Origin of the sequence: Pantoea sp. B9002 (assembly GCF_013385945.1) — a bacterium.
Lineage (GTDB): Bacteria > Pseudomonadota > Gammaproteobacteria > Enterobacterales > Enterobacteriaceae > Pantoea.
On record NZ_JACAPA010000053.1, the window covers coordinates 1 to 81,986 of the forward strand.

Here is an 81,986-nt window from a genome sequence, read left to right on the forward strand (position 1 = left end):
GCAGGGGGCTTATGGTGTGCTGAAATCAGGCCGTCCGTTCGATGCCGAAATATGTCTTGCCAGGTAACTGGCAAGACGGTATCTACGATATAAATCCTGTAGGGTCGCCATTTATGGCGACCTGGCCTGCATTTACTCCCGCCAAAACCTGCATAATTCCGAATCACTTCATAAATAACCAAACTTGCTTATTTTTCGCCTTTATCCCGGCGAAAAAAACGCGTGACCTGGGATATACTCGCTGCGAATTTCATCTCATTACACGCCTTTTGGTGGCCTGGAGAAGTTTTGTTGCGCGTCAGTCGTTCTCTAACGATAAAGCAGATGGCGACGGTTTCCGCCGTGGCGATGGTGACCATCTGCATCTTTATTGTCATCCAGCTCTTTCACTTTGTGCAGCAGCGCAGGATTGACTACGCCCAGCAAATGGAAAATGTGGCGCACACCGTGCGTCAGCCACTCTCCGAAGCGGTACTCAAAGCCGATATTCCGCAAGCCGAACGCATCCTTAATACCCTGAAACCGGCCGGTATTTTATCGCGCGCCGATGTGGTGTTGCCGAATGCCTTCCAGGCGCTGCACGCCGATTTCGCGCCGGAAAAACCGGTGCCGCGCTGGGTCGCGCGCCTGTTTGAGCTGCCGGTGCAAATCACGCTGCCGCTCTATTCGGTGGAGCGTTCCGGTTTGCCGAAGCCGATTGCCTATCTGGTGCTGCAGGCTGATTCCTCGCGCGTTTATCAGTTCCTGCTCAGTACCTTATCCACCATGATCACCACCTATCTGCTGCTGGCGCTGATTCTCTCGATCGCCATTAGCTGGTGTATCAACCGCTTGATTGTGCATCCGCTGCGCGACCTTTCGCGTGATTTGCAGGAGCTGCCGCCGCAGGCGATTCTGACCCACAAAATGAAGCTGCCGAACAATCATCGCGATGATGAAATCGGCATGCTGATCCGCAGCTACAACCGCAATCAGCAGGTGCTGGAGTCGATTCACGACGAAATGAGCCGCATGACCACGCATTTTGCCGTCACGGATCTGCCCAATCGCGCGCTGTTCCTTGCGCTGCTCGAACAGCACATGAGCCATCGCCACAATCGCCAGGCGTGGGGTTTGATGGTGATTCGCATTGAAACGCTGCAGGAAGCCAACGGCGTACTGAGCGATGAGCAGCGCGATACGCTGATGCTGACGCTGGTAGAGAAGATCCGCAGCACCGTTGACGATCACTCACTGCTGGCGCAAACCGGTCCCAGCGACTTCGCCTTGCTGATGAAGCGTGCGCACAATCCGTTCCGCGCCATGCGTCTGGCGCGCAACCTGATGATTCGCATCAATCAGCCGGTGAACCTGCAACAGCTGCAGCTGCGCCCGAATGCCAGCATTGGCCTGGCGCTGCACGAAGAGAGCAGCATCTCGGCCAGCGAACAGCTCGATCGCGCCACTTCGGCGATGATGTCGGCGCGTCATCAGGGGAAAAACCAGATTCTGTTCTTCGATCCGGCGCTCACCGAGCGGGCGCAAAAGCGATTAACGCAGGAACATGACATCTTGCAAGGTCTGCAGGACGAGCAGTTTGCCCTCTATCTGCAGCCGCAAATCAATATGGAAACCGGCGAGCTGGCCGGTGCCGAAGCGCTGCTGCGCATGCGCATGCCGGATGGCAGCTACGGATTATCGGAAGAGTTTATTGCCAGCGCCGAAGAGATTGGTGTGATCTCGGCCATTGGCCGCTGGGTGTTTGAAGAAGCCTGCCGCATTCTGGCGGCCTGGCAGAAGCAGGGCATTAATATTCCGCTCAGCGTCAATATCTCGGCGGTGCAGCTGCGTGATGCCAGCATGGTCAGCCATTTACAGGGCTTGCTGGAGCGCCATCGCATTGCGCCGGGCAACTTCGTATTGGAAATCACCGAAACCGCGCAGATCGGCGATGCCGAGCAGGCGATTGCGCTGCTGCGTTTACTGCAGCAAACTGGCGTGGCGGTCGCGCTCGACGATTTCGGTATGGGCTACTCCAACCTCAACTATCTGCATCAATTCAAAGCGCTGCCGGTGAATAAGCTGAAAATGGATCGCAGCTTCGTCGCCGCGCTGCCGGATGACGACACCATGGTGCGTATCGTGGCGGCGATTGCCGACATCATTCACCTCGACGTCATCGCCGAAGGTGTGGAAACCGCCGAGCAGCGCGACTGGCTGCTGGCGCGCGGAATTACTATAGGGCAAGGCTACTTATACGCTGAAGCGCTGCCGCTCCACGTCTTTAATCAACGCTGGCTCAATAGCCCGCAACTCCCTGAATAATCACCTTGGTTATTGATTTTCCTTACAAAATTGCAGCGAAGCGCTGTGCTGAAGCGTTTCAGTTCATAGTTAGAGTTTTGTAACTTTTGTAAGGAATAGTAGGGGATATTAATCTTGTTAACAGGGTGTTATTTTCCTCGCCATCGGTAAGGTTTTACGCTTCTGGCGGCTTGCCGCATGCGTTCTCCACAACAATGGCGGTGCGAACCGTCTTACTGGACACCTGTTATGAAAATCTTAAAAAGCCTCTATTTTCAGGTACTGGTTGCCATCGGCATCGGCGTCCTGTTGGGCCACTTCTATCCTGAGTTAGGCGCGCAAATGAAGCCGCTTGGCGATGGTTTCGTTAAGTTGATCAAGATGATCATCGCCCCCGTGATTTTCTGTACGGTGGTGACCGGTATTGCCGGCATGGAGAGCATGAAAGCCGTTGGACGTACGGGCGCAGTGGCGCTGCTGTACTTTGAAGTGGTCAGCACCATCGCGCTGATCATCGGTTTAGTGGTGGTTAACGTGGTGCAGCCTGGCGCGGGCATGAACGTTGATCCGGCCACGCTGGATGCCAAAGCGGTCGCGGTTTACGCGCAGCAAGCGGAGCAGCAAGGTGTGGTCGCCTTCCTGCTGGATGTGATCCCGAATAGCGTCATTGGTGCCTTCGCCAGCGGCAACATTCTGCAAGTGCTGCTGTTCGCCATTCTGTTCGGCTTCGCCCTGCATCGCCTGGGAAGCGCCGGTGCCGTGATGTTCAACGTCATTGAGAGCTTCTCGAAAGTGATCTTCGGCGTGATCAACATGATTATGCGTCTCGCGCCAATCGGTGCCTTCGGGGCGATGGCCTTTACCATCGGTAAATATGGCGTCGGCTCGCTGGTGCAGCTGGGCCAGCTGATCATCTGCTTCTATATCACCTGTGTGCTGTTCGTGGTGGTGGTGTTGGGGCTGATTGCACGCTTCGCCGGCTTCAACATCTTTAAATTTGTCGCCTACATCAAAGAAGAGCTGCTGATTGTGCTGGGCACGTCATCTTCCGAATCTGCGCTGCCGCGCATGCTGGATAAGATGGAGAAGCTGGGCTGTAAGAAATCGGTGGTGGGGCTGGTGATTCCAACCGGTTACTCCTTTAACCTGGATGGCACCTCGATTTACCTCACCATGGCGGCGGTGTTTATCGCCCAGGCGACCAACGCGCATATGGATGTGTTCCACCAAATCACGCTGTTAGTGGTGCTGCTGCTCTCTTCAAAAGGCGCAGCGGGTGTGACTGGCAGTGGCTTTATCGTGCTGGCGGCGACCTTGTCAGCGGTGGGACATTTACCGGTTGCTGGTCTGGCGCTGATTCTCGGTATTGACCGCTTTATGTCCGAAGCGCGTGCGCTGACCAATCTGGTGGGTAACGGCGTGGCGACCATCGTGGTGGCGAAGTGGGTCGGTCAGCTGGATGAGAAACAACTGAATGCGACGCTTTCTGCAGGGAAAAAGGTGAATAACGCACCAGAAACCGCCGCATAACCTGCTATTTGCGTTAATTTGCCGAGAAATGCCCGCTGTCGCTTGCCCTGACAGCGGGCATTTGCATAATAAACCCCATTGATTTTTTTCCCGATTTTTTGCCTCGTTGCGCGACATCCTGACCTTCTCGTGGTCAAAGAGTCTGTTATTAAATAAACGTGGCGGCACAATGCCGCACCGGTCACCCCAGATGTGGCCGAACATGCCGCGCTAACGAGCGTTGATCTGTTTGAGTAGGGGTTCACATGCAGGGCACCAGAATTCGGCTTTTGGTTGGCGGATTGCTACTGGCAGCGTCCGGTTTTGGCGTGCACGCCGAGACGCTCCAACCCGATCCCGCCTGGCAGGAAGGCAAACTGGACAATGGTTTTAGCTGGCAGCTGCTAACCACACCACAACGTCCAAGCGATCGTATTGAGCTGCGCCTGATTGTTAACACCGGTTCGCTGGTGGAGAGTGCGCAACAAACCGGCTATAGCCATCTTTTACCGCGTTTAGCGATGGTGCATAACGCCACGCTGGACACCAATCAGCAACGTGCGCTGTGGCAGCAAGCCATGGATCCGCAACGTCCGCTGCCGCCCGCCATCTCGTCGTACGATTACACCCAATACAACCTGAGCTTGCCGAATAACCGCCCTGATCTGCTGAAAGAGGCGCTCAGCTGGCTGGCGGCGACCGCCGGGAAAATGACGATTAATGAGCAGGTGGTTTCTACCGCGTTAATGGCGACCGATCCGATTGCCACCTGGCCTGCCAATACGCAGGATGTGTGGTGGCGCTATCGCCTGAAAGGCTCGGCGATGCTGGCGCACGATCCCGGCGAGCAACCGCGCGCGCCGGTGGATATCGCGCAGCTCAACAGCTTCTATCAGCAGTGGTACACGCCCGATGGCATGACGCTGTATGTGGTGGGGAATGTCGATAGCCGCAGCATGGCGGAGCAGATCAACAAAGCCTTCGCGCCGCTGAAAGGCAAGCGTGTAGCACCTGCCGCGCTACCGACGCTGTCACCGCTGCCACATCAGCCGGTGAATCTGGTGAATGGCGGTATGAATCAGGATCGCCTGTCGCTGGTGTGGGACACCGCATGGCAGCCGATTCGCGATTCGCAGAATTTGCAGCGCTACTGGCAGAGCGATTTGGCGCGTGAAGCGCTGTTCTGGCATGTGCAGCGCGCGCTGGCTGACAGCAAAGCGCAAAGCGTGCAGGTTGGCTTCGATTGCCGTGTGCTCTATCAGCGCGCGCAGTGCTCGATCAACATGGACAGCCCGAATGCCTCTTTGCCGCAGAATATGAATCAGGTGGCGAAAGAGTTGGCGGCAGTGCGCGACAAAGGGTTACCGCAGGAGGAGTTTGATGCGCTGATGGCGCAGAAGCTGCTGGAGCTCAACAAGCTGTTTGCCACTTACGCCCGCACCGACACCGATATTCTGATGGGCCAGCGTCTGCGCTCGCAGCAGAATGCGGTGGTGGACATTGCGCCTGAGCAGTATCAGAAGCTGCGCCAAACCTTTCTCAGTGAGATGACGCGTGACCAGCTCAATCAGGAACTGCGCCAGCAACTGTCGCAGGAGCTTACCATGGTGCTGATTCAGCCGCAGGGTGAAGCCGAGACCAACGTGAAGATGCTGCAGGAAGGCTGGGATAAAGTGATGAAGCTACCAGAACCGCCAGCGGTGCCCGTTAGCCCGGAAGAAGTCAAACCGGATAACAGCGCAGGCGCGGCGGAACAGACCGCGCCATCAACCTAAATACTACGTCTTAGCGCGTAGCCACTCTGTTACTAGCATCGGCCAGCTGGCGAGTGGAAGGTCCGCTATGCCACGGATACCAAATCCGTGGCCGCCTTTCTGGTAGAAGTGAATCTCCACCGGCACTTTGTGCTCACGCAGCGCGCTGAAGAACACCATGCTGTTGTTCACTGACACCGATTCATCATCGGAGGCGTGAATCAGCAGCGTCGGTGGCGTTTGTGCGTGCACGCGCGTCTCCAGCGAATACGCCTCAATCATCTTTTGATCCGGCCATGCGCCGAGCAAGCGGGTGCGGGCACCTTCATGCGCCAGACCTTCACGCATGCTGATCACCGGATAAAGCAGCACCATCGCATCCGGGCGCGGTGTGAAGCTGTCGGCCTGATCCTGCACTGGATAAAGTTTCTCGCCAAAGCGGGTGCCGAGGCTGGCGGCAACGTGTCCGCCCGCTGAGAAGCCCATCATCACGATATATTTGCCGTTCAACCCGCGCTGCGCACGTTCACGCAGCACGCGCACCGCACGCTGCGCATCGGCCAGCGGCGCGTCTGGACCTTCATGGTGACCGTCATACGGCAGGCGATACGTCATCACCGCCAGCGTGTAGCCCATTGACGTGAAGAAGGTGGCAAGCGCGCTGCCTTCGCGGTCGATCAATACCCGCTGATAACCGCCGCCCGGCGCCACCAGCAGCGTGATGCCGTTCGAGGTTTCCGGATGCCAGATGGCAATCTCCGGGCAGCGCACGCCGGTGGCGGCGCGGTCATAAGGTTCGTACTCTTTGGCGAGATCGACGATCTGCGGCTGAGCGCGCGAATCGCTCGCGCCTGGCGCATCACCGTGTGGCCAGATATTGATGATTTCTGTGTGCATAAGTCAGTCCTGAGCGAGTCATGTTGTCGTTATTTTTTTCGCGGCCGGAGTAACAGCGTCCTGCTGTTATTGATTAAAACATGGTCTCTTTTGCTGCTGGCGTCCAGCCGAAAACCGCCGATTTCGCCAGTTTCGGACTATGCCTGGCGGCCAGATTTCGTGCCATAACACATTGAATTTAAATCGATCTGATTAGCGTGATTGAAGCCGTGCTACGGGTTTTGTTACAGAAGTGGATGAGTCAGGTCGTTAGCGGAAATTGGCAGGGGAAAATGCTGCGTTAAGGCAAACTGTGCGGGCGGGTTTGTTAGCACGGGTAATGAATGGAGCAGAGATTTGTAGCGGCGCGATTCATCGCGCAATAAATTGCGCCGCTACGGTTGGTGCAGGTTGTTATGTCATTTCGGCATCGCGCTGAGTGGGATAATCGCCCCGCGATGCTGGATCACCGTGCTGGCGGTGAGATGACCGCGTGCGGCGGCATCTTCGGCGCTGCCGCCGGCTAAACGCACCGCCAGATAACCGGCGCTGAAGGAGTCGCCAGCCGCGGTGGTATCGATCACTTTCTCTTTCGCCAGTTTGATGGCGGCGACTTCGCGCAGCGGCTCATCGCCAACCGCCACCAGACAGGAATCCGCACCGCGTTTGATGGCAATCTCCTGCACGCCCGCAGCGCGTGTGCGGGCAATCACCGCATCCAGCGGCTGCTCGCCCCACAGCAAATCTTCATCGTCGAGCGTCAGGAATGCCATGTCGGTATGGCGCAACATCTCGGCATATGCCTGCTGGGCGCTGGCTTTATCGGCCCACAAGCGCGGACGATAGTTGTTATCGAAAATCACCTTGCCGCCGTTCTGGCGACAGGCGCTGAGCAGCGTCATCAGTTTCTCGCGACTGGCCGCGGGCAGAATCGCCAGGCTGATGCCGCTCAAATAGAGATAATCGTAGTGCGCCAGCTGCTGGCAAATCGCGTCCGCTTGCGCGCTATCCAGCCAGAAACGGGCGGCCGCGTCGTTGCGCCAGTACCAGAAGGTACGCTCGCCGTGTTCGTCGGTTTCGATGAAGTACAAACCTGGCATTTTATTGTCGAGGCGCTGAATCAGCGCGGTTTCGACCTTTTCCTGCTGCCAGGCGGCGATCATCTGGTCACTGAAACTGTCGGTGCCGAGTGCGGTGACATAATCGACACGCAGCTTCTGGTTATCTGACTGACGCGCCAGATACACCGCCGTGTTCAGCGTATCGCCGCCAAAACCGCGTTTGATGTTCTCACCTTTCTCGGACAGCTCAATCATGCATTCGCCAATAATGGCGATTTTCTTCTGCGTCATGGTCTTCGGCCTATAGTGAATTCTGCCTTAGTCTCGCGTCTGGTATGGCAGTCGTCAATGGTTTTTAAAACGATGTTTTGATTTAACTTAAGGCAGCAAACCGCCTGCGCTACGGCGATTTAACGGCCAAAGCGCGTTTTGTTTTGCCGATTAAGTGCGAAGCACGCTGTTACACTCAACTATTCATGGGACTAACGAGATTGATAAAGTTATCCCGGCGATCGCCGATACTTGCCGCTGAGATGCTATTTGCAGGCACTCAACACCAACCAGGAAAAAACCATGGTGATGAAGAATTTGAGTCATCGGCTGCCTGTTTCAAATGAACTGGAGCAACAACAGGAAACGCGTCTCTTCTGGCAGCAGTGCCAACGATTCTATACTTTCCAGCCGATTTACCAGGTCTCAGGCCGCATGCTGGCTATTGAATTACTGACGGCGGTGACCCATCCCTCGGCGCCAGAAAAAAGGCTGTCGCCCGAAGACTATTTTGAAGCACTGACTATCGCGCAGCGGCTCGGTGTCGTCCAGGAACAGCTCGAGCTGCTGATAAAATGGTCACAGTTTTTCAATCAGCGTCAGCTGGTGGCGTCGGTCAATATCGACGGCCCAACGCTGATGGAGATTGAGAAGCATGAGTCGATTCGCACGCTGATCGCGCAGCTGCCGTGGGTGCGCTTCGAACTGACGGAACATCATGCGCTGCCGCAGGAAGAGATGGTGGCGAAGATGCCGGAACTCGGGCCGCTGTGGCTGGATGATTTTGGCTCTGGCATGGCGAACTTCTCCGCGCTGACCGAGTTGCGTTACGACTACATCAAACTCTCGCGCGAGCTGTTTATGCTGCTGCGCGCCAGCGATGAAGGCCGCTCGATGTTCTCCATGCTGCTGGCGTTGATTAACCGTTATTGTAACGGCGTCATCGTCGAAGGCGTGGAAACCGAAGAGGAGTGGCAACAGGTGCGCAGCTCGCCCGCGATGGCGGCGCAGGGCTACTTCTTCTCGCGTCCGGTGCCGTTCAGCGAGCTGGAACGTATGGCACTTGAGCTTCCCTGATCCCGTTCCGCGGCGTCTCGACTATCCTTAGTCAGACGTGGAAGGGCAAGGAGGAAGCAATATGTCACGTACTCGAAAGATCCTGAGCTGGGTGTTCGGGATTTTTTTGTTATTGGTTGTAGTGATTGTGGTGCTCATCGCCACCTTTGACTGGAACCGTCTGAAACCAACGATTAATCAAAAAGTTTCAGCCGAGCTGAACCGACCTTTCGCGATTCGCGGCGATCTCGGCGTGGCCTGGGTTCGCAACCGTGAAGAACCTGGCTGGCGCAGTTGGGTGCCGTGGCCGCAGGTGCATGCCGACGATGTGATGCTCGGTAATCCACCATCCATTCCTGATGTCACCATGGTGCATCTGCAGCGGGTTGAAGCGACGATAGCGCCGCTGGCGCTGCTGCATCAGCAGATTTACCTGCCGTGGATCAAGATGCAAAAGCCGGATGCGCGGCTGGTGCAAACCGCAGACAAAAAGAACAACTGGACCTTTGATCTTGCCAGCAGCCAGAACAGCGATGCTAACGCCGCGCCTTCTGCCTGGTCCTTCCGCCTCGACAACATCCTGTTCGATCAGGGACAAGTGCGCTATCGCGACGCCGTCAATAAAGCCGATGTCACGGTAACCATCAATCCGCTGGGCAAACCGGTGCCGTACGCGCAGGTGGCGGGCGGCGACGATCAGCAGAAAGGTGCAGGTGATTTTGTCTTTGGCTGGCAGGCAAACGGCACTTACAACAATCAGAAGCTGGATGGCGACGGTAAAATTGGCGGCATGCTATCGCTGCGCAGTAAAACCACGCCGTTCCCGCTGCAGGCTGATGTGCGTAATGGCACCACGCGCGTGCGTATCGACGGCACCTTGCAGGATCCGCTCAATCTTGGCGGACTCGATGTGCGTCTGCGCTTCGCGGGCGATACGCTGGCCAATCTGTATGGCCTGACCGGCGTGCTGCTGCCAGATACGCCGCCGTACGAAACCGACGGTCATTTGATTGCGCGTTTCAACGAGGAGAAAGGGCCGCTATTCCGCTACGAGAAGTTTAACGGCCACATCGGCGACAGCGATATTCACGGCTCGCTCACCTATCGTCAGGGCAAACCGCGTCCAACCTTGACCGGTGAACTGACTTCGAACCAATTGCGGATGGAAGATTTGGGGCCGCTGATTGGCGTCAATTCCGGCAAAGGCAGCGAGAAAACGCAGCAGGCCAAAGCGCAGCGCGGCGATGCCTCATCGCAGCCTGCCGATCGCGTATTGCCGCACGACAAGTTTGATACCAAGAGCTGGGACGTGATGGATGCAGATGTGAAGTTCAGCGGCAAACGCATCGAACACAGTAGCAAGCTGCCGCTCAGCGATCTCTATACCCATCTGCAACTGAAAAACGGCGATCTGTTACTCGATCCGCTGCGCTTTGGTATGGCGGGCGGTAGCATCAACTCCACCATTCATCTGGAGGGCGATCGCAGCCCGATGCGCGGACGCGCCGATTTGCACGCGCGTAAGCTGCGTCTACGTCAGCTGTTCCCGGATGTCACAGCGATGCAGAACAGTTTGGGCCAGCTCAACGGCGATGCCTCGCTGAGCGGCACCGGCAATTCGGTGGCGGATCTGCTCGGCACCAGCAATGGCGAACTGAAGCTATTGATGAATGATGGCCTGATCAGCCGCAGCCTGATGGAGATTGCCGGACTGAACGTCGGTAACTATGTGGTCGGCAAACTGTTCGGCGATGACGAAGTGAAGATTAACTGCGCGGCAACCGATCTGAATATTCGTCAGGGCTTAGCGACGCCAAAACTGTTCCTGCTGGATACCGAGAATGCGGTAATCAACGTGACGGGCAACGTCAACTTCGCGAACGAGCGCCTGGACTTGTCGATCAATCCGGAGAGTAAAGGGATTCGCATTATTACGCTGCGTTCGCCGCTGTATGTGCGCGGCACCTTTAAAAATCCGGATGCCGGAGTGAAAGCCGGGCCGCTGATTGCGCGCGGTGCCGCAGCGGTGGCGCTCGGTGCGGTGGTTGCTCCGGCTGCCGCGTTGATTGCACTGATTTCGCCTAGCGATACCGACGACAATCAGTGCAATAACGTGCTGCAGCAGATGAAAAATCAGAAGTGATCAGTTACGCCACAGCACTTTAATGATGTGGTAACCAAAGGCGGTTTTCACCGGTCCGTAAGGCTGTAGCAGCGGACAGGTGAAGACCGCCTTATCAAATGCCGGTACCATTTGTCCTTTACGGAACTCACCCAAATCACCGCCGTTGCGCCCGGATGGGCAGGTTGAGTGTTTCTTTGCCAGCTGCTGGAAGTTCGCACCTTTTTCAAGTTGCGCCAGCAGGGATTTGGCCTGCGCTTCCTCTTTCACGAGGATATGTAAAGCCGCCGCGGTTTTCGCCATGATGAAGTCCTAATGTGTATAATCCGGCCATTATAACCTCCTTTCTTTTGATTCAACTGAGCGAATTCCGTTATGCGTTTAAACCCCGGCCAACAACGAGCTGTCGAATTTGTCACCGGTCCTTGTCTGGTGCTGGCCGGTGCTGGCTCGGGTAAAACCCGCGTGATCACCAACAAAATCGCCCACCTGATCCGCGAATGTGGCTATCAGGCGCGCCATATCGCCGCCGTGACCTTTACCAATAAAGCCTCGCGCGAGATGAAAGAGCGTGTGGCGCAGACTCTGGGGCGTAAAGAGGCGCGCGGCCTGATGATTTCCACCTTCCATACGCTGGGACTGGAGATCATCAAACGCGAATACAAAGCGCTGGGAATGAAAGCCAGCTTCTCGCTGTTCGACGATCAGGATCAGCTGGCCTTGCTCAAAGACCTGACCAAACAGTGGCTGGAAGAGGACAAGACGCTGTTACAGCAGCTGATTTCCACCATCTCCAACTGGAAGAACGATCTGGTCGATCCGCAGGGCGCAGCGGGTTTGGCGCAATCGCAGCGCGATCAGATTTTTGCTCACTGTTATCAACTGTATGACCAACACCTGAAATCCTGCAACGTGCTGGATTTCGACGACTTAATCGCGCTGCCCACGCTGCTGCTGCAGCGCAATCAGGAAGTGCGCGAACGCTGGCAGCAGCGCATTCGCTATCTGCTGGTGGATGAGTATCAGGACACCAACACCAGCCAATATGAGCTGGTGAAGCTACTTGTTGGTGCGCGAGCGCGCTTTACCGTGGTGGGCGATGACGATCAGTCGATTTACTCGTGGCGCGGCGCGCGTCCGCAAAACCTGGTGCTGCTGCAACAGGATTTCCCGGCGCTGGAAGTGGTGAAGCTGGAGCAGAATTACCGCTCGACGCAGCGCATCCTGAAATCGGCCAACATCCTTATCGCCAATAATCCGCACGTGTTTGAGAAGCGTCTGTTCTCAGAATTGGGGCAGGGCAGCGAGCTGAAGGTGCTGAGCGCTAATAACGAAGATCACGAAGCGGAACGCGTGGCGGGCGAACTGATCGCGCATCACTTCATCAATAAAACCGCCTACAAAGATTACGCCATTCTCTATCGCGGCAATCATCAGTCGCGCGTGTTCGAGAAGCAGTTGATGCAGAACCGGATTCCGTATCGTATCTCGGGCGGCACGTCGTTCTTCTCGCGTCCGGAAATCAAAGATTTGCTGGCTTATCTGCGCGTGCTGACCAATCAGGAAGATGACAGCGCGTTTCTGCGTATCGTGAATACGCCGCGCCGGGAGATTGGTCCGGCAACGCTGCAGAAGCTGGGCGAATGGGCCAACCTGCGCAATAAAAGCCTGTATAACGCCAGCTTCGATATGGGACTGGAGCAAACGCTGAGCGGACGCGGGCTGGAGCATCTGCAGCGCTTTACGCACTGGCTGAGTGAAATCGTCCAACTGACCGAACGCGAGCCGGTGAATGCGGTGCGCGATCTGATTCGCGGCATCGACTACGAGAGCTGGCTGTTTGAAACCTCGCCCAGCCCGAAAGCGGCGGAGATGCGCATGAAGAACGTTAACCTGCTGTTCCAGTGGATGACCGAGATGCTGGAAGGGGATGAGCTGAACGAACCGATGACGCTGGCACAGGTGGTGACGCGCTTTACGCTGCGCGACATGATGGAGCGCGGGGAGAGTGACGAAGAGCTCGATCAGGTGCAGCTGATGACGTTGCACGCCTCGAAAGGGCTGGAGTTCCCGTATGTCTATCTGGTCGGCATGGAAGAGGGTTTATTGCCGCACCAGAGCAGCATCGATGAGAATAACATCGAGGAAGAGCGGCGTTTGGCCTACGTGGGGATTACCCGGGCGCAGAAAGAGCTGACCTTTACGCTGTGCCGTGAACGTCGCCAGTACGGCGAGCTGATGCGCCCGGAACCGAGTCGCTTCCTGCTGGAGTTGCCGCAAGACGATGTGGTGTGGGAACGCGAGAAAAAAGTGGTGAGCGCTGAAGAGCGCGTGAAGACCGGACAGACGCGCGTCGCTGGGTTGAGAGCGATGCTGGAGAATGCGAAGAAGGGTTGAGTTATCGGTTAGTGCTCGCTGTCCCCCTCCTCGGTCCTCCCCCATAAATGGGGGAGGAAGATGCTGCCATATGGGAGTTTGGCGTTGCATGTGGCAGCATCTCCTTCCCCCCGCTTGCGGGGGAAGGTCGGGATGGGGGACAGCCGGCAAATTCCCAATCAGGAAATCGTCAGTAACCAGTGCACGTACGACTGATAATGACTCTCTTGCTCCAGCAACTCAGAACGCAGCGGATGTGCTTCGCGCCAACCGGACGGCAGCGTCAAATGCAGCGCATCATCATCCGCCTGTAAACGCACGGCAGGCAAGGTGTCATCGCGACGACGACTCGAGAAAATAATCGCTAAGCGTAGTAAACGGCTCAAACGCTCCGCCATGCGCGGCGGCACGGCGTTTTGCTGGGTCAGCAGGGCTAAATCAATGCTGCCGCTTTGGTTCTGCAGCAGACAAGCCAGCATTTTTTTCTGCGCGGGAGTGAAGCCAGGAAGATCGAGATGGCGAATCAGATAAGCGGCGTGCTGCGGTGCCTGGCGGAAATCGACGCTCAGGCCAATTTCGTGGATGGAACAGGCGCTAAGCAGCAGATCGCGACATCGGTTATCCAGCTTCCAGCTGCTGCTCACCTGACGGAAGAAACTCTCCGCCAACTGACGCACGCGACCGGCCTGGTCAATATCAATGGCAAAGCGACGCTGCACGTTCTGCAATGTGCGGCTGCGGATATCGCGATCAACCGGCAGATGCAGCATGCCATACACTAAACCTTCGCGCAGTGCGCCGCCGGCCAGCGTCATGCCTTCAATGCTCAGCTCCTGGAAGATAGCGATCAGAATCGACAAACCGCTCGGGAACACTAAGGCGCGCTCCAGCGTCAATCCTTCAATTTCCAGCTCTTCCAGCTTGCCGCACTGAATCGCGCGCTGTTTCAGCTGTTGCAGTTTGCTCAGGGTGATGCGCTCATCCATGCCCTGCGCCATCATAATTTCCTGCAACGCCTGTACGGTGCCCGACGCCCCGACACAGATTTGCCAGCCTTTTTCGCGCAGCGCAGCGGCCACCGGACGGATCATCTCGCGCGCGGCCAGTTCAGCCTGCTCAAAATTCTCTTTGGCCAGATGACGATCGCTGAAGTAGCGTTCAAGCCAGGTTACGCAACCCATCGACAAGCTGAACAGCGTGGTGGCATGTGAACCTTCGCCGGTCACCAGTTCGGTGCTGCCGCCGCCGATATCGACCACTAAACGCTGATCGGAGCCGCCGGTGGTATGCGCTACGCCCTGATAAATCAGGCGTGCTTCCTCTTCGCCGCTGATGACATTCACCGCGCAGCCAAGAATCTGTTCAGCCGTTGTGAGGAAATCCTGCGCATTTTCGGCAAGGCGCAGCGTGGCGGTTGCCACCACGCGGATTTGTTCCGGAGGAATATCCTGCAGCTGTTCAGAGAACAACTTCAGGCACTGCCAGCCGCGTTGCATCGCCTCGGCGGAGAGATGATTCGCTTTGTCGAGGCCAGCCGCGAGACGCACTTTGCGCTTTATCCGCGCGACGGTCTGAATACTGCCAGACACCTCGCGCACCACCAACATATGAAAGCTGTTAGAACCTAAATCAATCGCTGCATAAAGTGACGATGCGCTTAGCATGGTGTGCTTAACCCGAACGTTTACGGTTGCTATTGCGCGGCGCGCCGCTCCGACGGTTACTGTTGTTCCCGCCACGGCGTGGGCCGTTACCCGAACGGCTGCGTTGCAGACGTTTCGGCGGTGGCAGTTCGCTCATCAGCGCATCGCTGTTGTACTTGCTGACCGGAATACCGTGACCGATATACTCTTCGATTGCCGGCAGGTTCAGCGCGTACTCTTCGCACGCCAGGCTGATGGAGTGACCGCTGGCGCCCGCGCGGCCAGTACGACCGATACGGTGCACGTAGTCTTCGCGATCGTCAGGCAGATCGTAGTTGAACACATGCGTTACCGCAGGAATGTGCAGACCACGTGCCGCGACGTCGGTGGCAACCAGGATATCCACATCGCCTTTAGTAAAGTCGTCGAGGATGCGCAGACGTTTTTTCTGCGCAACATCGCCCGTCAGCAGACCCACGCGATGACCATCAGCAGCCAGATGGCCCCAGATATCTTCACAGCGGTGCTTGGTGTTGGCGAAGATGATGGCGCGATCTGGCCACTCTTCTTCTACCAGCGTCTGCAGCAAGCGCATTTTCTCTTCGTTTGAAGGGTAGAAAAGCTCTTCTTTAATACGGTGGCCGGTTTTCTGCTCGGGTTCCACTTCCACGTATTCGGCGTTGTTCATGTGCTCAAACGCCAGTTCACGCACGCGGTAAGACAAAGTTGCAGAGAACAGCATACTCAGGCGTTGGGTGGCCGGCGGCATGCGGCGGAACAGCCAACGAATGTCTTTAATAAAGCCGAGATCGAACATGCGATCGGCTTCATCCAGCACAACAACCTGAATCGCGCCCAGGTTGACGTGGTTCTGCTTGGCGTAGTCGATCAGACGTCCGGTGGTGCCCACCAGAATATCGACACCATCAGCCAGCACTTTCAGCTGTTTATCGTAGCCGTCGCCACCATAAGCCAGGCCCAGCTTTAAGCCAGTGACCTTCGCTAACGGTTCTGCATCGGCATGAATTTGTACGGCGAGCTCACGCGTCGGGGCCATAATCAGCGCACGTGGCTGATTGATCTGGCGACCTTCTGCGGCAGGATGAGAAAGAAGATAATGAAACGTTGACGTAAGGAACGCCATCGTTTTGCCGGTACCGGTTTGCGCCTGACCCGCAACATCACGCCCTGAAAGCGTAAAAGGCAATGCGAGCGCCTGGATAGGCGTGCAGTTAGAAAAGCCTTTGGTATCAAGGGCTTCTACCACCTGAGGGTGCAGGGCGAAGTCGGAAAACTTCTGTTCAGTTAAGTGTGTTTTGCTCATAGTGTGGTAGAATATCAGCTTACTAGCGCTTTACGAAAGCGTATCCGATGAAATAAAGTCAACCTACGTTGGTATCATTTCCGCCAATTCGCCAGGCGCAATCTTTTGGAGTTAAACATGAGCAGCGATAAGATCGTTCACTTGACCGATGACAGTTTCGACACAGACGTACTGAAAGCAGACGGTGTCACTCTGGTAGATTTCTGGGCTGAATGGTGTGGTCCTTGCAAAATGATCGCCCCAATTCTCGACGAAGTCGCAGAAGAGTACGAAGGTAAACTTACCATCGCTAAGTTGAACATTGATGACAACCCGGGTACGGCGCCAAAATATGGCATCCGCGGTATCCCAACTCTGCTGCTGTTTAAGAACGGCGAAGTGGCGGCAACCAAGGTTGGCGCACTGTCTAAAGGGCAGTTGAAAGAGTTCCTGAACGCCAACCTGGCCTAAGCCCGGCGCGGTGTTTGTTCGGCAGTGGTGAATTTTTTCGCCACTGCTGGACGTCTCACTTTAAGCGTGTTAAGTTAATTTCACTGCATTACGCTCTTACCTTGTAGTTTGCATCTAAGTTTTCCCTTGTCAGACCCTACTCGCAATGAACGTTATCGTGGTTTGGCAATCTGATGACTAGCACATTCGGCATCATCTTTCGACCGTCTCCTCGTTTCCTATCGCCACATCTGACGATAATCGTCGAGCTGAGTTGAAAAAGAGCCATTAACAGGCATGGAATTTTTGCCATACCACTCACGACAATCATTTCGAGAATTACCCCGAGTTTAAGAACCCATCACTATGAATCTTACCGAATTAAAGAATACGCCGGTTTCTGAGCTGATTACCCTCGGCGAAAATATGGGGCTGGAAAACCAGGCGCGTATGCGCAAGCAGGATATTATTTTCTCTATCCTGAAACAGCACGCAAAAAGCGGCGAAGACATCTTTGGTGATGGTGTGCTGGAGATATTGCAGGACGGATTTGGTTTCCTCCGTTCTGGAGATAGCTCCTACCTCGCCGGTCCCGATGATATCTACGTCTCTCCTAGCCAAATCCGCCGTTTCAACCTCCGCACTGGTGACACCATTTCTGGCAAGATTCGCCCGCCAAAAGAGGGTGAACGCTACTTTGCACTGTTGAAAGTTAATGAAGTTAACTACGACAAGCCGGAAAACGCGCGTAACAAGATTCTGTTCGAAAACCTTACGCCGCTGCACGCCAGCAAGCGTATGCGTATGGAACGCGGTAATGGCTCGACTGAAGATCTGACCGCACGCGTGCTGGATCTGGCTTCTCCGATTGGTCGTGGTCAACGTGGTCTGATTGTGGCGCCGCCGAAAGCGGGTAAAACCATGCTGCTGCAGAACATCGCGCAGAGCATCGCTTACAATTATCCAGATTGCCTGTTGATGGTGCTGCTGATTGACGAACGTCCGGAAGAAGTGACCGAGATGCAACGTCTGGTTAAAGGTGAAGTGATCGCTTCGACCTTTGATGAGCCAGCGTCACGTCACGTGCAGGTTGCTGAGATGGTGATCGAGAAGGCCAAGCGCCTGGTTGAGCACAAGAAAGACGTGATCATCCTGCTTGACTCGATTACGCGTCTGGCGCGTGCCTACAACACCGTGGTTCCAGCATCAGGTAAAGTGCTGACCGGTGGTGTGGATGCCAACGCCCTGCATCGTCCGAAGCGTTTCTTCGGTGCGGCACGTAACGTGGAAGAGGGCGGCAGCCTGACTATCATCGCGACCGCGCTGGTTGATACCGGTTCGAAGATGGACGAAGTGATTTACGAAGAGTTTAAAGGTACAGGTAACATGGAGTTGCACCTCTCGCGCAAAATCGCCGAGAAGCGTGTATTCCCAGCGATTGATTACAATCGTTCCGGTACCCGTAAAGAAGAGCTGCTCACCACTCAGGAAGAGCTGCAGAAGATGTGGATCCTGCGCAAAATCATCCATCCAATGGGTGAAATCGACGCGATGGAGTTCCTCATCAACAAACTGGCCATGACCAAAACCAACGACGAATTCTTCGATATGATGAAGCGTTCGTAAGTTGCGAACGGCGAGTCGCTAAGCCAAGCGGTGATTCGCACAATTTGCCAGGAAATATTGCTAACGCCACGTCTTAACGTGGCGTTTTTTATTTATGGGCATTAGGATTAGCGCAGTCAGGAAGCTTTTATAATGACTGTGGCAGAGATGCGGGTGTTTTTTCAACAATCAGGCTTTTCTGCAGCAGAATTCGGAATAGGGATATATGGCAATGGCAGGTGTTTTGCATATTGTTGTCCACGATTTTAGCTGAGAGCATTAACGTGAATTTACTCACTATGAGTACTGAGCTTGGTTTAGTTTTTCTTTTTACTTTAGTGTTCCTGTTTTTTGCTCGCAAAGCAGCTAAAAAAATTGGGCTCGTGGACACACCAAACTCCAGAAAAAGGCACCATGGCGCCATTCCGTTAGTTGGCGGCATTTCCGTGTACGCGGGAATCTGCTTCGCTTTTGCCATCTCAAATTATTATTTGCCGCACGCGATGCTGTATCTGAGCTGCGCGGGCGTATTGGTGCTGGTTGGCGCACTGGACGATCGCTTCGATATCAGCGTTAAAATCCGCGCGCTGGTGCAGGCGGCGGTCGCCATTGTGATGATGGTCGGCGCCAAACTCTATTTGCTCAGTCTGGGCTTTATTATCGGGCCGGTTGAGTTGATCGTCGGTCCCTTTGGCTACGTATTGACGCTATTCGCCGTCTGGGCCGCCATCAACGCGTTCAATATGGTGGATGGGATTGATGGCCTGCTTGGCGGCCTCTCCAGCGTCACCTTCGCCGCCATCGGTATCATTCTCTATTTCGACGGTCAGACCAGCCTCGCCATGTGGTGTTTCGCGATGATCGCCGCCACCATTCCTTATATCCTGCTCAATCTCGGCTTGATTGGCCGTCGCTACAAAGTGTTTATGGGCGATGCCGGCAGCACCATGATTGGTTTCACCATCATCTGGATTCTGCTGGAAACTACCCAAGGCCTGAGCCATCCGATCACGCCAGTCACCGCGCTGTGGCTGATCGCCATTCCGCTGATGGATATGGTGGCGATTATGTATCGCCGTTTGCGCAAAGGCATGAGCCCGTTTTCCGCTGACCGCCAGCACATCCACCATTTGATCATGCGCGCCGGATTCACATCACGTCAGGCGTTCCTGCTGATTACCGTCGCCGCCGCGCTTCTGGCGGGTATTGGAGTGCTTGGCGAGTATCTGGCTTTCATCCCGGAATGGGTGATGCTGGTGCTGTTCATGATGGCGTTTCTCCTTTACGGCTATTGCCTGAAACACGCATGGCGCGTGGCGCGCAAAATCCGTCGCATTAAACGTCGCTGGCAAAGCAGCGAAGATAAAAAATAAATTACCCAGAAAAGTACCCTGATAAGGATTTTGTTATGACCTCTGTCGTTGTGGAGAACGAACTGGATATGCGTGGCCTTGGCTGCACGCTCTGGCGTGGTAAACGCTGGATAATCGGTCTGGCGCTGCTGTTTGCGCTCGTTGCCTGGCTGGCATCGATGTTAATGAAGCAAGCGTGGAGCACCACGGCGGTGACCGATCGTCCCACGGTCAATATGCTGGGTGATTTCTTCGTGCAGCAGCAATTCCTCAATAATCTGGATGTGCGCACCAACACGCTCAATCTCAGCTCGCCAGCGCCGACCGTGATGGATGAGGTTTATCAGGAATTCACCATGCAGCTGGCATCCTGGGATACACGCCGTGATTTCTGGCAGCAGACCGAATACTTCAAAAGCCGCAAAAGCGGTAACGCGCACAACGATGCGGCGCTGCTCGACGACTTGATCACCAACATCCAGTTCACCGCTGCCGATCCGGCGCGCAACATCCTGGATAACATCAAGCTGGTCGCCGAAACCGCCAGCGATGCCAACAATCTGCTGCGTCAATACATTGCCTACGCCAGCGAACGTGCGGCGCGTCATCTTAATGCGGAGCTGAAAGGCGCCTGGCAGGCGCGCAGCGTGCAGCTCGAGTCGCAGGTCAACCGTCAGCAGGAAGTGGCGCAGGCGGTATTTGAACGTCAACGCCAGCGCATCGAGCAGGCACTGAAAGTGGCGAGCGAGCAGGGTATTAAAGAGAACCGCGCACCGGCAACCGGCGAGGCGCTGCCAGACAGCGATCGTTTCCTGCTGGGTCAGCAAATGCTGCAGGCGCAACTCGACACCTTACAAGCCAGCGGACCTGCTTACGATTTAAGCTATGATCAAAACAAAGCGATGCTGAGTACGCTGCAGGCCGGGCCGCGTCTGGATAAACAATTCCAGACTTACCGCTACTTGCGCACCCCGGAAGAGCCGGTGTCGCGCGATAGTCCGCGCCGCCTGTTTATGATGATCATGTGGGGCGTGATTGGCGCGCTGGTCGGCGCGGGAGTGGCGCTGGTGCGTCGTCCGCGTTCAACGTTAGCAACGAGCCATTAAGAGAAGCCACGTGAAAGTTCTGACGGTATTTGGCACGCGTCCTGAAGCGATCAAAATGGCTCCGCTGGTGCAGGCGCTGGCGCAGGATCCTGCGTTCGAGTCGCGCTTATGCGTCACCGCACAACATCGTGAAATGCTCGACCAGGTGCTGCGTTTGTTCCAGCTGCAGCCTGATTATGATTTGAATATCATGCGCCCGGAACAAGGGCTGACGGAGATCACCAGCCGCATTCTGCAGGGCATGAAAACCGTACTGGCCGATTTCCAGCCGGATGTGGTGTTGGTGCACGGCGATACTACCACCACGTTTGCGGCCAGCCTGGCGGCGTTTTATCACCAGATTCCGGTGGGTCACGTGGAAGCAGGTTTGCGTACCGGCAACCTGATGTCGCCGTGGCCCGAAGAGGCGAATCGCACGCTCACCGGCCATCTCGCCAGCTATCACTTCACGCCCACGCAAAATTCGCGACAAAATCTGCTGCGGGAGAATCTGCCGGATGCGCGCATTTTCGTGACCGGCAACACGGTGATTGATGCGCTGCTGTGGGTGCGTGATCGCGTGCTGGACGATGCCGATCTCAATGCCCGCCTCGCCGCGCGCTATCCGTTCCTCGACGCTGACAAAAAACTCATTCTGGTTACGGGTCATCGCCGCGAAAGTTTTGGCGACGGCTTTGAACGCATTTGCAGTGCGCTGGCGCAAATCGCGCGCCAGCATCCGCAGGTGCAAATTGTCTATCCTGTGCACCTCAATCCCAACGTCAGCGAACCGGTTAATCGCATTCTCAGCGGCATCGAAAACATCATTCTGATTGAGCCGCAAGAGTATCTGCCGTTTGTCTGGCTGATGAATCGCTCATGGCTGATTCTCACCGATTCCGGCGGCATTCAGGAAGAAGCGCCGTCATTGGGCAAACCGGTACTGGTGATGCGCGATACCACCGAGCGTCCGGAAGCGGTGGACGCAGGCACGGTGAAACTGGTCGGCACCGATATCAGTAAAATTGTCGCTGAAGTCAGCCTGCTGTTGCAGGACGATGAAGCCTGGCAGGCAATGAGCCGCGCGCACAATCCGTATGGCGATGGCCATGCCTGCGCGCGCATCTTGCAGGCCCTAAAACAACACAGAGTCTAACCATGCGTTTTGAAACCATTTCCGTTATCGGACTGGGCTACATTGGGCTGCCGACGGCGGCCGTTTTTGCCTCACGGGGAAAGAAAGTCGTTGGTGTGGATATTAATGTCCGCGCCGTCGAAACCATTAATCGCGGCGATATCCACATCGTGGAACCCGAGTTGGGTGAGGTGGTGCGCGAAGCCGTGCGTGCCGGTCATCTGCGTGCGACTACGCAGGCCGAAGCCGCCGATGCATTCCTGATCGCCGTGCCCACGCCGTTTATCGGCGACCATCAGCCGGATCTCAGCTATGTGCAGGCCGCGGCGCTGTCGATTGCGCCCGTATTAAAAGCAGGCGATCTGGTGATCCTTGAATCCACGTCGCCGGTGGGTGCCACCGAGCAAATGGCGGAGTGGCTGGCGGCGGCGCGTCCCGATCTGCGTTTCCCGCAGCACGGTGATGCGTGCGATGTGTTTATCGCTTACTGCCCGGAGCGCGTATTGCCCGGCAAAGTAATGGTTGAACTGCTGGAAAACGATCGCGTAATTGGCGGCATGACGCCAACCTGTTCCGCACGCGCCAGCGAGCTGTACCGCATTTTCCTGCGCGGCGCGTGTGTGGAAACCAATGCGCGTACCGCCGAGATGTGCAAACTCACCGAAAACAGCTTCCGCGATGTGAATATCGCCTTTGCCAATGAGCTGTCGCTGATTTGCGCCGAGCAGGGCATCAACGTGTGGGAGCTGATTGCGCTGGCGAATCGCCATCCGCGCGTCAACATCCTGCAACCCGGACCGGGCGTCGGCGGCCACTGTATCGCCGTCGATCCGTGGTTTATCGTGGCGCAAAACCCCGAGCAGGCGCGACTGATTCGCACCGCGCGTGAAGTCAATGACGCCAAACCGGGCTGGGTGCTGGATCAGGTAAAACAAGCGTTAGCAGAGTGCCTCACCGCCAGCGGCAAACGCGCCAGCGATGTCACCATTGCCTGCTTTGGTCTGGCCTTCAAACCGAATATTGATGATCTGCGCGAAAGCCCGGCGATGAGCGTCGCGCATCGTATTGCCGAATGGCACAGCGGCAAAACCTGGGTGGTTGAGCCGCATGTGAAAGATATTCCGCAACGTCTGGCGCACGAAGCCACGCTGGTTGCCACGGACGTAGCGCTGCAGCAGGCAGATATTCTGGTGATGCTGGTTGATCACGCGCAGTTCCGCGCGATAGATGCGTCCCAGATTGCTCAGCCGTGGATTGTTGATACCAAAGGCGTTTGGCGATGAAACCTTATCTGCTGGATGTTCATCATGCCCGTCCGCGTCAATATTGATCCCCTTACGTGGGAAAATAACTTCTTCGGTCAGAACAGCGCGCGGTTGTCGCTGGATGGCGATTTGGCGCTGGCCGAGGCGCTTCAGCAGCCGTATGCGCTGTGGCAAGTGAAGGTGCCCGCTGAACGCGTTGATGCCATCGATGCGCTGAGCCAGCACGGTTTTCAGTTGGTTGAAGGCGAAGCCGATCTTTCCCTCAGCATCAAACATACCGAGCGGCAAATCGGCGTGCGCATCGCGCGGGAAGCACAAGTCCCGGCACTGCGTGAAGCGGCTGCGCAGGCGTTTAGCCAAAGTCGTTTCCGTGCGCCGTGGTTTGCTGCAGCAGACAGCGGACGCTTTTACGCGCAGTGGATTGAAAATGCGGTGCGCGGCACTTTCGATAATCAATGTTTAGTGGCCTGTGATGAGCAGGGCGCGCTGCAAGGTTTCGTCTCGATGCGCGAAGTGGACGGCGGTATGCGCATCGGTCTGCTGGCGGTATTGCCTGGCGCACAAGGCTGCGGCGTCGGCCAGCGCTTGCTGCTCGCTGCCGCTGACTGGGGCCGCGTGCGTCAGCTAACGCATCTGCGCGTGGCGACCCAGCTCAGCAATCTCACGGCGATGCGCCTCTATTTACGCAGCGGTGCGCGGCTGGAAAGCACCGCTTACTGGTTCTACAGGAAAGCCTCATGATCCCATTTAATGCGCCGCCGATTGTCGGCAGCGAAGTTGAATATATGCAGTCGGCGATGGCCAGCGGCAAGCTTTGCGGCGATGGCGGCTTTACTCGCCGCTGCCAGCAGTGGATGGAACAGCATTTCGGCAGCAAAAAAGTGCTGCTGACGCCATCCTGCACCGCGTCGCTGGAGATGGCGGCGCTGCTGATTGATCTGCAGCCTGGCGATGAAGTGATCATGCCGAGTTACACCTTCGTCTCCACCGCCAACGCCTTTGTGCTGCGCGGCGCGACCATTGTGTTTGTCGATGTGCGCCCCGATACGCTGAATATCGACGAAACGCTGATTGAAGCGGCGATCACGCCGAAAACCCGCGCCATCGTGCCGGTGCATTACGCGGGCGTGGCCTGCGAGATGGACAGCATCATGGCGCTGGCGGCGAAGCATAAACTCTATGTAATCGAAGATGCCGCGCAGGGCGTGATGTCGCAGTACAAAGGGCGCGCGCTCGGCACCATCGGTCACATTGGCTGCTTTAGCTTCCACGAAACCAAAAACTACACCGCCGGCGGTGAAGGCGGCGCAACGCTGATCAATGACGCTAAGCTGGTGGATCGGGCCGAGATCATTCGTGAAAAAGGCACCAACCGCAGCCAGTTTTTCCGTGGTCAGGTGGATAAATATACCTGGCGCGATATTGGCTCCAGCTATTTGATGGCGGATCTGCAGGCGGCCTATTTGTGGGCGCAGCTGGAAGCGGCAGAGCAGATTAATCAGCAGCGTTTGCGTTTGTGGCAGCGCTACTACGATGCGCTACAGCCGCTGGCTGCTGCTGGCCGTATTGAGCTGCCGGTGGTGCCAAAAAATTGCCGCCACAATGCGCACATGTTCTACATCAAGCTGCGCGACAGCGACGATCGTCAGGCGCTGATCAACTGGATGAAAGAGGCGGAAATCCTCACGGTGTTCCACTACATCCCGCTACACTCGTCGCCAGCGGGTGAACGTTTTGGCCGTTTCCACGGTGATGATGCCTTTACCACGCGTGAAAGCGAACGCCTGCTGCGCCTGCCGCTGTTCTACAACTTATCGGATAACAACCAGCGTACGGTGATCAGTTCGCTGCTGAGTTTCTTTGCCTGATGTCATTAGCAAAAGCTTCAGTCTGGACCGCTTCTTCCACGCTGGTAAAAATCGTTGCTGGCCTGCTGGTGGTGAAACTGCTGGCGGTAAGCTTCGGGCCGGAAGGGATCGGGCAAGCCGGTAACTTCCGCCAGTTGATTACCGTACTCGGCGTGTTGGCGGGCGCGGGCATCTTTAACGGCGTCACCACCTTAGTCGCGCAACATCAACAACAGCCACAACAACTGCGCGCGGTGACCGGCACGGCTTCGGCGATTGTGCTCGGCTTTTCAACGCTGCTGGCGCTGGTGTTTTTGCTGGCGGCAACGCCCATCAGCACGGCGCTGTTTGGTCACGCGGAATATGCCAACGTGGTGCGCATTGTCGCCTTTCTGCAGCTCGGTATTGCCTGGGCCAATCTGACGCTGGCGTTGCTGAAGGGCTTTCGCGATGCGCGCGGCAATGCGCTGGCGCTGATTGCCGGAAGTGTCGTCGGCGTGATGGGTTATGTGCTGTGCTGGTGGCTGGGCGGCTATGCTGGTGCGTTAGTGGGGTTGGCGCTGGTGCCGGCGCTGCTGGTGTTTCCGGCGTTGCTGATGCTGCGTCGCCATCGCGATCGGCTGCCGCTGAGCTGGCTGATGCCAGGCTGGCATCCTGAACTGGCGCGCAATCTGGCAAAGTTTACGCTGATGGCGCTGATTACCTCGTTTACCTTGCCGGTGGCGTGGGTGATGATGCGAAATCTGCTGGCTGAGCAGCAAGGCTGGGCGCAGGTCGGTTTATGGCAGGGCGTGACCAGTATTTCCGATGCCTATCTGCAATTTATCACCGCCACCTTTAGCGTCTGGCTGCTGCCCACGCTGGCGCGGCTGGAGCAGAAACCGCAAATCGCCCGTGAGATTGGGCGTGCGCTGCGCTTTGTGTTACCTGCCGTTGCGGCGGCCAGTTTCTGCGTATGGCTGCTGCGCGATGTCGCTATCTGGCTGCTTTTTTCGCCGCAGTTCAGCGCGATGCGTGACCTTTTCGTCTGGCAGTTGTGCGGTGACGTGTTTAAAGTCGGCGCCTATGTTTTCGGATATCTGGTGATCGCCAAAGCGTCGCTGCGCTTCTATATTCTCACGGAAATCAGCCAGTTTGCGCTGCTGACCGGCTTTTCCCATTGGCTGATTCCGCTGCACGGGACCGCCGGGGCTGCGCAGGCTTACATGGCAACCTACGTTCTCTATTTCGCCCTTTGTTGTGGCGCCTTCATGATTTATTGCCGGAAAAAATGACGACTTTTCACGTATTGGGATCGGATATCCCGCATCACAATCATACGGTGCTGCGCTTCTTTAATGACGTGATGAGCGCCGAGCTGCCCGGCGCTGCGCCGCGTCAGTTTATGGTGGTTTCCAGCGCACCCGAAACGCTGCAAGCCTATGCTTCACTGCAGATTGAAACTTTTGCCAGCAAGCGTGCGCTGGCGCAGGCGGTGATGGCGCGTGCTGCCGATCGCTCGCAGCGCTTCTTCTTTCACGGCCAGTTTAATCCCAGTATTTGGTTAGCCTTACTGAGCGGCAAACTGCGCCGTCAGCAGGCGTTCTGGCATGTTTGGGGCGCGGATCTCTACGAAGAAGGTCGCGGCCTCAAGTACCAGCTGTTTTATCTGCTGCGCAGAATGGCGCAAGGGCGCGTGGCGCGCGTGTTTGCGACGCGCGGTGATTTGCATCATTTCCAGCAGCGTCATCCGCGCGTCCCCGCTTCGCTGCTCTATTTCCCGACGCGCATGCCGGATGTGGCGCTGCCTGCGCCGGTGGAAAGCCCCGATTTCACTATCCTGCTCGGTAATTCCGGCGATCGCAGTAATCGCCACATTGCCGGTTTAGAGGCGATTCGTGCCCAGTTTGGTGAACAAGTGAAAATCGTCGTGCCGCTCGGTTATCCGCAGAATAATCACGCTTACATCGATGAGATTGCTGCCGCCGCACAGCGCCTGTTCCCGGCGGGCCAGGTGACATTGCTGCGCGACAAGATCGACTTTGATGCCTATCTGACATTGCTTAGCCGCTGCCAGCTCGGCTATTTTATGTTCGAGCGCCAGCAAGGCATTGGTACGCTTTGCCTGCTGATTCAGGCCAATATTCCGTTTGTGCTGAACCGTAAAAATCCGTTCTGGCGCGATCTCAGCGAGCAAGGCTTGCCGGTGCTGTTTAGCGAAGATGCGCTGGATGCGGCGAGCGTTGCCGAAGCGCAGCGGCAATTAGCGCAATGTGATCAATCTTCAATTGCCTTTTTTGCCCCCGGCTATCTGGCAGGCTGGCGCGACGCGCTAACCCTGAGTGAAAGGGAGAGAACATGAGCCTGATGCAGTTTAGTGGTCTGCTGGTGGTTTATCTGTTTTCGCTGGGTTTCATTCTGACCCTAACCTGGCGGGAATTTAAACGGGTGCGCTTCAACTTCCACCTGTTCTTCACCATTCTGTTTTTACTGACCTTCTATTTCGGCTTCCCGCTGACCAGCGTGCTGGTGTTCCGCTTTAACGTGGCGGTGGTGCCGCCGGAATATCTGCTGCAGGCGCTGCTGGCCGCGACCAGCTTTTATGCCATCTATTACGTCAGCTACAAGGTGCGGCTGCGGCCGGCTAATGCGCCTGCGCGCAAACCCTGGCTGCAGATGAACCGGGTTGAAACTAATCTGACCTGTCTGTTGCTGGCGCTGGTGGCGATTGGCACCGTGACGGTGTTCTTTATGCACAACGGCCTGCTGCTGTTCCGGCTTTCGGCTTACAACCAGATCTTCTCCAGCGAAGTGTCCGGCGTGGCGCTTAAACGCTTCTTCTACTTCTTTATTCCGGCGATGCTGATTCGCTACTTCCTCAAGCCAACCCAGCGTCAGTGGCTGTGGTTTTTGCTGGTGTCGGTGGCGTTTGGCTTACTGACCTACGCGCTGGTGGGCGGCACGCGCGCCAATATCATTATCGCGTTCGCGCTGTTCCTGTTTATTGGTATTACGCGCGGCTGGATCACGCTATGGATGCTGGTTGGCGCCGGTGTGATGGCGATTGGCGGTATGTTCTGGCTGGCGTTGCGTCGCTATAACCTCGACGTGGTGGGCGATGAAGCGTTTTATACCTTCCTTTATCTGACGCGCGATACCTTCTCGCCGTGGGAAAACCTGGCGCTGTTACTGCAAAACTACGACAAGATCGATTTTCAGGGGCTGGCACCGATCTGGCGTGATTTCTACGTGTTCATTCCCAGCTGGATGTGGCCGGGACGCCCAACAGCCATTCTTAACAGCGCTAACTACTTTACCTGGGAAGTGCTGAACAACCATTCCGGCTTGGCGATTTCGCCCACGCTGCTGGGTTCGCTGGTGGTGATGGGCGGCGTGTGGTTTATCCCGATGGGTGCGGTGGCTGTCGGCCTGCTGATGAAAGGCTTCGATAACCTTTATCTGTATGGCCGCGATACCAGCAACCGTTACAGCGGAGCGATTTTGCAGAGTTTTTGCTTCGGTGCGGTGTTTAATATGATCGTACTGGCGCGTGAAGGGCTGGATGCTTTCGGCTCGCGCGTGGTGTTCTTTTGTCTGATTTTTGCGGCCTGCATGTGGGCGGCTAAATTGCTTTACTGGCTGTTGGCGCGCGCGGGGCTGATTCGCCCGCGCAGCGAGCCGGTTTTACACAGCCCTTCTTAACTTTTGGGCACAACGGGAAATTCATACCATGGAAACCGATAAGCCGCGCTATAGCCTGCGCGGAGTCGATCTTCACGCCTTCAACGATATGGCGAGCTTTCTGCGCTTTCTGCTGCCCGAGGGCAAACCGCGCTGCGGCACGCTGGTGGCGATGAATGCCGAGAAAATGCTGACGCTGGAAGAGGATGCGCAGCTACGCGCACTGATCGCTGAGGCAGAGTTCAAGTATCCGGATGGCATCAGCATCGTCCGTTCGCTGCGTAAGAAGTATCCTCAGCTGCAGGTGAACCGCATCGCAGGCGCGGATTTGTGGGAAGCGCTGATGGAGAGCGCGGGGCGCAGCGGCATTCCGGTGTTTCTGATTGGTGGACGCCAGGCGGTGCTGCAGGAAACCTGCGACAAGCTGCAGCGACAGTGGAATGTGAATATCGTTGGCAGTCAGGATGGTTACTTTGCGCCTGAAGCGCGCGACGCGCTGTTTGCCCGCATCGCCGCGAGTGGTGCGCAGATTGTCACGGTGGCACAAGGTTCGCCGCGCCAGGAGCTATTGATGCGTGATTGCCGCGCCCATTGGCCGCAGGCGCTCTATATGGGCGTCGGTGGCACTTACGATGTGTTTACCGGGCACGTTAAGCGCGCGCCCGTATGGTGGCAAAAATCCGGACTGGAATGGCTTTATCGTCTCATTCGTCAGCCTTCGCGTCTGCGTCGCCAATTAAAGCTGCTGAAATATTTACGCTACCATTGGCGCGGCGATCTCTGAAGTTGCTGGTTTTTACAGCAAAAATGAGAGGGTAAGCGCCTCAAACTGCTGTAATTATCGATGGAATGCACAAAGCGTAATCAAACGCGTTTTTTTTCTAAAAAAGGGCTGGACAGTATGAGGTCAAGCCCGTAGTATGCCCATCCGCAACGGCGCTACGCGCCCGTAGCTCAGCTGGATAGAGCGCTGCCCTCCGGAGGCAGAGGTCTCAGGTTCGAATCCTGTCGGGCGCGCCATTTAGTTTGTGCGCAAGAGCTTCGGTGGTTGGTTTAACCGCGTTATGCAGTGAATTTAAGTAAGCGTGACACGCTTACGCACCAGAATTATGGTGGCTATAGCTCAGTTGGTAGAGCCCTGGATTGTGATTCCAGTTGTCGTGGGTTCGAGTCCCATTAGCCACCCCAGATTTTGCTCGGTCACGCGATGGTGGCGGAATTGGTAGACGCGCTAGCTTCAGGTGTTAGTGTTCTTACGGACGTGAGGGTTCAAGTCCCTCCCTTCGCACCAGGCAAAATTACGCAGTAGCGTTAAAGAAGTAAAAAATCGGCGAGTAGCGCAGCTTGGTAGCGCAACTGGTTTGGGACCAGTGGGTCGGAGGTTCGAATCCTCTCTCGCCGACCATATTCGAAAAGCCTGCTTGAAAAAGCAGGCTTTTTTCGTTTGTGTCCGCCATTCGTGTTCTCAACTCTTCCCATCATTTCCTTTGCGCGTAGTTCCGCACATTGTCGCTATTCAGATACATATAAATCACTGATTTATATGGGCATGACAATTCCTTGCATAGCTTGTCGCTCTGCGGAGACAGCTTTTTGAGTATTCGTCGCGTTTTACCGACAGTGGCTAACAGCGAGATCTTGGTAGAAATCATATCTTGTTGATATTAATTAGCTTATTGCGATAACTGCAACTTTGGCACGTCTTGTGCAATAATCTACCTGTAGATGCTCATTCCACCTCTTATGTTTGCTGTTGCTACATAAACCTGGGAATGATGCAGAGCCCCTTACGGCATCCGTTGTCCAGCCTGGCAGTATTTGCGCACGCTTTACTGCAGTAAGAAGGACATTACGTTGAGTCGGATGCCATCAGTTGTCTTAACGACCTGATCTTACACCTGCTTATGGCAGGTGTTTTTTTGTCTGCAGTTTATAACAGGCAAAAAAAAGCCGGGACAAGCCCGGCGTGCACAAAAGTAACAATCGTAAAATCAGGCGCTGGGATTGGTCTTCAGCGTAAGTAGCAGGCCTTCGCGACGCATTTTGGCGGCGTCTTCCGGGCGATGCAGGCGGTCGTAAATATCGGCCAGCCAGGCATAATCAAACGCATCTGGACGCTGCGCCAGCGCTTGCTGGAACGCTTCTGCCGCCTGCTGCCATTCGCCATGACGCATCAGCATCTGACCCAGCGTGCTGTGCAGCAGCGGTGTGGCGCCATGCTGTTTAATCTGCTGACGCAGCGCTTTCTCCAGAGATTGCGGATCGCCACTTTTAATACGCGGCATCAGCAACACCAGACGATCGTCATATTGACGTTTCAGGCCTTCCAGCACGATGCTCTGTGCGGTGTCCGGATCGTCACACTCAATCAGATGTTCTGCCATTGCCACCTGCAAGGCGGTTTCCTGACGCGTTTTGCGGCTCTGGTTCTGCCACCATTTCTTCAAACCGTCGCTGCCTTGATCGGCCATCGCCTGGTTCATCAGACCCAGCCAGGCTTGCTGCTGCAAGGCATCGCGCTGAGCTTCATCATTGATCTGCACTTTCTGCATCGCAGGCAGAATGTCGAGCAATGCGCCCCACGCGCCGGTGCGAATATAGGCTTGTTCTGCCAGACGCAGCACTTCCGGATGGCGCGGCGCGACTTCCAGCAGGCGGTCAATGCCGTGGCGTGCAGCATGATCTTCGTTACGCGCCAGTTGCAGACGTACGCGAGTAATTTCAACCGGAATCGTGTCGTTTACCGACAACTCAGAAGCGCGCTCCAGATGCTGATTAGCACGGAGTTCATCACCGCGTTGCTGCGCCGCTTCAGCAGCCAGCAAGTAGTTGGCCACCGGCTGATCGGCGTGATCGGCATTTTTCGACAGCAGTTTTTCGGCCTGTTTGAAGTCACCTTCTGCCAGCTTCATTAACGCGCTCTGCGTGTGGCGCTGCGCGCTACGACGCTTGCGGCCGGTGAACCAGCCGCGTGTGCGTGCGCCGGTGCGGAACAGGCGACGCAGAATCCATTCCACCAACAAAATCACCAGCAGGCTGAGGATCAAAATGATCGCCAGGCCGGTTACGCTGGTTTCAATGTTCCAGTTGTCGGTCTGGATCAGGACGTAGCCCTGATGGCCGGCGACCATCGGTCCAACCACAATGCCCGCAATCAGCAGCAGGAAAAGCACCAATACTTTCAGCATGGTTAGCCTCCCTGTTGATCAGCAGCAACCGATGGCTGAGCCAGCAAATTACGCACGCGAGTTTGCATCAGTTTTTCCAGCAGCGGCTGACTTTCCAGCGTATCCGGCACATCCATCGAAATGCTCTGCTGGCTCAGTTCATCCAGCTGTGCAAGGAAGGCTTTGGTGGCGGCATCGTTGGTGTCGTACCAGGCGCGAACCCAGGTTGATACCGCATCGATAGACTGTTTGTAGATCTCATCCTGATGACGCGGTACGGCCTGAGCCGCAATCAGCAGACGCGAACGAATGTTTTCGCGCAGGTAAACGTCCTGATTCGGTGCCAGCAGCGGCTGTGCGGTGTTGTCGCGGCGGCGGATGGTGATGAAATCATCCATAAAGTTATGCCAGCTTTTCACCAGATTTTGACGCCACTCGTGCAGCGAACTGGAGAGTTCACCGCCATCGGCGTCCATAGGTGAATCATCGCTGTCATTGTCGGCCAGACGCAGATTATCAACGCCGTTCGACAGCTGATTGAGCTTGAGAATGGTGCCGTCATAATCAATCTGGCTGACGGCGGAGAGTGAACTGATGTCCTGCGTTAGCGCGCGACGCACGTTCATCACGCTCGGATCATTCATGTCGGCCAGGCTGGAGTCAGCACTTTTCAGTAACGCTGCCGCGGTGGTGACATCCTGATCGCTCCACAGTTTGCGGCCCGCCAGTTTGACAAGGTAATCCGCCTGCGCCAGCAGCCAGGTACGCGTGTCGTTTCCGGAGATGGTAGCGACTTTATCGCGCAGGGTTTCCAGCTCTTTTGCGCTGTTATCCTGCTGCGTGCGCGTCTGCTGCAAGGCGCTGTTGGCGCTATCCAGCTGTTGCGTCAGCTGCTGTTTGTCGCTGCCCAGTTGCTGCTGCAAGGCGCTCAGCTGCTCGCTGAGGTTCTGGTTAGTTTGAGCCTGTAAATCGGCCTGGTGTTTCCCATTAAGGTAAAGTCCCGCCCCAATCGCCAGCGCAATCACAATCGCCACTGCACTCAGCACCTTGCCATCGCCTTTTTTATCGCGAGGTGGCTTGGTTGCTGGCGAGGGAGAATTGTCCGCTGGGGTGGTTTCTTCAACCATGGCGGAGGAGGCTTTTTGTTCCGTCATTATGGCTCATCCCATTGTTAAGTTCAGCGTAACGCGCGCAGCAGCGCATCGTTATCGGCACCATCGGCTACATCAATGTCCTGCCAGCCTAATTCAGCGGCTTGCGTAGCCAAACGTTCACTGACGACCACAAGCCGACAGTGCAGTAACCATTCCCGACGATCAATTGGCGGAAACAGAGAAAAGAGTTGTTGTAACATTTCGCCGCTGGTGACCACCAGCGTTGTAATGCCGCGATCGCGCCAGCGGCGGCCTTCAGTCGCGCCGTTGTAGTGCTTTTCACAGCGCTGATAACACTCGCAATATTGCACCTCAACGCCGCGTTCAATCAGCGTTTCCGCCAGCAACTCGCGCCCCGGACTGCCGCGCAGAATCAGGGCGCGTTTGCCGCTAATCTGTTGCAGACGATTCAGGCGCACCAGCTCTTCACTGGTCTCCCGCGCATGAGGATAGTCTACTTTGAGATTACTGACGGTATGCAAGGCTAAAGCGGTGCTGCGGCCAATAGCATAATAGTTGAGTGCTTCAGGCCACGCAGTCAGACTGAGCTGTAAAGCGGGCTGGGCGAAAGTGACGACCTGCTGCGACAGCAAAAACACCAGATCGCCTGGCTGTAGCGCGGCAAGTTGGTTTGGCAAATGAATAAGATCGCGACCCGGCGTGAATTCAATCAGCGGAAAGCTCCATGCCAGCTTGCCCAGGCTGCGCAAACGCGAGACCAGTTCAGTGGCGACCGGTTCCGGGCGGGTCACGAGGATAGTCATGCTGGCGGTTGACCTTGATAGACTTCACGCAGGATATCGCGCGCGCCGCCATCCAGCAGCTCTTCGGCCAGCGAAATGCCCATTTTTTCGGCGTGATCGCGTGGACCTCGACGCTCGCCCACCACCATTTGGTTGCCATCCGGTGAGCCGACCAAACCTCGCAGCCACAGCTGATCGTCTTCCAGCACGGCGAAGCTGCCGATTGGCACCTGACAACCGCCCTCCAGCCGCGTATTCATCGCGCGTTCGGCGCGCACGCATACTGCGGTATCGTCATGATTCAACGCCTGTAGCAGCGTAATCAATTGTTCATCATCTACGCGGCATTCAATGCCGACAGCGCCCTGGCCCACGGCTGGCAGGGAAATCTCCGCTGGCATTGCCTGACGAATGCGATCTTCCAGTCCTAAACGTTTCAAACCCGCCGCCGCCAGAATAATGGCGTCGTATTCACCGGCATCGAGTTTGCCGAGACGCGTACCAACATTGCCGCGCAGTGAGCGAATCACTAAATCCGGACGACGGGCGCTAAGCTGACACTGGCGACGCAGGCTGGAAGTGCCGACAACCGCGCCTTGCGGCAGCTCATCAACACTGCTGAAACGATTGGAGACGAAAGCATCGCGCGGATCTTCACGCTCGCAAATGGTCACCAGACCGAGGCCTTCTGGAAAATCGATTGGCACATCTTTCATCGAGTGCACAGCGAGATCGGCGCGTCCTTCCAGCATTGCCAGCTCAAGCTCTTTGACGAACAGCCCTTTGCCGCCCACCTTTGCCAGTGGCGTATCAAGGATGACGTCACCTTTGGTGACCATCGGCAGCAGCTCAACTTGCAGACCCGGATGAGCCGCCATCAGGCGCTGTTGGACATATTGTGCCTGCCACAGAGCAAGGGGACTTTGTCTGGTAGCAATTCTGAAAATTTTGTTTAACATGCTGTTAACCATTTTGATCGTTCATCGAATATCCTATCATTGATAGGGGAATGCTGTCAGTTTCAACGGATTGAAAAGGCCGCGATGTCAGACTGCGCCTGGATCTTGCGGGTCGCAGTTTCGTGTCGAAGTCTGAAAAAAGCAGGGCTACGGTCGGAACATGCTAAACTGTTAAGTAGCGCAACTTTCTTTACGGTCAATCCTCCAGGTGTTAGATTGATCACGTTTCCAGCAATTATTTGCCCAATATCTTTATTATTAAGCGGCAGAATGCGGAAACAGGGTGCTTAACACTGGGACAATCAGGCGAAACGTCTTGTACCTCTACATTGAGACACTGAAACAGAGACTGGATGCGATTAACCAGCTGCGTGTAGATCGCGCACTGGCTGCCATGGGGCCTGCTTTCCAGCAAGTCTACAGTCTGCTGCCAACATTATTGCACTACCATCATCCGCTGATGCCGGGCTACCTCGAAGGTAGCGTTCCGCATGGCGTCTGCCTCTACACGCCCGATGAAAACCAACTTCAGCTGCTGCAGAACTTAGCGGGCGGTCAAGCGCTCGATCTCAGCACTGCCGTCGCGGGCGAACGCCCGATTACCGGCATTTACTCGATGGGCAGCACCTCGTCCGTTGGGCAAAACAGCATCTCCGATCTTGATATCTGGGTGTGCCACCAATCGTGGCTGGATAATGAAGAGCGCCTCAATCTGCAGCGTAAGTGTACGCTGTTGCAGAAATGGTGTGTGTCGATGGGTGTGGAAGTCAGCTTCTTCCTGATTGACGAGAACCGTTTCCGCCATAACGAAAGCGGTAGCCTCGGCGGTGAAGACTGCGGTTCTACCCAACATATTTTGCTGCTGGATGAGTTCTACCGTACCGCCGTGCGTATGGCGGGTAAACGCATCCTGTGGAATATGGTGCCCGGCGAAGAGGAGCACCATTACGACGATTACGTCATGTCGCTCTATTCACAAGGCGTACTGACGCCGAATGAGTGGCTGGATCTCGGCGGCCTTGGCACGCTGTCAGCGGAAGAGTACTTCGGTGCCAGCTTGTGGCAGCTGTATAAAAGTATCGACTCGCCGTACAAAGCGGTGCTGAAAACCCTGCTGCTGGAAGCCTACAGCTGGGAATATCCCAACACGCAGCTGTTGTCGATGGACATCAAGCAGCGCCTGCACGACGGCGAAATTGTCTGCTTCGGTCTCGATCCTTACTGCATGATGCTGGAGCGCGTGACGCGCTATCTCACCAGCGTTGATGACATGGCGCGCCTCGATTTAGTGCGTCGATGTTTCTATTTAAAAGTGTGTGAAAAGCTCTCGAGCGAAGATCACCATCATCAGCGCACCGGCTGGCGTCGCGAGATTCTTTTGCAGCTGGTTAAAGAGTGGGGCTGGGATGAAGAGAAGTTAGCGGTACTGGATAACCGCGCGCAGTGGAAAATCGAACGTGTACGCGAAGCGCACAACGAGCTGCTGGATGCGATGATGCAGAGCTATCGCAACCTGATTCGCTTTGCGCGTCGCAACAATTTAAGCGTCAGCGCCAGCCCGCAGGATATCGGCGTGCTGACGCGTAAACTGTATGCCGCGTTCGAGGCGCTGCCGGGTAAAGTCACCTTAGTGAACCCGCAGATTTCGCCCGATCTCTCGGAAGAGAATCTCACGTTTATTCATGTCCCGGCGGGCCGCGCTAATCGCGCCGGTTGGTATCTGTATAACCAATCGCCGGACATGAGTTCCATCATCAGCCATCAGCCGCTGGAATATAACCGCTATCTGAACAAGCTGGTGGCGTGGGCGTGGTTCAACGGTTTGCTGACCAGCAAAACGCGGCTGCATATGAAAGGCAACGATCTGTGCGATCTGCCGCGTCTGCAGGAGCTGGTAAACGATGTGTCGAGCCACTTCCCGCTGCGCGTGCCGGCACCGACGCCGAAAGCGCTCTACAGCCCGTGTGAAATTCGTCACTTAGCGATTATCGTCAATCTTGAGCACGATCCTACCTCCGCGTTCCGCAATCAGGTGGTGCATTTTGATTTCCGTAAGCTGGATGTGTTCAGCTTCGGTCAGCAGCAGCAGTGCCTGATTGGCAGCATCGATCTGCTCTATCGCAACTCGTGGAATGAAGTGCGTACGCTGCACTTCAACGGCGAGCAGGCGATGATTGAAGCGCTGAAAACCATTCTCGGCAAAATGCATCAGGATGCTGCGCCGCCGGATACGGTGGAAGTGTTCTGCTACAGCCAGCATCTGCGCGGTTTGATTCGTACCCGCGTGCAGCAGCTGGTTTCGGAATGCATTGAGCTGCGTCTGTCGAGCACGCGCCAGGAACCGGGGCGCTTTAAAGCGTTACGCATGGCGGGCCAAACCTGGGGCTTATTCTTCGAACGCATGAGCGTGTCGGTGCAGAAGCTGGAAAACGCTGTCGAATTCTATGGCGCGATTTCTAACAACAAGCTGCACGGCTTGTCGATCAAAGTGGAATCGAACCAGACGCCGCTGCCGCCGGTGGTAAACGGCTACGCCAGCGAAGGCATCATTCAGTTCTTCTTTGAAGATACCAATGACGATCGCGGCTTCAACATCTATATCCTCGACGAAACCAATCGCGTTGAGGTTTATCACCATTGCGAAGGCAGTAAAGAAGAGCTGGTGCGCGACGTGAGTCGATTCTATTCGTCATCGCATGACCGTTTTACCTACGGCTCCAGCTTTATCAATTTCAACCTGCCGCAGTTCTACCAGATTGTGAACACTGGCGAACGTTTCCAGGTGATTCCTTTCCGCAGCCAAACGCTGACGCAGCTCTGCGCCACGCAGCCTGACAACGACAACGGCGACTTCCAGCCGCGCTACCAAATGCATTGATCCCGGCCGCGTTCGCGCGGCGGGATGCGCTGTTACTCTGACCTGCCGCCGGAAATGCGGCTATTTTCTGTTGCTTTTACAACGTCAACTGCGATGATAAGCAACCATGGCTTAAGGACAGAAGAGCAGACAGAATGATACGAGTGATGAGTCAGCTGGGTATGGCGCTGGCATTGGTCAGCCTGGTAGGCTGTGGCCTGAAAGGACCGCTGTATTTCCCGCCGAAAGATCAGCCAAACAAGCCGAAACAGCAGGTCACCGAGCAGCAGCAAAAAGCCGCTCAGGATGCTGATGTCGGTGGTTTGGTCACCAGCAAGCCTGGTTCGCAGGCAAACTAAACTCTATGAGTAATCCGGCGGAGCAGAAAATGCAGTTCTCAAAAATGCACGGTCTCGGCAACGACTTTATGGTTGTGGATGCTGTGACGCAAAACGTCTTTTTTTCGCCGGAACTGATTCGCCGCCTGGCGGACAGAAATCTGGGGATCGGTTTTGATCAGCTACTGATCGTCGAACCGCCTTACGATCCGGATCTCGATTTCCATTACCGCATTTTCAACGCCGATGGCAGCGAAGTCGCGCAGTGCGGCAACGGTGCACGCTGCTTTGCCCGCTTTGTGCGTCTGAAAGGTTTAACCAACAAGAGCGACATTCGCGTCAGTACGCAAACCGGCCGCATGGTGCTCAGCGTCACCAATGATGAGCTGGTGCGCGTCAATATGGGCCAACCCAACTTCGAACCGCAAAGCGTGCCGCTCCGTGCCAATAAAGCAGAGAACCTTTATTTGCAGCGTGTGGCCGAGCAAACCGTGATGTTTGGTGCGGTATCGATGGGCAATCCGCACTGCGTGATTCAGGTAGAAAGCGTGAAAACCGCGCCGGTAGAAACGCTGGGCCCGGAGCTGGAAAGCCACGAGCGATTCCCGGAGCGCGTCAACGTCGGCTTTATGGAAGTGGTTAATCGTGAACACATCCGTCTGCGCGTGTACGAACGTGGCGCGGGCGAAACCCAGGCTTGCGGCAGCGGCGCTTGCGCGGCGGTGGCCTGCGGCGTTCAGCAAGGCATTCTGGCGGAAAATGTCCGCGTCGATTTGCCGGGCGGAACGCTGCACATTGCCTGGAAAGGGGAAGGGCAACCGCTGTTTATGACCGGTCCAGCCACACACGTCTACGATGGGTTTATTCATCTATGAAAAATGTCGAAGAGCAGACCGAAAGCGAGGTTTTGCTGGACGATCAATCGGTAAGCGCATTCCTGCGTCAAAACCCCGATTTCTTTATTCGCAATGCACGCCAGGTTGAACAGATGATGGTGCCGCATCCGGTACGCGGCAGCGTTTCGCTGGTGGAGTGGCATATGGCGCGGCAGCGCAACCACATCCAGCAGCTGGAAGAGGAGATCACGCTGTTGATGGAGCAGGCCACCGCCAACCATCAGCTGTTTGATCGCCTGCTGGCGCTGCAAGGTCATCTCGCCGCCGCCGACAGCTTGCAAGAAATGCTGACGCGTCTGCACCGCTGGGCGCGCGAACTGGGACTGGCCGGTGCGCACGTGCGCGTGTTCAATGACAAATGGCACATCGGCGCGCCATCTGATTTCACCCAACTCGGCTTGTCACGTCAGGCATTCGAACCGCTGCGCATTCAGCGCTTCGGTAATGAACATCACTATCTCGGCAGCCTGAACGGCCCGGAATTGCTGCTGCTGTTGCCGCAGGCCAAAGCGATTGGCTCGGTAGCGATGTCGCTGATGGGCGAACGCGGCGAGCTGGGCATATTAATGTTCACCAGCCGCGATAATCAGCATTATCAGGCGGGCATGGGCACGCTGCTGCTGCAGCATCTGGCGCAAATGCTGCCGGATCTGCTGTCACGCTGGATTGAACGCGCATGAGTAACGTCAGTCCGCTGCTGCCGGCCGTGGATGACTTTCTGCGTTATCTGAAGGTCGAACGCCAGCTCAGTCCGCTGACGCAAAAGAATTACCAACGGCAATTGCAGGCGATTATGGCAATGGCCGATGAGATGAAGCTGACCAGCTGGTCGCAGCTGGAACCGGCGCAGGTGCGCAGCCTGGCGGCACGCAGCCGCCGTGGCGGTTTAGGCGCCAGCAGCTTGGCGCTGCGCATGTCGGCGCTGCGCAGTTTTCTCGACTGGCAAGTGCATCAAGGCCTGTTGAGCGCCAATCCCGCCAAAGGCATCTCCACGCCGCGTAATGCGCGTCATCTGCCGAAAAACATGGACGTCGACGAAGTTAACCAACTGCTGGAGATCGATCTCAACGATCCGCTGGCGGTACGCGACCGCGCGATGCTGGAAACCATGTACGGCGGCGGTTTGCGTCTGTCCGAGCTGGTGAATATGGATTGTCGCCACATGGATTTGGAAGCCGGCGAAGTGCGGGTGCTGGGCAAAGGCAGCAAAGAGCGCCGCGTACCGATTGGCGGCACGGCGGTCACCTGGATTCAGCACTGGTTATCGCTGCGTGCTAGCTTTGCGCCGCAGGATGATGCGGTGTTTGTCTCCAGCCGCGGCAGCCGAATTTCGACGCGCAACGTGCAGAAGCGTTTTGCCGAATGGGGCATCAAGCAAGGCGTTGCCAGCCATATTCATCCGCATAAACTGCGCCACTCTTTTGCCACGCATTTGCTGGAATCGAGCGGCGATCTGCGCGCGGTACAGGAACTGCTCGGTCACGCCAATCTGGCGACCACGCAAATCTACACCCATCTGGATTTCCAGCATCTGGCGACGGTTTATGATGCGGCCCATCCGCGTGCCAAACGAGGAAAGTCTTAATGAAGTTTTATCGTCCGCTCGGCCCGATCAAAGCGATCACCTTTGATCTCGACGACACGCTGTATGACAACCATCCCGTCATCCGCAAAACCACCGCCGAATCGCATGCTGCGCTGCAGGCGTATCATCCGGCGCTGCGTGAATTCACCCCGGCGGATTATCAGGCGCTGCGTAATGAGTTGCTGACGCGCGAGCCTGAAATTTATCACGACGTTTCTGAATGGCGCCGCCGCTCGGTGGAGCTGGCGCTGCTCAATGTCGGCTTATCCAAAGCGGAAGCAACCGCCGGTGCCAGCGACGTGATGAGCGTGTTTCATCAGTGGCGCAGCGAAGTGACTATGCCGGAAGAGACGCATCAAACGCTGACGTGGCTGGGCGAGCGCGTGCCGCTGGTGGCGATCACCAATGGCAATGCCTGCCCGGAAAAGCTCGGCATCCATCACCACTTCCAGTTCGCGCTGCGTGCCGGTCCACACGGTCGCGCCAAGCCGTGGCAGGATATGTATCATCTGGCCGCTGAGCGTTTGAACATCGCACCGCAGCACATTCTGCACGTCGGCGACGATCTCACCACCGATATTGCCGGTTCGCTGCGTGCCGGCATGCAAGCCTGCTGGATCAACCTGCGTGAAGGCAATCTGATGAAGATCGACGATGCGCGTTTGCTGCCGCATGTTGAAATTGATCGGTTGGCATCTCTGACCTCGCTGCTATAATCCACACATGTAAATATATACAGCTCTATCCGCAGCAGTGTGGATTTGAGTTCATTTTCTTTCGCGAACGGTGCTTATGGACGTTTCTGATCTGCTTGACGGCTTGAATGACAAACAGCGCGAGGCGGTCGCCGCACCGCGCAGCAACCTGCTGGTGCTGGCCGGAGCAGGCAGTGGCAAAACCCGTGTGCTGGTGCATCGCATCGCCTGGCTGCTGTCGGTAGAGAACTGCTCGCCGTATTCGATTATGGCGGTGACCTTTACCAACAAAGCGGCGGCGGAAATGCGCCATCGTATCGATCAGCTGATCGGCACCAGCCAGGGCGGCATGTGGATTGGTACTTTCCACGGCCTGGCGCACCGTTTACTGCGCGCGCATCACCTTGATGCCGGCTTGCCGCAGGATTTCCAAATCCTCGACAGCGACGATCAGCTGCGTCTGCTAAAGCGCCTGATCAAAGCGATGAACCTTGATGAGAAACAGTGGCCTGCGCGTCAGGGCATGTGGTACATCAACGGCAAAAAAGATGAAGGCCTGCGGCCAAAACACATCGAAAGCTACGGCAATCCGGTTGAGCAAACCTGGCTGCGCATCTATCAGGCGTATCAGGAAGCCTGCGATCGCGCGGGATTAGTGGATTTCGCCGAGCTGCTGCTGCGCGCCCACGAACTCTGGCTGAACAAGCCGCATATCCTCAACCATTATCGCGAGCGTTTCAGCAACGTGCTGGTGGATGAGTTCCAGGATACCAACAACATTCAATACGCGTGGATTCGCATGCTGGCGGGTGATACCGGCCGCGTGATTATTGTCGGCGATGACGATCAGTCGATTTACGGCTGGCGCGGTGCGCAGGTAGAAAACATCCAGCGCTTCCTGCAGGATTTCCCCGGCGCGGAAACCATTCGTCTGGAGCAGAACTATCGCTCGACCAACAACATTCTGAAAGCCGCTAACACGCTGATCGCCAACAACAATGGCCGCCTCGGTAAAGAGCTGTGGACCGACGGCAGCGATGGCGAAAAGATCTCGCTCTACTGCGCGTTCAACGAGCTGGATGAAGCGCGCTTTGTGGTCAATCGCATCAAAAGCTGGCATGAAAACGGCAATGCGCTGCAGGATTGCGCCATTCTCTACCGCAGCAACGCCCAATCGCGTGTGCTGGAAGAGGCGCTGCTGCAAGGCAGCATGCCGTATCGCATTTATGGCGGCATGCGCTTCTTCGAGCGTCAGGAGATTAAAGATGCGCTGGCCTATCTGCGTTTGATGGCCAATCGCAACGACGATGCAGCCTTTGAGCGTGTGGTGAACACGCCGGTGCGCGGTGTCGGCGATCGCACTCTCGACGTGGTGCGCCAGACCGCGCGCGATCAGCAACTGACTTTGTGGCAGGCCACGCGCGAGCTGCTGCAGAACAAAGCGTTAGCCGGACGCGCCGCGTCGGCGCTGCAACGCTTCTGCGAGCTGGTCGATTCACTGGCCAGCGAAACCGCCGAGATGCCGCTGCATGTGCAAACCGATCGCGTGATTAAAGACTCCGGTTTGTGGGTGATGTACGAGCAGGAGAAGGGTGAGAAAGGCCAGGCGCGTATTGAAAACCTTGAGGAACTGGTCACGGCAACGCGCCAGTTCAGCTATCAGGACGAAGACGAAGATCTGATGCCGCTGCAGGCGTTCTTGTCACATGCGGCGCTGGAAGCGGGTGAAGGTCAGGCCGACAAATGGCAGGATGCGGTGCAGCTGATGACCATGCACTCGGCGAAAGGGCTGGAGTTCAGCCAGGTATTTATCGTCGGCATGGAAGAGGGCATGTTCCCGAGCCAGATGTCGCTGGATGAAGGCGGTCGTCTGGAAGAGGAGCGCCGTCTGGCTTACGTTGGCGTGACGCGTGCAATGGTCAAGCTGACGCTCACCTATGCCGAAAGCCGTCGTCTTTATGGTAAGGAAGTGTATCACCGTCCATCACGCTTCATCGGCGAGCTGCCGGAAGAGTGCGTGGAAGAGGTGCGTTTGCGCGCCAGCGTCAGCCGGCCGGTGAGCCATCAGCGCATGGGTACGCCAATCGCGCACAACGACAGCGGCTTCACGCTCGGCCAGCGCGTGCGACATGCCAAGTTCGGTGAAGGCACCATCATCAACCTCGAAGGCAGCGGCGAACACAGCCGTTTGCAGGTGGCGTTTCAGGGCCAGGGCATCAAGTGGCTAGTGGCGGCTTACGCCCGTCTGGAAACGGTGTAGCGCGGTTGCGTTACCTTGACGACTTTTTCGTCTCAGCGTAACATGCGCGCACTATTATCATGAGAGGACAATGCCTTGGACGCGCCCAGTCGATGCTGGCTCAAACACCTGTTTAACAGGAACTCCTAAGGTTACCTCTTTAAGCTGGTAGCCTTAGCGGTTATCAGCGACCTCCCTTTTTACTCTCGTCGCGTGAGTTAGCACTGATTTACCCTTGAAGCGAAAGTTTCCGTGTTCAGGCTTCGCCGTGCCCGTAATCTACAGTGGTCACCGCCTTGTCCCATTCCGAAAAAATGGGGAGTTATTGCTATGCTGAGCGCATTTAAACTCGATCGTAATCGCCTGACGCGCATCGAGCTGGAAGAAGATAACGACAAACTCAACACGTCTGTTTGGGTCGATCTGATCGAACCTGACGACAGCGAACGCGATCGCGTACAGTGTGAGCTCGGCCAGAGCCTGGCAACGCGTCCGGAGCTGGAAGACATCGAAGCCTCGGCGCGTTTCTTCGAAGACGAAGACGGCCTGCACATTCACTCCTTCTTCTTCTTTGAAGATGCCGAAGACCACGCTGGCAACTCCACGGTGGCATTCACCATCCGCGAAGATCGCCTGTATACGCTGCGCGAACGCGAACTGCCGGCTTTCCGTCTCTATCGCATGCGTGCGCGCAACCAAATGCTGACCGATGGCAACGCCTATGAGCTGCTGCTGGATCTGTTTGAAACCAAAATCGAACAGCTGGCGGATGAGATTGAGAACATCTATAGCGCGCTGGAGAAACTCAGCCGCGTGATCATGGAAGGCCAGCAGGGCGAAGAGTACGATCAGGCGCTGTCACGTCTGGCGGAGCTAGAAGATATCGGCTGGAAAGTACGTTTGTGTCTGATGGATACCCAGCGCGCCCTCAACTTCCTGGTGCGCAAAGCGCGTCTGCCGGGCAACCAGTTGGAGCAGGCGCGTGAAATCCTGCGCGATATCGAATCGCTGCTGCCGCACAACGAATCGCTGTTCCAGAAGGTTAACTTCCTGATGCAGGCGGCGATGGGCTTCATCAATATCGAGCAGAACCGCATCATCAAGATCTTCTCGGTGGTTTCGGTGGTATTCCTGCCGCCAACGCTGGTGGCATCCAGCTACGGCATGAACTTCGAGTTTATGCCGGAGCTGAAATGGAGCTTTGGTTATCCGGGCGCGATTAGCCTGATGATCCTAGCCGGGTTGGCGCCGTACCTCTATTTCAAACGCAAGAACTGGCTGTAACCTGCCTCAAGTCCAGGTCGTCATAAATGACGACCCTACAGAATCGCTGCTGCAAACGTAGGGTCGCCATTTATGGCGACCTGGTAGATTAACTTCACTTTTCTGCGTAACCTGTTGGCTCTGCTCACTATCTGATTCTCTCCTATGGCGCGCTTCTCATTGCGACTTCAGTGGACACTGCTGCTGATTGCTTCGTTAATGCTGGGGATTATCCTCCAGCTGTTCCACCTTCCTGCGGCGCTGCTGCTTGGCCCGATGATTGTCGGCACCGTTATGGGCTTGTCCGGCGCAACTGTTCGCATCGACAAACGTTTCTTCGTACTGGCTCAAGCGGTGCTCGGTTGCATGATTGGCCAGAGCTTATCGCCGGGCATTCTCACGCCGCTGATCCAGGATTGGCCGGTGGTGCTGGCAGTATTGGTGCTGACGTTAGCCGCCAGCGGCCTGTCCGGTTTTCTTCTGGTACGCTTCAGTAACTTGCCCGGCCCAACCGGCGCGTGGGGATCGTCGCCCGGCGGCGCTTCGGCGATGGTGGCGATGGCCGGTGATTTTGGGGCGGATGTGCGGCTGGTGGCGTTTATGCAATATCTGCGTGTGCTGTTTGTTGCCACCGCTGCGGCCGTGGTGGCACGCATTGGCCTCGGCACCCACGGCGGTGCGGCTGAACTGGTGTGGTTTCCCGCGCTGCACAGCAGCTTTCTGCTGACGCTGCTGGTGATGGTCGCCGGCGCGTGGCTCGGCCAGAAGCTGCGAATTCCTTCTGGTGCCTTGCTGCTGCCCGCGCTGATCGGTGCGGTGCTGCACGGCACCGATGTGGCGACTTTGCAGGTACCGGAATGGCTGCTGGCGCTGGCCTATGCGCTGATTGGCTGGAGCGTGGGATTGCGTTTCACCCGGCCGATTTTCAAGCTTGCGCTGCGAACGTTGCCGCAAATGTTGCTGTCGATTTTTGGTTTGATGCTGTTATGCGGCGGATTAGCCTGGATGCTGACGCGCGTGCTGCACGTCGATCTAATGACCGCCTATCTGGCAACCAGCCCGGGCGGGCTGGATACCGTGGCGATAATTGCGGCCGGCACGCGGGTCGATATGGCCTTTGTCATGGCGCTGCAGACGCTGCGTCTGTTCACCATTCTGCTTACCGGCCCGGCGCTGGCGCGTTTTATTTCACGCTACGCGCATGCGCGCCCGAGCTGAGAACGCAACCGCATCAATAATGAACACGGCGAGCGCCAGCCAGATAAAGCCGAAGGTCACCATTTTATCCGGCGTCAGGCGCTCGCCGTAGAACAGCACCGCCAGCAGGAACATCAGCGTTGGGCCCAGATACTGGAAGAAGCCGACGGTCGATAAGCGCAGACGCGCGCAGGCGGCCGCAAACAGCATCAACGGAATGGTGGTAATAATGCCCGCCGCGACCAGCTTGAGATTAAGGCTCATGGCGTTGGCGCTAAGATGGCTGGTGGCGCTATCGGCAAAGCCAAACAGGTAAATTGCCGCCAGCGGAAACAGCCACAGCGTCTCGATCAGCATGCCGCTCTGCGCATCGACCTGAATCTTTTTGCGCACCAAACCGTACAAAGCAAAACTCAACGCCAGGCCAAGGCCGATAATCGGCAGCGATCCAAACTGCCACAGCTGCACCAGCACGCCGGTGGTCGCCAGCAGCACCGCCAGCCACTGCAAGCGGCGGAAGCGCTCGCGCAGAAACAGCATGCCAAACACCACATTAATCAGCGGATTGATAAAGTAGCCGAGGCTGGCTTCCAGCATGTGCTGATTGTTCACTGCCCAGATAAACAGCAGCCAGTTGCCGCCAATGGTGACGGCGGTCAGCGCCAGCAGCAGCACTTTTTTCGGCTGAGCCAGCACGCTGCGCACCTGCGTCCAGTTACGCGTCAAGGTGATCAGCAGCAGCATAAACAGCGCGGACCAAATCACGCGATGCGTCATGATCTCGGTGGCAGGCACCTCTTTGACCAGCTTGAAGTAGGCGGGCGCGATGCCCCAAATGAAGTAAGCGCCGAGCGCGTAGCCAATACCCTGGCGAGTTTGTTGCGTATCCATCATCACATCCAGAGCTGGCGATTAGCCAATCATGTAAGTCGCGGTAGCGGTAGCGATGTAATCGCCTTGCTGGTTATGTAACTCCACGCGCGCCACGGCGACTTTGTTGCCGCCGCGGAGCAGGCTGCTGGTGGCGACAAAGCGCTCGCCGCGGCCAGGGCGCAGATAATCCACGCGCATATCGATGGTGCCCATGCGGGAAAGGCGCTGACGCAGCTCTTCCTCGGTAATGCTCTCCTGACGCGTCAGCGCATAGCTGACACACACCAGCCCGGCGGCGACATCCAGCACCGAGGCGATCACGCCGCCGTGCAGAATCTGCTGCGCCGCGTTGCCGACCAGCATGGTTTTATTGGCGAAGCCGAGTTCGGCGTAATCCGCTTCCAGTCGATCCAGCTCTAATCCGAGCGCCTGATTGAAGGGCATGTGATAAACAAAGATTTCGCCAATCAGACGGCGCGCTTCCTGCTGTGTCAGCAACGGGGATGACATAGTTCCTGCCTTAAAATGTTAACGAGTTGTGTATATTATGCCGCGTTCGAGCCGCTTTCCAGTTTCGGAAATCGGCGCTGATCAACCGCAGGTTTTGCGTGTAGAATGGCCTGCTTTTTGAACCGTCACTTGACGATTACGACACGCAGTTCTCTGGAGAATTCTATGCGTAAGCATTACGCCTTGCTGGCCGCGGCGCTGATCCTTCCTGGCCTGGCGCAGGCTGAAGAAGCCACGATAAAAGAGGTTCATGATGCACCGGCAGTGAAGGGCAGCATTATCGCTAACCTGCTGGAGAAACACGATAACCCGTTCGTGCTTTATCCTTACGAAAACAACTATCTGCTCTACACCTACACCACAGACATGAACAAAGAGGCGATCTCTTCGTACAACTGGGCAGACAAAGCCAAAAATGATGAAGTAAAATTCCAGCTCAGCCTGGCGTTTCCGCTGTGGCGCGGCATTTTAGGCGATAACTCGGTGCTGGCGGCGTCCTATACTCAGCGCTCGTGGTGGCAGCTCTCGAACCGTGGTGCGTCATCACCGTTCCGTGAAACCGATTATGAGCCACAGATTTTCCTTGGCTGGGCCACCGATTACACCTTCGCCGGCTGGACCTTACGCGATGTGGAAACCGGCTTAGTGCATCAGTCGAACGGCCGCAGCGAGCCGACTTCACGCAGCTGGAACCGCGTTTACGCGCGCTTCATGGCGCAGAACGGCAATCTGCTCGCGGAGATCAAACCCTGGTATCGTCTGCCAGAAAGTGAAAGCAATGACGATAACCCGGACATCACCAAATACATGGGTTACTACCGCGCCAAGCTCGGCTACATGATGGGCGAGAACATTTTCAGCGTGGAAGGTAACTACAACTGGAACAGCGGCTTTGGCGGCGCAACCTTCGCCTGGAGCTACCCAATCTCTGAACACGTGCGCTTTTACACGCAGGTCTTCAGCGGTTATGGTGAATCATTGATCGACTATAACCATCGCCAGACGCGCTTCGGCGTGGGCGTGACGCTCAACGATCTGTTCTAACCCGCAACAAAGACAGGATTACCGTGGCAACATCGGCAGTGCTTAATCAGGAAATGCTGGCGCAGCAGGTATTACAAGATACCTTCGGCTATCAGCAGTTCCGCCCAGGTCAGCAAAACATCATCGAAACCGCCCTGTCAGGACGCGATTGTCTGGTGGTGATGCCGACCGGCGGCGGCAAATCGCTGTGCTATCAAATCCCGGCGCTGGTGCGCGAAGGGCTGACGCTGGTGGTTTCACCGCTGATTTCACTGATGAAAGATCAGGTCGATCAGCTGCTGGCCAACGGCGTGGCTGCAGCGTGCCTCAACTCGACGCAGACGCGCGAGCAGCAGCAGCAGGTGTTTGCGGATTGTCGTACCGGCAAGCTCAAGCTGCTGTATATCGCGCCTGAACGTCTGATGATGGACAACTTCCTCGACAGCCTGCACCAGTGGAATCCGGTGATGCTGGCGGTGGATGAAGCGCACTGTATTTCGCAGTGGGGCCACGATTTCCGTCCGGAATATGGCTCGATCGGCCAGCTGCGTCAGCACTTCCCCGATCTGCCGGTTATGGCGTTGACCGCCACCGCCGATGAAACCACGCGTAACGATATCGCCCATCTGCTGCAGATGGACGATCCGCTGATTCAAATCAGCAGCTTTGACCGCCCCAATATTCGCTACACGCTGGTGGAGAAATTCAAACCCACCGAGCAGTTACTGCGTTACGTGCAGGATCAGCGCGGCAAAAGCGGCATCATTTACTGTAACAGCCGCGCCAAAGTGGAAGACACCGCCGCACGTCTGCAGAGCCGTGGCTTGAGCGTTGGCGCTTATCACGCCGGTATCGATAGCGCGCAGCGTGCCAGCGTGCAGGAAGCCTTCCAGCGTGACGATCTGCAAATTGTGGTCGCCACCGTCGCATTCGGTATGGGCATCAACAAACCGAACGTGCGCTTTGTGGTGCACTTCGATATTCCGCGCAACATCGAATCCTATTATCAGGAAACCGGCCGCGCCGGGCGTGATGGCCTGCCTGCCGAAGCGATGATGCTTTATGATCCGGCCGACATGGCGTGGCTGCGTAAATGTCTGGAAGAGAAAGTGCCCGGCCCGTTGCAGGATATTGAACGCCACAAGCTCAACGCGATGGGCGCGTTTGCTGAAGCGCAAACTTGTCGTCGTCTGGTATTGCTGAACTATTTCGGCGAAGGTCGCCAGCAGCAGTGTGATAACTGCGATATCTGCCTCGATCCGCCGCGTCGCTACGACGGTTTGCTGGAAGCGCAAAAGGCGCTGTCGAGCATCTATCGTACCGGCCAACGCTTTGGTATGGGCTATATTGTTGAAGTTTTGCGCGGTGCCAGCAATCAGCGCATTCGCGACAACGGCCACGACAAACTGCCGGTGTACGGCTTAGGCCGCGAACACAGCCACGAACACTGGATCAGCGTGCTGCGTCAGCTGATTCACCTCGGGATGGTGACGCAAAACATCGCCATGCATTCGGCGCTGCAACTCACCGAAGCGGCGCGTCCGGTGTTACGTGCCGAAGTGCCGCTGATGCTGGCGGTGCCGCGTATCGTGACGGTGAAAACGCGCGGCAGCAGTTCGCCGAAAGTACACAGCGGCAATTACGATCGCCAGCTGTTTGCCAAGCTGCGTAAGCTGCGCAAAGCGATTGCCGATGAAGAGAATATTCCGCCGTACGTGGTGTTTAACGATGCCACGCTGATTGAAATGGCAGAACAAATGCCGATTAGCGCGTCAGAAATGCTCAGCGTGAACGGCGTCGGTCATCGCAAACTGGAGCGTTTTGGTAAGCCGTTCCTGGTGATGATCAAAGAACATGTTGATGAAGGTTAAAGGAAAAAATTCATGCTGATGTTATTCGCCACCGTCGCGCTGGTGCATCTGGTTGCGCTGATGAGTCCCGGCCCGGACTTCTTCTTTGTGTCGCAAACGGCGGCAAGCCGCTCGCGCAAAGAGGCGATGATGGGCGTTCTGGGCATTACGTTGGGCATTGTGATCTGGGCCGGTGTGGCGCTGATGGGCCTGCATCTGATCCTGGAAAAAATGGCCTGGCTGCATGAAATCATTATGGTCGGCGGCGGATTGTATCTGCTGTGGATGGGCTGGCAGCTGATGCGCTCAGCGCGTCAACGTCATAAGCAGCCGCAATCGGAAGCGCCTGTGGTGGAGCTGCCGAAAAGAGGCATGAGCTTCCTGAAAGGTTTCCTGACTAACCTGTCTAATCCGAAAGCGATCATTTACTTCGGTAGCGTGTTCTCACTGTTTGTGGGTAACGATGTCGGCGCGATGGAGCGCTGGGGATTGTTCCTGCTGATTATCGGTGAGACGTTTGCATGGTTTACGCTGGTGGCGGCGATTTTCGCTATGCCGTGGATGCGTGATAAGTATCAGCGTATGGCGAAGTGGGTGGATGGTATGGCGGGCGTGTTGTTCGCCGGTTTTGGCATTCATCTCATTATCTCTCGATAAGATCTCGATCCGTAGCGGCGCAATTTATTGCGCATCGGAAACTGCGCGCGATAAATCGCGCCGCTACGAGTCAGTGCAGATATTTACGCCATTCTGCGTGCGCTGGCTAACAGCGCACCAACCGCCATAAACAATCCACCAAAGGTGCGGTTCAGCAGTTTCATCTGCTTCGGTCCTTTAATCCAGCCGGCGATACGCGTTGCCAGCGTGGCGTAACCAATCATCACGATGATATCGACCACAATGGTGGTCACGCCCAGCACCAGATATTGCATGAGCTGCGGCTGGTGCGGCTGAATAAACTGCGGGAACAGCGCGGCGAGAAACACGATGCTTTTCGGGTTGGTGAGGTTCACCAATACGGCACGCTTAAACAGGCGGCGACGCGGCATCGCTTTGGCAACGGCGTCGAGATCGATGCCACCCGCGGAGCGCCACTGCTGAATGCCCAGCCACACCAGATAGGCTGCGCCGGCCCACTTCAGGACTTCAAACGCCAGAATCGATTGGGAAAACAGCGCACCTAAACCGGCGCCGACCAGCACAATATGAATTGCCAGACCCAGCTGCAAGCCGGTAATCGATGCCGCTGCGCCGCGATAGCCGTGACTGATGCCGGTGCTCATGGTGTTAATCGCGCCGGACCCGGGTGAAAGGCTGAGGATGGTTGTGGTCAGCAGATAGGTTAACCACCATTCAATGGTCATGTGTGACATTCCCTGAAGTTAGCGAAGTGTGACACAATACGACAGAAAATCGCCGCACGCTACGCAGCACAGGCGCGCGAATCACGTTTTTTTCAGGGGGACGGATGCAGCATCATAAACAGAGTTGGCTCGGACGTGAGCGAGGCTTTTCGGCCTTTGCCACCGGTCCGCTGCTCGACTTCTGGCGTCGCCGTGAAGAGTGTGAATTCACTGGCGTCGGCAACCTGAAGATTCGCTACGTCCGTTTCACCTCACCGCAACATCGTCGTGTCATTCTGGTCGTGCCTGGCCGCATTGAAAGCTATATCAAGTATCCCGAACTGGCTTACGACCTGTTCATGTGCGGCTACGATGTGGTGATTCTCGACCATCGCGGTCAGGGACGCTCCGAACGTCTGCTGGAAGATTCGCATCGCGGCCATGTGGTGGAATTTGGCGACTACGTTGACGATCTGGAAACGCTGTATCTGAAAGAGATCGTAAGCAACCATTATCAGCAGCGCTACGTTCTGGCCCACTCGATGGGCGGCGCGATTTTAGCGCTGTTTCTGGCGCGTCAGCCGCAGGCGTTTCATGCTGCGGTGTTCTCCGCGCCAATGTTTGGCATTGTGCTCCCGCTGCCCGACTGGATGGCGCACCGCATTCTCGACTGGACAGAAAAACTGCCGGCGCTGCGTGAAGGCTACGCGCTGGGCACCGGGCGCTGGCGCGCCAATCCGTTTGGCATCAACCGCCTGACGCACAGCCGCGAACGGTATCGCCGCAACCTGCGTTTTTACGCCGACGATCCGGCGATTCGCGTCGGTGGCCCCACTTATCACTGGGTGCGCGAAGGCGTGCAGGCCGGGCGGGATATCTTCAATCAGGTGGCGAAAATCACCACGCCGACCTTGCTGCTGCAGGCCAGTGAAGATGATGTGGTGGATAACCGCTCACAAAATCTATTTTGTACGGCGATGGCCGAAGCAGGACATCCCTGCGCGGGCAACGCACCGTATGTGATAAAAGGAGCGCGTCATGAGATCTTGTTCGAAACAGACGCGATGCGTGCCGAAGCGCTAAACGTGGTGGTCGATTTCTTTGAACGCCACGCTTAATCAATTTTACTTTCCGATATCAACACCCGAGGTTTACATGTATCACATCGTCGCATCCGACCTGGATGGCACGCTGCTCTCTCCGGACCACCGTCTGACGCCGTTCGCTCGCACCACGCTGCAGGAACTGGTGGCGCGTGACATCCACTTTGTTTTTGCCACCGGCCGTCACTACATCGACGTCGGACAGATGCGCGATAAGCTCGGCATTCCGGCTTACATGATCACGTCCAATGGCGCGCGCGTGCACAATGCCGAGGGTGAACTGGTGTTCAGCCACAACCTCGACGCCGACATCGCCAGCGATCTGTACGGCTTGCAATATCATGACGAGCACATCCTGACGCACGTCTACCGCGACGATGAGTGGTTCATGAGCCGTCATCGCCCGGATGAGCAGGACTATTTCCGCGAATCGGTGTTTAACTATCAGGTTTACCAGCCGGGCATGCTGCCGACCGACGGCATCAGCAAAGTGTTCTTCACCTGCGAAGATCCGGAGCGTTTGGTTCCCATGGAGCAGGCGATTGAAGCGCGCTGGGGCGATCGCGTGAATGTCAGCTTCTCGCTGCCGACGTGCCTGGAAGTGATGGCGGGTGGCGTTTCTAAAGGCCACGCGCTGGAAGCGGTAGCGAAACAGCTCGGCCACTCGCTGAAAGCGTGCATCGCCTTCGGCGACGGCATGAATGACGTTGAAATGCTCAGCATGTCAGGCAAAGGCTGCATTATGCGTAATGGCCAGCAGCGTCTTAAAGACACCTTGCCGACGCTGGAAGTGATTGGCAGTAACGCTGATGATGCGGTGCCGCACACGCTGCGTAAACTGTTTCTCGCCTAAATATACGGGCCGGTTATCACCGGCCCGTTCTGATTATGCCAGCTGTTTCTTGTGCTTGTGTTCACTGACCATGGTGAGCAGCAGCAGAATCACCGCCAGCACCGATCCGCCAATCATCACAATGAATCCGCCGTCCCAACCGAAGTAATCCACGGTGTAACCGACAATGGCACTGGCCGCTACCGATCCGCCGAGATAGCCAAACAGCCCGGTAAAGCCCGCTGCCGTTCCGGCCGCTTTTTTCGGTGCCAGCTCCAGCGCGTGCAAGCCAATCAACATCACCGGACCGTAAATCAGGAAGCCGATCACAATCATGCACAGCATGTCGATGCCTGGATTGCCCGGAGGATTCAGCCAGTACACCACGGTGGCGATGGTCACCAGCGTCATAAAGAACACGCCGGTTGCGCCACGGTTGCCGCGGAACACTTTGTCCGACATCCAGCCGCACAGCAGCGTGCCGGGAATGCCGGCATATTCATAGAAGAAGTAGGCCCACGAGGATTTATCCAGCGTAAAGTGCTTCACTTCTTTCAAATAGGTGGGCGACCAATCGAGAATGCCGTAGCGCAGCAGGTAAACAAACACGTTTGCCAGCGCGATGTACCACAACAGCTTATTGGGCAGAATGTACTGCATGAAAATCTGCTTCGCCGTCAGCTCCTGCTCGTGGTTCTCGCTGTAGTCCGGCGGATAATCATTCTTCCAGGCTTCAATCGGTGGCAAACCGCAGGATTGCGGTGTATCGCGCATAAGGGCGAAAGCGATAATCGCGATGAAGATGGCGCCAAAGGCTGGCATATACAGTGCGGCTTTCCAGTCGTTAAACCACGCCATACCGAGCAGGAACAGCAGCGGTGGAATACCGCCACCGACGTTATGCGCACAGTTCCACACCGACACAATGCCGCCGCGCTCTTTCTGCGACCACCAATGCACCATGGTGCGCCCACACGGTGGCCAACCCATGCCCTGGAACCAGCCGCACAGGAACAGCAGTACAAACATCACCATAATGCTGGAGGTGGCCCACGGCACGAAGCCCATCACCAGCATCACGGCTGCGGCGAGGATCAATCCGGCGGGCAAAAACACGCGCGGATTTGAGCGGTCCGATACCGAACCCATGATGAATTTCGAGAAGCCGTAAGCGATGGAAATTCCCGATAGCGCAAAGCCGAGATCGCCGCGCGAGAAACCTTGTTCCACCAGATAAGGCATCGCCAGCGCAAAGTTCTTACGCACCAAATAGTAGGCGGCATAGCCAAAAAATATGCCCAGGAAGATTTGCCAGCGCAGGCGACGATAAAGCGGATCGACCCGATCATCGGCCACTTGCGAGCGATGCGGTGCAGGTTTGAAGATACTCAACATGAGTGTGGCCCTCCAGGGCGCGATATAGTTATGAGTTCCCAGCAGGTTGGGGCAAAAACAGGCAGTAAAAATGGCAAAGCGAAGTTTCCATTTCGCGCAAAGGATAGTGATGGTCACGCGCGGTTACTGTGACATGTGACACATATGTTACAGTTTTATGACAATGAAGAGCGATAAAAACCAGCAAATGTTGTATTTCGAGCATTTTTATCCAGAAGAAAAGTCGGGAAGTGAATGTTGTGTGACGCTATTTCGTTCACTTGTAAACCAGATAGTTCACCCCGATTTCGACAGTTTGTTTACACTAGCGGCACTGTTCATTTTGGGATCGTTACCGTGCCGTTACTGATCGTTACCACCATTCTGTGGTCTTTTTCCTTCAGTTTAATCGGGGAATACCTCGCAGGTCAGGTGGATTCCTGGTTCTCTGTGTTAATGCGTCTGGCGCTCGCCGCCATCGTCTTCCTGCCGTTTCTGCGCTGGCGCGGTTATCGTGCTTCCACCATCCTGCTGTATATGCTGGTAGGCATGTTGCAGCTCGGCATCATGTATTTGCTGAGTTTTGAAGCTTATCTATATCTCAGCGTGACCGAGTTCCTGCTGTTCACCGTGATGACGCCGCTGTATGTCACGCTGATCTACGATTTGCTCAGCCGACGCCCGCTGCGTATCGGCTATGCCTTCAGCGCGCTGCTGGCAGTAATCGGTGCGGCGATTATTCGTTACGACAAAGTCAGTGACCATTTCTGGTTCGGCTTGCTGCTGGTGCAGGCGGCAAACATCTGCTTCGCCATCGGCATGGTGGGCTACAAACGCCTGCAGGAAACTCGCCCTATGCCGCAGCACACCGCGTTTTCGTGGTTCTATCTGGGCGCGGTGATTATCGCGGTGATCGCCTGGAGCTTGTGGGGCAATCCGAACAAACTGCCGACCACGTCGCTGCAGTGGGGCATTCTGGTGTGGCTGGGCGTAGCGGCTTCAGGTTTGGGCTACTTCATGTGGAACTACGGCGCTACGCAGGTGGATGCCGGCACGCTGGGCATTATGAACAACATGCATGTGCCAGCGGGCTTGCTGGTGAATCTGGCGATCTGGCAGGAAAAACCGCATTGGCCGAGTTTTATCGCTGGCGCTGCCGTGATTTTCGCATCCCTGTATGTGCATAAACGCTGGGTGCTAGGCAAGACGGCCCAAAGCAACGCATAGGCAAAGAGGGAAGGGATAGCGCGGCAGAGGAGCAAAGCATCCGAGCCATGGATGGCGAGGCTGATCCACAGGGAAGTGGTTTCCCTTTGCGATCTGCCGCGCTATCCCTGACCCGGCTCGAACAAAGAAGCGATTAACCCTTCTTAACCGGCGCCGGACGATGAATCATCGTCAAACCTTTCAGGAAATTACGCAGAATCTGGTCACCGCATTCGCGGAAATTCTTATGGTCTGGGTTGCGGAAGATCGCGCCAACCTCAGCCTGTGAAATCTTAAAGTTCGCTTTCAGCAGCACATCCGGAATATCGGTGGTCTTCAGCTCAAACGCGATACGCAATTTCTTCATAAAAATGTTGTTATTCATGCGACGCTCAATCGAAGGCGCGGGCGCATCTTCACTCTTACCGCGACGGTAAAAAATCAGACCGTTAAGGAAGTAGCCCATCAATACATCCGGCAGCTTGCGAAACGCGGCATCGTCATCTTTCTTCATCCACGCCTGCACGTCTTCCAGCGGTACTTCACTTCCCGCCAGGGCAAAAATCTCCACCACTTTGCTATCGCTCAAATCAAGCATATAGCGCACGCTGCGCAGAACATCGTTACTCATCATGGTGAAACTCTCTTGGTCGCGGGTTGAGGCGGCGCATTATAGAGCAGGCGGGGCAGGGATAACAGCGCGGGCGACCTTCGCCGCCCAACAACATCAGGATGAGGTAGTTTGCAGTGAGCCGGGACGCGCAGCATCGCGCACGAAGGGCAGATGTTCACAGGCATGCTGACGGGCAAACCGCACAAAGGCTTCCATCACCGGCTGACGCTGCTCGCCTTCGCGAACGGCGGCATACAAGCGGCTCCACAAGCCATCGCCCAAGGTCTTCGTCACCACTAAACCCTGCTGCTCAAAATTCTCTACCACCCAATGCGGCAGCGCGGCGATGCCCATGCGCGCCGACACCATTTGAATCAGCAACAGCGTATTGTCCACGCTCTTCAAGGCCGGACTGACGCCCGCAGGCTGCAGGAAATGGCGCCACACATCCAAACGCTGACGCTGCACCGGATAGATCATCAGCACCTCATCGGCCATATCTTCCGGGGCAATATGCTCAAGCTGCGCCAAAGGATGATCCGGCGCCATCACCAAACGCACTTCAAAATCGAACATCGGTGAATAGAACAACCCGCTGCGCGGCAAAATATCGGAGGTCAACACCACATCCAGCTCGCCCTGCTGCAGCGCGGGTTGCGGATCAAAGGTCACGCCGGATTTGAAATCCATCACCACCTGCGGCCAGCTCTGGCGGAAATTATTCAGCGCGGGCGTTAGCCATTGAATACAGCTGTGACACTCGATGGCGATACGCAACGTGGCCTGATGTGGCTCATGACACGCCTGCAAAGCCTGCTGAATCTGCGGCAAAACCTGCTCAGCCAACTGCAGCAAAATCTCTCCCTGCGGCGTAAAACGCAGCGGCTGGCTTTTGCGCACAAACAGACGAAAGCCCAGCCGCTGCTCCAGATCGCTGAACTGGTGAGACAACGCCGATTGCGTCTGATGAAGCTGGGAGGCGGCGGCGGCTAACGAGCCGGTATTCCGTAACGCCTGCAGCGTCCGCAGGTGTTTGAGTTCGATCATGAGAATCCTTCACATCGAGATTGAACAAATTGCGCTTGAGGAACATACAGTACCCGCAGATTATGGCGGTGTAAACATCTGGACGGCTAAACATCTCTGCACGCTACTCAGCTAAGAATATCTGGAGAACAGAAAATGACCATTCTGAACCATACACTCGGTTTCCCTCGCGTCGGTCTGCGTCGTGAACTGAAGAAAGCACAGGAAAGCTATTGGGCAGGTAAAAGCTCACAGGAAGAGCTGCTGGCGGTGGGGCGCGAACTGCGCGCCCGTCACTGGCAACAGCAGAAAGAGGCGGGCGTCGACCTGCTGCCGGTGGGGGATTTTGCCTGGTACGATCACGTACTTACCACCAGCCTGCTGCTGGGTAATGTGCCAGCACGCCACCAAAACCAGGATGGCTCGGTCGATCTCGACACGCTGTTCCGCCTTGGCCGTGGCCGCGCGCCAAGCGGTGAACCGGCGGCGGCGGCGGAAATGACCAAATGGTTCAACACCAACTATCACTACATGGTGCCGGAATTCACTCAAGGCCAGCAGTTCAAACTCACCTGGACGCAACTGCTGGACGAAGTTGATGAAGCGCTGGCGCTCGGGCACAAGATTAAACCGGTGCTGCTGGGGCCGGTTACCTATCTGTGGCTGGGTAAAGTGAAAGGTGTGCCGTTCGATCGCCTGTCACTGCTCAAAGACATTCTGCCGGTTTACCAACAGGTGCTGGCTGAACTGAAAAAACGCGGTATCGAATGGGTACAAATTGATGAGCCAGCACTGGCGCTGGAACTGCCGCAAGTGTGGCGCGATGCCTTCAAACCGGCTTACGCCGCGCTGCAGGGCGAAAGCAAACTGCTGCTCACCACCTATTTCGACAGCATCGGCCAGAACCTCGACGTGATCAAAGCGCTGCCGGTGCAAGGTCTGCACGTTGACCTGGTTCACGGCAAAGACGACATCCAACAGTTGAACAGGCAGATTCCCGCGGATTGGCTGCTCTCCGTCGGCGTGATCAACGGACGTAACGTCTGGCGTGCCGATCTCAGCAGCTGGTTTGCGCGTCTGCAGCCTCTGGTGGGTCAGCGCCAACAGTTGTGGATCGGATCATCTTGCTCGTTGCTGCACAGTCCAATCGATCTGAGCGTGGAAACCCGACTCGATGAAGAGGTGAAAAGTTGGTTCGCCTTTGCCCTGCAGAAGTGCGCTGAGCTTGCACTGCTGAGTCATGCGCTGAACAACAATGATGCCGCTTCGCTGGTCGAGTGGAGCGCGCCGATTCGTGCGCGAGCCAACTCCACGCGCGTTCACAATGCCGCCGTCGGCGAGCGTCTGGCGAAAATTCAGGCGAAAGACGTTGAACGTGCCAGCAGCTACACCGAGCGTGCCAAAGCGCAGCGTAACCGCTTTAACCTGCCAGCGTGGCCGACCACCACCATCGGTTCATTCCCGCAGACCACCGAAATTCGCGGCCTGCGCCTCGACTTCAAAAAAGGCAACATCGACGGTGGTAACTATCGCACTGGCATCGCCGAACACATCAAACAGGCGATTGTTGAGCAGGAACGTTTGGGCCTCGACGTGCTGGTGCACGGGGAAGCAGAGCGTAACGACATGGTGGAATACTTCGGCGAGAACCTCGACGGCTTCGTGTTCACCCAAAACGGCTGGGTACAGAGCTACGGCTCACGCTGCGTTAAACCACCAATTATCATCGGCGACGTAAGCCGTCCGCAAGCCATCACCGTTGAGTGGGCGAAGTACGCGCAGTCGCTGACCGACAAACCGGTGAAAGGCATGCTGACCGGTCCGGTAACGATTCTCTGCTGGTCGTTCCCGCGTGAAGATGTGAGCCGTGAAACCATCGCCAAACAGATTGCGCTGGCGCTGCGTGACGAAGTGGAAGATCTGGAAAAAGCCGGTATCGGCATTATTCAGATTGATGAACCGGCACTGCGCGAAGGCCTGCCGCTGCATCAGTCCGATTGGGCTGCATATCTGACCTGGGCGGTGGATGCGTTCCGTCTTAATGCCGCCGTGGCGCAGGATGAAACCCAGATCCACACCCACATGTGTTACTGCGAGTTTAATGACATCATGGACTCGATTGCTGCGCTGGATGCGGACGTCATCACTATCGAAACCTCACGCTCCGATATGGATCTGCTGGATACCTTTAAGGAGTTCGACTATCCCAACGAAATCGGTCCGGGCGTATATGACATTCATTCGCCGAACGTGCCGAGCGTGGAGTGGATGGAAGAGTTGCTGCGTAAAGCAGCGCAGAGCATCCCGGAAGAGCGTCTGTGGGTTAACCCGGATTGTGGCCTGAAAACGCGTGGCTGGACGGAAACCCGTCAGGCGCTGGCGAACATGGTAAAAGCGGCGCAAAACCTGCGGGGTGAAACGGTTTAGTGGTTGAGAAGGAAATTGGGGCGCATACGCGCCCCTTTTTATTACGCGTTCGGCGCTACGCCATACTGCGCGAACCACGCCAGCATGCGTTGCCAGCCATCTTTGGCCGAATCGGCGTGATAGCTCGCACGATAATCCGCGTTGAAAGCATGTCCTGCATCCGGATACACCACGATCTCCGCTTTAGCATTGGCGGCATGCAGCGCCTGTCGCATCTTATCAATGCTCTCCAGCGGGATGCTCTCATCCTGACCACCGTAAAGACCTAGCACCGGCGCATTCAGATCCACCGCGATATCGATCGGGTGCTTCTGCTGCTTCAGCGTCTTCTCACCGTCTAAACGGCCATACCACGCCACCGCCGCGCGGACCTGCGGATTGTGCGCGGCAAACAGCCAGCTAATGCGTCCGCCCCAGCAGAAACCGGTAATCGCCAGGCGACGGATATCACCATCGTGGCGCGTGGCCCAGTTGGCCACATGATCGAGATCGGACAACACCTGCGAATCCGGAACTTTGCTCACCAGCTCTTTGAACAGCGTGGGAATGTCGTGGTAATCGTTGGGATCGCCTTCACGGAAATAGAGTTCCGGAGCGATCGCCAGATAACCTTCCAACGCCAGACGGCGGCAGACATCGCGGATATGCTCGTGCACCCCGAAAATCTCCTGCACCACCAACACAACCGGCAAGGTCCCTTGATACTCTTTTGGTCGGGCGTAATAAGCGGGCAGATTCTCGCCCTGGCTCGGAACCGAGGTCTCGCCAGCATGAATCGCGTCGCTGCTGGTAATAATGGTGCTGCTTGCGGTGGGCTGAACGGCCGGTGCAAAGCCGCCGGGTGCCGTTTTTTGTGCCATATTGTCTTCGGTTTTCATTGTTCTCTCCGTGCTAGCAAATGCGCAATCACGTAACTATAGCCTGGCGAAGTGAAGCAAGGCTGGCGTAGGGTGCAGAGGGATTTTTTTCACGTGTGCTGCTTCTCTATTAACATTGCCACCAACACTTACACAGCACCGCTTGTAGCAATTCAGAATTGCACAGCGCCAATGTGTGATGTAAATCACATAATGTTTTTCTGATAATGTAAGTTTCATTATCGATGGTGAATTGAGTCACATATTTATACCGCCTGCTCACGTAGAGTGGCGCGCTCATCCCCAATTATCAGGAGTCTGTTATGGCCCAGTCTGACGTTTTCCACCTTGGCATCACCAAAGCTGATTTGAAAGGAGCCACGTTGGCCATCGTGCCTGGCGATCCTGAGCGCGTGAAGAAAATCGCCGCGCTGATGGACAACCCACAGCATCTGGCTTCACACCGTGAATTCACCACCTATCTGGCTGAAGTGGATGGCAAACCGGTTGTGGTGTGCTCCACCGGTATTGGCGGACCTTCAACGTCAATTGCGGTTGAAGAGCTGGCACAACTCGGCGTGCGCACGTTCCTGCGCGTTGGCACCACCGGCGCTATCCAGCCGCATATTAATGTTGGCGATGTGCTGGTCACTACCGCATCGGTACGCCTCGACGGCGCCAGCCTGCACTTTGCGCCGATGGAGTTCCCAGCGGTGGCTGATTTCACCTGCACCACCGCGCTGGTGGCAGCGGCAGAAGCGTGCGGCGCGAAAACCCACATTGGTATTACCGCCTCATCTGACACCTTCTATCCAGGCCAGGAACGCTACGATACCTTCTCCGGTCGCGTAGTGAATCGCTTCCAGGGTTCAATGGAAGAGTGGCAGCAAATGGGCGTCCTTAACTATGAGATGGAATCCGCTACACTGTTAACCATGTGCGCCAGTCAGGGACTGCGTGCCGGCATGGTGGCTGGCGTCATCGTGAACCGTACGCAAAAAGAGATCCCGGATGCCGCGACCATGAAGCAGACCGAAAGTGATGCGGTGAAAATTGTGGTTGAAGCCGCGCGTCGCTTAATTTAGTGCGCCAGCCAGGGATGAATTCGAGACCAGGCTTATAGGAAACTCTGTAATTTCCTGATTAGAATGCGCGCAATTTCAGCAGCTACTGAGAAATTTCTTATGCGCAAAATGGTTTCTGTCTCACGTCCTAATTTCATGAATAATCCCGCTACTGCGCAATCACGCGTTGAAGGTGTAGCAGCGAGATTTCGCCAGGCGATGGCGGCAAATAACTATCCTCTTGCGCGTCAGTGCTGTGAAGAAGTGCTGCGCGTCTTGCCTAATCATATGCAGGTGCTGAGCGACTACGCGTTAACTCTAATGCGTGTGGGCGAGCACAAAAAATCCTATAAAATTTACCAGAAAATCTATCAGGCTCCGGCTGCGCAGCGTGCCCAGGCATCGGAAACCTGGCTGGATGGATTAACCGAAGTGTGCGGCTGGCTGAATAAAGAAGATGAAGTGGCGCGTTACGGCCTCGAATCGCTGCAGAAATCCGATGTGACCTTCAGTAAAGGGCCGAAAGTAGCGTTCCCTTCTGACACACCGCCGCCGATCAACCGCAGTAATCCGGCAGAAAATATCATCTCCTTTAGCCTGTATGGCGGCCAGCCACGCTACTGCGAAACCTTGATTAAAAACATCGAAGTGGCGCGCGAGCTCTATCCTGACTGGATCTGCCGCATCTATCTTGACGACAGCGTGCCGCAGCACGTCTGGCAGCGCCTGGCGCAGCCTAACACCCAACTGGTGGATATGTCGCACGAGAAAACCATCTTCCCAACGCTGTGGCGCTTCCTGGTGATGGACGATACCAGCGTCAAACGCTATATCGTGCGTGACGCGGATTCGCTGCTCTCCGAGCGTGAAGTGGTGGCGGTAGAAGCCTGGTTGAATTCGCCTTACTGGTTCCATCATATGCGCGATTACTTCTCGCATACCGAGCTGCTGCTGGCGGGCATGTGGGGCGGCTGCCACGGCGTGTTCCACAACGTTGAGCAGCAGATGCGTGACTTTATCGCGCAGTATGAAGGCAGCGAACGCTTTACCGATCAGTACTTCCTCAAAGTGGCGCTGTGGCCAACGGTACGTGAAAGCATCCTGAATCATGACGATATTTTCCGTTTCCATCAGGCGCAAGCGTGGCCGGCGCATCAGCCGATTCGCTGGCAAACCGACAGCTTCCACGTCGGCAGCAACGCCGGTTTTGCTAGCATGGCGGGCCAGATTGAAAACGCGAAAGAGGGTTGGCAGCAGGTTGAGATCACTTACGACGGTAAAAGCTGGACCTATCCGGCCAAAATCCAGAATGAAAAAGAGTGGGTGTTGCCAATGCCATTCTTCCTGATTGATGCATGGAAAGCCGGCGATCTAACCGTAAAAGCGCTTTAAGTAGAAAACGTTTTCCCTAAATAATTCGAGTCGCAGGAAGGCGGCAAGCGAGCGAATCCTCAGGAGCTTACATCAGTAAGTGACTGGGGTGAGAACGTGCAGCCAACGCATCTGCGGCTTGAAGTATGAAGGGAAAAAAATCTGGACATTCATACAGTAGAGCTCTACCTTTTCCCTCAGCGAGACGATCCGCGGGGGGATTATGGATCAGCAACTTATCATTTGCGGCGCGCTGGCGCTGGCCGGTTTGGGCATTGGCTGGATCATTGCTCAACTGCGCGCCGGCCATCAGCACGCCAGCTTCACCACCGAGCGTCGCCTGCTTGAAGAGGCGCAGCAGCGTCAACAGCAGCAGCTCGAACAGTTACAGCAGCAAATTCAGCAACGCGAACAGGAGATGCGCCAGCTTCACGGTGCGCTGAGCGGTGCGCAGGAACGTTTGCAACAGCTTGATTACTGGCGCGGCGAAAGTGAACAACTCAGCCGGGAACTGCGAAACCAGTTGGAAGTGAACAGCGCGCAGGAAGCCGAACTGCGGGAAGTGACCATTCGTCTTGAAGAGACACGCTACGGTGCAGAAGAGAAGCAGCGACTGCTGACCAACAGCGAACAGCGCCTCAGCGCGCAGTTTGAAAATCTCGCCAATCGCATCTTCGAAAACAGCGGACGGCGCGTCGATGAACAAAACCGTCAAAGCCTGAACAGCCTGATTGGTCCGCTGCGTGAACAGCTGGACGGTTTCCGCCGTCAGGTAACCGACAGCTTTGGCCTCGAAGCGCGAGAGCGTCACACGCTGACCCACGAAATTCGCCAGCTACAGCAACTCAACGCACAGATGGCGCAGGAAGCGGTCAATCTCACTAAAGCGCTGAAAGGCGACAATAAAATTCAGGGAAACTGGGGCGAAGTGGTGTTGGCCCGCGTGCTGGAAGCGTCGGGCCTGCGTGAAGGCTACGAATACCAAACGCAGGTTAGCGTGCAGCTGGAACAGCAGGGCAGGATGCAACCGGATGTGATCGTGCGTTTGCCGCAGGGTAAAGATGTGGTGATCGACGCCAAAATGACGCTGGTGGCCTACGAGCGCTACTTCAACGCCGACGATGAAGCCACGCGTGAGCAGGCGATTCAGGAACACGTTAGCGCCATGCGCGGACACATTCGCCTGCTGAGCCGTAAAGATTACCAACAATTGCCCGGTTTACGCTCTCTGGATTATGTGCTGATGTTTATCCCGGTGGAACCGGCGTTTCTTCTGGCGATCGATCGCCAGCCCGAGCTGATCAGCGAAGCGTTACAGCAGAACATCATGCTGGTCAGTCCCACCACCTTGCTGGTGGCGCTGCGTACTATCAATAATCTCTGGCGTTATGAGCATCAAAGCCGCAACGCACAGCGCATCGCCGATCGGGCAACGCGGCTGTACGACAAAATGCGGCTGTTTGTCGATGACATGAGCGGCATCGGCCACAATCTGGACAAAGCGCAGCAAAGCTATCATCAGGCGATGAAAAAGCTGTCAGAAGGGCGCGGCAATCTGATCGCGCAAAGTGAAGCCTTCCGCTCGCTTGGCGTGGAGATCAAACGCCCGATTAATCCGCAGCTGGTTGAACAAGCGCAGCCGGAAGAGGCGGATGAAGATTGGGCAGACGATCGCACCGAGGATGAAAACGTTGCAGATCCAACAACCGAGTCGCTGCGCCGCATCAACGAATAGCACGGTGGTCGCGTGCTCGTGTAGCGCGACTCTGATACACTTCGGCAAGAATTGTTTGTGGAACAGGTAAAACCGATGGCAGATGAATCACAGCAGGAAACTACCCATTTTGGCTTCCAGACCGTCGCGAAAAGCGAAAAGGCCGATAAAGTCGCGGACGTGTTTCACTCCGTCGCGGCAAAATATGACCTGATGAACGATTTGATGTCGTTTGGCATCCATCGTGTCTGGAAGCGTTTTACCATTGACAGCAGCGGCGTGCGCCGCGGTCAGCGCGTGTTGGATTTGGCGGGTGGTACCGGCGATCTCACGGCAAAATTCTCACGTCTGGTGGGCGAAACCGGCCAGGTTGTGCTGGCAGACATCAACAGCTCGATGCTGAAGATGGGCCGCGAAAAGCTGCGTAATCTCGGCGTGTCGGGCAATGTCAGCTATGTGCAGGCGAATGCCGAAGCGCTGCCGTTCCCGGATAACTACTTCGATTGCATCACCATCTCATTCGGCTTGCGTAACGTGACCGAAAAAGAGAAAGCGCTGGCATCGATGTTCCGCGTGCTGAAGCCAGGCGGACGTCTGCTGGTGCTGGAGTTCTCGAAGCCGCTGCTGGAGCCGCTCAGCAAAGCTTACGATACCTATTCATTCCACATTCTGCCGCGCATTGGTCAGCTGGTGGCGCAAGACGCTGAAAGCTATCGCTATCTGGCGGAGTCGATTCGTATGCATCCCGATCAGGAAACCCTGAAAGCGATGATGAACGATGCGGGCTTTGAAAATACCACCTACTTCAACATGACTGGCGGTATTGTCGCGCTGCATCGCGGATTTAAATTCTAATCCATCATGACTTTAACTCCTCTCATCACCGGCGGTCTTGAGACCGCCCTGAACCGTGTTCTTTATCGCGATCGCAGCCTGAAAGCCGCACGCCAGCGTTTGGCGGGCAAGGTATTGATGCTGCGTCTGCAAGAGCTCGATTTTCCTTTGGTGCTGGTGTTTAGCGAATCGCAACTCGATGTGCTGAGTGATTGGCAAGACAACAGCGACTGCACGGTGAGTTTGCGTGTCAGTACTTTGCCGAAACTGCGCGATCGCCAGCAGCTCACCAGCCTGATTCGTAGCGGTGAACTGGAGGTGGACGGCGATTTGCAGGTGGTACAGCAATTCTCCGCGCTGATGGATCTCGCCGAGCTGGATCCGGCGGAATATCTCGCGCCGTGGATTGGCGATATCGCCGCGCAAGGCGTAAGCCAGGCCGCACAGCAGGCGCTGAAATTCGTGCAGCAGCAGTTCACCCGCCGCCAGGATTATCTTGGTCAGGTGCTGACGGAAGAGTGGCGCGTTGCGCCGGGCGCACTGGAACTGGCATGGTTTTGCGAGGAAGTGGAAGCGATGGAACGTTCGCTCAATGCGTTTGAAACGCGTTTGGCACAGCTGGAGGCGAAATGACGCTGGGAGAAATTCGGCGCTTATACTTCATCATCAAGATCTTTCTGACTTACGGCCTTGATGAACTGATTCCCCGCATGCGCTTCACGCTGCTTTTACGCTTGTGGCGGCGCTGCATTTTCTGGATCCCTAACCAACATAAAGACGCTTCCGCCGGCGTGCGCATCCGTTTAGCGATGGAGCAGCTGGGTCCGGTGTGGATCAAATTCGGTCAAATGCTCTCCACGCGCCGCGATCTGTTCCCACCGGCGATTGCTGATGAACTGGCGGTGCTGCAGGACCGCGTTGCGCCATTTGATGGCGTGAAAGCCAAACAGCAGATTGAAAAGTCGATTGGCGGCCCGGTGGAAACCTGGTTTGAAGACTTCGATATTAAACCGCTGGCCTCGGCTTCTATCGCGCAGGTGCATACCGCGACGCTGAAATCCAACGGCCGCGCGGTGGTGATCAAAGTGATTCGTCCCGACATCCTGCCGGTGATCAGAGCCGATATGCGACTGATTTACCGCCTGGCGCGTTGGGTGCCGCGTTTGCTACCGGATGGTCGTCGTCTGCGTCCGGTGGAAGTGGTGCGCGATTACGAAAAGACCTTAATTGATGAGCTGAATCTGCTGCGTGAAGCGGCGAACGCCATCCAGCTGCGTCGTAACTTTGACCAAAGCCGCATGCTGTATGTGCCGGAAGTGTTCTCGGATTATTGCAGCGAATCGATGATGGTGATGGAGCGCATTTACGGTATTCCGATCTCGGATATCGCCACGCTGGAGCAGCACGGCGTCAACATGAAGCTGCTGGCCGAGCGCGGTGTGCAGGTGTTCTTCACTCAGGTGTTCCGCGACAGCTTCTTCCATGCCGATATGCATCCCGGCAATATCTTCGTCAGCTATGATCACCCAGAAGATCCGCAGTACATTGCTATCGACTGCGGTATTGTTGGCTCGCTAAATAAAGAAGATAAGCGCTATCTGGCGGAAAACTTCATCGCCTTCTTCAACCGTGATTACCGCAAAGTAGCGGAGTTGCATGTGGATTCAGGCTGGGTGCCGCCCGATACTAACGTCGAAGATTTCGAGTTTGCCATTCGTACCGTATGTGAGCCGATTTTTGAAAAGCCGCTGGCTGAGATTTCGTTTGGCCACGTGCTGCTGAACCTGTTCAACACCGCGCGTCGCTTCAATATGGAAGTGCAGCCGCAGCTGGTGCTGCTGCAGAAGACGTTGCTGTATATCGAAGGGATTGGCCGCCAGCTCTATCCGCAGCTTGACCTGTGGAAAACGGCTAAGCCGTTCCTCGAAGATTGGATCAAAGATCAGATTGGTATCCCGGCGATTTTGCGGGCGGTAAAAGAGAAAGCGCCGTACTGGGCGGAAAAACTGCCGGAGTTGCCGGAGCTATTTTACGACAGCATGCGCCAGCACAAATTATTGAAGCACAGCGTCGATAAACTCGTCACCGATTTAAACGTACAGCGAACACGCAATCATCAGGCGCGCTACCTGTTTGGTGTAGGCGCTACACTGTTATTAAGTGGCACCGCCGTGCTGTTAAGTCGACCGGATTGGGATTTCTTCCCGGCGCTATTAATGGCCGCTGGCATCGTCACCTGGCTTATTGGCTGGCGCAAGACAAACTGATTGTCTGCCTGGTTCAAATCGCGTAATGTCGCAAGCTAAAGCCCGAAATCATACGGGCTTTCTGTGCGTTACAGTCAACAGTTTTTCACAGAATATTAGAGGCATATCTCATGGGCGGTATCAGTATTTGGCAATTGTTAATCATTGCCGTCATTGTTGTTCTTCTGTTCGGTACCAACAAGCTTCGCAACCTGGGTTCGGATTTAGGATCTTCCATTCGCGGCTTCAAAAAAGCCATGGGCGATGAAGACGATAAAAAGGATCAACCGAAAGAGCAGGACGCTGACTTTAACGCCAAAACTCTGGCAGACAAACAGCAAACCACGGCGACTAAAGACGACGCCCGGAACGACAAGCAGGTATAACTGTGTTCGACATTGGTTTTAGTGAACTGGTATTGGTGTTCGTGATCGGGCTGATTGTGCTTGGCCCGCAACGATTACCGGTTGCGGTGAAAACCGTCGTCGGCTGGATCAGGGCCATTCGCTCGCTGGCCGCGAATGTACAAAACGAACTGGCGCAAGAGCTGAAACTGCAGGAATTGCAGGACAGCCTGAAAAAGGTGGAAGAAGCGGGCCGTGGCACGCTGTCACCCGAGCTGAAGGAGTCTATGGAAGAACTGCGTAAAACCGCCGACTCCATGAAGCGTTCGGTGCAGCAGAGTATCGATCTCGAAAAAGAGGAAGATGAAGCCAACACCATTCATCAGACTCCGCCAGCCGCCGTGCAGCCCGTGACTTCACCTGCAGTCACGCCTGCAGCAGCAGAACATCAAACCAGTGCGCCTGCACAGACTCCGCAGCCTACTGACGAAATCTCTGCAGCAGAAACGCCTCCCGTCGCCAGTGCCCCACCAGGCACCGCGAAGACTTCTCTCGTAAAAGATGAACGATAAACATGGCCGTTGAAGATACCCAACCGCTCATTAGCCATTTGATTGAGCTGCGCAAGCGTTTGTTGAATTGCATCATCGCTGTTTTAGTCATCTTTCTGTGTCTGGTCTACTTTGCGAATGATATTTACCATCTGGTCGCAGCACCGCTGATCAGCCAGATGCCGGCCGGGGCGAGCATGATCGCTACCGACGTGGCATCGCCATTCTTCACGCCCATCAAGCTGACCATTATCGTGTCGGTGTTTCTGGCCGTACCGGTGATTTTGTATCAGGTGTGGGCGTTTGTGGCGCCCGCGCTCTATCGCCACGAGCGTAAACTGGTGATGCCGCTGCTGTTCTCCAGTACGCTGCTGTTTTACGTCGGCGTGGCGTTTGCTTACTTCATCGTGTTCCCGCTGGCGTTTGGCTTCTTCGCCAAAACCGCGCCGCAAGGCGTGACCATCGCAACGGATATCACCAACTACCTCGACTTCGTCATGACGATTTTCATGGCCTTTGGCGTGGCGTTTGAGGTGCCGATTGCGATTGTGCTGCTGTGCTGGACCGGCATCACCTCGCCGGACGATCTGAGAAAAAAACGTCCATATATGTTGGTTGGCGCGTTCGTGGTTGGGATGTTGCTCACACCGCCGGATGTTTTCTCGCAAACTTTGCTCGCTATTCCGATGTACTGCCTGTTTGAAGTCGGCGTATTCTTCTCCCGCTACTATGTGGGTAAAGGACGTCAGTCTTCGGATGAGGAACACAACACCGAATCCTGATGTCCTTAATGCAGGGCATCCCGCAGCGCGCGGGAAGATGAATCTAAACCGCCCCGTTGGGCGGTTTTTTATTGGGGAGAAGACATGTTTGATATCGGTGTAAACCTGACCAGCACGCAATTCGCAAAAGATCGCGATCAGGTGGTAAAACGTGCGCGCGAAGCAGGCGTCACCGGCCTGTTGATTACCGGCACCAACGCGCTGGAGAGTCAGCAGGCGCGTCAGTTGGCGGCATTGCACGCGGGCTATTGCTGGTCAACCGCCGGCGTCCATCCGCATCATGCCAGTGAATGGTCGGCGGAAACCGCGAATACCTTGCGTCGCCTGGCGGAAAGTGAGCAGGTGGTCGCAATTGGCGAATGTGGCCTGGATTTCAATCGCAATCTTTCGGCCCACGATCAGCAGGAATACGCTTTCGATGCGCAGCTGGCATTGGCCGCTGAGCTGCAGCTGCCGGTGTTTTTGCATTGTCGTGAAGCGCACGATCGTTTTGTCGCAGTACTTGAGCCGTGGCTACCGAAGCTGGTTGGTGCAGTTGTGCACTGCTTTACCGGTACGCGTGACGAGCTGCAAGCGTGCCTGGCGCTGGGATTGTCGGTGGGCATTACCGGTTGGGTGTGCGACGAGCGTCGCGGTATGGAACTGCGTGAATTGCTGCCGCTGATTCCGGCTGAGCGCCTGTTACTGGAAACCGACGCTCCGTATTTACTGCCGCGCGATATGCATCCGCGTCCCACTTCGCGCCGCAATGAGCCGTGCTTCCTGCCGCATATTGTGCAGCAGGTGGCAAACTGGCGTGGCGAAGAGGCGGAAGCGCTGGGCGCGCAGGTTAATCTCAACGCGCGTCAGCTGTTTAAACTCGCTTAGAGTTTACGGAACTGTTTGTTATCCACGCTGCGCATGACCTGCTTGTTCAGCATGTTAAGCAGCAGAACAGAACGCGTTTCACCATCCGGCTCGGCAAAAATGGCGCGCAGCCCTTCGAAAGTGCCATCGGTGATGATCACTTCATCACCGCTCTGCGGGGTTTCCGGATCGAGCACGATCTGTGGCGCGTCGGTTTGCAGCGCTTCGATCACATCATTTGATACGGTGGCCGGCATGGTGCCAAAGCGCACGAAGTGGCTGACGCCGCGCGTGCTGCTGATGGTGGTGGTGTGAATCGCTTCGGGATCGAATTCGATAAACAGATAGTTGGGAAACAGCGGCTCACTCACGGTGGTGCGTTTACCGCGCACAATCTTCTCCAGAGCGATCATTGGGCTGAGGCAATTCACCTCTTGCCGCTCAAGATGCTCTTTCGCGCGCAACAGTTGTCCACGTTTGCAATAGAGTAAGTACCAGGATTCCATAACCGCTCCCAAATAATGGACGCTAAGAATATCAAATCAGTTGTCAGAGTTATAGCGCATCGGCGGGTGGAAACCGGGCGCTGAAAACAATTTCACTACGATTTATCCGATTGATGCGGCTTATTTACGCTTTCTTGCAAGAAAATTGACGGCTGGCGACCATCTGTATCAGACTCCATCCCCATCTTTCGATTGAAAAGGAGTGGCTGATGGAACTGTTCCTGTTGAGTAACGGCAAAGTGGCTGACGATGCGCCGCTGTTAGGTTACGCCCACCCGCAGCTGCATGCGATGATCGCCCAGCGCGGCATCACCTCGGCGGTGCTGGTGCCGTACGCGATTATTCGTGGCGATCATGCGCAGCGCGCGCAGGATTTATCCGCGTCGTTAGGCATTGACGTGCGCACCGTGCACGAGTTCGCATCGCCCGTTGCGGCGATTGAGCAAGCTGAGCTGATTCTGGTGAGCGGCGGAAATACCTGGTTCCTCAATCAAATGCTGCACGAGCACGGCTTGATCGTCGCTATCCAACGCGCGGTGCGCGAGCGTGATGTGCCGTACGTCGGCTGGAGCGCCGGTTGCAATGTGGCAACGCCTTCCATTCGCACCACCAATGATATGCCGGTGCGCAGCAGCGTAGTGTTGCCCGCGCTAGGCCTGTTCCCGGTGCAGATCAATCCGCATTATCTTGATGCGCATGTGAGCGGCCACATGGGTGAAACGCGTGACGAACGACTGGCCGAGTTCTGTGCCGTTAATCCGCATGAATCGGTGATTGCGCTGCGCGAAGCCAGCTTCCTGCACGTGAGCGAAAATCGCCTGCGTTACTACAGCGCACGCGGTGAAGACTTCAAAGTGTTCCGTCACGGCGAGCCGATTGCGGCTTATCACGATGTATTGGCGATTCAGTCGCTGGTGCCGTTTTCCTGTCAGCCTGCCTGACGCAAAACCTCAACATGTCAGCGTGAAACGCCCCTATAATGGCGTTTCACTCTGGCCGGAAAGCTAAAGCCGCATGAAATATCAGGATTTACGAGACTTCCTCGCATTGCTGGAACAGCGTGGCGAGTTAAAGCGCATCACTCAGGAGATCGATCCTGAGTTAGAGATGACTGAAATTGCCGACCGCACGCTGCGCGCCGGCGGCCCGGCGCTGCTGTTCGAAAACCCGAAAGGGTACGACATGCCGGTGCTGTGTAATCTGTTTGGCACACCAAAACGCGTGGCGATGGGCATGGGCCAGGAAGAGGTCAGTGCGCTGCGCGAAGTGGGCAAACTGCTGGCGTTCCTGAAAGAGCCGGAACCGCCAAAAGGCTTCCGCGATCTGTTCGATAAGATGCCGCAGTTCAAGCAAGTGCTGAACATGCCGACCAAGCGCCTGCGCAATGCGCCGTGCCAGGAAGAGATTTTCAGCGGCGATGAAGTCGATCTGTCGCGCATTCCGGTGATGAAATGCTGGCCGGGCGATGCTGCGCCGCTGATTACGTGGGGATTGACCGTCACGCGCGGCCCGCATAAAGAGCGACAAAATCTGGGTATCTATCGCCAGCAGGTGATCGGCAAGAACCGCGTGATTATGCGCTGGCTGTCGCATCGCGGCGGCGCGCTGGATTTCCAGGAGTGGTGTAAAGCGCATCCTGGCGAACGTTTCCCGGTGTCGGTAGCGCTGGGCGCCGATCCTGCCACCATCCTCGGCGCGGTGACGCCAGTACCGGATACGCTGTCGGAATACGCCTTTGCCGGTTTATTGCGTGGCAACAAAACCGAAGTGGTGAAGTGCATCTCTAACGAGCTTGAAGTGCCCGCCAGCGCAGAAATCGTGCTGGAAGGTTACATCGAGCCGGGCGATGTCGCGCCGGAAGGTCCGTACGGCGACCACACAGGCTACTACAATGAAGTAGACAGCTTCCCGGTGTTTACCGTGACGCACGTAACGCAACGTCGCAACCCGATTTATCATTCAACCTACACCGGACGTCCACCGGATGAACCGGCGGTGCTGGGCGTGGCGCTCAATGAAGTGCTGGTGCCGATTCTGATCAAGCAGTTCCCGGAGATCGTTGATTTCTATCTGCCGCCGGAAGGCTGCTCTTATCGCCTCGCGGTAGTGACGATCAAGAAACAGTACGCTGGTCATGCCAAGCGCGTGATGTTCGGCGTGTGGTCGTTCCTGCGTCAGTTCATGTACACCAAGTTCGTGATTGTGTGCGATGACGACGTCAACGCGCGCGACTGGAATGATGTGATTTGGGCGATCACCACGCGCATGGATCCGGCGCGCGATACGGTGCTGGTTGAGAACACGCCTATCGATTATCTCGACTTCGCCTCGCCGGTTTCTGGCTTAGGCTCGAAGATGGGACTTGATGCGACCAATAAGTGGCCGGGCGAAACCACGCGCGAGTGGGGCACGCCGATTGTGAAAGATCCGGCGGTGACCGCGCGCATTGACGCCATTTGGGATGAGTTAGCTATCTTTGCCGAGCCGCCGCAGCGCTAACGGCGGCAGACCAATTAGACCCGAAGAAAAAGGGAACGCATGACAACGTTAAGCTGCAAAGTGACTTCGGTTGAAGCGATTACGGACACGGTTTACCGCGTTCGTTTAATTCCGGCTGCGGATTTTAACTTCCGCGCAGGACAGTATTTGATGGTGGTGATGGATGAGCGCGATAAGCGCCCGTTTTCACTGGCTTCTACGCCAATGGAAAAGGACATCATTGAGCTGCACATCGGCGCGTCGGATCTCAATCTCTACGCGATGGCGGTGATGGACCGCATCAAGAACGATCGCCAGATTACGGTTGATATGCCGCACGGCGATGCCTGGCTGCGTGAAGATAGTGAGCGTCCGATCATTTTGATCGCGGGCGGCACCGGCTTCTCCTATGCGCGTTCTATTCTGCTGACCGCGCTGGCACAGAAACCCGATCGCGAGATCGCGATTTACTGGGGCGGCCGTGAGTTGATGCATCTGTACGATCTGGATGAGCTGAATGCGCTGGCGGTGAAGCATCCGAATCTGAAAGTGATCCCGGTGGTTGAACAACCGGCGGATGACTGGACCGGACGCAGCGGCACGGTGCTGACGGCGGTGATGCAGGATTTCGCGTCGCTTAGCGAGCACGATATCTATATTGCCGGTCGTTTTGAGATGGCGAAGATTGCGCGTGAGCGTTTCTGCGCCGAGCGCGGTGCGCTGGAAGCGCAGATGTTTGGCGATGCGTTTGCGTTTATTTAAGGTCAATAGAACGCGATAAATCGCGTCGCTACGACAATGTGCAGGGATTCGTAGCGGCGCAATTTATTGCGCAAAAAAGCCCGCCCGAAAGGGCGGGAACACGTGCAACATTAACGTATTAAACCCGTTCGAACACCGTGGCGATGCCCTGGCCTAAGCCAATGCACATGGTCGCCAGACCAAATTGCGCATCGCGACGTTCCATCAGATTCAGCAGCGTGGTACTGATACGCGCGCCGGAACATCCCAGCGGATGACCGAGCGCAATCGCGCCCCCATTCAAATTTACTTTCTCATCCAACTGTTCCAGCAAGCCCATGTCTTTGATGCACGGCAGCGCCTGTGCGGCAAAAGCCTCGTTGAACTCAAACAGGTCGATATCCTGCACGCTCAATCCCGCTCGCTTGAGCGCCAGCTTGCTGGCGGGAACCGGACCGTAACCCATAATCGACGGATCGCAGCCCACCACCGCCATGCTGCGAATGCGCGCGCGCGGTGTCAGACCGAGTTCGCGTGCGCGGCTTTCGCTCATGATCAACATTGCGGCTGCGCCGTCGGAGAGCGCGGATGAGCTGCCTGCGGTCACGGTGCCGTTGACCGGATCGAACGCCGGGCGCAGCGCAGCCAATCCTTCGAGGCTGGTCTCTTCGCGAATCACTTCGTCGCTCTCAAAACGTTTCAACACGCCGTCGGCGTCGTGGCCGTAGGTCGCCACAATTTCACGCTTGAAGTCGCTGCGCTGGGTTGCTGCCCAGGCGCGCTGGTGCGAACGCAGCGCAAAAGCATCCTGCTGCTCACGCGTGATGTGATGCATGCGCGCCAGCATCTCGGCGGTTAACCCCATCATGCCCGCCGCTTTTGCCACCGTGCGACCAAGGCCCGGATGGAAATCCACGCCGTGGCTCATCGGCACGTGGCCCATATGTTCTACGCCGCCAATCAGGCAGCTGTGCGCATCGCCAACCATAATCGCGCGCGCCGCGTCGTGCAGCGCCTGCATCGAGGAACCGCACAGGCGGTTGACGGTGCTGGCAGGCACGCGATGCGGGATCTCCGCCAGCAGCGCGGCGTTACGTGCAATGTTGAAGCCTTGCTCCAGCGTCTGCTGCACGCAGCCCCAGATAATGTCGTCCAGCGTGGCGGGATCGACTGCCGGGTTGCGGCTCAGCAGCTCGCGCATCAAATGCGCCGAGAGATCTTCCGCCCGCACCTGACGAAACGCGCCGCCTTTGGAGCGGCCCATCGGCGTGCGAACCGCATCAACAATTACCACTTTTTCCATTTTCATTACCTCAGGCACTTTGCAGCGCCGCTTCGTCAATCGGTTGCACCGCGGGATACCAGCTCTGATGCTGATGGGCTTTTTGCAACAGCAGCTCCGGCAGCGCGTACAGCGGGCCGAGCGCGGTATAACGTTTGGCCTGATCGACCACGTTGCTGTTGCCCAGCGTATCCATGTAGCGGAACGCGCCGCCACGGAACGGCGGGAAGCCTAAACCGTACACCAGCGCCATATCAGCTTCGGCCGGTGAAGCGATGATCTTCTCTTCGAGGCAGCGCACCACTTCGTTGAGCATCGGCAGCATCATGCGGTTGGCGATCTCGTCATCGCTGAACACGCGCTTCGGCTGGCAAATCGGTTCCAGCAGCGCATCGACAGCCGCATCGGCTCTCTTCTGCGCTTTGCCTTTTTTATCCTGCTCCCAGCGGTAAAAGCCCTGACCGTTTTTCTGGCCGTAACGTTTGGCTTCAAACAGCACGTCGATCGCGTCGCGATAATCTTTCTGCATGCGAGACGGGAAGCCTTGCGCCATCACGTGCTGAGCGTGATGCGCGGTATCAATGCCGACCACATCCAGCAGCCACGCTGGGCCCATCGGCCAGCCGAACTGTTTTTCCATCACTTTATCGACCTGACGGAAATCCGCGCCGTCGCGCAGCAGCAGGCTGAAGGCGGCGAAGTAGGGGAACAGCACGCGATTCACAAAGAAGCCGGGACAGTCATTCACTACAATCGGCGTCTTGCCCATTTTGCTCGCCCAAGCCACCACTTTGCTGAGGGTCGCTTCTGAAGTTTTCTCACCGCGAATCACTTCAACCAGCGGCATACGCGGTACCGGATTGAAGAAGTGCATGCCGCAGAAGTTTTCCGGACGTTTCAGGGCTTGCGCCAGCTGGCTGATCGGAATGGTTGAGGTGTTGGAGGCGAGAATGGCATCCTCGCGCAGATGCTGCTCGGTCTCTGCCAACACTTTGGCTTTGATCTGCGGATTTTCAACTACCGCTTCTACTACCACGTCGGTACGTTCAAATCCGGCGTAATCCAACGTGGGCTGAATGGTGGTGAGTACGCTCGCCAGTTTCGCGCCGTCAATTTTACCGCGCTCCAGCTGTTTGTTCAGCAGCTTGCTGGCTTCAGTCATGCCCAGCGTTAACGCCTGCGGATTGATATCTTTCATCATCACCGGCACGCCTTTCCATGCCGATTGATAGGCAATGCCGCCGCCCATAATGCCTGCGCCCAATACTGCGGCTTGCTGCGGCGCACCGGCCGCACTGCTGTGTTTTTTCGCCAGGCCTTTGACGTACTGATCGTTCAGGAAGATACCGACCAGCGCGCGCGCCACGTCGCTCTGCGCCAGCGGCACAAACGCGGCGGTTTCCAGCTTCAGCGCATCATCACGTCCGAGGCTGGCGGCGGCTTCAATGGTTTTCACGGCGGTAATGGGTGCCGGATAGTGTTTGCCGGCGGTTTGCAGCACCATGCTTTTGGCGATGGTGAAGCTCATGGCGGCTTCAATCGGGCTGAGTTTCAGCGGTGCCAGCTTCGGCGCGCGGCGAGCCTGCCAGTTGCCCTGCACGATGGCGTCCTGCAATACGGTCAGCGCGGCGGCACGTAATGTGTCGCTGCTGACCACCGCATCCACCAAACCGAGTTTCAGGGCGCTGTTGCCATCAACATCTTTACCGGCGGCGATGATCTCCATCGCGCTATCGGCGCCAAGCAGGCGCGGCAAACGTACGCTGCCGCCAAAGCCCGGCATGATGCCCAGTTTGGTTTCCGGCAGGCCGATGCGTGCGGTAGGCGTGGCAATGCGGAAGTCGGTCGCCAGTATGCATTCACAGCCGCCACCCAGCGCATAGCCGTCGATGGCGGTCACGGTCGGCACCGGCAAATCCTCTAAACGGTTGAAGATGCTGTTGGCAAATGCCAGCCACTGGCTCAGCTTCTCTTGTGGCGCATCAAACAGCGACAGGAATTCTGTGATGTCGGCACCGACGATAAATGCCGGTTTGGCCGACGTGAGCAACAGGCCGCGCAGCGCGGGTTGCTGTTCCAATACGCTTAATGCCTCGCCCAATGAGGCAACGGTTTTGGTATCGAGTTTGTTCACCGAACCGGGCGCATCGAAAACCAGCTCGGCGATGCCGTCGTCAAGCCAGTGAACTGAAAGGGTATCGCCTTGGTAGAGCATGTCCGTCTCCTGAAACCGCGAAAGTTGATCTGGTCATACCAGATGAGTTGGAGTGTGAGTGTGATGTTAATTATTTGCAAACGAGAGTTTGATTATTTGATACAACGATCACAGCGCGCGCAGCACGGCATCGCTAACACGGCTGTGCTACACTGCGGCCACTTTCGCGACATCGGAGACAAGTCCATGGATTCACTGAAAACCCTGTATCACGCGCACATCAATACGCTGCAGCAGCGAGCGCAGCAGGTGCTGGCTCGCTTTAAGCTTGATGCCATGCTGATTCATTCCGGCGAGCTGCTGACCGTTTTTCTCGACGATCACGACTATCCGTTTAAGGTGAATCCCCAGTTCAAAGCGTGGGTGCCGGTGACGCAGGTGCCAAACTGCTGGTTATGGATTGATGGCGTGAATAAACCCAAGCTGTGGTTCTATTCGCCGGTTGATTACTGGCACAACGTTGAGCCGCTGCCAAACAGCTTCTGGACCAACGATGTGGATGTGATTGGCCTGAAGAGTGCCGATGAGATCGCGCAGCTGTTGCCTGCACAGCGCGAGAACGTGGCCTATATCGGTCCGGTGCCGTCACGCGCTTCCCAGCTCGGCATTAACAGCGAGCAGGTGAACCCGAAAGGCGTGATCGATTTCCTGCATTATCATCGCAGTATCAAAACCGAGTATGAACTGGCGTGCATGCGTGAAGCGCAGAAGCTGGCGGTGGCGGGCCATCGCGCTGCCAAAGAGGCGTTCTTCTCTGGCATGAGCGAGTTCGATATCAATATCGCCTATCTGACCGCAACCGGCCATCGCGATACCGATGTGCCTTATGGCAACATCATCGCGCTCAATGAACATGCCGCGGTGCTGCACTACACCAAACTGGATCATCAGCCGCCGGCCAAACGTCACAGCTTCCTGATTGACGCCGGTGCAGAGTATCTCGGTTACGCCGCTGACCTGACGCGCAGCTACGCGGCGCAGAGCAAATCGCGCTATGCCGAAATGGTTGCGGCGATGAACAAGGAAGAGCTGGCGCTAATCGCCACCTTGAAAGCCGGCGTGCGCTATACCGATTATCATCTGCAGATGCATCAGCGTATTGCGCGTCTGCTGCTGAAGTTCGAGCTGGTGAAAGGCCTGACTGAAGAGACGCTGGTGGCGGAAGATTTAACCGGACCGTTTATGCCGCACGGCCTCGGACATCCGCTCGGCCTGCAGGTGCACGATGTGGCTGGCTTTATGCAGGATGACAACGGCACGCATCTGGCGGCACCGTCGCAGTATCCGTATCTGCGATGTACGCGCGTGCTGGAACCAGGCATGGTGCTGACTATCGAACCGGGCTTCTATATTATCGATTCGCTGCTGGCGAAGCTGCGCGGCGGTAAGTTCAGCCAATACTTTGACTGGGCGGCAATCGATGCACTGAAACCGTACGGCGGTATTCGTATCGAGGATAACGTGGTGGTTCACGCTAATCGCATTGAAAACATGACGCGCGATCTGCACCTTGCCTGATGGATGCTTACGACATTCCCGCTGAGGCCGTGAGTCTCAGCGAGGAAACCATCAAGAAAAGCCGCTTCATCACCTTGCTGGCGCACACGGCCGGCGTGGAAGCGGCGCGCGTGTTTGTGCAGCAGGTGAAGCAGGAACATCCCACCGCGCGGCATCACTGCTGGGCGTGGGTGGCGGGTGCGCCGGATGATTCGCAGCAGTTGGGTTTTTCCGATGATGGCGAACCTTCTGGCACCGCAGGCAAACCGATGCTGGCCCAGCTGATGGGCAGCGGCGTCGGTGAGATCACTGCGGTGGTGGTGCGTTATTATGGCGGCATCATGCTTGGCACCGGCGGACTGGTAAAAGCTTATGGCGGCGGCGTGCAGCAAGGGCTGAAGCAACTGGCGCGTCAGCGTAAAGTGCCGATGGAATCTTTTACTCTGCACTGCGATTACGCCCAACTCAGCGACATCGAGCGCCTGCTGCAACGTTTTGACGGCATTATAGAAGAGAGCCATTATCAGGATCGTATTGCGCTGCGTTTAGCGTTGCCGCATGCGCAGATTGATGGCTTTCGCCAAAACCTCTCTGATTACAGCCGGGGCGCGCTGACGCTCATCCCGCTGACAAACTAAAAGCTTCTGTTTAAAGGAAACGGCTGAATGCATTTTCGCGCCATTACCCGCATCGTGGGCCTGCTGGTGATTCTTTTCTCGGTGACCATGATTTTACCGGGCCTCGTCGCTTTGATTTACCGTGATGGTGCCGGGCGCGCGTTCAGTCAGACCTTTATGATGGCGATCGTTATCGGTTCGCTGCTGTGGTGGCCAAACCGCAAGCAGAAAACCGAACTCAAGCCGCGCGAAGGCTTCCTCATCGTGGTGCTTTTCTGGACCGTGCTGGGCAGCGTCGGTGCGATGCCGTTTATCTTCGCCGAACAGCCGCATCTTTCAATCACCGATGCGTTCTTTGAATCCTTCTCTGGCCTCACTACCACCGGCGCTACTACGCTGGTGGGACTGGATACGCTGCCGAAAGCGATTCTGTTCTATCGTCAGATGCTGCAGTGGCTCGGCGGGATGGGGATCATTGTGCTGGCGGTGGCGATTCTGCCCATTCTGGGCGTGGGCGGGATGCAGCTCTATCGCGCTGAAATGCCGGGGCCGCTGAAAGATAATAAGATGCGCCCGCGTATTGCGGAAACAGCTAAAACACTGTGGCTGATCTACGTGTTGCTCACCGTGGCGTGCGCGCTGGCGCTGTGGCTGGCAGGCATGCCGATGTTTGATGCTATCGGCCATAGCTTCTCGACAATCGCGATTGGCGGGTTCTCAACCCATGATGCCAGCATCGGCTACTTTAATAGCCCAACCATCAACACCATCGTCGCGGTATTTCTGCTGATCTCGGGCTGTAACTACGGCCTGCACTTCTCTTTATTAAGTGGTCGCAACCTGAAAGTGTACTGGCGCGATCCCGAATTCCGCATGTTTATTGGCGTACAACTGACCTTAGTGCTGATCTGTACCATAGTGTTGTGGTTCCACAATGTATACGCCAGCGGCTGGCAAACGCTGAATCAGGCGTTTTTCCAGGTGGTATCAATGGCGACCACGGCCGGTTTTACTACCGACAGCATTGCGCGCTGGCCGCTGTTCCTGCCGGTGCTGTTGCTGTGCTCAGCCTTTATTGGCGGCATGGCGGGTTCAACCGGCGGCGGTTTGAAGGTGATCCGCATTCTTCTGCTGTTCAAGCAGGGTTCGCGTGAGCTGAAGCGATTGGTGCACCCGAACGCGGTTTACACCATCAAGCTGGGTAACCGCGCGCTGCCGGAACGTATCCTCGAAGCGGTATGGGGTTTTTTCTCAGCTTATGCGCTGGTGTTCCTGCTCAGCATGTTGGCGATCATCGCCACCGGCGTGGATGACTTCTCTGCTTTTGCTGCCGTGGCCGCGACCCTGAATAACCTCGGGCCCGGTTTGGGTGTGGTGGCAGACAACTTCACTTCAATGAATGATGTCGCGAAGTGGATTTTGATTTTGACCATGCTGTTTGGACGCCTTGAAGTGTTCACGCTGCTGGTGCTGTTCACGCCGACCTTCTGGCGCGAATAATAAAATAGGATTGAGTAATGAAAGCGTTGATTCTGTATTCCAGCCGCGATGGACAAACCCGTGACATTGCCGCGCGCATTGCGCAGACGTTAGTGCCGCATCAGCTATGCGATGTGATCGATTTACTGGAGGCGCAGCAGATTGATTGGTTGCAGTACGATCGCGTGCTGATTGGTGCTTCGATCCGCTATGGCCATTTCAATCCGGCGTTGCTGAAATTTGTCACCCAGCACAAAGCACAACTGCTGCAGCGGGTGAGCGGCTTCTTTAGTGTCAACCTGACGGCGCGCAAAGCAGATAAGTGTACGCCAGAGACCAATGCGTACACGCGCAAGTTCCTGGAACAGTCACCGTGGCAACCCGATTGCTGTGCGGTTTTCGCCGGGGCGTTGCGTTATCCGCGTTATCGCTGGTTTGATCGCGTCATGATTCAATTCATTATGCGTATGACCGGCGGGGAAACCGATACATCGAAAGAAGTTGAATACACTGATTGGAATAAAGTGGCGCTTTTTGCCCAGGATTTTGCGCAGTTACCAGGCAAATCGTTGTGAAATACAGCGTTGTGGCGAAATTTAGGTCGAACAGTAATTTATTTGCAATTAACCCTTGTCAG

General features: G+C 56.2%; 71 protein-coding genes and 4 tRNA genes. 56 read left to right on the plus strand and 19 right to left on the minus strand.

Features of this window, described 5'->3' with window-relative positions; translation table 11 throughout:
• The first annotated feature begins 41 nt into the window (after nucleotides 1–41).
• The 4 genes from HX773_RS26035 to HX773_RS22295 all read left to right on the plus strand — a co-directional run bounded on the left by HX773_RS26035 (nucleotide 42) and on the right by HX773_RS22295 (nucleotide 5,567).
• Nucleotides 42–413 carry a hypothetical protein gene (locus HX773_RS26035; protein WP_255433300.1) on the plus strand — a complete coding sequence of 124 codons (372 nt, stop codon included), beginning with the start codon at nucleotides 42–44 and terminating at the stop codon, nucleotides 411–413.
• Nucleotides 325–2,304: a biofilm formation regulator HmsP gene (gene hmsP / locus HX773_RS22285; protein WP_255433301.1), complete on the plus strand. Its 1,980-nt coding sequence runs from the start codon at nucleotides 325–327 to the stop codon at nucleotides 2,302–2,304. The genes HX773_RS26035 and hmsP overlap by 89 nt, the downstream gene beginning before the upstream one ends.
• Before the next feature lie 228 nt (nucleotides 2,305–2,532).
• A complete protein-coding gene (locus HX773_RS22290) occupies nucleotides 2,533–3,813 on the plus strand; it encodes a dicarboxylate/amino acid:cation symporter (protein WP_176973363.1) in 1,281 nt (426 codons plus the stop codon).
• A 245-nt stretch (nucleotides 3,814–4,058) separates the two neighbouring features.
• A complete protein-coding gene (locus HX773_RS22295) occupies nucleotides 4,059–5,567 on the plus strand; it encodes a pitrilysin family protein (protein ID WP_176973364.1) in 1,509 nt (502 codons plus the stop codon).
• Nucleotides 5,568–5,570: 3 nt separating this feature from the next.
• Here HX773_RS22295 and HX773_RS22300 read toward each other — a convergent pair whose 3' ends face one another.
• Nucleotides 5,571–6,443 (minus strand): alpha/beta hydrolase, encoded by an 873-nt coding sequence (locus HX773_RS22300; RefSeq protein WP_176973365.1) that lies wholly within the window; start codon nucleotides 6,441–6,443, stop codon nucleotides 5,571–5,573.
• A gap of 398 nt (nucleotides 6,444–6,841) precedes the next feature.
• The gene (locus tag HX773_RS22305; protein WP_176973366.1) at nucleotides 6,842–7,774 is read right to left on the minus strand and encodes a sugar kinase; all 933 of its coding nucleotides are present in this window, start codon (nucleotides 7,772–7,774) and stop codon (nucleotides 6,842–6,844) included.
• 282 nt (nucleotides 7,775–8,056) lie between these two features.
• Between HX773_RS22305 and pdeH the strand changes: the two genes are divergently transcribed.
• Complete coding sequence (gene pdeH / locus HX773_RS22310) at nucleotides 8,057–8,830, plus strand: cyclic-guanylate-specific phosphodiesterase (RefSeq protein ID WP_176973367.1); 774 nt, start codon at nucleotides 8,057–8,059, stop codon at nucleotides 8,828–8,830.
• Between the two features lie 61 nt (nucleotides 8,831–8,891).
• Complete coding sequence (locus HX773_RS22315; protein WP_176973368.1) at nucleotides 8,892–10,952, plus strand: AsmA family protein; 2,061 nt, start codon at nucleotides 8,892–8,894, stop codon at nucleotides 10,950–10,952.
• On the opposite strand, the gene ppiC is transcribed toward HX773_RS22315, so the two are convergent.
• Nucleotides 10,953–11,234, minus strand: coding sequence for a peptidylprolyl isomerase PpiC (gene ppiC, locus HX773_RS22320; protein WP_036621218.1), 282 nt, complete (start codon nucleotides 11,232–11,234; stop codon nucleotides 10,953–10,955).
• A gap of 72 nt (nucleotides 11,235–11,306) precedes the next feature.
• On the opposite strand from ppiC, the gene rep reads away from it, so the two are divergent.
• Nucleotides 11,307–13,328 carry a DNA helicase Rep gene (gene rep / locus HX773_RS22325; protein WP_137384900.1) on the plus strand — a complete coding sequence of 674 codons (2,022 nt, stop codon included), beginning with the start codon at nucleotides 11,307–11,309 and terminating at the stop codon, nucleotides 13,326–13,328.
• Between the two features lie 158 nt (nucleotides 13,329–13,486).
• Here rep and ppx read toward each other — a convergent pair whose 3' ends face one another.
• Both ppx and rhlB read right to left on the minus strand, forming a co-directional pair.
• Nucleotides 13,487–14,971, minus strand: coding sequence for an exopolyphosphatase (gene ppx / locus HX773_RS22330; protein ID WP_176973369.1), 1,485 nt, complete (start codon nucleotides 14,969–14,971; stop codon nucleotides 13,487–13,489).
• 7 nt (nucleotides 14,972–14,978) lie between these two features.
• Complete coding sequence (gene rhlB / locus HX773_RS22335; RefSeq protein ID WP_110867909.1) at nucleotides 14,979–16,274, minus strand: ATP-dependent RNA helicase RhlB; 1,296 nt, start codon at nucleotides 16,272–16,274, stop codon at nucleotides 14,979–14,981.
• Nucleotides 16,275–16,391: 117 nt separating this feature from the next.
• Between rhlB and trxA the strand changes: the two genes are divergently transcribed.
• The 16 genes from trxA to HX773_RS22415 all read left to right on the plus strand — a co-directional run bounded on the left by trxA (nucleotide 16,392) and on the right by HX773_RS22415 (nucleotide 30,057).
• Entirely contained in the window at nucleotides 16,392–16,724 is a 333-nt protein-coding gene (gene trxA, locus HX773_RS22340) for a thioredoxin TrxA (protein ID WP_008105741.1), read from the plus strand.
• Between the two features lie 345 nt (nucleotides 16,725–17,069).
• A complete protein-coding gene (rho, locus tag HX773_RS22345) occupies nucleotides 17,070–18,329 on the plus strand; it encodes a transcription termination factor Rho (protein ID WP_008105744.1) in 1,260 nt (419 codons plus the stop codon).
• A 278-nt stretch (nucleotides 18,330–18,607) separates the two neighbouring features.
• Nucleotides 18,608–19,681, plus strand: coding sequence for a UDP-N-acetylglucosamine--undecaprenyl-phosphate N-acetylglucosaminephosphotransferase (wecA, locus tag HX773_RS22350; RefSeq protein WP_101763775.1), 1,074 nt, complete (start codon nucleotides 18,608–18,610; stop codon nucleotides 19,679–19,681).
• Between the two features lie 35 nt (nucleotides 19,682–19,716).
• Nucleotides 19,717–20,766, plus strand: a complete 1,050-nt coding sequence (gene wzzE, locus HX773_RS22355; RefSeq protein ID WP_061719355.1) for an ECA polysaccharide chain length modulation protein — start codon at nucleotides 19,717–19,719, stop codon at nucleotides 20,764–20,766.
• Between the two features lie 10 nt (nucleotides 20,767–20,776).
• A complete protein-coding gene (gene wecB / locus HX773_RS22360) occupies nucleotides 20,777–21,901 on the plus strand; it encodes a non-hydrolyzing UDP-N-acetylglucosamine 2-epimerase (protein ID WP_176973370.1) in 1,125 nt (374 codons plus the stop codon).
• Between the two features lie 2 nt (nucleotides 21,902–21,903).
• Nucleotides 21,904–23,163, plus strand: coding sequence for a UDP-N-acetyl-D-mannosamine dehydrogenase (gene wecC, locus HX773_RS22365; RefSeq protein WP_176973371.1), 1,260 nt, complete (start codon nucleotides 21,904–21,906; stop codon nucleotides 23,161–23,163).
• Between the two features lie 24 nt (nucleotides 23,164–23,187).
• On the plus strand, nucleotides 23,188–23,886 hold the full coding sequence (gene rffC, locus HX773_RS22370; protein WP_176973372.1) for a dTDP-4-amino-4,6-dideoxy-D-galactose acyltransferase: 699 nt from the start codon (nucleotides 23,188–23,190) through the stop codon (nucleotides 23,884–23,886).
• Nucleotides 23,883–25,013 carry a dTDP-4-amino-4,6-dideoxygalactose transaminase gene (gene rffA, locus HX773_RS22375; protein ID WP_008105756.1) on the plus strand — a complete coding sequence of 377 codons (1,131 nt, stop codon included), beginning with the start codon at nucleotides 23,883–23,885 and terminating at the stop codon, nucleotides 25,011–25,013. The genes rffC and rffA overlap by 4 nt, the downstream gene beginning before the upstream one ends.
• Nucleotides 25,013–26,266, plus strand: coding sequence for a lipid III flippase WzxE (wzxE, locus tag HX773_RS22380; RefSeq protein ID WP_176973373.1), 1,254 nt, complete (start codon nucleotides 25,013–25,015; stop codon nucleotides 26,264–26,266). The genes rffA and wzxE overlap by 1 nt, the downstream gene beginning before the upstream one ends.
• Complete coding sequence (locus HX773_RS22385; RefSeq protein ID WP_176973374.1) at nucleotides 26,263–27,333, plus strand: TDP-N-acetylfucosamine:lipid II N-acetylfucosaminyltransferase; 1,071 nt, start codon at nucleotides 26,263–26,265, stop codon at nucleotides 27,331–27,333. Before wzxE ends, HX773_RS22385 begins: the two co-directional genes overlap by 4 nt.
• Nucleotides 27,330–28,673, plus strand: coding sequence for an ECA oligosaccharide polymerase (gene wzyE, locus HX773_RS22390; protein WP_176973375.1), 1,344 nt, complete (start codon nucleotides 27,330–27,332; stop codon nucleotides 28,671–28,673). Before HX773_RS22385 ends, wzyE begins: the two co-directional genes overlap by 4 nt.
• Before the next feature lie 28 nt (nucleotides 28,674–28,701).
• A complete protein-coding gene (gene wecG, locus HX773_RS22395) occupies nucleotides 28,702–29,436 on the plus strand; it encodes a lipopolysaccharide N-acetylmannosaminouronosyltransferase (protein WP_176973376.1) in 735 nt (244 codons plus the stop codon).
• Between the two features lie 159 nt (nucleotides 29,437–29,595).
• Nucleotides 29,596–29,672, plus strand: a tRNA-Arg gene (locus tag HX773_RS22400).
• Between the two features lie 92 nt (nucleotides 29,673–29,764).
• A tRNA-His gene (locus tag HX773_RS22405) sits at nucleotides 29,765–29,840 on the plus strand.
• 16 nt (nucleotides 29,841–29,856) lie between these two features.
• Nucleotides 29,857–29,943, plus strand: a tRNA-Leu gene (locus tag HX773_RS22410).
• A 37-nt stretch (nucleotides 29,944–29,980) separates the two neighbouring features.
• Nucleotides 29,981–30,057: transfer RNA gene (locus tag HX773_RS22415), tRNA-Pro, on the plus strand.
• 586 nt (nucleotides 30,058–30,643) lie between these two features.
• Here HX773_RS22415 and hemY read toward each other — a convergent pair.
• From hemY to hemC, 4 genes are read right to left on the minus strand one after another with little or no spacing between them, the layout of a single operon-like run.
• A complete protein-coding gene (hemY, locus tag HX773_RS22420) occupies nucleotides 30,644–31,840 on the minus strand; it encodes a protoheme IX biogenesis protein HemY (RefSeq protein WP_176973377.1) in 1,197 nt (398 codons plus the stop codon).
• A gap of 2 nt (nucleotides 31,841–31,842) precedes the next feature.
• Nucleotides 31,843–32,973, minus strand: a complete 1,131-nt coding sequence (gene hemX / locus HX773_RS22425; protein ID WP_176973378.1) for a uroporphyrinogen-III C-methyltransferase — start codon at nucleotides 32,971–32,973, stop codon at nucleotides 31,843–31,845.
• Nucleotides 32,974–32,996: 23 nt separating this feature from the next.
• Nucleotides 32,997–33,737, minus strand: a complete 741-nt coding sequence (hemD, locus tag HX773_RS22430) for a uroporphyrinogen-III synthase (RefSeq protein WP_176973379.1) — start codon at nucleotides 33,735–33,737, stop codon at nucleotides 32,997–32,999.
• Entirely contained in the window at nucleotides 33,734–34,675 is a 942-nt protein-coding gene (gene hemC, locus HX773_RS22435; protein WP_176973380.1) for a hydroxymethylbilane synthase, read from the minus strand. Before hemC ends, hemD begins: the two co-directional genes overlap by 4 nt.
• Nucleotides 34,676–34,991: 316 nt before the next feature.
• Here hemC and HX773_RS22440 point away from each other — a divergent pair, with 316 nt between their 5' ends.
• From HX773_RS22440 to HX773_RS22480, 9 genes are all read left to right on the plus strand, one after another.
• Entirely contained in the window at nucleotides 34,992–37,553 is a 2,562-nt protein-coding gene (locus HX773_RS22440; RefSeq protein ID WP_176973381.1) for a class I adenylate cyclase, read from the plus strand.
• A 134-nt stretch (nucleotides 37,554–37,687) separates the two neighbouring features.
• Nucleotides 37,688–37,891 (plus strand): lipoprotein, encoded by a 204-nt coding sequence (locus HX773_RS22445; protein WP_008105771.1) that lies wholly within the window; start codon nucleotides 37,688–37,690, stop codon nucleotides 37,889–37,891.
• 29 nt (nucleotides 37,892–37,920) lie between these two features.
• On the plus strand, nucleotides 37,921–38,745 hold the full coding sequence (gene dapF / locus HX773_RS22450) for a diaminopimelate epimerase (protein ID WP_110867946.1): 825 nt from the start codon (nucleotides 37,921–37,923) through the stop codon (nucleotides 38,743–38,745).
• A complete protein-coding gene (locus HX773_RS22455) occupies nucleotides 38,742–39,446 on the plus strand; it encodes a DUF484 domain-containing protein (RefSeq protein WP_101763756.1) in 705 nt (234 codons plus the stop codon). Before dapF ends, HX773_RS22455 begins: the two co-directional genes overlap by 4 nt.
• Nucleotides 39,443–40,351 carry a tyrosine recombinase XerC gene (gene xerC / locus HX773_RS22460; RefSeq protein WP_176973382.1) on the plus strand — a complete coding sequence of 303 codons (909 nt, stop codon included), beginning with the start codon at nucleotides 39,443–39,445 and terminating at the stop codon, nucleotides 40,349–40,351. The genes HX773_RS22455 and xerC overlap by 4 nt, the downstream gene beginning before the upstream one ends.
• A complete protein-coding gene (yigB, locus tag HX773_RS22465) occupies nucleotides 40,351–41,067 on the plus strand; it encodes a 5-amino-6-(5-phospho-D-ribitylamino)uracil phosphatase YigB (protein ID WP_176973383.1) in 717 nt (238 codons plus the stop codon). Before xerC ends, yigB begins: the two co-directional genes overlap by 1 nt.
• A 76-nt stretch (nucleotides 41,068–41,143) precedes the next feature.
• Nucleotides 41,144–43,306: a DNA helicase II gene (gene uvrD / locus HX773_RS22470; protein WP_176973384.1), complete on the plus strand. Its 2,163-nt coding sequence runs from the start codon at nucleotides 41,144–41,146 to the stop codon at nucleotides 43,304–43,306.
• 309 nt (nucleotides 43,307–43,615) lie between these two features.
• Entirely contained in the window at nucleotides 43,616–44,569 is a 954-nt protein-coding gene (gene corA, locus HX773_RS22475) for a magnesium/cobalt transporter CorA (protein ID WP_008105777.1), read from the plus strand.
• A gap of 144 nt (nucleotides 44,570–44,713) precedes the next feature.
• Nucleotides 44,714–45,766 carry an AbrB family transcriptional regulator gene (locus tag HX773_RS22480; protein ID WP_176973385.1) on the plus strand — a complete coding sequence of 351 codons (1,053 nt, stop codon included), beginning with the start codon at nucleotides 44,714–44,716 and terminating at the stop codon, nucleotides 45,764–45,766.
• Here HX773_RS22480 and rarD read toward each other — a convergent pair.
• Both rarD and HX773_RS22490 read right to left on the minus strand, forming a co-directional pair.
• Nucleotides 45,737–46,636 carry an EamA family transporter RarD gene (gene rarD, locus HX773_RS22485; RefSeq protein ID WP_176973386.1) on the minus strand — a complete coding sequence of 300 codons (900 nt, stop codon included), beginning with the start codon at nucleotides 46,634–46,636 and terminating at the stop codon, nucleotides 45,737–45,739. The two genes, HX773_RS22480 and rarD, sit on opposite strands and share 30 nt — an antisense overlap.
• A gap of 21 nt (nucleotides 46,637–46,657) precedes the next feature.
• Nucleotides 46,658–47,128, minus strand: a complete 471-nt coding sequence (locus tag HX773_RS22490; protein ID WP_101763750.1) for a thioesterase family protein — start codon at nucleotides 47,126–47,128, stop codon at nucleotides 46,658–46,660.
• 165 nt (nucleotides 47,129–47,293) lie between these two features.
• Between HX773_RS22490 and pldA the strand changes: the two genes are divergently transcribed.
• Genes pldA through rhtC form a run of 3 tightly spaced genes read left to right on the plus strand, consistent with a single transcriptional unit; the run spans nucleotide 47,294 to nucleotide 50,658 of the window.
• Nucleotides 47,294–48,172 carry a phospholipase A gene (gene pldA / locus HX773_RS22495; RefSeq protein WP_008105781.1) on the plus strand — a complete coding sequence of 293 codons (879 nt, stop codon included), beginning with the start codon at nucleotides 47,294–47,296 and terminating at the stop codon, nucleotides 48,170–48,172.
• A 23-nt stretch (nucleotides 48,173–48,195) separates the two neighbouring features.
• Nucleotides 48,196–50,022 carry an ATP-dependent DNA helicase RecQ gene (gene recQ, locus HX773_RS22500; RefSeq protein WP_061719374.1) on the plus strand — a complete coding sequence of 609 codons (1,827 nt, stop codon included), beginning with the start codon at nucleotides 48,196–48,198 and terminating at the stop codon, nucleotides 50,020–50,022.
• 12 nt (nucleotides 50,023–50,034) lie between these two features.
• The gene (gene rhtC, locus HX773_RS22505) at nucleotides 50,035–50,658 is read left to right on the plus strand and encodes a threonine export protein RhtC (RefSeq protein ID WP_008105783.1); all 624 of its coding nucleotides are present in this window, start codon (nucleotides 50,035–50,037) and stop codon (nucleotides 50,656–50,658) included.
• An 83-nt stretch (nucleotides 50,659–50,741) separates the two neighbouring features.
• On the opposite strand, the gene rhtB is transcribed toward rhtC, so the two are convergent.
• Nucleotides 50,742–51,365, minus strand: a complete 624-nt coding sequence (gene rhtB, locus HX773_RS22510) for a homoserine/homoserine lactone efflux protein (RefSeq protein WP_101763746.1) — start codon at nucleotides 51,363–51,365, stop codon at nucleotides 50,742–50,744.
• 104 nt (nucleotides 51,366–51,469) lie between these two features.
• On the opposite strand from rhtB, the gene pldB reads away from it, so the two are divergent.
• Nucleotides 51,470–52,462: a lysophospholipase L2 gene (pldB, locus tag HX773_RS22515; RefSeq protein WP_176973387.1), complete on the plus strand. Its 993-nt coding sequence runs from the start codon at nucleotides 51,470–51,472 to the stop codon at nucleotides 52,460–52,462.
• Nucleotides 52,463–52,499: 37 nt separating this feature from the next.
• Complete coding sequence (yigL, locus tag HX773_RS22520; RefSeq protein ID WP_176973388.1) at nucleotides 52,500–53,300, plus strand: sugar/pyridoxal phosphate phosphatase YigL; 801 nt, start codon at nucleotides 52,500–52,502, stop codon at nucleotides 53,298–53,300.
• A gap of 33 nt (nucleotides 53,301–53,333) precedes the next feature.
• Here yigL and glpT read toward each other — a convergent pair whose 3' ends face one another.
• Entirely contained in the window at nucleotides 53,334–54,674 is a 1,341-nt protein-coding gene (glpT, locus tag HX773_RS22525) for a glycerol-3-phosphate transporter (RefSeq protein WP_176973389.1), read from the minus strand.
• Nucleotides 54,675–55,010: 336 nt separating this feature from the next.
• Here glpT and HX773_RS22530 point away from each other — a divergent pair, with 336 nt between their 5' ends.
• On the plus strand, nucleotides 55,011–55,880 hold the full coding sequence (locus HX773_RS22530; RefSeq protein WP_176973390.1) for a carboxylate/amino acid/amine transporter: 870 nt from the start codon (nucleotides 55,011–55,013) through the stop codon (nucleotides 55,878–55,880).
• Between the two features lie 133 nt (nucleotides 55,881–56,013).
• Here HX773_RS22530 and HX773_RS22535 read toward each other — a convergent pair whose 3' ends face one another.
• Both HX773_RS22535 and metR read right to left on the minus strand, forming a co-directional pair.
• Nucleotides 56,014–56,493, minus strand: coding sequence for a DUF1456 family protein (locus HX773_RS22535; protein WP_176973391.1), 480 nt, complete (start codon nucleotides 56,491–56,493; stop codon nucleotides 56,014–56,016).
• A 93-nt stretch (nucleotides 56,494–56,586) separates the two neighbouring features.
• The gene (gene metR, locus HX773_RS22540; protein ID WP_176973392.1) at nucleotides 56,587–57,519 is read right to left on the minus strand and encodes an HTH-type transcriptional regulator MetR; all 933 of its coding nucleotides are present in this window, start codon (nucleotides 57,517–57,519) and stop codon (nucleotides 56,587–56,589) included.
• Nucleotides 57,520–57,654: 135 nt separating this feature from the next.
• On the opposite strand from metR, the gene metE reads away from it, so the two are divergent.
• Complete coding sequence (gene metE / locus HX773_RS22545) at nucleotides 57,655–59,925, plus strand: 5-methyltetrahydropteroyltriglutamate--homocysteine S-methyltransferase (protein ID WP_176973393.1); 2,271 nt, start codon at nucleotides 57,655–57,657, stop codon at nucleotides 59,923–59,925.
• A 41-nt stretch (nucleotides 59,926–59,966) separates the two neighbouring features.
• Here metE and HX773_RS22550 read toward each other — a convergent pair whose 3' ends face one another.
• Nucleotides 59,967–60,803, minus strand: a complete 837-nt coding sequence (locus tag HX773_RS22550) for a dienelactone hydrolase family protein (protein ID WP_176973394.1) — start codon at nucleotides 60,801–60,803, stop codon at nucleotides 59,967–59,969.
• Between the two features lie 302 nt (nucleotides 60,804–61,105).
• On the opposite strand from HX773_RS22550, the gene udp reads away from it, so the two are divergent.
• From udp to tatD, 10 genes are all read left to right on the plus strand, one after another.
• Nucleotides 61,106–61,867: a uridine phosphorylase gene (gene udp / locus HX773_RS22555; protein WP_008105797.1), complete on the plus strand. Its 762-nt coding sequence runs from the start codon at nucleotides 61,106–61,108 to the stop codon at nucleotides 61,865–61,867.
• 99 nt (nucleotides 61,868–61,966) lie between these two features.
• Nucleotides 61,967–63,238, plus strand: coding sequence for a tetratricopeptide repeat protein (locus tag HX773_RS22560; RefSeq protein WP_176973395.1), 1,272 nt, complete (start codon nucleotides 61,967–61,969; stop codon nucleotides 63,236–63,238).
• Between the two features lie 202 nt (nucleotides 63,239–63,440).
• Entirely contained in the window at nucleotides 63,441–64,952 is a 1,512-nt protein-coding gene (rmuC, locus tag HX773_RS22565; RefSeq protein ID WP_176973396.1) for a DNA recombination protein RmuC, read from the plus strand.
• A gap of 75 nt (nucleotides 64,953–65,027) precedes the next feature.
• The gene (gene ubiE / locus HX773_RS22570; protein WP_008105805.1) at nucleotides 65,028–65,786 is read left to right on the plus strand and encodes a bifunctional demethylmenaquinone methyltransferase/2-methoxy-6-polyprenyl-1,4-benzoquinol methylase UbiE; all 759 of its coding nucleotides are present in this window, start codon (nucleotides 65,028–65,030) and stop codon (nucleotides 65,784–65,786) included.
• Nucleotides 65,787–65,792: 6 nt separating this feature from the next.
• The gene (locus HX773_RS22575) at nucleotides 65,793–66,398 is read left to right on the plus strand and encodes an SCP2 domain-containing protein (protein WP_008105807.1); all 606 of its coding nucleotides are present in this window, start codon (nucleotides 65,793–65,795) and stop codon (nucleotides 66,396–66,398) included.
• A complete protein-coding gene (ubiB, locus tag HX773_RS22580) occupies nucleotides 66,395–68,032 on the plus strand; it encodes a ubiquinone biosynthesis regulatory protein kinase UbiB (RefSeq protein ID WP_176973397.1) in 1,638 nt (545 codons plus the stop codon). Before HX773_RS22575 ends, ubiB begins: the two co-directional genes overlap by 4 nt.
• 110 nt (nucleotides 68,033–68,142) lie before the next feature.
• Entirely contained in the window at nucleotides 68,143–68,397 is a 255-nt protein-coding gene (gene tatA / locus HX773_RS22585) for a Sec-independent protein translocase subunit TatA (protein WP_008105810.1), read from the plus strand.
• 2 nt (nucleotides 68,398–68,399) lie between these two features.
• Nucleotides 68,400–68,927, plus strand: a complete 528-nt coding sequence (gene tatB / locus HX773_RS22590) for a Sec-independent protein translocase protein TatB (RefSeq protein ID WP_176973398.1) — start codon at nucleotides 68,400–68,402, stop codon at nucleotides 68,925–68,927.
• 2 nt (nucleotides 68,928–68,929) lie between these two features.
• A complete protein-coding gene (gene tatC, locus HX773_RS22595; RefSeq protein WP_176973399.1) occupies nucleotides 68,930–69,688 on the plus strand; it encodes a Sec-independent protein translocase subunit TatC in 759 nt (252 codons plus the stop codon).
• A gap of 84 nt (nucleotides 69,689–69,772) precedes the next feature.
• Entirely contained in the window at nucleotides 69,773–70,555 is a 783-nt protein-coding gene (tatD, locus tag HX773_RS22600; RefSeq protein ID WP_176973400.1) for a 3'-5' ssDNA/RNA exonuclease TatD, read from the plus strand.
• Here the strand turns inward: tatD and rfaH are convergent.
• The gene (gene rfaH, locus HX773_RS22605; RefSeq protein ID WP_176973401.1) at nucleotides 70,552–71,040 is read right to left on the minus strand and encodes a transcription/translation regulatory transformer protein RfaH; all 489 of its coding nucleotides are present in this window, start codon (nucleotides 71,038–71,040) and stop codon (nucleotides 70,552–70,554) included. The two genes, tatD and rfaH, sit on opposite strands and share 4 nt — an antisense overlap.
• A gap of 209 nt (nucleotides 71,041–71,249) precedes the next feature.
• Between rfaH and pepE the strand changes: the two genes are divergently transcribed.
• From pepE to fre, 3 genes are all read left to right on the plus strand, one after another.
• Nucleotides 71,250–71,981 (plus strand): dipeptidase PepE, encoded by a 732-nt coding sequence (pepE, locus tag HX773_RS22610; protein ID WP_176973402.1) that lies wholly within the window; start codon nucleotides 71,250–71,252, stop codon nucleotides 71,979–71,981.
• 73 nt (nucleotides 71,982–72,054) lie between these two features.
• On the plus strand, nucleotides 72,055–73,539 hold the full coding sequence (gene ubiD, locus HX773_RS22615; protein WP_176973403.1) for a 4-hydroxy-3-polyprenylbenzoate decarboxylase: 1,485 nt from the start codon (nucleotides 72,055–72,057) through the stop codon (nucleotides 73,537–73,539).
• Nucleotides 73,540–73,578: 39 nt separating this feature from the next.
• Entirely contained in the window at nucleotides 73,579–74,280 is a 702-nt protein-coding gene (gene fre, locus HX773_RS22620) for an NAD(P)H-flavin reductase (RefSeq protein WP_008105825.1), read from the plus strand.
• A gap of 118 nt (nucleotides 74,281–74,398) precedes the next feature.
• Here the strand turns inward: fre and fadA are convergent, their stop codons facing one another.
• Nucleotides 74,399–75,562 (minus strand): acetyl-CoA C-acyltransferase FadA, encoded by a 1,164-nt coding sequence (fadA, locus tag HX773_RS22625; RefSeq protein WP_176973404.1) that lies wholly within the window; start codon nucleotides 75,560–75,562, stop codon nucleotides 74,399–74,401.
• A 10-nt stretch (nucleotides 75,563–75,572) separates the two neighbouring features.
• Complete coding sequence (gene fadB, locus HX773_RS22630) at nucleotides 75,573–77,756, minus strand: fatty acid oxidation complex subunit alpha FadB (RefSeq protein ID WP_176973405.1); 2,184 nt, start codon at nucleotides 77,754–77,756, stop codon at nucleotides 75,573–75,575.
• Between the two features lie 186 nt (nucleotides 77,757–77,942).
• Here fadB and pepQ point away from each other — a divergent pair, with 186 nt between their 5' ends.
• From pepQ to hemG, 4 genes are read left to right on the plus strand one after another with little or no spacing between them, the layout of a single operon-like run.
• Nucleotides 77,943–79,274, plus strand: a complete 1,332-nt coding sequence (gene pepQ / locus HX773_RS22635) for a Xaa-Pro dipeptidase (protein WP_176973406.1) — start codon at nucleotides 77,943–77,945, stop codon at nucleotides 79,272–79,274.
• Nucleotides 79,274–79,891, plus strand: coding sequence for an IMPACT family protein (locus HX773_RS22640; RefSeq protein ID WP_176973407.1), 618 nt, complete (start codon nucleotides 79,274–79,276; stop codon nucleotides 79,889–79,891). The genes pepQ and HX773_RS22640 overlap by 1 nt, the downstream gene beginning before the upstream one ends.
• 27 nt (nucleotides 79,892–79,918) lie before the next feature.
• Nucleotides 79,919–81,370: a Trk system potassium transporter TrkH gene (trkH, locus tag HX773_RS22645; protein WP_176973408.1), complete on the plus strand. Its 1,452-nt coding sequence runs from the start codon at nucleotides 79,919–79,921 to the stop codon at nucleotides 81,368–81,370.
• Between the two features lie 17 nt (nucleotides 81,371–81,387).
• Nucleotides 81,388–81,924, plus strand: coding sequence for a menaquinone-dependent protoporphyrinogen IX dehydrogenase (gene hemG / locus HX773_RS22650; protein ID WP_176973409.1), 537 nt, complete (start codon nucleotides 81,388–81,390; stop codon nucleotides 81,922–81,924).
• Nucleotides 81,925–81,986 lie beyond the last annotated feature (62 nt).

Bases quoted from the DNA above. Each gene is read 5' to 3' on its own strand.
- HX773_RS26035 (WP_255433300.1), top strand. From the start codon at position 42: ATGCCGAAATATGTCTTGCCAGGTAACTGGCAAGACGGTATCTACGAT.
- hmsP (WP_255433301.1), top strand. From the start codon at position 325: ATGGCGACGGTTTCCGCCGTGGCGATGGTGACCATCTGCATCTTTATT.
- HX773_RS22290 (WP_176973363.1), top strand. From the start codon at position 2,533: ATGAAAATCTTAAAAAGCCTCTATTTTCAGGTACTGGTTGCCATCGGC.
- HX773_RS22295 (WP_176973364.1), top strand. From the start codon at position 4,059: ATGCAGGGCACCAGAATTCGGCTTTTGGTTGGCGGATTGCTACTGGCA.
- HX773_RS22300 (WP_176973365.1), bottom strand. From the start codon at position 6,443: ATGCACACAGAAATCATCAATATCTGGCCACACGGTGATGCGCCAGGC.
- HX773_RS22305 (WP_176973366.1), bottom strand. From the start codon at position 7,774: ATGACGCAGAAGAAAATCGCCATTATTGGCGAATGCATGATTGAGCTG.
- pdeH (WP_176973367.1), top strand. From the start codon at position 8,057: ATGGTGATGAAGAATTTGAGTCATCGGCTGCCTGTTTCAAATGAACTG.
- HX773_RS22315 (WP_176973368.1), top strand. From the start codon at position 8,892: ATGTCACGTACTCGAAAGATCCTGAGCTGGGTGTTCGGGATTTTTTTG.
- ppiC (WP_036621218.1), bottom strand. From the start codon at position 11,234: ATGGCGAAAACCGCGGCGGCTTTACATATCCTCGTGAAAGAGGAAGCG.
- rep (WP_137384900.1), top strand. From the start codon at position 11,307: ATGCGTTTAAACCCCGGCCAACAACGAGCTGTCGAATTTGTCACCGGT.
- ppx (WP_176973369.1), bottom strand. From the start codon at position 14,971: ATGCTAAGCGCATCGTCACTTTATGCAGCGATTGATTTAGGTTCTAAC.
- rhlB (WP_110867909.1), bottom strand. From the start codon at position 16,274: ATGAGCAAAACACACTTAACTGAACAGAAGTTTTCCGACTTCGCCCTG.
- trxA (WP_008105741.1), top strand. From the start codon at position 16,392: ATGAGCAGCGATAAGATCGTTCACTTGACCGATGACAGTTTCGACACA.
- rho (WP_008105744.1), top strand. From the start codon at position 17,070: ATGAATCTTACCGAATTAAAGAATACGCCGGTTTCTGAGCTGATTACC.
- wecA (WP_101763775.1), top strand. From the start codon at position 18,608: ATGAGTACTGAGCTTGGTTTAGTTTTTCTTTTTACTTTAGTGTTCCTG.
- wzzE (WP_061719355.1), top strand. From the start codon at position 19,717: ATGACCTCTGTCGTTGTGGAGAACGAACTGGATATGCGTGGCCTTGGC.
- wecC (WP_176973371.1), top strand. From the start codon at position 21,904: ATGCGTTTTGAAACCATTTCCGTTATCGGACTGGGCTACATTGGGCTG.
- rffC (WP_176973372.1), top strand. From the start codon at position 23,188: ATGCCCGTCCGCGTCAATATTGATCCCCTTACGTGGGAAAATAACTTC.
- rffA (WP_008105756.1), top strand. From the start codon at position 23,883: ATGATCCCATTTAATGCGCCGCCGATTGTCGGCAGCGAAGTTGAATAT.
- wzxE (WP_176973373.1), top strand. From the start codon at position 25,013: ATGTCATTAGCAAAAGCTTCAGTCTGGACCGCTTCTTCCACGCTGGTA.
- HX773_RS22385 (WP_176973374.1), top strand. From the start codon at position 26,263: ATGACGACTTTTCACGTATTGGGATCGGATATCCCGCATCACAATCAT.
- wzyE (WP_176973375.1), top strand. From the start codon at position 27,330: ATGAGCCTGATGCAGTTTAGTGGTCTGCTGGTGGTTTATCTGTTTTCG.
- wecG (WP_176973376.1), top strand. From the start codon at position 28,702: ATGGAAACCGATAAGCCGCGCTATAGCCTGCGCGGAGTCGATCTTCAC.
- hemY (WP_176973377.1), bottom strand. From the start codon at position 31,840: ATGCTGAAAGTATTGGTGCTTTTCCTGCTGCTGATTGCGGGCATTGTG.
- hemX (WP_176973378.1), bottom strand. From the start codon at position 32,973: ATGACGGAACAAAAAGCCTCCTCCGCCATGGTTGAAGAAACCACCCCA.
- hemD (WP_176973379.1), bottom strand. From the start codon at position 33,737: ATGACTATCCTCGTGACCCGCCCGGAACCGGTCGCCACTGAACTGGTC.
- hemC (WP_176973380.1), bottom strand. From the start codon at position 34,675: ATGTTAAACAAAATTTTCAGAATTGCTACCAGACAAAGTCCCCTTGCT.
- HX773_RS22445 (WP_008105771.1), top strand. From the start codon at position 37,688: ATGATACGAGTGATGAGTCAGCTGGGTATGGCGCTGGCATTGGTCAGC.
- dapF (WP_110867946.1), top strand. From the start codon at position 37,921: ATGCAGTTCTCAAAAATGCACGGTCTCGGCAACGACTTTATGGTTGTG.
- HX773_RS22455 (WP_101763756.1), top strand. From the start codon at position 38,742: ATGAAAAATGTCGAAGAGCAGACCGAAAGCGAGGTTTTGCTGGACGAT.
- xerC (WP_176973382.1), top strand. From the start codon at position 39,443: ATGAGTAACGTCAGTCCGCTGCTGCCGGCCGTGGATGACTTTCTGCGT.
- yigB (WP_176973383.1), top strand. From the start codon at position 40,351: ATGAAGTTTTATCGTCCGCTCGGCCCGATCAAAGCGATCACCTTTGAT.
- uvrD (WP_176973384.1), top strand. From the start codon at position 41,144: ATGGACGTTTCTGATCTGCTTGACGGCTTGAATGACAAACAGCGCGAG.
- corA (WP_008105777.1), top strand. From the start codon at position 43,616: ATGCTGAGCGCATTTAAACTCGATCGTAATCGCCTGACGCGCATCGAG.
- HX773_RS22480 (WP_176973385.1), top strand. From the start codon at position 44,714: ATGGCGCGCTTCTCATTGCGACTTCAGTGGACACTGCTGCTGATTGCT.
- rarD (WP_176973386.1), bottom strand. From the start codon at position 46,636: ATGGATACGCAACAAACTCGCCAGGGTATTGGCTACGCGCTCGGCGCT.
- HX773_RS22490 (WP_101763750.1), bottom strand. From the start codon at position 47,128: ATGTCATCCCCGTTGCTGACACAGCAGGAAGCGCGCCGTCTGATTGGC.
- pldA (WP_008105781.1), top strand. From the start codon at position 47,294: ATGCGTAAGCATTACGCCTTGCTGGCCGCGGCGCTGATCCTTCCTGGC.
- rhtC (WP_008105783.1), top strand. From the start codon at position 50,035: ATGCTGATGTTATTCGCCACCGTCGCGCTGGTGCATCTGGTTGCGCTG.
- rhtB (WP_101763746.1), bottom strand. From the start codon at position 51,365: ATGACCATTGAATGGTGGTTAACCTATCTGCTGACCACAACCATCCTC.
- pldB (WP_176973387.1), top strand. From the start codon at position 51,470: ATGCAGCATCATAAACAGAGTTGGCTCGGACGTGAGCGAGGCTTTTCG.
- yigL (WP_176973388.1), top strand. From the start codon at position 52,500: ATGTATCACATCGTCGCATCCGACCTGGATGGCACGCTGCTCTCTCCG.
- glpT (WP_176973389.1), bottom strand. From the start codon at position 54,674: ATGTTGAGTATCTTCAAACCTGCACCGCATCGCTCGCAAGTGGCCGAT.
- HX773_RS22535 (WP_176973391.1), bottom strand. From the start codon at position 56,493: ATGATGAGTAACGATGTTCTGCGCAGCGTGCGCTATATGCTTGATTTG.
- metR (WP_176973392.1), bottom strand. From the start codon at position 57,519: ATGATCGAACTCAAACACCTGCGGACGCTGCAGGCGTTACGGAATACC.
- metE (WP_176973393.1), top strand. From the start codon at position 57,655: ATGACCATTCTGAACCATACACTCGGTTTCCCTCGCGTCGGTCTGCGT.
- HX773_RS22550 (WP_176973394.1), bottom strand. From the start codon at position 60,803: ATGAAAACCGAAGACAATATGGCACAAAAAACGGCACCCGGCGGCTTT.
- udp (WP_008105797.1), top strand. From the start codon at position 61,106: ATGGCCCAGTCTGACGTTTTCCACCTTGGCATCACCAAAGCTGATTTG.
- HX773_RS22560 (WP_176973395.1), top strand. From the start codon at position 61,967: ATGCGCAAAATGGTTTCTGTCTCACGTCCTAATTTCATGAATAATCCC.
- rmuC (WP_176973396.1), top strand. From the start codon at position 63,441: ATGGATCAGCAACTTATCATTTGCGGCGCGCTGGCGCTGGCCGGTTTG.
- ubiE (WP_008105805.1), top strand. From the start codon at position 65,028: ATGGCAGATGAATCACAGCAGGAAACTACCCATTTTGGCTTCCAGACC.
- HX773_RS22575 (WP_008105807.1), top strand. From the start codon at position 65,793: ATGACTTTAACTCCTCTCATCACCGGCGGTCTTGAGACCGCCCTGAAC.
- ubiB (WP_176973397.1), top strand. From the start codon at position 66,395: ATGACGCTGGGAGAAATTCGGCGCTTATACTTCATCATCAAGATCTTT.
- tatA (WP_008105810.1), top strand. From the start codon at position 68,143: ATGGGCGGTATCAGTATTTGGCAATTGTTAATCATTGCCGTCATTGTT.
- tatC (WP_176973399.1), top strand. From the start codon at position 68,930: ATGGCCGTTGAAGATACCCAACCGCTCATTAGCCATTTGATTGAGCTG.
- tatD (WP_176973400.1), top strand. From the start codon at position 69,773: ATGTTTGATATCGGTGTAAACCTGACCAGCACGCAATTCGCAAAAGAT.
- rfaH (WP_176973401.1), bottom strand. From the start codon at position 71,040: ATGGAATCCTGGTACTTACTCTATTGCAAACGTGGACAACTGTTGCGC.
- pepE (WP_176973402.1), top strand. From the start codon at position 71,250: ATGGAACTGTTCCTGTTGAGTAACGGCAAAGTGGCTGACGATGCGCCG.
- ubiD (WP_176973403.1), top strand. From the start codon at position 72,055: ATGAAATATCAGGATTTACGAGACTTCCTCGCATTGCTGGAACAGCGT.
- fre (WP_008105825.1), top strand. From the start codon at position 73,579: ATGACAACGTTAAGCTGCAAAGTGACTTCGGTTGAAGCGATTACGGAC.
- fadA (WP_176973404.1), bottom strand. From the start codon at position 75,562: ATGGAAAAAGTGGTAATTGTTGATGCGGTTCGCACGCCGATGGGCCGC.
- fadB (WP_176973405.1), bottom strand. From the start codon at position 77,756: ATGCTCTACCAAGGCGATACCCTTTCAGTTCACTGGCTTGACGACGGC.
- pepQ (WP_176973406.1), top strand. From the start codon at position 77,943: ATGGATTCACTGAAAACCCTGTATCACGCGCACATCAATACGCTGCAG.
- HX773_RS22640 (WP_176973407.1), top strand. From the start codon at position 79,274: ATGGATGCTTACGACATTCCCGCTGAGGCCGTGAGTCTCAGCGAGGAA.
- trkH (WP_176973408.1), top strand. From the start codon at position 79,919: ATGCATTTTCGCGCCATTACCCGCATCGTGGGCCTGCTGGTGATTCTT.
- hemG (WP_176973409.1), top strand. From the start codon at position 81,388: ATGAAAGCGTTGATTCTGTATTCCAGCCGCGATGGACAAACCCGTGAC.